The following is a 101,248-nucleotide window of genomic DNA, read 5'->3' on the forward strand; positions in this document are numbered from 1 at the left end:
GTGGCTCAGCACCGGCGACACCTATATCCGCACCCCGACCGGCCACTACACCTGCCTGGGCCGCAGCAACGACCTGCTCAAGGCGGGCGGCATCTGGGTCTCCCCGGCCGAGGTCGAGGCCCGCCTGCTGCAGCACCCCGCGGTCGCGGAGGCCGCCGTCGTCGGGCTGCCCGACAAGAACGGACTCGACAAGCCGGTCGCCGCCGTGGTCGTCCGCGACACTGCCACCGAGGACGAACTCATCCGCTGGTGCCGGGACGGCCTCGCGGCGTTCAAACGGCCCCGGCACGTCCTGTTCGTCGAGGAACTCCCGAAGACCGCGACCGGCAAGATGCAGCGCTACCGGGTCCGGGAACTCGTCGCCCGGCTGGCGGAGGCGCCATGACCATCGTGGACACCGATCTGCTCATCGTCGGGGCCGGGCCGGTGGGCCTGTTCGGCGCCTACTACGCCGGCGTCCGGGGGCTGCGCACCGCCGTCGTCGACTCCCTCGGCCAGGTGGGTGGCCAGGTGAGCGCCATGTACCCGGAGAAGCAGATCTTCGACATCGCCGGTTTCCCCGCCGTTGCCGGCCGCGACCTGGTCGCCGGCCTCGTCGAGCAGGCGGCGCCGTACCGGCCCAAATACCTGCTCGGCCAGGAGGCACAGGACCTGCACCACGAACCGGAACTGCTGCGCGTGCGGACCAGCGCGGGCACCGAGATCACTTGCCGGGCGATCGTCGTGACCGGCGGGATCGGCACGTTCACCCCGCGCCGGTTGCCGGCGGGTGAGGAGTACCTGGGGCGGGGCCTCGACTACTTCGTGCCATCGGCCCGCCCGTACGAGGGTAAGGATGTCGTCGTCGTGGGCGGCGGCGACAGTGCCGTCGACTGGGCGCTGATGCTGCACCCGGTCGCGCGCACGGTGACGCTGGTTCACCGTCGCCAGCAGTTCCGTGCTCACCACGGCTCGCTGCGGCAGTTGGAAGAATCCCCGGTCGCGGTGATCCGCGAGGCGCAGGTCACCGTCACCGGCGGCAACGGCGTGCTGGAACACGTCGAGGTCACCGTCGCCGGTGAGGAGGCGCCACGGCGGCTGGACTGCCAGCGACTGGTCGCCGCGCTGGGCTTCACGGCCGCGCTCGGCCCGCTGCGGGGCTGGGGCGTCGAATTGCACGACAACCGGCATCTGGTCGTGGACAGCGCCATGCGTACGAACGTGCCGGGTGTCTTCGCCGCCGGCGACATCGTCCATTACGACGGCAAGGTACGGCTCATCGCGGTCGGATTCGGCGAGGTCGCCACCGCGGTCAACAACGCCGCCGTGCACATCGACCCCGGCGCGCAGCTGTTCCCGGGCCACTCGACCGACAACCCGGCGCCAGTGCCCTGACCGCCGATGCCTCGCTCAGTGAGTATCTCGCCCCGCGAGTATCTCGCCCCGCGAGTATCTCGCCCAGCTAGGGAGTCAAGGAGGAACGCATGCCGTACGTCATCGCCGGGCCCTGCATCGACGTCATGGACAAGTCGTGCATCGAGGAGTGCCCGGTCGACTGCATCTACGAGGGCGACCGGAAGCTCTACATCAACCCCAAGGAATGCATCGACTGCGGCGCCTGCGAACCGGTCTGCCCGGTCGAGGCCATCAGCCAGGACCGGCGCGTCGCCGCCGAATACCAGGAGTTCGTCGAGGACAACCGCCGGTTCTTCACCGAGCTGCTGCGCGGCCGGGACGATCCGCTGGGCGCGCCCGGCGGCGCCCACAAGACCGGACCGATCGGCGTCGACACGCCGCTGGTGGCGAGGATGGCGACCGCATGACCGCGGTGGTGGAGTACGAGCTCGCCGACGGCATCGCGACCATCACGCTCAACCGGCCGGACGACCTGAACGCGGTCGACCTCGCGGTGTGCGACGCGATGGCGGAGACCCTCTCCGCGTTCGAGAACGACCCGCGGGCGCGCGTCGCCGTCCTGACCGGCCGGGGCCGGGTCTTCTGCGCCGGCGCCGACCTCAAGGCGTTCGCCGCGGGCGACGGGCCGAAGATCGCCGGACACCGGGCCGGCTTCGGTGGCTTCGTACGCTTCCCGCGCACCAAGCCGATCATCGCGGCGGTCAACGGCCACGCGCTGGCCGAGCCGGACCTGGTGTACGAAACGGCGCGGACCCTAGCCGAGCAGATCCGCGCCCCCGCCCCGCTGGCCGTCGCCGCGACCCTGCGCGTCGCCCGGGCGGCAGCCGAAGGCGTCGGGGAAGAGACCGCCTGGCGGCTGAACGACGAACTCCTCGCCGATTTGTTCGACACCGCCGACGCCGGCGAGGGCCAGCGGGCATTCGTCGAGAAGCGGCGGCCGGCCTGGACCGGTCGGTGAGTCACGCCCTCCGGATGGCGTCGCGGCGGGCCGCGGAGGGGTTGACGCCGTAGCGCGCGTGGAACGCGCGGGTGAAATGCGCCTGGCCGGGGAAGCACCATCGGGCCGCGATCGCGGCGATGCTGCGGTGCGCCAGCAGCGGGTCGGTGAGGTCGCGCATCGCCGCCTCGAGGCGCCAGGCACGGATGTGGTCGGTGACCGTGCACGGTTCGTGTTCGAAGAGGCGGTGCAGCGTACGGGCGGCCATGTGGTGGACCGCCGCGACGCGGGCGTGGGTCAGCTCGGGGTCGGCCAGATGGGCGCGCACGTAGTCGAGGACCTGCAACCGCTGCGCGTCCGCGGCACCGTCGCCGAGCGGGGTCGCGGCCTCGGTGAAGGTGCCGGCCAGCAGGTGCAGGCCCGCCTCGCCGAGCCGGTCCGCGGAGGCGCCGCCGATCGCGTCGCGCTGGTCGACCGCCGACGAGACGAAGCTGGCCAGCACGGCGGCCGGGCCGCCGGTGAGCGGCCAGGCCCGGCTCATCGACGCCAGGACGAGATGCTCGGGCAGGTGCAGCGCCGCCCGCGGGAACGCGATCACCGCGCAGGTCCACTGCTGTTCCAGGCGCAGTTGGTACGGCCGCCCGGTGTCGTAGACGGCCATCTGGCCCGGGGCGATGGCGATCTCCCGGTCGTCCTGGTGGACGACGGCCCGGCCGGCCAGCGGCAGGCAGATCTTCAGCAGTTCGAAGGGCACCCGCCGGACCGCGCCGCGGGATCGCAGCACCACCTGCGGGGTGCCGCTGACCTGGTAGGCCATCAGCGCGCCGAGCCGGGTGCCGGCGAGCCGGCCGACCGGCGCCGCGCTGTCGAGGGCCGAGGGGGTCAGCTGCCCGAAGGCACTGCCCAGCTGCTCGCGCCAACCGTCGGCGGCGAGGTTTGTCATTTTTGTCGTCGTCACCGGGGCACCTCCCCACGCGACTTGTCGCTGCACGACAAGGGCCGTGGCGCTAATAGTCAACAGCGACGCCGCCGCCCTGACAAGAGTGCGTAGCAAGTCGGAAACATGGAGGTGGGCGATGTCGCTCGGCTACGACTACGTGGTGATCGGTGCCGGCTCGGCGGGCAGCGTGCTCGCCGCCCGGCTGTCGGAGGATCCCGACCGGCGGGTCCTGTTGCTGGAGGCGGGCCCCGCCGACACCCGCCCCGAGATCGCGGTGCCGCCGGCCTGGCCGGCCCTGTGGGGCACCGAGGTCGACTACTCGTACGACACCGTCCCGCAGGCGGGCACCGGCGGGTCGGTGCACAACTGGCCGCGCGGCCGCACCCTCGGCGGGTCGAGCAGCATCAACGCGATGGTGTACCTGCGCGGGCACCCGGCCGACTTCGACGGCTGGGCCAAGGCGGGCTGCCACGGCTGGGACTACGAGTCGGTGCTGCCGTACTTCCGGCGGATGGAGACCGCGGCCGGCGACCCGCGCTACCGCGGCGACTCCGGCCCGATGCGGCCGGCGCCGTCGGTCACGCCGAACCCGCTGTCGGCGGTGTTCCTCGACGCCGCCGCGGAGGCCGGACACCCGAGCACGGCCGACCTCAACGGTGCCGTGGCCGAGGGGGCAGGCTGGCACGACCTGTCCATCGCGGGCGGCGCCCGGCAGAGCACGGCGGTGGCCTACCTGCATCCGGTACGCGCGGAGCGCCCCAACCTCACCGTCGTCACCGGGGCCCGGGTGCGGCGGCTGCTCGTCGCGGACGGCCGGTGCACCGGCGTGGAGTACGACCTGGCCGGCGAGCTCGTCACCGCGTACGCCGACGGCGAAGTGATCCTCAGCGCCGGCGCCGTCGACTCGCCCCGCCTGCTGTTGCTCTCCGGCGTGGGCGCGGCCGCCGACCTCGAGCGGGCCGGCGTGGCGGTGACCCACGACCTGCCCGGCGTCGGCCGCAACCTGCACGACCACCCGCTGCTCAGCGTGGTCTTCGAGGCCACCCGGCCGATCCCGCCCGGAACCGCCAACCACGCCGAGGTGTCGATGCTGTGGCGCAGCGACGCGTCCCGGCCCGGTCCCGACATGCAACTGATGTTCATCCACCTGCCGTTCCACCAGCCCAGCCTGCAGGCGCCGGAGAACAGCTTCACGTTCGGCATCGCCACGATCCCCGAGGCGCGCGGGTCGATCCGGCTGGCCGGCCCCGACCCCGACGCCCGGCCGCTGATCGACCCGAACTATCTCGGCGCCGAGGAGGACATACGGCGGCTGCGCGAGGGCATCGAGGTCGCCCGGCAGATCGCGGCGGCCGGGGCGTTCGACGGGTGGCGCGGCCGCGAGGTGCTGCCCGGTGACCTCGACCCGCGCCTGTGCACCGGCACCTACTACCACCCGGTCGGCAGCTGCGCGATGGGCACCGGCCCGGACGCGGTCGTCGGCCCCGACCTTCGCGTGCACGGCCTCACCGGCCTGCGCGTGGCGGACGCCTCGGTGATGCCGACGGTCGTCTGCGGGAACACCAACGCCGCCACGATCATGATCGGCGAGAAGGCCGCCGACCTGGTCCGGGGCACGATCGAGGGAGCGTGACGATGGGACTTCTCGACGACGGCACCGCGTGGAGCGGGCGCGTCTTCAGCGACGGGTGGCGGGCCGCGCACGGCGGCGTCCTGGCCGCGACCGAGCCGGCCACCGGGGCCGTCCTCGCCGAGGTCGGCCTCGCCGACGCCGACGACGTGGCCGCGGCGACCGTCCGCGCCGCGCAGGCGCAGCCGGGGTGGGCCGCCACGATCGGCCCGGCCCGCGCGGCCGTGCTGCGCGAGGCCGCCGCGGTGCTGTCCGCCAACCGGGCCGAGTTCGAGCAGTGGCTCGTCCGGGAGGGCGGTGCCGTACCCGGCAAGGCCGCCTTCGAGGTCGACCTCGCCCTCGGTGAGCTGTGGGAGGCGGCGGCGCTGCCCACCCAGCCGTGCGGGCACCTGCTGCCCAGCAGCGAACCGGGCCGGGAGAGCGTGGCCCGCCGGGTGCCGCTCGGCGTGGTCGGCGTGATCAGCCCGTGGAACTTCCCGCTGATCCTCTCCATCCGGGCGGTCGCGCCGGCCCTGGCCCTGGGCAACGCCGTGGTCCTCAAGCCGGACACGCAGACCGCGGTCTCCGGCGGGACGCTGGTGGCCCGGCTGTTCGAGGCCGCCGGGCTACCCTCGGGCCTGTTGCACGTGCTCCCGGGCGATGCGGTGCCCGGCGCGGCCCTGGTCGCCGACCCGCACGTCGCGATGATCGCCTTCACCGGGTCGACCGCGGTCGGCCGGGAGGTGGGTGCCACCGCCGGTCGTACCCTCAAACGGGTCTCCCTGGAGCTCGGCGGCAACAATGCGCTGCTCGTGCTCGACGACGCCGACCTCGAGATCGCCAGCTCGGCCGGGGCGTGGGGCGCGTTCCTGCACCAGGGCCAGGTCTGCATGACCGCCGGCCGGCACATCGTGCACGAGTCGGTCGCCGACGAGTATCTCGAGCGCCTGGCCAAACGGGCCCAGTCGCTGCCGGTCGGCGACCCGTTCACCGGCCAGGTCGCCCTCGGCCCGCTGATCAACAGCCGGCAGCGCGACAACGTGCACCGCATCGTCGAGCAGACGGTCGAGGCCGGCGCCGAGATCCGCACCGGCGGCACGTACGAGGACCTCTTCTATCGCCCCACCGTGCTGGCCGGCGTGACCGCCGCGATGCCGGCGTTCCGCGAGGAGATCTTCGGGCCGGTCGCCCCGGTCGTCGTGGTCCGCGACGACGACGAGGCGGTCGCGGTCGCCAACGACACCGAGTACGGCCTGGTCGCCGCCGTGCAGACCGGCTCGGTGGACCGGGGCCGGCAGATCGCCGCCCGGCTGCGCACCGGCATCGTGCACATCAACGACCAGACCCTCAACAACGACGCCTACGCCCCCTTCGGCGGCACCGGCGCCTCCGGCAACGGCAGCCGGTTCGGCTCGCAGAGCAGCTGGGACGAATTCACCCAGTGGCAGTGGGTCACCGCCCGCGACCAGGCGCACGGTTTCCCCTTCTGAGAACCTCCGGAAATACGGCCCCCGGGCGGCGGGTCACCCCGCCGCCCGGGCACCTCCGCTCAGACCTGGGTGAAGGTCCACATCAGGTTGGTGCTGTTGGTCCAGGTCCACTGCTTGACGTTGGAGCCGGTGGAGACATTGCCGCCGCCGTCGAGGCACAGGCCGGTGGTGCGGTTGGCGATGGAGTAGCGGCCGTCGCCGCGGTGGGTGATCAGCCATTGCTGGTTGGTGCCGCCGTTCCAGGTGTACTGGCGGGCGGGCTGGCCGTCGATGGTGTAGCCCCAGCCGTCGGCGACCATGCCGCTGGTGCGGTTGACCAGCTTGTAGTAGCCGTTGCCGAGCTCGACGGGCTGCCACTGCAGGTTGGTGCTGCCGTCCCAGCTCCACTGTTTGAGATTGGAGCCGGCGGCCACGGTGCCGCCGCTGTCGAGGACCAGGCCGTCGGTGACGTTGGTGAGCCGGAACCAGCCGGACTGGCTGAACATCACCTTCAGCGAGGTGATCTGGTCGTTGCCGCCGGTGACCCGCAGGTCGGTGCTGTCCGCGGTGAGCGTCCACGCCGTACCGGTGAAATTGTCGCCGGGGTAACCGACCAGCTGGCAGCCGGGCGCGAGCTCGACCGACGAGATGCTCAGCGGGACGATCCCGGCGAGCGTCAGCTGGTCGGCGGTGTAGCTGCCGACCGGCAGCACGGCGCTCGCGCCGGCGTAGCCGACATCCCCGAAGACCACGGCGCCGGTCAGCGGCCGCAGCGTGGGTATCTGGCCGGAGAAGATCAATTTCAGCACGTACGCGTCGGAAGTGAACGGCGCGGCCGAGGGCAACGTGACGGTCAGGCCGGAGGCGTTCCGCACAAAGGTGGGTGCCACGGTCGAGGCCAGCAACTGCACCGAGGCGAGGCTGCCGAGGTCGATACGGTCCGAGGCGAGCGTCGTGATCGTCAGCGAGCTGCCGGGCCAGCCCAGCACCGTCGCGTACAGGATGGTGTTGTCCTTGGTCCTGGTGAACCGGATGTCCGCGGCGGTGCCGACCTTCGGCGTGGTGAACGAGCCGCCGCCCATCTTGGTCGGGCCTTCGCCGTAGGCGGTCCAGGCCCGGGTCGAGTAGATCGACTCGCCGAACCGGCCCAGGTAGTCGCCGATGCCCAGCAGCAGGTCCTGCTGCGCCTGCGGGATCGAGCCGTCGACCATCGGGGCGATGTTGAGCAGCATGGTGCCGCCCTTGCTGACCCGATCGATCAGCGCGTGCAGCAGCTGCTGCCGGGAGTAGTAGCCGATCCCGACCGTGTAGCACCAGCTGGAGCTGGACACGCTGTCGTCGGTGAGCCAGTACGGCGCGGTGAGGTCGTCCGGGCCGCCGCGCTCGAAGTCATACATCTCGCCGTGGCTGTTGTATCCATCCTTGTACGTGGTGACGACCTCGCGGCCCCAGGTCTGGGCCTGGTTGAAGTAGTACGACAGGAACTCGAGGCTCTTGGTCTCGTCGACCGCGTCGAGCTTGAAATCCTGGTAGATGATGTCCGGCTGGGCCAGGTCGATGACCTCTTTGAGCTTGTCGTACCAGAGCTGGTTCTGCGCCGTCGTGCCGAGCTGGCCGTACAGCTTCTTGAGGCTCGCGTCGGTCTGCGCCGGTACGTGGTCGTAGTAGCCGTTGAAGTGGTACGCGTGGTGCATCGCGACCAGCAGCTTCAGGTTCTTCTTCCGGATCGCGTCGGCGAACAGCTTCAGCAGGTCGAGGCCGGGCCCCTTGCCGACCGAGTTCCACTCGTTGACCTGGCTGTCCCACATCGAGAAACCGTCGTGGTGCTCGGACACCGGGCCGGCGAACCGGGCGCCGGCGTCCACGTACAGCTGCGCCCACTCGTCCGGGTCGAACCCGCCACCCTGCGACTTGAGCTTCGGGGCGAACTCGACGTAGTTGCCGGCCAGGTCCCGGGCACCGTTGATGAAGTTGTGGAACGGCCACACCGACGGGTCACCGTAGGTGGCGATGTGGTGCGTGTTGGCCTCGCTGCCCGAGATGTACATGTTGCGCGGGTACCACTCGCTGTCGTGCGCCGGCACGCTGAACACGCCCCAGTGGGCGTAGATCCCGAACTTCGCGTCCCGGAACCACTCCGGAGCGGCCGGATGCTGATTGACCGAATCCCACGACGCCGTGTATGCCGCCGACGCCGCCTGCGCACCCCGCGCACCGAACACGCTGCTCACCACCGCACCCGCCGCTACTCCGCCCGCCCGGCCAGAAACTGGCGCCTACCGATCCCGGCCATGGGATGAATTTATTAACCGTTGATGCCCGTTGCTGTCCAGAAACACCGGGAAGCCCGGTCAATCCTGCCAGACATGGGATTACCGCGCGCCGCTCGGCCACAGAATCTCGTACTGGCCCTTGCCGCGAACCTTGGCCGCGTACATCGCGCGATCGGGGCTCGAGGAGCGCGTCACCGTCGAATTCGCCGATCGATCCAACGACGATGCCTACGCTGGCGCCGACCCCTCCCCAACTCGACCGATCGGCATGGACCGGCCCCGCATGAGGAAGGCCGGAGGTCCCGAGCAGGGAGAACAACGCCTGGTTCTGGGCGATGGACAGGATCTGGCCGTTCGCGCGCGTGCCGCACCTTCACCCTGAACAACCACCGCAGATGCAAACCTCGGCTCTTTCAGGGCCGCGTCAGCCGTGTTTCAGGGGCCGGTGGGACGGTGCGGGTGGTCATTCGGTCCAGAACCAGACGGGAGATCCATCCGAAATGAATCGCCTCTCGACAAACCTGCCGCGCGTGTGGCGCGTGCTTGCCGCGGTCGTGGTGGCGGTCGCGGCGTCCGTGACCCTGCTCGGCGCCGGTCCGGCGCGGGCGGCGGCCGACACGAAGCCGCCGACCGTGCCGACCGGGCTGACCGCGTCCAATGTGTCGTTCACCTTCGCGACAGTGACCTGGAACGCCTCGACCGACAACTCGGGCTCGCTCTACTACGAGGTCACGATCAACCAGACGACCGGGCCATACACGCAGATCGTGTCGGACCCGACGGTGGCGTTCGGCGGGCTGACGGCCGGCCAGACGTACACCGTGTCGGTGCGCGCGGTCGACTTCGCCGGCAACGCCTCGGCGTCCGCGTCGACCCAGTTCACGACGCTGGCGCGCACCGGTCCGCCGCCCACGGCGCCGGCCAACTTGCGCGGCGTATTCACCAGCGGCGCCCTCACCGGCATCGCCTGGGACGCCTCGGTCTTCAACGGCCACGTCTCCTACCAGCTCTTCGCCAACGGCACCTGGGCGTGGGCCACGTCGAAGACCAGCGTGACCGTGCGGGAACTCGTCGTCTCCGAGGGGGTCAAGGCGGGAAACACCTACACCTTCACCGTTCAAGCCATCGGCACCGACAACTACCTCTCCGATCTGAGCGCGCCGGTGACGCTCACGATCCCGTCAAGCTGAACAGCGACGACCGCTTGGCGTTGGAGGCCTGCGACCTCCAGCGCCAAGCGGCGGCCTGGTACCCCACGCCCATGGGGTTCGGGGGCTCGGGTGGCGTCCTGACCGCCACGGCGACCGAGGGCGGCCGAGATCGGTCCCACTGCGGGGCTCTCGATGAAGGATCTGGCCCGGTCCAGCCGCCGATGGGCGCGGGAGCCCGCGACGACCGCGGGCCGCGGGCACGCCGGTCGTCTACTCCGGGGACAGAACCTGTAATTGGTGGCCGGCTACAAGCAGGCCGTCGCCGCCTATGAGGGTGGGGCATTCCTGCGGCGCGCCACTAGAATGGTGCGGGTCCACGGCCTGCCAGCGACATCAGAACCTGAGTGGCGAGGAGCTTGCGCATGCCCGTGACGGCGACTGTCCCCGCCCGGTCGTAAGGCAGCTCCAACTGAAGCCCTTCGCCTGCGTCGCGAAGGTCTGTCGTGATCTTGTCGGGACGGAACGTGCCGCTCCAGCCGTCGATCCCTCCGCGCTGGTTGGTGCTGAGCGAGGCCATGCCGGAGATGCATGCGCCGTCGGCCAGGATCAGCTTCGCCGGGCCCGAGTACGTTGTTGTCATTGTCATCTCCTTCAAGATGTCGCGCGGTGTGCTCCGGCGTTGGGTTGCCGCACTTCATCGCGAGCGCGAGGCGTCGAGTCGGGTGCGTGCCGTGCTTACCTGAGCCGCGACCATACGTCCATGCTCCCCCGGGATGGGTGGCGACGACGCGAGTTCGGCCGGTCGCCGATCGAGGCAAAGCACCCGGGCGCGTCTAGCCATACCCCCGAGGAGGGTCCTGGCCTCGGCCGACCCGACCTTCACGATGCTGCGAAGAACCAGGAGGCACGGCCGGCGCCGAGACGCCGAAACGACGGCCCGCTGAATCAGTCAGACCGCCGTTCGCGAAGCGTGGATCAGAGCGGGCGGATGTTCTCCGCCTGCGGGCCCTTCTGGCCCTGCGTAATGTCGAACTCCACCTTCTGGTTCTCGTCGAGGCTGCGGAAGCCGCTCGCCGAGATGGCGGAGAAGTGGGCGAAGACATCGGCGCCGCCGTCGTCCGGGGCGATGAAGCCGAAGCCCTTATCCGCGTTGAACCACTTCACGGTACCTGTAGTCATGTCTGCTCCTTAGCAGGCTGTTAGAGACCGCACTGTGCGAACCCCTACGCCGCCGCGTTGATCACCCGCGCCGAAACGACACGAAAACGAAAAAGCGCCGGACGGGTTTCGGATGAGACCCATCAGGCGCTGAAAACGTCTACGGAAATCAAAACTGCAACTGGGTCACCATAGCACGGAATCGGTCTCCCGCCAGCCGATGTGCGCGGCCGCGTCACAGCACAGCGCCACGAGGCGCCACCTCGATCGCCGCGATGCCCCTGCCGTAGAGCACCACGAGACGATCACCGTGCCTGGCGCGCAGCACCCCCGACTCCTGCGCCAGCGTCGAGATCACATGCTCCACAAGCTCGGCCGGGTCGGAGACGTCGGGACTGTCGTATGTGATGTCCATGCGGTCGCCGCTGATGAGCCGGACGCGTAGCACCGTGGTCGCCATGTCGTAGACGCTAGTCGCGTGAGACCGTCCGAAGGTGCCCCACCGCGCGGGTGAACAGTAGTGCCGCCCGCACCACAGGATCGGGCAGCCGCGATAGCGCCGCGTATTCGGCAGCCGGCCCGTGCGCCGTCACCACCGCGGGCTCCGGCGCGAAGCGGGGATCCGAAGACCAGAAAATCTACGTGGGCCCCGGTGCTTCACCGGGGCCCTCGTTCGTGCAGGCGGCATGGGCCAACCCGACCCATCACGACTCCGGGAGCGACCGCCGAGACGTCTCCCAACCGCCACCCGGTCCCGGCCTTCGCAGGCAGGGACCGCTGTCGTTGGTGGCCGCGGTGTCCCAGCCGGACGGCCCGGGTGGTGAGGTGGGATGAGATGGACGACGAAAAACGCGGTCACCGCCCGCGACACAACCGTCGTGGTGCACAGTGAATCCGTGCCCAACGATCACCTCACCGCCGAGATGGCCGCGTCGCTGGAGCGGCTGCGGACGGTCAGCGATGAGCACCAGGCCGACCGGGAACAGCAGCAACCCACCGCCAGTCCGCTCGACGCCGCACCCGGTCCAGGTGAGGCATTGGACTGGCGCGCCGAGGCCGCCGACCGCCGCGACGAAACACAAGCGCGGCGGGAATCCATGCTCGACGAGCGAGAAGCGGCCCTTGAGCAGCGGGCACACCTGCTCGACAGACGAGAGAACGAAGACTGACACGAAGCCCGTCGTCCCGTCTCCGCCCTCCACGGAACTGATCGACCCGCGCCGCTCGACCGCGGCCACCGCCGCTGCTCCCGTAGCCAGCTACACCTGGCCGACCGCGCCCACCAACCCCGCACCACCCACCGACCAGCTTCCTGACCCCGCGACGACGCCTTAGCGTCACAGACCGCCACGGGGTCCTGCCTTTCCAGACAGGGACCGTTTGCGGTTGCAGTCCGATGGCGTCCCGGACAGGGCTGGACGCCGCTTGGTCCTCGACGCTGCACGCAGCCGCCGCGTGTCCTTCCCGGCGGGGCTGGCCGGCTGCGCCGGGCCGGCATTTCGCCGTCCCGGGCCCGGCCATGGCGAGCACGGAGACCCGGCTGATCTTCGCGTCCATGGCCGCGCCGAGGCCGGACACGCAGTACCTGCTCAACACCTCAAGCCACCGGACCGGCAGATGTCCGCGATCGGGATCGCCGATCAGGACCAGCGCGCCGCGGGGCTGCGCACGCTGCAGGAAGCCCTGCATTCGCGCGGCCAGGTCGGTCGCCACGGCCACGAGTGCATACGGGCCGATGTCGTTCGCGGTCACCGCGGAGGCGCCCGCTTTGGCTGCGGCGATGGCGGCCACTCCGCGGCCGGTGGCCACATCGAGAACGCGCCGATCAGCCACGACCCTCGGGTGATCCAGCACATACCGGGCCAACGCTTGACCGCCGGCCCCAGGCGTTGGCCCAGAATCACATCAATGATCTGCTTGACAGTACGTAAGCGCGGGTCAGCGGCGGCGGAACCCCGTCCGCTACCGCCGGACCACGAAGGATGACATCGTCCACGCCGGCACCACCGGAGCGTGCCCGGCAAGGCCGTGATCAGCAGAAGAGGCCGAGGCGAGTCTCGCCTTGTCGAGCACGACGGTGATGACCGCTTCTCCAGATCGTCGCCGACAACCTTCACGGACGGAGGCATGGCCTTGACTCGGTGTAACGGCGTAGCGTCACTCCAGGCTTGACTGTACGAGCGCGTCGCCAGATGCCGCGGCGGTCATTCCTCCCATCGCCGTGAGGGTCGCATGAAAAGATCGTCGACGGCGGCCGGAACTGGCCCTCTGGAATCTGCGCGACGAAAGGGGGTCGGTTTTCAGGCTTCTTGACAAAGATCGCTCGGGAAGCAGGAAAGCGCCTGCTGCGCTCGCCCACTACTTTCGAACTCTTCCCGGGCGAGCGAACTACCTGACCCGCCTGAGTACCTGTTCGGAACATACTCTCTTGCTTCGATCCGGTTCGACCTGGCTCGCTACTGACGAGCTGGTCGAGCCGCAAAGCCGGACCGACGTCCGGCAATATCTATACGTTCATGGAAAGGGCGTCTGCTCGTGCGCTATCTCAGCGATGTCAATCTCCGCGCCGTGCTGGCGGTCCTCATCAGCCGTGCCGGCGGAACAGTCGAAATCGCGAACGCCGAACTCTACGACGCGATGTTGCCCGACCAGGGACGCACCGAGACGTTCCTCGTCGAAGAGACCTCCGCCGGCCTCCGCCTGTCGCTCGTACCCCAGACCGGGGAGAACACCCGGAGCAAAGAGTAGGGGGCTGACCGATGGCTTCGTCATCGGTGTCGGCAGCAGCCGGCGCCCGCGGCCTCCGCGGCCACGGCCACGTGCGCCTCGGAGTGCTACGTCCTGATCAGATCCTCGGGCTCGCGGTGGTGGCCGCTCATGCCCGCGACCACGACCCGGCCGACACGCAGTGGCACGCCGAGCTGATGTTGTGGACCGGCGCGGGCCGCATCGTCGGCGCCGTCGACGGCCTGCGACTGCCCATCGCCCACGGTGACCACGACCGGGCCGCAACATTTGCGGTGCTGCACGGCCCCCGCGATGAGACTCTGGACTGGTTGCATGCCGGCGAAGCCCTCTCGGCCGGCTCGCTGGTCGCCGCCGAACTCGGAGTGTCAGTGCTACCGTTCAGCGCACCGATACCGCACGCCGAAGCCCGCAGCTCCCTACGAACTGTGGTGCCCGAGTTGGCCCATCTTTACCTGATGATCCGTCTGGGGCGCCATGCCACCGGAGCGGTCGCACCGCGCACCACGCGACGCCCGGTCGCCAAGCTGATCGAGTGAGATCAGGCTGACGGCCCGGCTCGGCGAGACGGCGAGGACGGCTCAGACACACGCGCCATCGGCACGTTCGTGATCCACCGCCCCCTGCATGAGTTCAACGCACCCTGCTCGCGCCCTTCTCGGCGATCGCGACGTCCGGCTTCCACAGCCTCGCGGAGAATCAGCGGTCGAATTCGATATCGAGCAGGGCAACAATCGCCTGTAGGCGACGAGCATCCCGCCGTTTTGGAAATGTGGCCCGGCGTCTGCTCGCAGGAGTCGCCGGGCATGGTGGCGGCAGAGTCTCTGGGCAGCTGCGTTATCCGCCGAGAACGGCCGCCCGGCCTGGCGGCCTACCTGACCAGTGCCCAAGCGGGGCCGCCGGCGGACTCGTCCGTTGCCGGCGGACGTGCGCGCCGGCCAAGTAGCGGGCCTTGCGGCGCATCCCTCGCCCTGGGCAGTGCGGTAGCCGGCGGCTTCCGCGGTGAGCAGGCGGCGGGCGGCGCTAACCCGGGCCGGCACGGTGAGTCGGCGGAAGGCGGATGAGTGTGATCGCGGCAAGGAGTGCAGCGGTGGCACACACCGACCATACGATCATGTATCCGGAGAGGGGTGCGTGTCCGGCGGCGGGGTCGTCGAGGGAACCGGTGGCGGTCAGCGCGATCGCGAAGATCGATGATGCGATCGCGCCGCCGACGGTTTTCGTGGCGTTCGTCATCCCGGTTGCCAGGCCGGTTGCGGCGGGCGGTGCGCCGGCGGCGGCCGAGGCCGGCAGCGCGGCGACCAGGGCGCCCGAGCCGATCCCGGCGATCACCATATTGATCACGGCTTGCAGCGGGGTGGCGTGGAACGGCAACCAGAGTGCGTAGCCGACGGCGACGAGCAGGCAGTACAGGACGTACGCCGCGCGGGTGCCCAGCAGCCGCGAGACCGCAGGGAGGGTGAACGCCCCGATCGCCAGGCTGATGACATATACGCCGATGAGCGCGGAGACGAATGACGCGTCGGCACCGAGCCCGTATCCGGCAGTGTCCGGATCGGTCCGCGCGAACGTGGACAGCGGGATCTGCGCCCCGAGCACCGACATGCCGAAAAGAAACGCGGTCAACTGCACCGGCCACTGCGTGGGCAAGGCGAGCAGGCGCACGTCGACGAACGGGTGCCGGCGCCCGGCCTCGAATCGGGTGAACACGACGAGCGCGGCGAGGCCGAGGACGATCAGGCCCCAGGCCAGGATGCTCGCCGGGCCTTGCAGGCGGATGGTGATGAGCCCGGCCATGACGAGGCCGAGGGTGAGGGTCAGTAGGCAGAATCCGGGCAGGTCGGGGTCGGTCATTCCGTGGCCTGGCACATGCTCGATGCCGCCGGCGACGAGGACCAGCACGAGCGTGACAGCGATCGCGGGCAGCGCGAGGACGACCGACATGGACGTGGACCCGACGAGCGCACCGCTGGTCAGCGCGCCGACGATCACGGCGAGTTCGAGGGCGCCGACAAGGATTGCCGCCGCGTTGCGGGTGAGCGCGTGCTGGCGTGGGCTGCCGGCCGTACGCCGGTAAATGATCGAGATTTCCATCGGCAGCCAGACGACGTACGCGCCCTGCAGCGCGAAGCCGATGAGGAAGGTCACGAAGGTGGGCGAGAACACCAAAATCCACGAGCCGAGCGCTGTGACGGCTGTCGAGGCGACGAGCACGCGCTTGTGCCCGGCCATGTCGCCGAGCCTGGCCATCGGCGGCACGGCGAGCGCCGCCACGATCAGCTGCGCGGCCTCGAACCAGTTGACGTCGGCGTCGCTCATCGCGAGGTGACCGGCGATGTCTTTCCAGATCGGGGTGTAGTAGCCCTGCAGGATGCCGCTGGCTACCTCTACGCAGACGAGGAACCCGACAATGCGCACGAGTCCCGGTACACGGGAACTCGCGGGCGCGCCGCCGAGGGCGATGGGGTCGCTGATCGACTCGGGTTGGCCCATCGCCGGCTCCTCTCCAACAACGCGTGTTCAGGCGAGATTCTGGAGCAGACGCCGGTACCACGTCACCCCGTCGTGAAAGTCCTTGACGCCCACGCGTTCATCGTAGGAATGGATCGCGGCGCGTTGATCCTTCGACATCCGCAGCGGCGCGAAACGGTAGATGCGCGGGCAGATCGGGGTGAAGTGCCGGGAGTCGGTCGCGGCCATCATGATGTAGGGAACCGTGACAGCCTCGGGGAACACCGTGCCGACGGTCGTCTCCAGCAGCCGGAAGGCGTCGTCGTCGATCGGGGAGAGTGGGCACGGTTCATTGTGGTCGACGACCTCGAAGGTCACTTGATCGTCGGCGACGGCTCGGCGCATGCGCATCAGGACGTCGTCCACGCTGTCGCCGACCATGACCCGGACGTTGACCCCGGCCACTGCGGCCGTCGCCACGACGTTGAGGGCAGGGGAGCCCGACAGCGTCGTGGCCACCGCGGTCGTGCGGGTCATCGATGACACTTCCGGCCCAAGCCTGCCGAGGACGCTCGCCAGCAGCGGGCGCAGCCGCCCGGCATGCTTCACCAGCGGGCGCACGATCACCGGGGCGTACGGCGTGAGCCGGCGGAAGAACTCCACCGTGGCGTCCGGCACGTACCCGGGGTGCTTGATCGCGTCGATCCTGGTGACCGCTCTGGCCAGGCGTGCGGTCGGGCCCAGCCGGGCGGGTACCGAGGCGTGGCCGCCGCGGCCCTCGACGCGCAGCTCGACATTTGTCACGCCCTTCTCGGCGACACCGATGACTGCCAGCGGCACGGCGATGCCGGGGACCACGCCCGACGCGACCGCGCCGCCTTCGTCGAGCACGAACCACGGTTCAACGCCGCGCCGGCGCAGTTCTTCGACGGCCGCCAAGGCCGAGCCGCCGCTGACCTCCTCGTCGCAGCCGAAGAAGAGCCAGACGTCCTGGGCTGGGGTGAAACCGGCGGCGAGCAGGCTCTCGACCGCTGCGCACACCGCGACGAGCGGGCCCTTGTCGTCGAGGGTGCCACGGCCCCAGACGTAGCCGTCGACGAGCTCGGCGCCGAACGGATCATGTTGCCACGGGTCGCCCGGCTCGACCGGCACGACGTCCTGATGGGCCATGAGCACGACCGGCCGGTGAGCGCCGTTGTTCGAGAGGCCGGCCCAGCGGAAGAGCAGACCGGCCGAGCCGACACGGGTCAGCTCGAGGTGCTCGTGCAGCAGGGGAAACCGCGTCCGTAGCTCGGTGTGGAAGCGTTCGAAGACGCCCTCTTCGACGTCCTCGGCCTGCCGGCGGCTCACGGTGGGGATCCGCACCAGCGCGCGCAACGCATCGAGCGCGGCGTCCTCCGCCGCGTCGGGGGACGCGGCACCCGCGGAATCCAGCACGCGATGACCTTACCGGGCGAGGCGCCGACGTCGTTGTCCCGGCGGTGTTGATGCTCAGGTAGAACGACAGTTTCGCGGTGGTGCAGGTCGAGTTGATCGTCCCGAAGCCGTGACCTGGCGTGGGTGTCCTTGTCCGCCCAGCATCAACACGGCGCCCGCTGCCAATGCGACTGCCAGCACCGCGCCGTTGTACACCGGACGACGAGATCTCGGCCGGACGGCGCGATCCTGCTCGGCGGGAACCGTCACGGCGACACCTTCTCCATCCCGTGGTCGCCTGCCGATCAGTGGTGCTGTGCAGCGACAGGCGTGGAGACACGGGCGTCGTCGGCGCCGGGTCGCGGGGCGGACCAGCCGTGCCGGCTGCGGCGGTTGCCGATCAGCCGGCAGGTCAGGTAGATGGCGAACGAGATGGTGGTGACGTAGGGGCTGATCGGGATGCTGCTGCCGAGGGCGAGCAGGATGCCGCCGACCACGGAGCAGACGGCGAACAGCACGCTGAGCGTGGTGACCAGGCGCGGGGCGGCGGTGATCCGCATGGCGGCGGCGGCCGGTGTGCAGATGATGCTGAGTACGAGCAGGGCGCCGACGATCTGGATGGACATCGCGACGGTCAGGCCGAGCAGCAGCATGAAGGCCGGGGAGAGGGCGTCGACCGGCACGCCCCGGGCGGCGGCCACCTCGGGATCGGTGCTGGCGAAGGTGAGCGGGCGCCAGATCAGCAGGAGGCAGAGCAGGACGACCGCGGAGGTGGCGAGCAGCCAGGACAGCTGTGGGGTGTCGACGGCGACGATCTGCCCGGTGAGCAGGCCGAACTTGTTCGCAGAGCGTCCCTTGTAGAGTGACAGGAACAGGACGCCGAGGCCCAGCCCGAACGGCATCAGCACGCCGATGATGGAGTTGCGGTCGCGGGCCCGCCGGCCGAGTGCGCCGATGGTCAGGGCGGCGATGATGGAGCCGGCCAGCGACCCGGCGACGACGTTGACGCCGAGCAGCAGGGCGGCCGACGCGCCGGCGAAGGAGAGCTCGCTGATCCCGTGTACGGCGAAGGGCAGGTCGCGCATCATGACGAAGGTGCTGATCAGGCCGCCGACCACGCCGAGGACGAGGCCGGCGAGGATCGAGTTGTGCACCAGCGCGAGCAGCTGGCCGTAGTCGGCGAAGTTGAAGATCTGCCGCCAGAGGCTCACTGCGCGGCCACCGCGTCGAGTGTTTGGTGGCCGGCGTGTCCGTGGGTCTCGGGCAGGCCGGCGACCAGGATCCGGCCGCCGGAGCGGATGACCTCGACCGGGGTGCGGTACATCTCGCTGAGCGTCCGCGAGGTGAGGACCTCGTCGACCGTGCCGATGCGGAACCGGCCGCCGGCCAGGTAGAGCACGCGATCGGCGTACGGGAGCACGGGGTTGATCTCGTGGGTCACGAAGAGGACCGCGGTGTCGCCGGTGCGCCGGCTGTGGTCCACCAGCGCGGTGGTGGTGCTCTGACTCTGCGGGTCGAGCGACAGCAACGGCTCGTCGCACAGCAGCAACTTCGGGCCGGCGACCAGGGCCTGCGCGATCCGGACCCGTTGCTGCTCACCCCCGGACAGCAGGCCGACCGGCCGGTCGGCGTAGGCCCCCGCGCCGACCTGGTCGAGGATCGCGTCGACGCGGCGGCGCCGGCCGGCGTTGCGCCATCCGATGCCCCAGCGGTGCCCGTCGAGACCCAGGCCGACCAGGTCGCGGGCACGCAACGGGGTGAGCGGGTCGACCCGGCGCTGCTGCGGGACGTAGCCGATGTCCCGGCCGCCCCGGCGGGCCGGATGCCCGGCGATGGTGACGGTGCCGCTGGTGAGGCGCTGCTGGCCCAGGATGACCCGGAGCAGGCTGGTCTTACCGGATCCGTTGGCGCCGAGCACGGCGAGGAACTCGCCCGGCTGAACGAGCAGATCCAGATGCGACCAGAGCCGGCGGACGCCGAAGCTGAAGGAGGCGTCGTGGATCTCGAGCGCCGGTCTGGTTGAGCGTGGTGACATGTCCGCCCTATCCGAGTGCCGTCTGGATCGCCGACAGGTTGCCGGTCATCCAGCTCACGTAGTCCTTGCCAGCCGGCAGGGTCTCGGTGACCGGGACGACCGCCACGCCGGCGGCTTGCGCCGCGTTCTTGACCTTCTCCGTCTCGGGGCCGGAGGTCTGCTCGTTGTAGGCCAGCAGCGAAACCTCCTTGCGGGCGAACAGGCCCAGCGTCTCGGCGAGGACACCGGCGGACACGTCGGTCCCTTCCTCGATCGCCTCGCTGAACTCCTTCGGCGTCTTGTTGACCAGCCCACACGCTTCGAGCAGGTACAGCGGGACCGGCTCGGTGATCGCGACGCCCGCACCCGAGTGCGCGGCCTTGATCGACGCCTCGGTGCTCTCCATCTGCTTCAGCTTCTGGGTGAAGGCGGCACCGCCGGCCTGGAACGCCGACGCGTCCGCCGGGTCCTTGGCCGACAGGGTGCCCACCAGCTGGGTCACCAGCTTCTCAACCGTCGGGAAGTCGTACCAGACGTGCTCGTTGAGCTCGCCGCCGCTCGGTGCCGTCTTGCCGGAGATACGAACCACGTTGAGAACCGTCGCATCGGAGTTGTTGGCCGCCTTCAGCATGGTGTCCAAGAAGTCGTCGTAGCCGCCGCCGTTCTCGATCACCACGTCGGCCTTCGAGAGTTGCAACTGGGTCCGGCTGTTCGCCTCGTAGGAGTGCGGATCGGCGTCGGGGTCGCTGATGATCGACGTCACGTCCACCCGGTCGCCGGCGATCTGCTTGACCACGTCGCCGTAGACGTTCGTCGCCGCCACCACCGACAGCGCCGTGCCGCCACCGGAACTGGCACCGCCCGGCCCCGGGCTGCCATCCGCCGACGAGCCGCAGGCTGACGCCGCCATCACCAGCGCTAGCACGCCGGTGCCCAACAGTCCGGTGCTCCGACGCGTCATCACGATGTTCACCCTCCGTGAGGCCTTCCTGGAAATGATTTCCATGTCGGTTAGACCGTAGGGTCGTTCTCGCCCGTCGCGCAACCCGCGCGAAGTGATTCTCCTCTCGCACCCCAGAATGCCGCACGGAATGGGTCGTGTCGAAGGCACGCATGCGGCTGAATGCACATTTACATATGCTGGTTCCGCCATGCCGATCAGGCCACGCTTATTCATTCCTCCGGGCGTCTCTTGGCGCGAACTGCCGCCCTCGGTTCCGTTGAGGCAGGCCGTCGATACGCAGCGTTCTCGACGCGGAGAGCTGCTTGTTCCTTGCCCCCGGCGGCTCGTTGGGAGTCGCTTTGTCGCTCTTTCTCGCGCCCAGAGTCGATCCGACAACGGCCTCCGCTCCGGCGGAAAAGGTCTGCTGAGCCGATTGATCGATGCGTTGGGGTCGCCGCTCAACATCGTTCTGCCGGGACGGCTCGCGGACAACGTGGCGGCATTCCGTGCGGTCTATTCGCGGCATCGCCTGGCCGGGAAAATCTATTATGTGGACAAGGCCAATCGGTCGAGCGCGCTGCTGCGGGAGCTGGCCGCGACGGCGGCCGGCGTGGATGTCGCTCATCCCGGTTCCCTCTCGCCGTCGCCGGCTCTGCGGCGCCAGCCCTCGCCCAAGTCGTCCGTGAGATTGGTGTAGCCGTTGGCCGAGGAGTGGGGCTGTAGCCCGGACATCCCGCCGCCGAGATCCTCGCGGATGGCGGCCAGGACGGAGTTGACCACCGACGCGTCGTGCGTGATGGCGAAGAAGCCGAGCACCGCAGCACCCAGCGCGGCTCTCGTGGCCCGGTCCTGCCAGGAGTCGACAACCGCGACCCTTCCTTCGCTGGCAAGTTGACTCCGGTCGGTGCGGGTCACGGCTTCCCAGGGTCGTTCTCGAAGACGTCCTTGGCGACGGTCATCGCGGTCATCGCCCTGGGCCAGCCGGCGTAGAACGCCAGGTGGGTGATGACCTCGATCAGTTCCTGCCTGGTCACGCCGTTGTCCTGAGCGCGGCCGAGGTGGTGGACGAGTTGCTCGGTGGCGCCGCTGGTGACCAGCCCGGCCACGGTGATCGGGCTGCGATCGCGCGGCGAGAGCTCCGACCGTTCCCACACCTGCCCGAACAACACGTCGTCGGTGAAGCCCACCAACGCCGACGCGAAGTCCCCGAACATTTGTTGGGCACCCGACGGTTCAGTGTCGTCTGCCATCCGATGGTCTCCTCTCCGAATCAGTGCCTGTCGGTGTGGTCACAACGATCATGGGGTGCCTCCGCCTGTCGGGGTCGCGGTCAGCCGAACGGTTTCCAGCCGCACGAGCCCTATCCAGGGAGGAAACAGTCCCCCCTTTCACCGGCCGGCTCCGTCCGGAGTCAGGGCCACGGCGCGCCCACGAGCGCTGGGTCACCGGTTGCTGTCCTTTCGTCTGCGACCACGGAATACACAAAGGCCCGTCACCTATGTGGGTGACGGGCCTTTGACCTGCACTTTCTTTGTAGCGGGGACAGGATTTGAACCTGCGACCTCTGGGTTATGAGCCCAGCGAGAGGTTGCCAGATCGTGCTGCCTCATGATGTTTCCGGCCGCCGCTGGCGGATATTTGTTGGTATTTCCGATCTTCAGTCCGGTTCTTTGAGTCCACAAGTGAGCCTGGTCGGGGCGATGCCGGAACAAAGACGTCCTCGATCGGCCCGGCCGCAAGTTCTATCCCCAGGCATTACTCGATCTTGACAATCTGCTCCGGCAGCGCAGGAACGATAAGTTGGCAGTCGAACAGCGCCACCTATTCGAGCCGGCCATTCAACTCGTCGGCAATATTTATGAGCTGCTGAATCTGTTCCGAGGGTAGTGGGCTAGCGAGAGCAACCAGTCGACCGATCTCCGCCTGCACATCTTGGCGAAGCCGTGGAGCAAGCGGCTCACGTGATGGCAATCCCGCGATAACCAGCAGGTCAGCTAAGGATATCTGTAGCACTGGAGCGATGTCTTGGATAAGGTCGGCGCGCGGCTCTAGATCACCAGCGAGAAGGCGCCGTATGGTCGACTCCGCCCGCGCCGAGGCTCGGCTCAACGATGAAGGCGAAAGGTTCCTATTTTCCATAAGACCTCGCAAAACACTGCCGAAGTCAGGGGGCATGCCTGTGTCATCTCCAATAAAGTCAGCGGCCAGCAGGGCTCACCGCAGCGCTACATGGCAGCAAAGTGGGCAACGAGCCCCGCGCCAGGAGAGCCTTGGCTAGATTTCCCTGCCGCTCCTACCCCGCCCATTTCCAGGGAGTCGAACTTACGTCGAATCCGTTACCCATTAACGCAGCCGTAGCTATCTCCTTGAGCCCTTTCCTATCACCATCATGCCCAGGCGCCAAATGTCCTGAGTAATTGTCATACTCGTCAATGACACCAAAATCGTTCACATGGAATGTTCCCGCCATTATCACAGCTTGATCTAGCGCGGGGGGTCTCGCCGGCTTGCGTCCAGCACCGGCCGCGAGACTAGTATGTCCAGCCCAAATCTGATTGTCATACACGTCGTCGTTTCTAAACGCGCGTACTGATCGATCTGGCATTACGACGTAGTGGTAGTCACCCTTCTCGAGGTTGTCACCCGACGTGATCATATATTCCGCCGGGAGGGGAGCCTGCTCATCAGTATCAAGCCCCTCGTGATTATTCCAAAGGCGGTGCCCATCCGGTGTTCTTGGGTGCCCCCCGCAGTCCCACGCGGTGGCCGTGCTTGATTGTCCGTCGCGTTTGAGGCCGAGGACGGTGCAGCCGTCTTCTTCCCACCAGGTGTGCTGGGGATTCGGTACGGTGCCGGCGTCCGGGTCTTCCTGTGGTGCTTGGGCACCCTGGGGTAGGTCGGAGGCTGCCTGTTTTGCCTGTCCGGTCGATCCGGTCGCCTCCGCGGGTCCCTTCGAGCGGGCAGGCGCCGTGTCCTTAGGTTTGGCAGGGGCGTTGCCAGGGGTGCATTGGGTGGTGTCCGCTGCTGCTAGCTCGTACGCCGCTGCCGGGATGTACGAGATTGAGCCGGCCAGGATAAATGTTGCGGCAAGGCCGTATCCGGCGTAGGTGATCCATTTGCTCTGGTACCAGGGTTTCGATGCGGTCTTTGATCCACCGTTTGTAGGGATATTGACCGGTGCCCCTGATTGTCCGGTGAGATCGTCGTAGCCGGAGTAGAGCGAGCCTCCCGAGCCGACTGTGGTTTGCCACCCTCCGGTGTTGCCGCCGGAACCGGAGCCGGAGCCGCCTCCGCCGGGGGCTTGGCGTTCGTGAAGTTCCTCGAGCTGCCGGGCTTTTTCTTCGCGTTCCTTTTGGAGGCGGTCGGCTTCGGCTTTGGCGCGCTGGTACCACTTGGCGCCGGCTGCTGCTGCGGCGGCGGCTTGGGCTTTCAGTTTTGCGGTTGCCTGGAGGTTGGCGCTGCAGGCGTCATGGCCGCTGGGGTCGTTGTTGCCGAGGGGGTCGTCGTTGCCGTAGGCGTAGGGGTTGGCGTTGACGGCGGGTTCGGGTTGGTTCTGTTGGGTGTCGGCGCTGGTGAAGTTTCCGGTGGTGGGGCTGTACCAGCGGGATGCAGCGTTGACGAAGCTGGTGGCGGGGTCGGTCCAGCCACCTTGGTAGCCGAGGTCGGCTTGGGTGCCGGTGGACGCCAGGATGTTGCCGTAGGGGTCGTAGCTGCTGGAGCTGGTCAGGCTGGACCCGGTGGTGGTGAAGGTGCCGGTGACGTCCCCGTGCTGGTCGACGTCGAGGAACGCTCCGGTGCCGTTGATGTTGGCGGAGAGCAGGTCGCCGCCTGCGGTGCGGGCGAAGGTCTGCGTGCCGTCGGACGTGACGCCGTTGGACAGGTCGCCGTAGGTGAGGGATCGGCTCGTGCCGCCGGCGGTGACGGTGGCGAGGCGGCCGAGCGCGTCGTAGGTGTAGCTGGTGTTGCCGTTGGTTGTCTGCTGGTCGTAGGCGTCGGAGGTGACCGTGGTTGTGCTGGCGCCGGTCGTGATCGCTGCGGTGGTGCCCCGGCTGGTGTAGGTGTATCCGGTGGTGGTGCTGCCGTTGGTGGCGGCGGTGACCTGGGAGCGGGCGTTGTAGGTGTAGGTGGCCGGTCCGGCGCGGGTGCGGTTGCCGGCCGGGTCGTAGCTGTACGGCGTGGTGACGGAGCCTGCGGTCCAGGTGGACAGGCGGCCCGCGTCGTCGTAGGTGTAGGTGTTGCTGCCGGCTCCCGCGACGCCGCTGGTGGTCTTCGACGTGACGTGCCCGGCCGGGTCGTAGTCGTAGGCGACCGATGCCTGTACGGCTCCGGCTGGGTTCTTGATGACGTCGGCGACCAGTTGGTGCAGGTCGTCGTAGCCGTACGCGCGGGTGGGTCCGCCGGTGCCGTAGGCCACGGTGGTGGGCTGGTCGACTTTGTTGTATCCGACGGTGATGTTTGCGCCGGTCAGCGGGTCGTGTTGGCTGGTTTGCCGGCCGGCGGCGTCATAGCCGTAGCCGGTGGTGCCGGTAGCGTCGGTCTGGGTGGTGAGCTGCCCTGCGGCGTCGTAGCCGAAGGTGGTGTTCCAGCCGGGCATGGTGGAGGTCGTGAGCAGGCCGCGGTCGTCGTAGGTGAACTGTTCGGTGCCGTTGGCGCCGGTGGCGGTCAGCAGCCGGTTGGCGGCGTCATAGGTGAAGCCGCGATTGGCGGTGGCGGCCTCCGCACCGCTGCCCGATTGGCCGGTGAGCCGCCCGGTGTCGTCGTAGGTGTTCGTGATGGTGACGTTGCCAGGCCTGGTGGTGCTGGTAGCTCGGCCGGCGGCGTCGTAGCGCTGCCAGGTGGTGCGGTCGGCCGCCGCGGTCTGCCCGGCGACCGGCGGCACGACGGTGGATTCCAGCATTCCGAGTGCGTTGTAGGTGTAGGTGGTGGCGTTGGTGTTCGGGTCGGTGTAGCGGGTGGTCCGGCCGTCCGCGTCGTACCCGAAGGAGGTGGTGATCGTCTGGCCGCTGGCGCCGGGCTGGCTCTGGCTGGTGGTGCGGTTCAGCGCGTCGTACACAGCGGTGATCGTCTTGCTGCGCGGGTCCGTAGCGGAGGTGCGGTTGCCGGCAGCGTCGTAGCCGAAGGAGTAGCTGCGCAGCGTCGTGCCGGCGGCGTTCTGGTCGGTAACCGCGGTGAGCCGGCCGGCCGGGTCGTAGCTGGCGACCGAGGCGGTTCCGTCCGGGGCGGTTTGTTTGAGCAGTTGGCTCGCCAGGTTGTACGCGTAGCCGGTGGTGTTGCTCAGCGGATCGGTCTGGCCGGTCAACCGGTTCAGGTGGTCGAAGGATTGCGTGGTGGCGTGGCCGAGGGGATCCGTGATCGTGGAGAGGTTCCCGGCCGCGTCATACCCGTACGTGGTGGTATAGGCCGCGGGGGTGGTGCCGCGCACGATCGCGGTGGAGGTGATCTGCTGGCCAAGGGCGTTGTAGGTGGCTTCGGTGCGTGCGCCGGTCGCATCGGTCGTGGACAGGGCCTCGCCGACGGTGTCGTAGGAGGTGCGGGTGGTCCGTCCATCCTGCAAGGTCTGGTTGACCTGGTTGCCGAGTTGGTCGTAGGTGTAGGTGATGTCTTTACCGAGCGGGTCGGTCAGTTTGGTCAGCTGGGCGAGCTTGTCGTACTGGTAGCGGACGACAGGGGTGAGCGCGGCGCTGGTGCCGGGTGGGGTGTAGGCGGGCCACGCGGTGGCCGTCAGCCTGCCGCCGAGGTCGTAGGTGTTGGTCTGGATCCGTCCGGTGGGGCTCTGTTGCTCGCCGATCTCGCCGTAGGTGTTGTATCCGGTCAGCGTGGTGGCAACGGCCTTGACGGCGGTTCCGCCGACGTTCTCCGTCTGCACCGGTGGCGTGGTGACGGCGACCGGCCGGTCGGCCTCATCGTACCGGAAGGTGGTGGTGTAGTCGGCGGCGGTCGCGCCCGACACGTTCCCGCGCGGATCGGTCTGCGAGGTCAGCACGTTGCGCTGGTCGTAGGTCATGGTGGTGGTCAGCGTGCTCGACCCGTCGGCGACGGCCTGCGAGGTGAGCCGGCCCACCGGATCGTATTGGAAGGTCGTGGTCCTGGTGTCACCGCCGCCGGTGGCAGTCTGGGTCAGGACGTTGTCACCGGCGTCGTAGGTCAGGGCGACAGCGATGTTGGCGCCAGACGGGTCGGCGACGGTCTGGGTGACCCTGTTTCCCGCGTCGATCGCCCACTGGAGCTGTTTGCCGCATCCCTTGGTGGCGGTCCAGTTGTCGCACTCGCCGACCTTGTTGCCGGCAGCGTCGTAGGTGAAGCTCGCCGTGACGGTCGCGTCGGGGCTGCCTGCGGCGTCGGTGACCGACTGCAGCCGGTTGTCGTCGAAGTAGGTGTACGCGGCCGTGCGGCCCATCGCGTCGGTGACCGAGGCGAGACGTCCGGCCGGATCGTAGGCGCGAGAATCGAGAACCAGGTCGGCCGGCGCGCTTGGCGCGGCCGGATCGCCGGTCCAGCCCTGGAGTGTGGTGGTCAGCAGGTCACCCGCCGACGAGTAGTCGTATCGGTAGACCAGCCCGTCCGCGGCTGTGCTGCTGGTGTTCCAGCCGAAGGCGTTGTAGGTGTAGCTGGTCGTGTTGCCGAGCGGGTCGGTCACCGACGCGAGGCGGTTGCCGGCGTTGTACGTGTACGAGGTGGACCGGGTGGCGTCGAGCCCGGTCTGCCCGGCGATTGACGCCTTGCGGGAGATGAAGGAGGAGGTGCTGCTCTCGTCCGGGTTCTGGATCAGCTGGTCGTACAGCTGCCCCCAGTCGGTGACGTCGCGCTTGCTGACGTTGCCGTCGTCGTCGTACTGGGTGGTGGTGACCAGGCTGTGTGTCTTGCCGGTCACGGCGTCGGTGGTGGGCGGATCCACCTCGCTGACGACCCGGTCCAGGTCGTCGTACTGGAACTGGGTCTGCAGGCCGTCCGGGTATGCCGTCGTCTTGACGTACATGTTGGTGAGGTAGTTGCGGTAGTAGTTGTAGCCGTACTCGGTGATCCGGCCGGAAGGCTCGGTCAGCCGGCAGATCAGACCGCTTTCGCAGTACTCGTACTTCGTGACGGCGCCGCGTGGGTCGGTCACCGAGGCGAGCAGGCCCGCCGGTGCGAACGCGGTATTGCTGAAGGCGGACGGTGTCGTGGCGGTGGTATAGGCGTAGGTCGTGGTGCGGCCGTTCGGCGACTCCGCCGTTGGTGGCGTGACGGCGGTCGCGATGTCCCCGGTGTTGGTATAGGTGTAGGTGGTCTGGTAGGCGGTTCCCCCGCGGCCGTCGGTCGCGCTGAGAACCTTGCCGTTGCGCGGGTCGGCCGGGTCGGTGGAGTTCCAGTAGTACGTGTACGAGTTGGTCTGGCAGGAGCTCGGGGTCTGGCAGGTGGTCCGCTGGACCGGGTTGCGGTTGGCGTCGAACACCAGGCTCAAGCTATGCGCGTCGGCGTCGGTGATGCCCACCCGGTTGCCTGCGGTGTCATAGGTGAAGTAGGTGGTCTGCCCGAGCGGGTTGGTGACCGCGGTGGTCCGCCCGCCATTGCCCGGGTCCATGGTGATGACCGACGTGCTACCGCCGGGCTCGGTGACCGTCACCGTGGTGGTCGGCGTGGGCGTCATCGACGATCCCTTGGCCTGGTAGAGGTAGGCCGCCGCATTCGGGGTGAGTTGGTCGATGTTCAGCGCGTACACGGTGGCCTGAGCGATCTGGCCGGTGAAGTAGCCCTGCGGGTTGCTGGTCTGGATGGACGGCCAGAGGCCGCCGACGTAACCAGCGCCGACGGTGACGTTCGTCATCGCGTAATAAGAGGCGTACCCGCTGATCGCCTTGCCGGTGTGGGTAGCCTGCTTGACGCCATCGATCCACAGCGTCTGAGTTGTACCGGAGGCGGCCATCAGCACCATGTGCCAGACACCGTTGTTGACCGCTGCGGCCGACGTCATCGGCGACAGTGAGTTGTCCCAGAACTGCCCGCGCAGCTTGCCGTCGGTGCCGATGTACAGCGCCGGAACGTAGCCGCTGGAAGGTACGGTTCCGATCGGCGTCGACTGGTACGAGAACAGGGTGCCGCCCGCGGTCGTCGTACGGAACCACAGCGCCACCGCGGCGTTGCCGGTGCCGTCGTCCATCGCGCCGGACGGCAGCGACAGGTAGGCCGACGTGCCGTCGAAGGAGCCGGCCGGGTCGCCGGTGTCGCCGAACGGGCCGGGCGTGCCGAGAACGACGTTGTTGTAGACGCCGTCGCGCGGATTGTCAGTGGTCGGGTTGAGCCCGAGCAGGTTCCGCGCGACCGTCCCGGAGCTCTCGTTCATCGGGTAGCCGTACGTGGGCCGGGTGCTCAGCACGGCGCCGCGGTAGTAGTTCGTCGATCCGGTCGTGGCGGGCGCGCTGAATCCGAAGGTCCCGCCGTCGCCGGTGGTGACGGACGTGACCCGGTCGGCGACGGCGTCGTAGGCGAGGCCGGCGGTGGTCTTCCCGGACGGCAGCTTGCTGGTCACCAGTTCCCGGGCGGCAAGCGTGCCTGCCGCGTACTCCTGCTGAACGGCGGGCAGGCCGAGTGGCTTGTTGAGGAGGAAGACGTCCTGGATCTGACCGGCGAACCAGCCCAGGGCGTTGTTGGCCGGCAGGGCCGGCCACGTGCCGCTGAGCTGCCCGGCGCCCACCGTCACGTACGGCATGCCGGCCGCCGGAGGCGCGATGTTGCCGGCGGTGAGCGGGGTGCCGATCTGCGCGCCGTCGAGGTAGAGGTTCTGGTTGACGGAGTAGCCGGAGAGCACCACGTGGTGCCACTTGCCGTCGTTGACCGCCGTGCTGGAGGTCATCGGCGCGACCTTGCCGTTCCAGAACTGGCCACGGAGCTTGCCGTCCGAGCCGATGTAGAGGGCGGGCGTGTAGTTGGAGGTGACCGCTGTTCCGCCCGGCGCGCTCTGATAGCTGAGCAGTACCCCGCCGGCCTGGCTGGTCTTGAACCACATCCCGGCGGCCATCGCGTTGCCGTCCAGCAGATGATCGGGCAGCGCCATCTTGGAGCTGTTTCCGTTGAACAACGCCGACGTGGCCGGCGTTCCGGCCAGGGCACCGGGCCGGCCGAGGGTGACATTGGTCAGCGTCGCGTCGTAGGTGCCGACATTCACGGCGACCTGATCGGCGGCGCGGGTGGCGCCGGCCATGTCGCCGAGCCGCCAGTAGGCGCGCGGGTTGGAGTCGACCACCATCGACGCGAAATGCGAGCCGGAGTTCGCCCCCGAGGTGTAACTGTAGGTGGCGCACGCGGTCGTCGACGTCGGCGGACACATCGACGTGAGGTTGTTCGCGTCGTCGTAGGTGTACGTCCAGTCCCGTTCGCGGTAGGCGTGGATCTGCCGCACGCCTACCTGAGTGACGTGCGGAACGGTCACCGTCGCGCCGGCCGCGTTCACCACGCTGCCTGCACCCCACGTGAACCAGATGCCCCGGTCGAACGGCAAAGTATTCGGGAAACGGACGAACTCGGTCTCCATGTAGGCGGGCCGGTTGAACGTCTTCGCGACCCCGTCAGCGCCGGTCACCGCGACGTTCTGCCAGGTGAGCGCGACATTGTGGCCGTTGGGGTCGAGCAGCCACCGGAGCCCGACGAACGACTGCCCGGTCACCGGGTCGACACCGGTGTAGGCGAACTCGTACCGTAGCCCGGACGGATCCCGCAGCTGGTACTGCGAGTTCGGGTCGGAGGCGGTCAGCACTTGCCGCATGCCAGGAGGTGAGGCGAACGAGCCGTCCGCGTTCTTGCCGAACCGTTCCTGCCTGCCGTCCGGCAACACCACGACGACGCTGCCCGAGCCATCCGAGTCCGGGATGACGCGGGTGTCCAGCAGCGACGCCCAGCCCGCCCCGAACGCGTTGGACAGGCTCGGGTCGACACTGTTGTAGGTGCGACGGATCTCGGCGCGCGGGCCGGACTGGTCAGGCGCCGGCGACGCGTCGACGACCTGCGTCGAGTAATTACCGGCCGCCGGGTTGACGCCACCGATCGTCGCGTCTCCCGAGACGGCGCCGAGATGGCTGGTGAGCAGCGGCTGTGCGGGCGACGGGACGCCGAAGTAGCCGGGCTCCGACCACGCCGACGCCTTGTTCGTGTCGCTGACTTGTGCCTGCCAGTAGTAGGTGCTGCCCCAGGACAACTTCCCGGCGGGTACCGTCCAACTGTTCGCGGTGGTCGAGCCGGAGGTTGCCAGCACGGTGGTCGAACCGGCGGCGTACAGGTTGAACGTGTAGGTCAGCGCGGCGCCGGCCGGGTACGCGTCGACGTCGTGCGCGGTCATCGACAGCGTCGGCGTCAGGCTGTACTGCGTCGAGTTGTTGTACGGGTACAGCGAATCCATCACGGGCGGGTTGTTGACCACGTCGACCGCGTAGCAGGCTTGCGGAATACCCAGGCCGGAAAAGTATTGGCCACTGTGCACCATGTCCCAGCAGACCTGGTACGTCTTGCCGACCGGCAATGCGGGCAACGTCGCGGTGACCGTGGCCGACTTGTTCGGCGCCACATTGCCCGGCATCGGAGTCAGGTAGTTCGAGGTCGAGTAGAGCGTACGAACGCCGTTGGCGACCGTGTAGATCTCGTAGCCCAGCTGATACCCGTTGGTCGGCGTCCACGTCGCCGAGCCCTCGTTCTGCACGGTGACCTTCGCCCAGCCGGTCTTGTTGTTCCACGGAGACATGTAGAGCGTCTCGGCGTACGACGCACCAGCACCATCCGCGGCATACTCGATCGACAGGTAAGCGTCGTCCGGGTTGAACTCCTTCCACGCGGTCTCGTCGTTCGGCGCGGTCACCGCCAGCCCCTGATTCGCCGCCCAGCCGTGCGCCCAGTTCGTGAACGTACGCGGCGCCAGCGGAACCGCGCCCCACACCCGGCCCTGCGAGCAGTTGACGCCGCCGGTCCAGGACGCGGTGCCGATGACCGGGCCCGTCGCCGGACCGGGATACGTCTTGAGCGTGGCGGGATTCCACGAGCCGGTAACCGGGGCGACGCTCACGGAGTTGGCTGAGCAGACGCTGGCGGAGTACTCGGTGTCCAGGTACAGGTTCGCGCTGATCACGTACGCGTTGCTGAGCTGGCCGGCGAAGCCGTCGAACTTCAGGAACGAGTTGTACTTCACGCCGGACTTCGTGCCGACGTAAAGCGCGTTATCGCTACTGAAGTTCTGCTGGACATCCGACCGGACATAAGTGCTGTCGTTCGTAGTCCGTTGCCCGATCGGATTCGACACCGCGGCAGCCGTCAACGGCGCCGAAGCGATAGCGGCCGCCGCGTTAGGATCGGCCACCCACGAGCCGTCCGCGGCCTTGCGGTTCACCGGCACCCGGTGGATCTGCGCGGTGTACGTACCGTCGCTGTTCTGGAACACGCTCGTCGTCGCCGTGCTCAGATCCGGGCGGCGCACGCTCGTACGCTCGTTGAACCCCCGAACCTTCGACGACGGCGCAGGCTTCGACACCGGGGCAGTGTGGACGCTCGACCCCGACGACCGGGCCTTGTGCGAGACCGCGTGCGGGGCGTACTCGGCGACCGCACCCTTCGGGCGCTTCACCTTGGATGCCGGCGCGGCCTTGGTCCTCTTCGTGGCCTCGGTGGCCGAGGACGGCACCGTATGTTTCTTGCCCGCAGCGCTTCCCCGAGCCTGCCGCGGCGTCGACGGACTCGGCGGTGTTCTATTCGGTGGCGCCGCGAGCGCCTGGGCCGGCTGCAACCCGGCCGTCACCGCAAGCGCCAGCAGCACCGCCAATACCGGTCGTCCCCAACGCATGGTGATCACGCGACCCACTCCCCCGCACAGCCGAATGCCAATCAGATCGCTGCGCCCAGAGCCGACGACGTCACCGTGACGCAATCCAGAATGGACGCTGTGTCACCATCCCATCACGAGATCAACGAAGACAGATTGAAGCAAGTGATCTACGCCACACCTATTCGACGACAGGCTGCATATCGTCCTCCCGTGCGACTGCCATCCAACCCAGCGACGGGCGCCATCGTGCTCGCCCTCGCAGCCCCGTTCGCCGCCACCCCCGCACTTGCGGCTCCCCGCGCTCCGAGCGCACAGCAATGGGCCCTGGATGCGAAGCATTTCGACAGCGCACGCCTCTGGTCCCTCAGCACCGGCAAGGGAGTCACCGTGGCCGTCGTGGACAGCGGTGTCGACGACCACCATCCCGACCTCACCGGCCGAGTCCTGCCCGGCGCCGATTTCACCGGCAACGCAGCCGACGGCCGCGTCGACCTCTCGACCGACGCCCACGGCACCGCCGTCGCCGGGATCATCGCCGGCACCGGCACCGGACCGGACCACATCACCGGCCTCGCGCCGGACGCCACCATCCTGCCCGTACGGATCTCCGACACCCTCACCAGCGACCCCGCCGTCCTGGCCCAAGGCATCAACTACGCCACCACCCACGGCGCCAAAATCATCAACATCTCGATCTGCGCCCGCATCCTCAATCCCCAAATACGCACGGCGGTCGAAACAGCCATCGAGCACGACATCGTCGTCGTGGCCGCAGCCGGCAACGACAGATTGACCGGAAACCCAGCCCAATACCCGGCCGCGCTGCCTGGTGTCATCGCCGTCGCCGCCACCGACGCCGAGGACCGCCTGTGGCCGAAAAGCGAATCAGGCCCATATCTCGGAGTGACCGCGCCGGGCGTCGACATCTACACCACCGGAGCGGAAGGCAGCCACCAGCAAGCCACCGGCACCAGCTTCGCCGCCCCTCACGTCGCCGCCGCAGCAGCACTACTACGCGCCCGCTACCCCGCCGAAACCGCCGCCCAAATCATCAGCCGGCTCACCAGCACCGCCCACCACCCGCGCCAGGGCCGCGACGACACATCCGGATACGGGTTCATCGACCCCTACCAAGCGCTCGTGGCGCCGGCGCCTCCCGCCGAACCCAACCCGCTTCTGCAACCGATCGCCGAGCCGCACCCGAAAAGCACCGGGCACGCTTTCCGCACCGCATCGATCATCGCCGGCCTCGGCGCCACCCTGGCCGCCGTAGCCGCGCTCACGCTGCTGTTCATCCGCCGGCGTGGCCGCCGATCCAGCCGCTAACGGCGGCCGCATCCGCCACCACCTCGACATTGCCGGCCGCGGAACCGCCACCCACGACAAGGAAACGTTGCCGCTGCGCCTTTGCCGCCACCTTCTCGACCACCGGAACAAACCCCGGCTCGGCAACAACGACAACGTCACAGCCGACCCCGACAACCCCGTTCAGGTAGGGAACCCCCGGCGGGCCGGGGGGCGCCACGAACGTCTGCGCATTGACACGGCCGCCCGCCGCCTTCCGCAACGCCTCCCACACGGCCGTGGACACCGGGGAACCGGCCGAGGAACGCACCAGACAAGCCCGGAAATTGCCGGCCACACTGTTGACCGCAGGCGGAGCACCCTCGTCGGATCCGCTGCGGAGCGCGACAGCAACCACCACGCCCACAGCGACCACCGCTCCTGCCACGATCACCGACACGCGAGAGACACGCATGAATCCCCTCTCAGGACGGCCGTCGATCGCCTACCGTACCGACCGTGGCTCGACAAGCCGCCACCGCGGCCTGTGGGCCTCGCGAAATGGCTGGACGCCGCACGCAAGATCTCATCCGGCACGATCAGCGAGCTTTACCAGCAGATCCCGCCATGCTTCTCCCGACCACGGCGGCTTGCGCGCGAAAGACGGCTGCCCCGCCCTGCCCACACGGCCGCCAAGTCGGCCGCGACCGGGAGGCTGGCGTAGGTGATCGGGCTCGACCACCAGCTCACCGCTGACCACCTGGCCTGCAGGGCGTGAACACTACGCCAGCCACCGAGCCGCAGCCGCCATCCGGCTTCGAACGGTAACCCGGTGTAGCCAGAACTAGTGACCTACACCGTAGGCGACACCTCGGCACCTGCTCGTTCCACCGGACCCTTCGTCGCCTCGTGCCGGGTCATACCAGGAACTGCTTCCCTCGTTTGCCCGGACAGTGCCCGAACGGAGACGCAAATCGGGGCCCCTCGATGATCGAGAGACCCCATCTGACCTGCGGTTTTGCTAGTAGCGGGGACAGGATTTGAACCTGCGACCTCTGGGTTATGAGCCCAGCGAGCTACCGAGCTGCTCCACCCCGCGTCGGTGTCTTCAGTCTAGCGCGGGCCGGGGACTGGGGACGACCCGGGTCCCGCGGGCCCCACCCCTCGCCATGACGCGGCCGGCGGCTCCCGCTCGGCCGGCGTGCCGGATCGACTGGGCCCGCCGCCTCCCGGCCGATGGGTGCGCCGCGCGGGTAGGCGACGCTCGACCAGCGCGGGCGGGGTTCGCCGTTCCGGTCCGCGGACGGCCCGGCCTGATTAGCCTCAGGCCGAGGAGGCAACGCTGGTGGTCAGCCGACGGAACATTCTGGGCGTGGGTGCGGCCGCGCTGGCCGCCTGTGCGGGCTGCTCGCGCGGTGCGGCCACGCAGGCCACCGACGGTGAGATGCGGCTGTGGTGCTGGCCGGGCGGCCTCAGCGACAAGGTGCTGGCCGCGGCCAAGGAGCACTTCGCCGGGCAGGCCCGGCTGACCGTCAAAATCATCGACGGCGACTACAAGCAGCAGATGGTCAGCGCTCTGGACCAAGGCCACGACATACCCGCGATCGCCGGCATCAAGGGTGAGGACATCGCTTCCTTGCTGCCCCGGGCGGACCGCTTCACCGACCTGAACACGCTCGGCGCCGCCGACGTCCGGGGTGATTACCTGCCGTGGAAGTGGCAGCAGGGCAGCACGATCGACGGCCAGCTGATCGGCTTCCCGATCGACATCGGTCCCAATGCGATGTTCTACCGGCCGGGCCTGTTCAAGAAGGCCGGCCTGCCCACGGCTCCGGCCGCGGTCAGCGAGGCGATCCCGGACTGGCCCGCGTTCCTCGAGGTCGGCAGCCGGTTCGTGAAGGCGGTGCCCGGTGTGGCCTTCGTGGCCAGCGGGACGCAGGTGTTCAGTGTCTGCCTGGGGCAGGGCACCAAGCGTTTCGTGGACGAGGGGAACCACTTCATCGGCGACGAGGCGCACATCCGCCGCGCCTGGGACTTCGCCGTCGGGGTCTCCCGGAAGGGCCTGGGCGCGGCGATTCAGAGCGACAACCCGAAGTGGGGCAGCGGGATCGCGCAGGGCAAGTTCGCCGTCGATCTGGGCGCCGCATGGCACGCGCTGGACATCGAGCAGGCGGCACCCGCGACCAGGACGGCGTGGCGGGTCGCCGCGGCGTCGGCGGCCGGGGCCAACTCGGGCGGCTCGTTCCTTGCCATTCCCGCCGCGGCGACCCGCAAGGACCTGGCGATGACCGTGATCAAGTGGTTGCTGTCGCCGGCGAACCAGGCGGCCGCCTTCGGCGATGTCTGCCTCTTCCCGTCGACGCCCGCCGCGTACGGGATGCCGGCCCTGACCGCCCCGGATGCCTTCTTCGGCAATCAGCGCACGATCGACGTCTTCGGCCCGTCGGCGCAGAAGGTGCACCACGTGTACGAGGCTCCCGCCGACGCCGCCCTGGCCGATCTGTACCTCAAGCAGCTGATTCTGGTCGAAGCCGGCAAGGACCCGAAGGCGGGGTGGCACGACGCGGTCGCCGCGGCTCAGGCGATGGCGGTCCGGCTGGGAGTCAACTGACGGGCGCCGGGAAGGAGCGCCGAGAGGAGGGCGGAGTGAAGTTGCCGGGGATGAGCCGGCGCGTCGTGGCCCGGGTGGCCGTGGCCGCCCTCACGACCGGGGCTGGCGCTCCTGGCCGCCCTCGCCGTGGTGAGCACGCGGGTGACGGCCCGGTCGGCGACGCAGGTCGCCGAGATGGAGCAGATCAGCCAGCGCTGGAGCGACGTCTACCTGCGGATCAGCGTCGAGTACGAGCACCTGGTCGACTTCCTGGGCACCGCCGACGACGCCAGCCGGACCGCGCTGGTCGACTCGATCGGCTCGGCCGAGGAAATCCTGCGCTGGCTCAACGCGCACGGCAGCCCGGTCGACTCGGAGCACGCCCGCGCCTTGCAGAACACCTACGGCGGCTACAGCTACACCCTGCGCAGCCTCGTCGATGCCCAGGGCGTGCACGACCGCGCCGAGGTGAGCCTCGATGCCAAGCAGGCCGCGCGCAGTGCGTCGGCGCTGCGCAAGCAGGCGGCGGTGAATGTGGCCCGCAAGAGCCAGGAGATGGGCGCCGCCCTGCGGCAGGCACAGGATCGAAGCCATAAGCTCCTGCTCGGCGTCGAGGTCATCTCGGGTGTCGACCTTGCCCTGGTCACCCTGTGCGCGCTGGTTCTGCTCGCCTACCAGAGGCACACGGAGTGGCAGGCGGCCCAGAGCCGGCACCGCGCCACGCACGACACGCTCACCGGGGCCGCGAACCGGGCGCTGCTCGGCGAGCGGGTCGACGCCGCGCTGGCGGGCGCCGCGCGCGACGGGTCGAAGGTCGGCCTGCTGCTGCTGGACCTCAACCGGTTCAAGGAGGTGAACGACACCCTCGGCCACCACACCGGGGACCTGCTGCTCCGGGAGGTGGCGGGCCGGCTGCGGCAGAGCGCCCGGCAGAGCGACACGGTGGCCCGGCTGGGCGGCGACGAGTTCGCCGTGGTCCTGTCCCACCTGGCCGGGCCGGAGGATCTGCTGGCCGTGGGGAGGCGCGTGCTGGACACCGTGTGCGGCCCGGCCGACCTGGAGGGCGTGGCGGTGGACGTCAGCGCCAGCATCGGCGGCGCCCTTTACCCGGACCCCGGCACCAACGCCACGGAGCTGATGCAGTTCGCCGATATCGCGATGTATACGGCGAAGCGCAGCCGCTGCGGCATCACGATCTACAACCCCGGCGCGGACGGTGACCACCCGGATCGGCCGGCCACCCCGGGCGAGTTGCGGCACGCCATCCAGAACGACGAGCTGGAGCTGTTGTTCCAGCCCCAGGTGGACTCCGGCACGAGGCGGCTGGCCGGGGTGGAGGCGCTGGTCCGCTGGCGCCACCCGGCCTGCGGCCTGCTCGAGCCCGAGAAGTTCGTCCCGGTCGCCGAGCAGGGCGGCCTGATGACCGTCATGACCGACCTGATCCTGGCCGACGTCGTGGAGTACTACCACACGTGGCGGAGCCAGGACCTCAGGTTGCCGGCGGCGGTCGACATCGGCGGCCCCTGCCTGCTCGACAAGGGGTTCCCGGCGCGGGTCGCGAAGTTGCTGCGCCGGCACGACATGCCGGCCGGCGACCTCACCTTGGAGGTCACCGAGGCCGCGCTGGCCGCCGACCCGGCATCGACCGCGGCCACCTTGGCGGCCCTGCGCGACCTGGGCGTGCGGATTTCCCTCGACGGCTTCGGCACCGGCGCGTCGGCCCTGTGCCACCTGCAGACCATGCCCCTGGACGAGCTGAAGATCGACGGCCGGATCACCGCCCGCACCTTCACCACCGACAACGGCCAGGCCATGCTGACCGCGATGATCCAGCTCGCCCACGCCGCGTCCCTGCGGGTCGTGGTCGAGGGCGTCGAGGACGAACGCACCCTGGGCCTCGTCGACCTCACCGGTGGCGATCTGGCCCAGGGCCGCCACATCTGCGGGCCGCTGGCCGCCGCCGACGTCCCCGCCTGGGCGGCGACGTGGCAGCAGCCCTCCATCGCGGTCTGACGACTCGCGATCGACAGCCCGGGGGATCAGGCCTCCCGGGTGCGGGCGGCCCGTGCGGCGAGCGGGATCACGTTGAGCAGGAGACCGGCCACGGCGACACCGGTGATGAGGTTGAGACCGGGGTGGAACTGGCCGAAATCGGTGGCCGCGCCGGCTCCCGTGGAAACCAGGGCGGTGACCACGGCCAGCACCAGGGCGGCGCCCACCTGGCCCGAGGACTGGACCAGGCCGGAGGCCAGGCCCTGCTCCGAGTCGGGGATCCCGTCCGTGGCCTGGGCCATGATCGAACTGAAGCCGAAGCCGAAGCCGCCGCCGAGCAGCAGCATCGTGGGCATGACGGTGAGCAGGTAGTGGGGCTGGGTGCCGGCAGTTGCCAGGAACCACACGTACCCGAGGCTGAGCGACACCATCGCGGTGACGATCAGCGGCGCGGTGCCGTACCGGGTGATCAGCCGGCCGACGAACGGGGAGCCGAAGGCCACCAGCAGGCCGGCGGGCAGCAGCGCCAGCGCCATCCGCAGCGGCGCCCAGTGCAGCACGTCCTGCAGGTACAGGGTCATCATGAACTGGAAGCTCACGTACGAGCCGAGCAGCGCGATCATGCTGGCATTGGCCCGGACGATCGAGCCGATCCGCAGGATGCCGAGGCGGACCAGCGGGTGCGGCACCCGGTTCTCGATGAACACGAAGGCGGCCAGCAGGGCGACCGCCAGCGCGAACAGGCCGACGGTCACCGGGTCGAGCCAGCCGCGGGCGGGGGCCGAGACGACCGAGTAGACGACGAGCAGCATGCCGGCGATGAGGGTGGCCGCGCCGGGCAGGTCGTGGCCGCCGCGAGCCGCGGGCCGGTCCCGGGCGATCAGGGCGAAACCGCCGGCCAGGGCAAGCAGCGCGAGCGGCACCGGCACCAGGAAGTTCCACCGCCAGCCGAGGCTGGTGAGCAGGCCGCCGAGGATCAGGCCGGACGAGTAGCCGCTCGCCCCGAAGACCGTGAAGATCGACAGCGCCCGGTTGCGGGCCGGCCCCTCCGGGAACGTGGTGGTCAGGATCGACATCGCGGTCGGCGCGGTGAACGCGGCGGCCAGGCCCTTGACGAACCGGGTGGCGATCAGCAGGCCGCCGTCGTCGACCAGGCCGCCGACCAGCGAGGCGACGGTGAAGACGGCGAGCGCGCCGAGGAACACCCGGCGCCGGCCGAGCAGGTCGGCGGTGCGCCCGCCGAGCAGCAGCAGGCCGCCGTAGCCGAGCACGTAGCCGTTGACGATCCACTGCAGCGAGGTGGTGGACAGGCCCAGTTCGGTACCGATGGACGGCAGGGCCACGCCGACCATGGAGACGTCGAGACCGTCCAGGAACAGGACGGCGCAGAGGACCGCGAGCACTCCCCACAACCGGGGGCTCCAGCGGACTTCTGCGGGTGCCGCGACCGGCGGCAAGGATTCCGTGATAGTCACGGCGGCGACGCTATATGCGTACGCATAGAATGACAACGCAATAGAGTCGTACGCAACAAATGCTGGTGCATCCATGATGCGTGACGAGTAAGATGCAGCGACATGGAGGCCGAATCCCTGCTCGTCGACCGGTGGCGATCGCTGCTGACGAGCTACAACGCCGTCGCCGCGCAGTTGGAGCGCGCCCTGCAGGAGGCGCACGGCCTCACCCTGAGCGACTTCGAAACCCTGGATCGTCTCACCACCAGGGAGTGTGACAAGCGACGCATGCAAGATCTCGCCGCCGCCATGTACCTGAGCCAGAGCGCCCTGTCCCGGACGGTCGCGCGCCTGGAGAAGGGCGGCCTGGTCTCCCGTACGCATTGCGAGGACGACCGGCGCGGCGTCTTCGTCGAGCTCACCGAGGCGGGGCTGCGCCGGCACGCCGAGGCCCGCCAGACCCAGGTCGCCGTCCTTGCCGAGCACCTGGCGGTGGCGGCCGGGTAGGAGGTAGGCCGACCCGGCCGCCGGCTCCCCCCGGAGTTACGACCCTTCCTGCACCTGGTAGATCTCGTCGGCCACCAGCCCGTGGGCCTCCCGGTGCACGTCCGCCGCGGCCTCCGCGGACGGCGCCTCGACCAGGCAGAATATCTTGCCCTGCGCCTCGTCCACCCAGTACCGCAGGTAGCTCACGTCGTGCCCGCCCTGCGTCTGCAGGTCGGCCAGGTGCGCCTTGGCGACATCGTCCATCGCCACCCGGCCGTCCATCGTGTGCACATCCATATAAATCGGCATCTGTCGCCCCTTCCGCTTACGTCAGCGAAGGCAACCGTACGGCCGCAAGGGGTGCACCCAGATCGGTACGACTACCCAGTTTTCGGCGACGGCCTACCCATCTATCGACGACACGAGACCGCGCCGGCCGCGCACCGTGGCCAGGGCGAGAAGCGGGCTGATCCGGTTGATCGGCGACGCGTCGTAGCGGGTGAGCAGCCGGCCGGCCAGCGCCGCCGACTCGTCCCACCGATCGGTACGGGCCAGGGTCACCGCATGCTCGCCGCGCATGCTCGTCCCGTACGTCGGCATGTCGTGCTCGTCGCAGTAGGTGAGGCCGTCCCGATAGACCACCTCCGCCTCCGGATAGCGCCGCTCGCAGGACAGCGACCCGTAGAGATTGTGATAGGCGCGGGCGGCCTGCTCCGCGAGCCGGTGGTCGAGCGCGACCGCGAGGGCCCGGCGCATCCCGTCCTGCCACGGCTGCCCGTTCGCGGCGGCCACGCACGCCTCGGTGTTCAACGCGTCGCTGACCACCTCGTGCAGCCCGAGAGGGGCCGCCACCTCGCGCGCCGACGCGGCCAGCCGGGCGGTGTCGGCCTGCCGGTTGGCGAGCATCCGCTGGCCGGCCAGCTGGGCATAGGCGCGCGCCAGCTCCGGGGTCGGGCCAATCGGCTCGAGCAGGGCGACCGCCTCCTCCGCGGAGGCCATCCCCTCCGATCCCCGGCACTGGCTCACCATCGCGGCCGAGCGCCGGCGGAGCGCATCCCCCTCGCGTACGCGATCACCGGCCGAACGCCACAGCTCGCGCGCGCGTTCCGCCGCCCGGACCGAGTCGTCTCCCCGGTCGACGAGCGAAAGCTCGTCACTCAGCCGGTCGTAGAGTTCGGCGCGCTCGGCCGGCGGCAGCCCCGCGGCGAACCGCAACGCGCGCTCGTACTGCGCCGCCGCCTCCCGGTGCGAGGCCAGTTCGGCCGCCCGGCGGGCCGCCCGCACCGCGTAGTGCAGCACCGCCGGCTCGTCCCGGGCACCCTCGGCGTGATAGGCCATCCGCGCGTCGTCGTCGCCGGCCAGCGCCCGCAGCCCGGCCAGGATCGCGGCGTGGAGGCGGCCGGTGCGGTGCGCCGGGATCGACTGCTCGACCGCGAGGCGGGTCAGCTCGTGCCGGAACCGCAGGCCCGGCCCGTCGCCGACGAGCAGCCCGGCGGTGACCACCTCGTCGACCGCGGCGTCCAGCAGCCGCGGGTCGATCCGGCCGGCGACCAGCGCGGCCGCCTCCAGCGCGCGCCGGGCCTCGGCGGAGAGCCCGGCCGCCCGGGCGAGCACCGCGTCCCGCGCCGTGGCCGGCACCTCGCCGGTCAGCCCGGCGCGCAACACCTCGGTGACGAAGAACGGGTTGCCGCCGGTCAGCTCGTAGAGCCCGTCGGGCGCCGCGTCGCCGGCCAGCGCGCGCACGGCCGCCGGCGTGAGCGGACTCAGCCCCACCCGCCGGGTCGAGCGCAGCGTGCCGAGCTCACCGACCGCGACCCGCAGAGGGTGACCCGGCGCGAGCCCGTCGTCCCGGTAGGTCACGATGAGTAGCACGGCGAGATTACGCAGGCGCCGGGCCAGGAACCGGACGAGATCGATGGTCGCCTCGTCGGCCCAGTGCAGGTCCTCGATCACCAGGACGTCCAGCGAGGGTCCGTTCACCGCGCGAAGCAGCGCTTCGAACAAATCGCCTCGACCGGACACCTCGGAGAAATCCGAGAGTCCCATGTCGAAGAGCGGTCCGAGCGGCCGCGGCGTGGACAAGCCATCACAAAGCCCCCACGCCCAGCGCGCCTCGACCACCGTCGCCAGCTCCTCGACGAGCGCCGACTTGCCGATCCCGGCCTCACCCGGGACCAGCACCAGCCGCCCGTCGCCACCCCGCGCCTGCGCCGCGTACTCGGCCAGCGAGGCCAGCGCCGCCTCCCGCTCCACCAGGGCCATACGGTTCAGTCTGCCGCGAAACTTCAAATTCCCTTGCGCGTACGCGTGGGCACGAGTCCCCGGTGAGCCGGACCGGCCAGGCGGTCCGTCACCCCCGTCACCCGGCTGCCGGGCTGTTCCCGTGCCGTCGCCGTCAAGGCTGGCGGGCTGCGCCCGCTCAGGGCCGGCGGAGCATCAAGTTGACGGCCACCAGGCTGAGGACGATCTGATCCTCCTGGTTGAGCAGTTGGGCGCGGGTGCGGACGATCCCCCGGTCGGGCTTCGATCGGGACGGCCGGGTCTCCACGATCCGGACGCGCAGCCGCAGCCGGTCGTCCGGGCGGACCGGATGCGGCCACCGCAGCTCGTCCACCCCGGGCGAGGCGAGGCTGGCCACTGTCGACAGAAAGTTGTCGGCGAACAGGCGCATGAAGATGCCCGACGTGTGCCACCCGCTGGCGATCAGGCCGTGGAACGGGCCGCCGGCCGCGAACTCCCGATCGGTGTGGATCGGCTGCGGGTCGAACCGCCGGGCGAACTCGAGGATCTCCTCCTCGGTGATCGTGACGTCGCCGAACTCGTAGACCGCGCCGGTCTTGTAGTCCTCGAACCAGCGGTCGTCACTCGGAGTGGGAAACTGCGCCATACCGGACAGCGTCGCACGAAGATCGCCGGTTTCCGCACTCGCACCGACAAAATCACGACGCGTCACTCAGTGACGTGTGTCAATATGACCGATGGATAAGGAGGTCATCACGGTGCGCAAATATCGTCGTCCGACGGCGGCCCTGATCCTCGGACTGGCCGCCGCCACCACCTTCGGCTCGACCGGACCGTCCGACGCGGCGGCCGGACCGCATCCCGCCGCCGCGCCCGCCGGCATCTGGTCGGCGTCCCTGGAGGGCGTGCACGGCGTCGCTCCCGACGCGACCGTGCGGCAGATCGCCCGGGTCTCGGTGGCCGGCGCCGGCCTCCGGGTACGCCTCGGCAATCCCTTCGGCGCGTCCCCGGTCGTGATCCGGGAAGCCTGGCTGGGCCGCCCGATCGCGCCCGGCTCGGCCCGCCTGGCGCCCGGCTCCAACCAGCGCGTCACCTTCCACGGTGCACGGACGGTCACCATCCCGCCCGGCCAGGAGACGGTCAGTGACCCGGTGCCGATCACCGTGGCCGCCCAGCAGGACGTGGCGGTCAGCCTCTACGCGCCCGGCAGCCCGGTCGACGACCACACCTTCCCGCCGTTCGCCTACGACCCGCCCGCCTCGTACATCGGCACCGGCGGCAACACCGCGTCGGCGACCTCGGACGACGCCTTCCCCGGCCACCCGGTGATCCCGGGCGGCACCGGCAGCACCGCGGCCGGCTACCACCCGGGCCAGACCTGGTGGATGGACCTGGTCACCGCCGACCGCCCGGCGGCCCGCGGCACCCTGGTCACCCTCGGCGACTCGATCACCGACGGCTACAACGCGGTCGGCCCGCCCGGCCAGCGCTGGACCGACGTGCTCGCCGACCGGCTCGACGCGCTGCCCGCCGAGGCCCGGCTGTCCGTGGCCAACGCCGGCATCTCCGGCAACACGGTCAGCGTGCAGCCCAACCCGTACGACCCGACCGGCCAGTGCTGCGGCCCGCCGGCGCCGCAGCGCCTCGACCGCGACGTCCTCGCCGTCCCCGGCCTGCGAACGGTCCTGCTGCTGGAGGGCACCAACGACATCGGTGGCGGCGACAACGCCCCGCCGGCCTCCGCCACCCAGGTGATCGACGCCATGCGCGCCATCGCCGCCCGGGTCCACGCCCGGCACGCCCGCATCGTCGGCGCCACCATCCTGCCGATGTGCAACCCGGCCGGCAGCGCCAAGGAACAGACCCGTCTGGCCGTCAACCAGTGGATCCGTACCACCGATGTCTTCGACGACGTCGTCGACTTCGACGCGGTGCTCCGCGACCCGGCCGACCCGACGGTGATGATCGCCGATCTCCGCAACGACTGCTACCACCCCAACGCCGCGGGCGACCAGCTCCTGGGCCGCAGCATCCCGCTACCGGCCGTCCTCGGCTGACCGGCCACTGCCCGGACGATCCGAACCGTGCGACCCTGGCCATGGTCATTCCCAACCTCCGGAGGTCGAAAGTGGAGTTCCCCGAGGCAGTCGAGGTAGCCGTGGTGGACAGCCGCATCGAGGCGGAGGTGATCGCCGGCCTGCTCCGGAGCAACGGCATCAAGGTCGGGATCAATGCGGACGACGCCGGCGGCCAGGATCCGGCCCTGCAGCTGGAGGGCGTCCAGGTCCTCGTCTCCCCCGAGGACGCCCCGGCCGCCCGCAAGCTGCTCGCCGCCCGGCTCGCCTAGCGAGCCGGGCCGGCTTGCCGCTCAGGCCGACCGGCCGGCGTGCTCGGCGCGGCGGGCTTGGTCGGCCCGGAGCGCGATCTCCAGCTCGAACCGCAGGTCGCTGTCGCGGAGCTGGTCGCCGAAGAGCCGGTCCAGCTGGCGCAGCCGCCGCCGGACGGTCTGCGGGTGCAGGTGCAGGCTGGCGGCGACCGCGTTGGCGTTCATGTTCTGCTGAAGCCAGGAGAAGAGCGTGTCGGCGAGCCGATCGCGCTGGCTCTGCCGAGCCCCGGCCAGCGGGCGCAGGCGCCGCTCGGCCACCGAGGCGAGCAGCGCCTCGTCCTGGAAGATGGCCAGCGTGCCCAGGTGGTTCTCGCACCAGGTCGGGCCGCTGCCGTCGATGATGCCGCGGCCGGCGAGGCTCAAGGCGTGGCTGGCCCAGCGCAGCGAGTCACCGGCCGCGGCGGGTGGCACGGCCGGGCCGACGGCCACCCGGTAGCGGCGCAGGCTGTTGACGATGAGGCGGACCTGGGCGGGGCTGCCCGGGTCGGGCACGATCAGCGCCGGCTCCGGGCGATCCAGGTCGGCGAGCAGGTCCGGAGCGAGGACCGGCGGCGTGGCCCGGACGTCCTCCGCCTCCAGCACGACGACCGCCAGCCGCTGCGGCAGCGGCCAGCGGGCGATCGTGGCCGCGGCGGACAGGACCTCGTCCCCGGCTGGCGGGTCGGCCACGAGCAGGTTGAACAGCCGGCGCCGGCGACGGTCGCGTTCGCCGCGCTCGGCGGCGCGGGCCACGGCGTGCCCCTGGGCCGCCGCCTCGGCGAGGTCGTCGACGTGTTTCCAGACGGCGTCGGCCAGCACGCCGAGGTCGGTGGCGGAGAGCGACTCGCGCTCGGCGAAGGCGACGAGGTGCCGCATGCCGATCCGGGCGCCGATCCGGATGGCCTGCTGCAGCGCGTCCAGGTCGCGGCCCTCGCGTACCTCGCCCGCGCCGATCGCCCGGAAGGACTCGCGCCAGGAGGTGTCGTCGCGCCCCTCGAGAATGCCGAGGAAGCCGGCCAGGGCCCGTTCGACGCCGGTCCGGAGGGTGCGCCGGTACGTCTCGTCGGCCGCTCGCGCGTACTCCGGGATCGCCGCCTCGACCGCGGAAATCGTCTCCTCGGTGAGGCCGGGGGCGACCAGGCGAAAGGCCTCGGCGGCCCGCCCCAGAACACCCATCGCGCGCTCCTTTCCTCGGTGAAGCGGCGAAGCAGGCGAAAATCGCGCACGGATTGTAGGCACAGGATCTACGGTCTAAGCAACCGCTTAGTAACTTAAGTGTCCTTATGGGCCTCCACAGAAGCGGTAAATAGGACCGGGGCTACCATCCCAGAACGCGAACGGGAGGGTAGGAGCGAGGGTGACAGGCGGAGGATCGGTTCACATGGCGCCCGACGGGCCGGCCGCGCCGGGCGTGGGCGGCGGTGCGACCGGGCCGCTCGCCCGCCGGCTCGAGGAGTACCGCTTCCCGGAGGGCTACCGGCGGATGTTCCTGTCCGCCGCGTACGCGTTCGCGGAGAAGGGCTTCCACGGGACCACCACGCGCGACATCGCGGCCCGCGCGGGGATGAGCCCGGCGGCCATGTACGCGTTCTTCCGCTCCAAGGAGGACGCGCTCTACCAGATCGCGATCGCGGCACTGGACCTCACGGTGGAGATGCTGTCGGCGGAGGGCGCCCGCTCCCGGCGGCCGGCCGACCGGCTTCGCGACGTGGTGAAGATCCTCTCCATCTGGTACGCCAACAACAGCCCCGTCGCCAGCGTCGTGCTCCATCAGCTCGGCGCCCTGACCCCGGAGCACCAGGCCGAGGTGCTGAGCCGGAAGCGGGCCATCGACCAGGTCGTCCGGGGCGTCATCACCGACGGCGTGGCCTCCGGGGACTTCGTGATCTGCGACGTCACCGCCATCGAGACCGCCATCATGTCCCTGTGCGTCGACGTGGCCCGCTGGTATCGAGCCGGCGGGCGGCGCACCCCCGAGGCCATCGGCGAGCTGAACGCCGACCTGGCCCTGCGGCTCGTCCAGCCGGCGCCCGACCCGGTCCGATAGCAGCATCCGAGCATCTTTCGCGTACCCGGACGTGAATTAAGGTGTTCTTAAGCTACTAACCAGTCACCTAGGGTTCCGCACAAAGCGACCGCTTAGTAGCGTCGGCCTCCCGACCAGCACTGCGAGGCCGCGACGATGACCAGCACACTCCACCCTGCTCGGCCGGGAACCACGCTGAACCTGGTCGTCGACGGCCGCGAGTATCGGCTCGAACCCGGTACCCGATGGCTGATCGGGCGGACCCGCCTGGCCCACCTCCGGCTGGCCGATCCCCTGGTCAGCCGTCGGCACGCCGCCGTGCACCACTGCGCCGACGGATGGCGGGTCACCGACCTCAAGAGCTCCAACGGGACCTGGCGGGACGGCGAGCGGATCACGCACACGACCATCGGGGACAGTCCCGCGCTCATCCGGCTGGGCGGGCCCGACGGTCCCGCGTTCCTGCTGATGTCGACGCCCGCGGCGGAGGCCGAGACCCCGGCCCCGGAGCCACCCGGGTCCACCGCGGACGGCCCGTCGCCGCGGGTCCTGGCCTCGCACGACATCGCCGGGCGCATGCTGCGGATCGGGCGCGCCCGCGACAACCCGGTCGTCCTGACCGACCTGCTGGTGTCCCGGGAGCACGCCTGCCTCTGGCCCGACGGCGAGGGCGCCTTCCTCGCCGACCTGGGCAGCGACAACGGCACGTACGTCAATGGGCACCGGATCCGTCGCGTACGGCTGCGGCCCGGCGATCTGATCGGGATCGGCGCCCACCAGTTCCGCTTCCGGGACGGTCACCTCGACGAGCTGGACACCTCCGGCCCGGCCTTCGCCGCCGCCGGGCTCGGCGTCACGTTGCCGGACGGCCGGCCGCTCGTCCGCGACGTGTCGTTCTCGCTGCCGCCGCGGACGATGATGGCGATCGTCGGGCCGAGCGGCGCCGGCAAGTCCACGCTGCTGCACGCGCTCTCCGGGCTCGAGCCGGCGACCTCCGGGCGGGTCTACTTCGGCGGCCGCGACCTCTATCGGGAGCGTGCCGAGCTGGTCCGGCGGATCGGCTTCGTGCCGCAGGACGACATCCTGCACCGGGTGCTCACCGTCGAACGGGCGCTCGAGTTCGGCGCCCGCCTGCGGTTCCCCACGGACACCACCGACGAGGAACGCGCCGAGCGGATCCGGGAGGTCGTCGCCGAACTGCGCCTCACCGACCGGCTGGGCACGAAGATCAGTCGGCTCTCCGGTGGCGAGCGCAAGCGGGCGAGCACGGCCTTGGAGCTGCTGTCCCGCCCGAGCCTGCTGTTCCTTGACGAGCCGACCGGCGGGCTGGACATCGACCTCGACCGAGAGGTGATGGAGCAGCTGCGAGGGCTGGCCGACGGCGGGCGTACGGTCGTCCTGGTCACCCACAACCTCGACCACCTGGACCGCTGCGACGTCATTCTGGTCCTCACCACCGGGGGCCAGGTCGCGTACTGCGGGTCGCCGGCCGGGGTGTTCGCGCATTTCGGGGTGTCCACCTGGGCCGATGTCTACGCCGCCCTGAAGACCAAGGAACCGCGGGAGTGGGCCACGGCCTTCGCGGAGAGTCCGAGCCGGGACCCCCGGTCGTTTCCGCCGCCGGACATCCCGGGAACGCCGACGCCGGATCGGGTGGCCGGCGAGCGTGGGCCGGGCCGCCGGCGGTTCGCCCGGCAGAGCGGCACGCTGATCCGCCGCCAGCTCGCGGTGGCCGCCGGGGACCGGACGCTGCTCGCGATGCTCACCCTGCTGCCGGCCGTGCTCGCCCTGCTGTCCCGCGGCGCCCCCGACCGAGGCGGGTTCGCCCGGATCGCCGGGAACAACGACGCACCGCAGCTGATGCTCACCATGATCATCGGGGCCGCCCTGATGGGCCTCGCCGGCACGATCCGGGAGCTGGTCAAGGAGCGGGCGATCTATGACCGCGAGTGTGCGGTAGGGCTGTCCCCACTCGCGTACCTCTGCTCGAAGGTCTTGTTCTGCACGGTCGTCGCCGCGGTCCAGGGCCTGGCGCTGGCCCTGCTCGCCCAGGCCGGACGGGTGCGGCCGGACGACCCGCTGGTGCTGCACGCGCCCTACCTCGAGATGGCGGTGGTGGTCGTCGCGATGACCGTCGTCTCCGCGCTGATGGGGCTGCTGGTCTCGGCCGTGGTGCGGGAGGAGGGCCAGATGATGCCGCCGCTGGTGTTGCTGAGCATGGCCCAGATCGTCGCCAGCGGCGGCGTGGTGCCGGTCGCCGACAGCGCGGTCCTGAGCTACCTGAGCTGGTTCTTCCCGGCCCGGTGGGCGTTCGCCGCGACGGCCTCGACGGTGGATCTGCACTTCCTGCATCCGGAGTTGCCGCACGACACGATGTGGGTCCACTCGGCCTCGGTGTGGCGGTGGGACGTCAGCGGGCTGGCCTGCCTGGCGGTGGTCATGGTCGGCCTCACCTACGCGCTGCTGCGGCGCCGGCAGCCGCGTCCTTCGCGCGGCAAAGCCGGGCGCAATAGACACGGAGGATGACTTGCACACGGAACGCCTGGGCTCGCGCTACACGCTGTCGGACCGGCTCGGCCAGGGATCGATGGGCGAGGTCCATCTCGCCCGTACGGACGAGGAAGGCGGCCGGCCGGTCGCGGTGAAGCTGCTGCGCCCCGAGCTGGCCGAGGACCTCGACCTGGTCTCCCGGTTCCTGCAGGAGGCGCGGCTGCTGCGCACCGTCGAGCACCCGAACGTGGTCCGGGTGCTCGACCTCGTGGCCGAGGGGGACCGGCTCGCCATCGTGATGGAGTACGTCTCCGGGGGCGACCTGCGACGCGCCATTTCCCGGCCGTGCCCGGCGCCGCTCGCACGGGACATCCTCGTTCAGATCGCCGAGGGGCTGGCCGCGATCCACGCCGCCGGGATCGTGCACCGTGACCTAAAACCGGAGAACGTCCTGATCGAACGGGGCTCGGACGACTCCTACCGGGCCCGGGTCACCGACTTCGGGGTCGCCCAGCACGCCGGGACCGGCTCCAGCGGCCGCCAGGACCTGGTCGGGACGGCGGCCTACCTGTCCCCGGAGTGCGTCCACGGGCGGCCCGTCGGCCCCGAGTCCGATGTCTACGCGCTCGGCGTGATGGCGCACGAGCTGATCACGGGCGGCCGGCCGGTCACCGCGAAACCCGTCGAGCGGCCGGCCGCGATGACGGGCCCGTGGTGGGAGCTGGTCTCCCGGATGCTGGCGAAGGAGCCGGACCGGCGTCCCCGCGCGGCGGAGGTCGCCCGGACGCTCCGCGGATTGCCCGGTGCGCCGCAGGGCGTCGCGCCACCGGCGGAGCTGGCGGCGAATCCGGCCGCGGAGACGGCCACCCTGCTGCGCGGCTCCGTCGAACTGGCCGTGCTTCGCGCCGATCGCGGCTGCGACACCATGCTTCCCGCGCCGAAGACACCGGCCGGCCGCCTCCGGCGCCTGCCGCGCGGGCCGCTCATTACCGCGACCGCGGCGGCAGTGGTGGTCCTGGTCGCCGCGGTCGGGATGCACCTCGCCCCGGCGTCCACCGCCATGCCGACGCCGAGCGCCACGCCGGCCGGGCCCCGATCCGCCCCCAGCGGCGCGACTCCGGCCCCGGCCGTACCGCGCGCTGTCCCGTCGACATCGACATCGACGACGGCCGCGACGCCGTCGGCGCCCGCCGTCGCACACCCGGACATCCGGGCCCCGCAGGTCCCCGTCCTGGTCGCCGATGTCGCCGGCGACACGGCGCTCGCCTCCGACTCGCAGGCGTCCCTGCGCATCGACGGCGTCGTCGCGGGCAGCGGGCGGGTCGCCAAGATTCTGGTGAATTACGACGACGGCAGCCGGCAGGTGCAGCCCACCGCGAAATTCACCGGCCCCTATCGCACCACGATCACGGGATTGGTGAACGGCCGCAAATACGCCTTTTCCGTACGCGTGTGCAACTCCTTCGGCAAATGCAACACATCCAGGACGCTTGCCTTCACGCCGTTCGGCCTGCCGCGTCTCAACGATCTGGATATCGAGGCCGAGGGGCTCCAGCACACCCTCGTGATACCGCCGGTCGATCTCAACGGCAACCCGCAATCCTGGACGTGCACCGTGACCGCCCTCGCGAATCTTCCGGACCGTAACGCGCCCACCGATCAGGCGGTGTCCACCGGCGGCGGGCAGATCACCTGGTTCGCGCCCCTGTTTCACCGCTACACGGCCCGGCAGACATGCACGAACGGCACCGCCACTCTCACCGGGCCCGCTCTTTCCTTCCAGACATAGACCCTTGCCGACCGCATCGCCGGGTAGGGTGTCGCGCAACGAGGTGACCTCAACTTTTCCGGAGAGACATTTTCGCGGTGCACGACGACCAGGCCAGCACGCACCCCGCCAAGAGCGCCCTCGCCCGCCGGATGGAGGAATACCGTTTTCCCCCGGGCTACCGCACCATGTTCCTGGCCACCGTCGACGCCTTCGCCGAGAAGGGTTTCCACGGCACCTCGACCCGGGACATCGCGGCCCGCGCCGGGATGAGTCCGGCGGCGCTGTACGCCTTCTTCAGCTCCAAGGAGGAGGCGCTCTTCAAGATCGCGATCTCGGCGATGGACCTCACCGTCGACCTGCTCACGGCCGAGGCGGAGCACGGCGACGACCCCGCCGAACGGCTCCACCACGTGGTGAAGACCTTCACCGCCTGGCACGCGTCGAACAATCCGGTCAGCCGCGTCGTGCTCTATCAACTGGACGCGCTGACCCCCGAGCACATGGCCGAGGTGGCCGACCGGGCGCGCGGCATCGACCGGATCTTCCGGGCCATCCTCCAACAGGGCGTCGACGCCGGTGATTTCACCGCCTCCGACACCCGGGCCGCCGCCACCGCCATCATGTCGCTCTGCCTGGACGTCACCCGGTGGTACCGGCCCGGCAACCGGCGCAGCCCGGAGGAGATCTGCGACCTGAACGCGCGGCTGGCGCTGAGCATCGCCCGTACGGCCTGACCGGCCACATCCCGGCTGGTAGGTCAGCCCACCGACGCCAGGCCCCCGGTGAGCGGGGCGTCGGACGGTACCCGGAAGCTCAGGTCGGCCGTGGTCAGCGTGCGCGAGGCGGCCGTCCGGGCCAGCGTCGCGGCCAGGCCGTGCGCGCCCCGCGCCGTAGGCTCGGCCAGGCCCTTGGCCAGACCGGCGATGGCCGCGCGAACCTCGTCCGGCACCTCGTGTCCGCGGTCCAGCAAATACCGGACGGCGATCTGGGCGAGCTCCTCGTCCGAGTAGTCGGCGACCTCGCAGCGGCGCGGGAAGCACTCGGTCAGCCCGGGCGCCGCGGCCAGCAGGTCGCGCAGCCGGGCCGGCTCGCCCAGCAGCACGACCACCGGCCGGTCGCCACCCTCGCGCAGCCGCTCGACCAGGGCCTCGGCGACCTCGCCGGACCGGTCGTCGCCGTCCCAGTCGATGACCAGGGTGCCGCCCGCGGCGTCCCGCAGCGCCTTGCCGACCAGGCTGCGTGCCTGGCCCGGCCACTGCACGTCCCAGTCGCCGGTCAGCGCGACCCGGATCTGCTGGCCGATCGGGACCAGGTCCAGTTCGGACAGGGTCTCGCCGTACAGCCGGGCCAGCTCGTGCCGGCCGTTGCCGGTACGCCCGGAGAGCAGCACGTTGCCCTGCTTGCCGAGCGGCCGGCGAGGACCGGCCGCGGCCAGCGCCAGCACGGTCTCGCCCAGCGCCTGCCGCGCCCGGGCCACCCCGGCCAGCTCGCCCAGGCGGCGCCAGCTGCGGGACGCCTCGATCGCGGCCCGCGGGTCGGTGGCCACGTCCGGGCGGCCACCGGCCGGGCCGGCCGGCAACGCCTCGAGCTCGGACAGCTCGGGGGCCATGTCGGCGGCGGTGAGCCGGTTCAGCTCGGTGTCCCGGGTCGGCGGGGCGAGGGCGAGCCGGGACGCCTGGTTGTTCACCATCGACTCGAACAGCTTCCGGGCCACCCGGCCGTTGCCGAAGGTCGAGCCCTTGGGCACGCGCGTGTAGTACTCGGTGACCGCGTCCACGGCCTCGTCGGTCAACTCGTAGTAGTGCTTGCGGCACAGGTTCGTGGTGATCGTGACCAGCTCGTTCACCGTGTAGTTGGGGAACTCGATGGTCCGGGTGAACCGGGAGGCGAGGCCGGGGTTCGACTCGAGGAACTTCTCCATCAGGTCGGAGTAGCCGGCCACCACGACCACCAGTTCGTCGCGGTGGTCCTCCATCATCTTCATCAGCGCGTCGATCGCCTCCTGCCCGAAGTCCGGGCCGGAGCCGCCGGTGCCGGCGGTCAGCGTGTACGCCTCGTCGATGAACAGCACCCCGCCCATCGCCTTGGTGACCAGCTCGGTGGTCTTGATGGCGGTGGAGCCGATGTACTGGCCGACCAGGTCGGCCCGGGCCGCCTCGATGACGTGGCCCTTGGACAGCACGCCCAGCTCGGCCAGGACCGAGCCGTAGAGCCGGGCGACCGTGGTCTTACCGGTGCCGGGCGGGCCGGCGAAGACCAGGTGCCGGCTCATCGGCGGCATCGGCAGGCCCATCTGCTTGCGCAGCTGGGACATCTTGATCAGGTTGATCAGGCCGGTGATCTCGCGCTTCACGCCGTCCAGGCCGATCATATTGTCCAGCTCGGCCAGCGAGCCGGTGAGCGCGACCGCCTCGGCCTGGGCCGGCGCCTCGAGGGCGGAGGGCGTCGCCACCGGCGCGGCCTGCTTCGGGGTGGCCGGCCGGCCCGGTCGCACCGCCGGCGCACCCTCATCGAGGTCCTCGGTGACCAGCTGGTTCGTCTCCGGTCTGAACACCGCCACGCCGCCGCTGTCCCGGACCGTGCACCGGATCAGCTCGACCGGTTCCCCGGTGTCGGCGTGCACGCCGTCGCCGCCGCTGCCGAGCACCTCGCACTCGGTGAGCGCGGCCCGGCCGCCGGCCTCGATGGCCACGCCGTGCCCGCGGGCGCCCCGGACCCGGCAGCGGCCCCCGGTGAGCCGGCCGCCGGCGGCGACCCGGATGCCGTCCCCGCGGGCGCCGGACACCTCGCTGTCCCGCACGGTCAGGTCGGACTCGCCGCCGACCAGCAGGCCGCCGGCCGCGGCGACCACCGCGGTCAGGGTGGCCCGGGAGCCCTCGGTGACCGACAGCGCGGCGTCCTCGGTGGTGCTCAGCCGGGCATCCTGCACGGTGGCCCGGGAGGCGCCGGTCAGCTCGACCGCCGCGGCGCCGTGCACCTCGAGGCGTACGTCGCTGAGCTCGAGCTGGCTCTCGCCCTCGGCGCGGATCCCCGCCCCGGGCGCGTCGACCGCGGTCAGCCCGGTGAAGGTGCCGGTGGAGCCGCCGGTGATCACCGCGACCCGGTCGCCGGCCGCGCGTACGGTCAGGCCCTCGAACGCCGGGGCGCTCGCGCCCTCGGCCCGGACCCCGACCTTGGTCTCCGAGATCGTGCAGCCGGCGAACCGGGGCTTCGCGTCGGCGATCTGCACCGCGACGTGCCCGGCGGAGATGAACGAGCAGTCCTTGAACACCGCCGCGCAGCCGTCCGAGATGTGCGCGGACTGGACGGCGGCGCCGGTGAACGTGGAGTCGGCCACCGCCACCTCGCCGTCGCCGCGCAGGTACAGGTCGACGCTCTTGCTGTCGTGCACGCTGAGCCGGCTGATCCGGGCGCTGCCGTGCGCCTCGACCGCCACCGCCGGCTTGGCCGCCTCGACGATCTGGCCACCGTCCACGATGCACCGGCCGTTGCCGTTGATGCCGACGCCGTTGCCGCCGGGCCGGTTGATCCGGGCCTGGCGCAGGGTGAGCGCACCCGACTCGGCCACCACCACGGCCGAGGAGGCGACGTCGTTGATGGTGGTGTTCTCGACCGTGCTCGGCCGGGCCGAGGTCACCACGATGCCGGCGCCGGCCGGGTTGACCACCTCGCCGCCGCGCATGGCCAGCGAGCCGTCCAGCCGGGACAGGACGGCGGTCCAGGAGGCGCCGACGATGCGGCAGTCGTCCAGGGCGAGCTCGCCGCGGTGCACGTCGACCGCCGCCAGCTTGGGGTCGGGGCTGCTCAACGTGAGGCCGCGCAGCGCCGCGCCGGGGCCGTTGACCACCAGGACACTGCCCTCGGCCACCCGGACCTCGACCGTGCCCGGGCCGTCCTCGGCGCTGATCGTCACCCGCTTGGTCACGCTGAGCCGCTCGGTGTACTGCCCGGGCTGCACCGTGACGGTCGCGCCGTTCTCGGCCCGGGCCAGCGCGGACCCGATCGTCGGGTAGGCGCCGGGCGTACCGGGCGCCACCACCAGGACCTGTCGGTTCACGATTGCCTCACTCTCAGACCAGGCCCGGGAGGGCACCGAAGCGGTCGACCGACGCGGCGCCGACCCGGGCGGTCGGCGGGTGGGTGGTCCAGCTCTCCGCGTACCGTTCGAGGGAACGGGTGGCCAGCTCGTCGAAGGAGACCCGGTCGCCGCGTACCCGTCCGTCCGATTCGATCTCGTCGGCGGTCAGCTCGCGAATCAGCACCCGGCCGCGCGTCCCCTCGCCCGGGGCGGCCACGTCGAGCACCTTGAAGCTGGTGCCGGGCAGGAACAGGACACGGTCCTCGGCGCGCTGGTCGCCGTCCGGCTCGAGCAGCCGGGTGCGGCGCGCGGTCATCGACCAGATCAGCACGTCGGTGTCGCCGGTCAGGTCGGGCGAGGGCTCGGTCAGCGCGCCCAGGAAGCCCCACTCGGTCAGCAGCCGGCGCCCGGTCAGCAGATCCCAGGCCGCGGCGCTGGGCGTGGCCTGGATGACGGTCGCGCCGCGGTGCGAGGGCAGCCGGCCCAGACCGGCGGCGACACACCGGGCGAACGGCACGTGCGGGCCCTTGGCCGCGTGCCGCAGCCCGGTGTCGATCGCGGTGCCCTGCGGGGTCAGGTAGAGCCGGACGGCGACCGAGTCGACCAGGATGTCGTTGCTGTCCCGGGCGTCGGTGCCCTGCAGGCCGGGGTGCTCGGAGAGGATCCGCGAGATGGTGCTGGCGACCGAGTCGAACTCGCGGTTGAGCGTGCGGCGCAGCCAGGTCCGCTCGTCGTCCAGGGCCTTGCCGCGCAGCACCGCGCTGGCGGCGGGCTGGGGGGTGGGCTGCGGCTGGGTGATTTCCGTTCGGCTTTCTTCGGTACGCGCGTCCGCGGGCTCGTCGGGTTGTTCCGCCGCCGTCTCGGCCGGCGTTTCCACGGCCGCCGCGACCACGATTTCCACCGGCGGCGTGAAGACGGGCTCGGCCGCCAGGTGCTCGACCGGGGCGACCGGCGCGTCGGGCGCGACCGGGGCGTCCGCGGCGGACGCGAAGGCGGGCTCGGCGGCGGCCGGGACGATGGGGTCGGCATCAACCGGCGGGAAGGCAGGGACTTCGTTCATCGTCGGGGCCGGAACGTCGGACGGCGGAGCCCAAGGCGAGGCAGGCTCCGCTACCGGCGGGGCAACCATTTCGACGGGCGGCGGCTCGACCGCGGCCGGGTCGGCCGCCCGTTGCAGGGCCGGCGCCAGGGACGCCAGCGAGAACGCCATGGTCGGCTCCTCCTCTTCCGGCGGGCCGAAGCGCGGCCGAACGGGCGGCTGGTCTGGCAGCTGAACGGGCGGCTGGTCTGGCAGCTGAACGGGCGGCTGGGCGGGCAGCTGGGCCGGCGGCTGGGCGGGCAGCTGGGCCGGCGGCTCCGGGATCGGGGGCGATACCGGCGCGGCGGGGATCGCGACCTGCTCGCCGACCTGGAACTCACCCTCGAGGGCCGCGTCCGGGGCGTACTGCAGCTGCGGGAAGGCCTCGATCTGGTACTGCTGCTGATCCGCCGCCGGGGCCGCGACCGGCAGCAGCGTCCGCGGCGCCTCGGCCTGATAGACCGGCAGCTCGGCGGTGGTCGAGCGGACCGCCTCGGCGTGCGGCCGGCCGCCGGCCGTCACCGTCGCCGGAGCGGCGGCCGAGGTGGACGTCTGGTAGCTGTGCCGGCCCCCGGCCAGGTTGCCGTTGCCGGCCTCCGCGATCGCGATCGAGGCCGGCAGCAGCGCGCTGCGTTCCCGGGTGCGGTCGTCCAGGCGGGCGATGACGTCCTCGGCCAGCGCCCGCATCCGGACCGCCTTGGCCGCGGTGCTGTCGTCGAAGATCAGGGTGTGGTGCTCGGCGCTGGCCATGGTGGCCCGCACGTGCTCGGCGCCGCGCGGCTCCTCGGCCGGGCGCACCCACAGCCCGGACTGCACGACCTCGATCACGGCGTCGTTGGCGTACCAGTAGACCAGCGGCGCGATCGGGTCGCCGAGCATGGCCGGCACGCGGTGGCTGAGCACCCGCGGGGTCTTGGCCGGCTCGCTGGCCCGGGAGCGCGGCTCGTAACCGAGTTCCTTGGCGAAGACCTCCCAGCCGAGCGTGCCGTCGCCGGTCACGGTGTGCATCTGCGGTCCCTCGGGCGGACCGACCGGGATGCCGGCGAAGCAGATCACCGGCGTACCCAGGAGGTCGGCGATGGTCTGGCCGAGGGCCTCGCCGCGCGGCATCTGCACCGGGCCGTACTGCACGAAGCGGGCCCGGGCCCGGCTGTCCTCGTCCAGGCCGCGCCAGAAGCGGGCGATGTCGTCCAGCGGCAGCGGCGGCGTGCCCGGGCAGCCGAGCACGATCGGCAGCTCCTCGACCAGGCAGGGCAGCGACCGGACCAGCCACTGCCAGTGTTTGGTGAGGTTGCCGGCGTCGTGCGTATCGCGGATCCAGACGCCGCCCGGGAGCGGCTCGGCCACCCCGGCCGAGCTCGTCATGACCAGGTCGGCCGCGGCGGCGTCCCACTCCGGGCGGGGGAACCGCTTGGCGTCCCAGGACGGCGACTTGCCCGGGCGGTACCGGACCCAGCCGGTGCCCTTGACGTTGCCGTCGTGCACGAACAGCAGCCCGGCCGCGCCGCGGATGAGATAGCCGTACGGGGCCAGCACCGAGCGGTTGAGCCGGTCGGACAGCCACTGCCCGGCCAGCACCGCGGTCTCCTGGCGCGGGCCGCAGACCACCAGCCGGATGCCCTTGCGCCGCTTGGTCATCGCGCCGGCCACCGATTCCCAGATGCCGACCGGCATGTCGCCGTGCAGGTCGAGGACGACCACGTCGTTCTCGGCGTCCTGGTGCACGGCCAGGGCCAGCGCTTGCGCCTCGGCGCTGATGTGGTCGTCGGTGTGCAGGACGGTGGCGTTCCCGACGATGTGCCGGGTGACCAGGTCGTCGCCGGTGCGGCGGCGGCCGAGCGGTGATCTCATGGTCAACCCTCCAGATTGGTGGTCACGGCGGCACGGCTGAGCGCGGGTCCGGACTTGACTTCGTCGAGGAACGCGGCCGGGAACGGGACTTCCGGGCCACCCAGACCGAGCGACGAGAGCGCGTTGTCGGCGCTGACGTCGTACTTGATCCCGTCGTCGGTGATGAGGAACGGCACCGGGGTGCCGCTGTTCGAGGCGAGCGGGACGGCGTACGCGATCATGCCGGTCCCGGCCTTGACCACCGCCACCGGTGCGCCCGGGGAATACCCGCGCCGGCCGAGAACGACCTCGCTGCGGACCGACTTGGCGCCGCTCGGCGACTGACGCAGGCAGAGCGAGAGGCCGGCCGGGTCGCGGTACTTGGCCGAGGCGAGCGCGGGCAGGAACGAGGCGAGCGAGTGGTCGGGCGAGAGCCGCGCGCCCACGAGGTTGCCGGCGGTCAGCGTCACCGGGTCCTTGCCGACCGCGTGCAGCAGCGTGAACGCGGTCTGGTCGACCGGCGCCAGGCCGTCCTCGAGCAGCGCGAACCGCTGCTCGGTGCCGTCCTGGACGAACAACTGCCCGATCTTGTACGGGTGCCCCGCCACGGTCGGCCCGTCCTCGCCGAGCCGCTTGATCGGGGGCAGCCCGATCGGGTCGCCCTGGGGCACCTGGTCCAGCCAGTCCGACGGGGCGTCCGGCGGCTGGGCGGCGGTGGCGCCCAGCGTGATCGGCACCGCCGCCGAGGTCACCTCGTGCCTCTGGTTCTGCCACAGCAGGTAGGTCTTGCCGTTGTGGGCGACCAGGCTGAACTCATTGCCACCCAGCGGCAGCGCGGGGGCGGTCGGATCCAGATCCAGCCGTACGCCGTGCGCCGCCCCCGGCGAGAGACACGCCAGCCACGGCCCGGCCAGGAGGCTGCCGGCCGCGGGCAGCACCTGCGGCGCCGCGGACAGCCCGATCGACGAGCCGTGCGGAACGCCCTTCAGCGACTCCCGGGAGACCAGCTTGATGCTCGAGCCCGGGCCCTCCAGCAGCATTGCCGAGGCGAGGTTGCGGGTCTGATGCAGCGCGCCGCCCAGGTAGACGTACCGGTTGCCGGTCTCCTTCTCCACGATGATCACGCCCGGGCTGCGCCAGGTGGTGTTGCCGCCCGGCTTGAGCCAGCCGTAGACCAGGAACCCGGCCATCACCAGGATCGCGATGACGATCCCGGTGAGCAGGCCCACGATCGGCCGCTGGAACGGGTTGTCGGCGCTCGTCGTCTCGCCGATGACCAGGGCGTTGCTCATCCGGGTCATCTGGAACTGGTGCGCGTGGACGTGGTCGCGCTGGGTCTGCATCGGGCGCCCCTAACCGAACAACCCGCGGGCCCAGCTGTACGCGCTGAGCAGTTCGAGCACGAGCGGGATCACGGCCAGGCCGGTGACCACGTCGAACACGGTGGCCAGGAACTCCCAGATCGGCAGCAGCCGGCGCGGCCACGGCCGGACGGCCGCCATCACCATCACCCCGAGCAGCACGATCAGGCCGGCCAGCAGGCTCACCCGCTCGGTGTCGCCGGCGGCGTGCGAGGCCGAGACGAGCACCATGAGGAAGCCGATGGCGCCGGCCGCGGCCAGAGCGACCCGCTGGGCGACCCCGTAGAACGCCCGGGACCGCAGCGCCAGCGCGCTCGACAGCACGATCACCGTGGTGTACCCGGGCCAGCCGTCCGCCCGCATGATCTCCGACATCAGGTACGGCATCAGCAGGCACACGCTGACCACGGCGGCGGTCAGGTAGTTGTCCGCCTCGGCGGTCTGCTCGGCCAGCTCGGCGGCCGGCCGCGGCTGGTTGTCGAACTGCAGCTCCTCGCCGGTCTTCGGCAGCTGCAGGCCGCGCAGCCGGGCCAGCCGCAGCGCGGCCTTGGGCGAGAACACGATGAGCGCGAACCCGGCCGCGGCCAGGCACCCGGCCACCGCCTGCCGGGACATCCCGACGTGGGTGCGCAGCCACAGCATGCTCAGCGCGGCGAGCGCGATCACGGCGATGACCAGCAGCGGCTGGTGGATGAAGCGCCGGGCCCAGAGCCGGGCGCTGACCAGCAGCAGCGCGGCCGCGCCGAAGGTCGCGCCGGCCCCGACGCCGAGCGACGTGGTGGTCAGCACTAGCCGGCCCGGCGCCCCGTCGGCCAGGTCGGTGGCGGCCAGCCCGGTCAGCAGCGCGCCGCCGAGCCCGAAGGTGAGCGACAGTGGACGGTCGCCGGCGAGCCGGGCGACCAGGACCGCGGCGAGCAGCAGGCCGCCGCCGACGGTGAAGCCGCCGACCCCGGTCAGCACGGTGGCCGCGCGATCGGTCAGCGCGTACGCGAAGAACAGCAGCGTCACCGCGGTGAGCACGAGGAACAGCGGCCGGCGGTACTCCGGCTGCCAGCGGTCGCCGCGCCGGTTGACCGTCGTGGCGATGCCGTCGGCCAGGTCGTCGAAGTCCAGCTCGGGCAGCGCGTCCTCGACCCGGCGCAGGTAGAGCTCCTCGCCCTCCAGCCAGTCCAGCGAATCCGGCGTGCCGTTCGGATCGAACGGCTGCTCGCCGAGGCGTTGCAGCGCCCAGCCGCCGGCGTTCGGGGCGGCGCCGGCGTCCGGCTTCTCCAGATTGGCCAGCAGCACCGGCATGAGCTGGGAGACGGTGACCGTGGCCGGCACGGCCAGGTCGATCCGCCGGGCCGAACCCACCACCGTGACCCGGCAGACGTCGGTCGTGGTGGTCATGCGTTCACCTCCGCCGGCTCGCCGACCGGCACCATGCCGGTCTGGATCAGTTGCACGCTGCGGCGGGTCACCAGTTGGGCCCGCCCGGCCGGGAGCTTGGCCGGCTTGGCCTCGCCGAGGAACTTGCCCTCCTCCTTGGGGTAGGAGAGCAGGACGCCGGGATTACCCAGCTCCCACAGCCGGCGCAGGACCGGGTCCATCATCGCCCGCATGGCGCCCGAGACACTACGCGCGATGATCAAGTGCATGCCGATGTAGGCGCCCTGGGCCATCAGCGGCATCAGCGGGTCCAGCACCGAGCCCAGCGACTTGCCCAGCAGCTCGTAGTCGTCCACCACGACGAACAGCTCGGGGCCGCTCCACCAGTCCCGCTTGCGCAGCCGGTCGGAGGTGACCTCCTGGCCCGGGATGCGCTTGTTCATCGACACCGCGGTCTGTGCGGCCAGCGTGCCGAGGTCCTCGGAGGTCACCGCGTACCCGACCCGGTACTCGGCCGGGATGGCGTTGTCCAGGTCGCGCCGGGAGTCGCCGATCACCACCTTGGCCTCGTCCGGACCGTACCGCTGGGTGATCTGCCGCAGGATGAGCCGGAGCACGTTGGTCTTGCCGGTCTCGTTGTCACCCATCACCAGCAGGTGCGGGGTGGCCATGAAGTCGTGCCAGACCGGGCCGAGGCGCTGCTCGTCCAGGCCCAGGCAGAACCGCAGCGGCTGCTCCGGCCGGGGCAGCTGGGCGGCCGGCAACTGAACCGGCAGCATCCGGACCGGGGGCGCGACCGGGCCCGGCCAGAACATCCGGATCTCCTCGATCAGGCCCTTGGTCGCCTCGGTGAGGTCGGCGGTGCTGGTACGGCCGTCCAGCCGGGGCAGGCCGGACAGGAAGTGCATGCCCTGCGAAGTCATGCCCCGGCCGGGCTGGTGCGGCACCAGCGCCGCCTTGCGGGAGCCGATCTCGGACTCCATCGCGTCGCCGAGGCGCAGCTCGAGCTTGGTGCCGAGCAGGTCGCGCAGCCACGTCCGGATCTCCGACCAGCGGTTGGCCGTGATCATCACGTGGATGCCGAAGGACAGGCCACGGGCCGCCATCTCGTTGATCTTCGGCTCCAGGTCGGTGAAGTCCTGCTTCAGCGTGAACCAGCCGTCCACGATGAGGAACACGTGCCCGTGCGCGTCGCGTACCTCGCCGCGGTCGCGGGCGGCCAGGTAGCTGGTGATCGAGTCGTAGCCGCGCTCGGCGAACACCGCCTCCCGGTGCTCCATCACCTGGCGTACCTCCTCGATGGTGCGCACCACGCGGTCACGCTCCATCCGGGTGGCCACCGAACCCACGTGCGGCAGGCCGGTCAGGGCCATGATGCCGCCGCCGCCGAAGTCCAGGCCGTAGAACTGCACCTGCTCCGGGGTGTTGGTCAGGGCGAGCGCCAGCACGAGCGTCCGGACCAGGGTGGACTTGCCGCTCTGCGGGGCGCCGGCGATGCCCACGTGGCCGTCGGCCGCCGACAGGTCGGCCTGCAAAAGCTCACGGATCTGCTCGTACGGGCGGTCCACCACGCCCACCGGAACCCGCAGCCGCCCGCGCAGCGCCGGATTCTCCACGATCATGCCGAGCTCGGGGTCCGGGATGACGCTGGGCAGCAGCGAGTCCAGGCCGGGCGACTCGGACAGCGGCGGCAACCACACCTGCCGGGCCGGCGGGCCGGAGCCGACGAGCCGGTCGATGAGCACGTCCATCAGGCGGTCCTCGTCGGCCTCGCCGGTCTCGTCGGCGGACGCCGCGGCGGGCCCGGCATCCGGTGCCGGGGTGACCGCCCGGGGCAGCTCGCGGGTGGTGAACGCGACGACGTCGGAGATGATCCCGGCGTCGTCGTCGGCCGCGGCGCCGCGGCCGCCGGTGCGCTTGTACGGCCCCGACACGTACGCACTCTTGAATCGCACCAGGTTGGAGATGTCCAGCTTGAGGTAGCCGTTGCCGGGCTCGGACGGCAGCTCGTAGGCGGCACCGACGCCGATCACCGAGCGCGACTCCATCGAGGAGAAGGTGCGCAGCGCGATCCGGTACGACAGGTGGCCCTCGACCCGGCTGATCCGGCCCTCGTCGAGGCGCTGCGAGGCGAGCAGCAGGTGTACGCCGAGCGACCGGCCGAGCCGGCCGACCGAGACGAACAGGTCCATGAACTCGGCCTTGCTCGACAGCAGCTCGCTGAACTCGTCCACGATCAGCAGCAGCACCGGGAACGGGGTGAGCGGGGCGCCGGCCGCGCGCGCCTTCTCGTACTCGAACAGCGACGCGTACCCGGAGGCGCGCAGCAGCTCCTGGCGGCGGTTCATCTCGCCGTTCAGCGCGTCCTGCATGCGGTCGACCAGGGGCAGCTCGTCGGCCAGGTTGGTGATGACGGCCGAGGTGTGCGGCAGCTTGTCCATGCCGAGGAAGGTGGCGCCGCCCTTGAAGTCGACCAGCACCAGATTGAGGATCTCCGAGGAGTGCGTGGCGGCGAGGGCGCAGACGAGCGTACGCAACAACTCGCTCTTGCCCGAACCGGTGGCGCCGATGATCAGCCCGTGCGGGCCCATGCCGCCCTGCGCCGCCTCCTTGAGGTCCAGCTCGACGACCTCGCCCTCCTCGGTGATGCCGATCGGCACGCTCAGCCGCGCCCGCTGCGCCTGCCGCGGGCGCCAAGCGCCGTTCACGTCGAAGGTGTACGCGTCCCGGATGCCGAGCAGCGTGGTCAGCTCGAAGTCGGACTCCAGCGGCTCGTCGGCCACCTCGAGCGTGCTCGCCGTCCGCTTCGGGGCCAGGATCCGGGCCAGCGTCTCGGCCTCCCGCTCGGTCAGGTCGTCGCGCTCGGCCTCGCCGGTGCGCTCGCCGACCGGGAACTCGATCCGCTTGTCCTCGACGGTCAGCCGCAGCACCTTCGGGCCGCCGGGCAGCCGGCCGGTCACGTCCAGCAGCACCGTGTTCTGCAGGCCGGCGCCGACCAGCCGGGAGTCGTCCGGGATCGCGATCCGGCTCGCCACCACGACCACGAACGGCTCGTTGGAGCTCGGCCGGGCGCCCTTGTCGTGGTCGGCCCGATCGGCGAACTCGGGGCCGAGCAGCCGCATCAGCTCGTCGTGGTCCCGGGCGAACAACCGCAGCGGGCCCGCCGCGTCGCTCCGGGTGGGGTGCGCGTTGTGCGGGAGCCACTTGGCCCACTCCCACTCGTCGCTCGCGCTGTCCCCGGTCAGCACCGCGACCCGCAACTCGTCCGGGGCGTGGAAGGTGACCAGCTGGGCCAGCACCGCCCGGGCCAGGCCCATCGCCGGCGCGGTCGGCCCGGCGAACTCGATGCTGGTGAAGCTGCGCAGGCTGATCGCGGTCGGGATGCCGGGGACCGTACGGTACGCCTCGGCGAACCGGCGCAGCGAGATCGACGACAGCGGCTCGAGGTCCTCGATCGGCTTGGTCGACGGCGGCACGTACTTGACCGCGGCGTTGTGCCGGCCCAGGCCGATCCGGATCCGGGCGAAGTCCTCGTGCGCGGCCCGCCGCTCCCACATCCGGCTGCCGGTCGCCACCGACCACAGCAGCGACGGGTCGGGGTTGTTCCAGACCACGGCCTGCCGCTGCTCGTCGGCCGACTGGCGGGCCTTCTTGCGCAGCTGTCCGATGTAGCGCAGGAAGTCGCGCCGCTCGGCGCGCATCTTCCGCTTGCGCTCCCCGGCGGCCCGGCCGATCTGCACCACGCCCATGGAGAGCATGCCGACGGCCATCACACCGCCCATCAGGTACGCCACCGACGAGCGCTGAAACACGCCGAACATCATGATCATGCCGCCCATGCCGAGGCCCATCGGCACGACCATGAGGAACGAGCGCATGTCCAGCGGCGCCGGCTCGGCCATCACCGGCGGCTCGGCCAGCTCGACGGAACCGGCCGGCATCGGGGGTCCTTCGGCCCGGGGCGGCCGCTTGACGATGACCGTGCTCATCCGATGACCCCCGACTCCTCCTGGCCGGCGCCCCACACACCGTCGGCCTGCCGCAACAGCCCGGAGCTGCGCGGCACGATCTCCTTCTCGCCCTCGTCGTCCTCGTCCTCGTCGCGGGGGCGGCCCTCACGCAGCTGCCGCAACTCCTCGCGGCGGGCGTCGGCCTCGGCGCGGCGCTGGGCCCAGAGCTTCTCCAGGTCCTCGGGGGGTGGTTCGGCGCCGCCGGAGCGCAGGTTGGGGTTCTCGGGGCGGGGGGTGGGGTCGCTCTTGCGCCGCTGCCACGACGACATGGCCGGAAGCGCGAAGCCGTCCTCGACTACCGGTTCGGGCTCGGGGCCGGCGTTGCGGCCCGGCCAGCCGAGGTCGTCCCAGTCCGCGTCGTCGGGGTCGTCCTCCGGGCCGCGATCGTCGGGGCCCGGATCGTCCGGGGTGTCGCCATCGTCGTCATCGTCGTCGTCCCGGGCGGCCCTGCCCCACGGCAGGCCACCGGAGTCCCAGGAGTCGGCGTCACCGTCCTCATCGGACCAAGGGATCACCGGTACGCGGTCGCCTTCGTCCTCTTCGACCGCCAGATCGTCGCGCTCGTCCTGGTCCTCGTCTTCGTCCTCCTCGGCGCGGACCCGCCCGAGAGCTGGAACGAACAACAACGGGGGAAGCTCCGCCGGCCGATGCTCATCCGAAGGCGCCGCGGGAGCCGGGGCTGTGGTCGTCTCCGGTTCCACCGCCGGGGGCACCACGGCGACCGAGGGGTCGGTCGGCGGCGGCGCGAACCAGGAACTCTGGTCGGTCGCCGCCGGTGTGCCCTGGGTCAGCCACCGCTCGTCATCGACCCGCTCCGGCGCCGGATCGACCGAGGCCGTCTCCGGCTCGGGCTCCGGGGCCGGCTGAAGGACCGGGAGGCGGGATGGCTCGGGCTCCGAGGCCGGCTGAAGGACCGGGGCGCGGGATGGCTCGAGCTCCGAGGCCGGCTGAAGGACCGGGGCGCGGGATGGCTCCGGCCGCGGAGCCGGTTCGGGCACGGACACCGGCAGCAGGGCCGGGGGCGCGCCGTTGATCGGGGTTGGCTCGGCGGTCAGGCCGGGCGGCGTACCCCACGGCCCGTCGGCGTTGGCTATCAGGCCGGAGGCGTCCGAGCGTTCGTCGGCCGACGAGTTACCTCCCGGCGGCGTCATCGGGGCCGGCGGCGGCTCCGCCGGTCCGGCGGCGACCTCCGTGGCGGCCGGTTCGACGACCGCCTCCTCCGACGCCGCCGGGGTCGTGCCCGGCGCGGCGCCGAGCGGCGCGTCGGGAACCCCGCCCATCGAGGGCACTCCGGCGTCCCACGGCTGGTCCACCTTCTCCACCAGGCCGGAGGCGTCCGACCGCTCCGGCTTCTCGGCACCGGACCCGCCGGGCGGCGACATGGGCGCCATCGGCGGCGCGCCCTCCGCACTGCCCGGCACCTCGGGCAGCGGTTCGCCCGTACCGAAGGGACTTGTCTCGTCGTTGCCGAGCAGCCCGGAAGCGTCCGAGCGCTCGGGCGCGTTCGCCCCGCCCGCGCCCGGCGGCGACATCGGCGACATCGGCGGCGCACCCTCCGCACCAGCCGGCGCATCCGGAATCCCGCTCTCCAACCCCTCCGGCGCGAACGGGCTCTCCTCCTCATTACCCAGCAACCCGGAAGCATCCGAACGCTCCGGCGCATTCGGCCCACCCGCACCCGGCGGCGACATCGGCGACATCGGCGGTGCACCCGCGGCGCTGCCCGGCAGGTCGGACAGGCCCTCGCCGGGCGCGAACGGGCTCTCGTCGTCGTTGCCCAGCAGCCCGGACGCGTCGGAACGCTCCGGCGCGCTCATCCCACCCGCACCCGGCGGCGACATCGGCGACATCGGCGGCGCCCCGCCGGCGCCGCCCGGCGCGTCGCTCTCCAGCGAGCCGCCCGGGGCGGTCGGCGGCGGCGCCACGCCGGGCAGGTCGCCCTCGGGCACCCCGCTCAGGCCATCGCCGAGGCCCTCCCCGGCGCCGGGAGCGTTCGGGTCCTCCCCACCCGCCCCGCCCGGTTTCGGCGGCGACGAGACCGACGGCAGCGTGGCGCCGTCCAGGCCGGGCAGGCCGCCACCCGAGGAGCCGGGCAGGCCGCCGATCCCCAGGCCGGGCAGGCCGCCGCCGGCGGCATCGGCGGGCGGTGGGGCGACGCTGGGCAGCGCGCCCAGCGCGGTCGTCCCGGGCGGGGTCACCCCGTCGGTGTTCAGCCCTCCCCCGCTGGGTGGCGGCGGGGTGGTGACGCTCGGCACCGCGAAGTTCTGGGCGTCCGGCGGCGCGGAGATGCTGGGCGACGGGATCGGGCCGCCCGCCGGCGGCGGCGCGGTCGACAGCGACGGCGTCGAGACGCTCGGCGGCTCCGAGATGGAGGGCGGGGCCGAGACGGACAGCGACGGCGTCTCCGAAAGGGACAGCGAGGGGGTCGGCGAAAGGGAGAGCGAGGGCGTCGCCGTGACGCTGCCGGAGATACTGCCGCCGCCGACCTGCGAGACGCTCGAGTAGGTCACCGCGTACTGCTGCACCACGGTTTTCATGACGTTCCGGAACGCCTGCGTCATCTGGTCGGAGAGGCCGGGCACCTCGTGGATCTGCACCTTGTTGTCGACCGTGCTGGCGCCGTACTGGGTGGCCAACTGGGCGTACGCGTAGTCCAGGTAATCCAGCGACTGCTGGGCCCAGGACAGGATGTTGCCGCTGTAGTAGAGCTGCTCGGGCACCGAGCCGGCGTCGGTCGAGTGCTGCGCCCCGCCGTTGATCTGCTCGGCGTGCGCCTCCAGCTTGTTGGCGAAGCTGGTCAGCGTCGACTTGAACGACTGGGCCCCCGAGCCGGTCCACGGTCCGCCGTCGCCGACCAGGCCCTCGATCTGCTGGCGCAGGTTGTCGGCGACGTCGCTCATGTAGGTGGAAGCGAGGCTGAACGCGTCGCCGGCGTCCATCAGGGACTGTGGCGAGACGTTCGCCATGGCTTCCTGCGCCGCGGCCTGACTCTGCGCGTCACTGGAGACCGCGGCGGCCCCGACCACGGCGGTCTTGATGGCCTTCCAGTCCATGCTCTGCCAGTCGTTGACATCGCTGGCGTCGGCCAGGCCGCCGGTGTTGAACTGGCCGCCGTCGCTCACGCTGTCCCACGGCTTGGTGGACACGCTCGGGCTGTCGCTCATCTATGGTCCATCCACCTACGTCAGTACGGGTACGGGAGCCTCAGGCGGTGGTGCCGGTGCCCATCTGGGTCACCGCGTCCTGGAAGGCGCCGGTGAGCTGGGCGGCGGTGGTGTTGTTGAGGTCCTCGACCGACTTGTACTGGCTGATCAGGTTCGCGATGTCGGTCTGCAACTCGGTGAACGCCTTGTCGGCGTTGTCCAGGAAGTTGTAGACCTGCCCGCGCAGCCCGTCGGCGGTCGACAGGTCGCCGCTCATCAGCACGTTGCCGCCGGCGCCGTTGATGGTGTTCGACATCTTGGTGGCCGCGGCGAACTGGCCGGGCTTGACCACCACGTTCCGGATGGCGGCCTTGGCCGTGGTGATGTTCCCGCGCAGCGTCTCGAGGTTCTTGGAGAACTGTTTGAGCGCGTCGGTGTTCACCGCCAGCTGTCCGTTGTGATCCGAGCCACCGTTGACCGGGGGCGGCAGGTCGGCCGGCGGCGGCGTGGCCGGCGAGTTGCCGTACTGGTTGTTGCTGTCGAAGTTTCCGGGGGTGAGGTAGGACGCGTCGGGCGTGTCGCCGTAGTAGTCGAGCATCCCCTCGTACGACTGGAAGGCGCTTTTCTCGTCGTCGGTGAGGCCGGCCGCGTCGAACGGGATCTGGAAGCTGTCCGGATGGGAGGACCGCCAGGCCTGCATCTTCGAGATGGCCGACTTGGCGAGGTTCGCCTGGTCCTGGGTGAAAGTCGGCGAGAAGTCGTACTCCCCGTACGGAATGTTGACTACGTCGTCCGGGCTCGGCGTGCTCATCGCAACGTCCTCCTGCTTGTGGCGGAGCGGGGCGGGGATCTGGCGGGCGGGCAGGGACAGGTCTGCCCGTTCGCCCCGCGAGGCGCGGAACGAACGGGCAGTTCGGGTCGGTCAGCTGGTCTGGACGCTGTCCCAGAGGCGGGTGATGGTGCTCTCGGCGTCCGCGTAGTTGACGTGGATCTGCGAGAGCGTCTGCTGGGCGGTGCCGAGCGCCTGAGCCATCTCGGCGGCGCCGGCGTTCCACTGGGCCTGGGCGTTCCGGTACTGGTCGGCGCCGCCGCCCTGCCAGTCGGCGAGCTGGGTGTCGAGCGTCTTGTTCAGCTCGTCCAGTTCGCTGTTGACGGCGGTGGTCAGCGACTGCAGCGCCTGCGCGACCGTGTCGGACGCGTTGAAGTCAAAGGTGAACGATGCCATTGATCGGCCTTTCCGGGGATGTCGACGGGCGGACGGGGCGCGCGGATCAGATGCCGGGAAGGCCGTTGAGCAGAGCCGTCGCCGACTGGGTCGAGGTGTCCTCGTGCTGGTCGTAGGCCCGAGCCGACGAGCCCATGCCCTGGGTCACGCTGTCCAGCGCGGTGACCACCTTCTGGAAGCCCTCCTGCCACTGGTTCATGGCCTGCTGGAACGCGGACGAGGCGCCGCCCTTCCAGCCCGCCTCGAGCTGCAGCATGTACTGGTCGACCTGGTCGAGCTGGCTGCGGAACGAAGCAGCCTTGTCCTCGAACTGGCTGACCGCAGCCGCCATACCCGGGTCGGTGGTCTGCACAACCTGATTCGCCATTCTCAGGGCCTCCTCGGCACTGTTTCGTCGCGGCCGTGTCTCGGCGGCGCGAACTCATCGGGGTGTCTGGCGGTCGGACTCTGAACCAACGCATCCAACACGGACCACATCGCCAGTTGGTTCACTGCCTCCAACGGGCAAGTAAATTAATCGATCCGTCGGGCGGGCGGCTCGGTACCCGGGTCCGTCGTGAGTGGAAACACCCCCACCGCGGAACCCCGGTCGGGGCTCCTCGGTGGACACAGTGAACTATGTTTGCAAACACCGCGTTCCATGGTGCACATCGAGCGGCATCATGATGTTCGGTCGGGCAGCCTCGACGGTCGCGACCCGAAGAAGGCAGGCTGAACCGATTTCGCCGTACGCACGTGCTTGTGTCGGCGTGACCTTGCGGCAGACCAGCGGAGGAGTGCGGATGGCGGCCGGACAGGACGGTTTCCTCGAGGACCTGCTCGCGCAGTACCAGCAGCAACGCAGCGCCCTCGCCGAGTTGCACCGGCGCATGCAGGAGGTGTCGGCCACCGCCATGTCGCCGCGCCGCGAGATCTCGGTCACGTACAGCCACGCGGGCGGTGTGACCGAGATCAAGTTTCTGAACAGCGCGTACCGCCGGCTCGCCCCGAACGAGCTGTCCGACCTCATCATGGCGACGGTGCGGGAGGCCAAGGACAAGGCGGCGACCGAGGCGGCGGAGATCATCGCGCCGACCGTGCCGAACGGCCTCAACCCCCAGGATCTCGTACGCGGAAAGCTCGGCACCGACGCGCTGATGCCGCCGGACGGCCCGCGCCTGCCCCGGATCGTCCGGGAACAACTCGAGCGACGGAGCTGACCCATGGCGCACGAGCATCTCGATGTCAACTCCGACCAGGTGAACAATCTGGCCGAGCCGTACCAGTACGCGGCGGGCGACTTCTCCAACCTGTCCGGCCGGGTCGACGAGATGTGGTCCCGGTACCGGTCGGCGTGGGGCGACGACTCGATCGGTGCGCAGGTCGCGCCGTCGTTCGAGCAGGGCTTCGAATACCTGCGGGGCACCGCGAAGGCGCTGCACCAGACGCTGACCTTCTACAGCGACGGCCTGAGCCAGACCGGCAAGGTGTACGGCGAGTCGGAGGAGAACGCCGCCGAGGGCGGCCGGAAGCTCGACGTCGCGTTCAGCGGGCTGGAGACCCCGACCTTCCGTGCGGCGGACGTGGCCGACGACGGATCGACGCTGTACGAGGCGGGCGAGCTGAGGGAAGGCAGGTTGCTGCAGCCGGAAGAGGGCGTGCGGCGCATGGAGCGGCTGGCACCGGAGCAGCCGGGCGAGCCCCGGCACCAGGTCATGCGGGCCGCGCGGCTCGAGGAGCGGCACGCCCTCCAGCCGATGCGGGCCGAGCGGGTCGAGGCGCCGCACGAGCTCCTGCCGATGCGGGCCGAGCGACTCGAGCGGCGGCAGGCCATCCCGGAGGGCGCGGTCATCGACACGAGCATCCCGCCGGACGACTACGGCCCCTGGTACCGCCTGCCCGACGGGACGATCCTCGCCCACCCGGCCAGGATCGCCGCGGCCCGGGAGAGCCCGGTCACCCCCCGAGAGACCTGACGGTGGGTCTCAACATCCCCACTGACCCGAACTGGCAGTGGGCGTACGACGCGATCCTCTACACCTCGGGCGAGCAGTGGCCACAGGCCAATGAGGACGATCTGCGCGCGATGGCGCAGGAGCTGCTCAATTTCGGCGCGTCGATGCAGGGCGCCGCGGCCGGGGTGAACCAGCTCGGCCAGCGGGCCCGCAGCTTCTGGCACGGCGACGCGTCGAACAGCTTCCAGCAGAACGCCAACAAGCTGATGAACGACGTCCCCGACGCCGTTCAGCTGACCCAGCAGCTCAGCCAGACCGCGCTGAACTTCGCCCTCGACACCGAACAGACCAAGTACACGATCATCATCGCGATGATCAACCAGGTCATCGACATCTTCATGGCCATCGCCTCCGGCTTCCCGGAACTCGTCCCGGGCGAGATCGAGATCGGCGGTGCGATCGTCCGGGCGCTGCTCAAGGCGTTCCAGGCGCGCCGGCTCGCGGAAGCGGCCGAGCTGGGCGCCGGCGCGGCCCGGGCCGCCGTCAAGGGCGCCGAGGAGGTGGCCGCGCATGCCCCGCAGGAGCTGAACTGGGCGGGGCACATCGCGGCCGAGGCCATCGACGAGGCGATCGAGGAGGGCACGGAGAACCTGGAGGCGCAGTCCATCCAGTTCGCCCAGGGCAACCGGCACAACCTGGACGGCCAGGCCATCGGCATGGACATGGTGATGGGCGGCGCCGTCGGGGTGAACGGCGGCCTGCTGAAGAAGGGCGTCGGCAAGGTAGCCCCCGGCTTCGGCCACACCGCGATCGGCCACGGCGCCCTGGACGCCTTCTCCGAGATGCCGGTCGAGGCGATCGCGTCGGCCGCCATGGGCCAGAGCTCGAACCCGCTGGCCACGTTCTCCTCGGGCATGCTCGGCGGCGCGGGCGGCAAAATCGCCCACGACATCGGCCAGTCGATCGGCGGCGGGCACACCCCACCCCACGCACCCAACGCCCCGAGCTCCTCCGGCGCCGACTTCAACCCCCATTCCATCAACATCAACCCCATTGGGGGTACGGGCGAAAGCGCCCCCGCCGGCACCCCACCCCCCACAGAGGGCGGCCCGGCCGCTGCCGCCTCCGGCGCCACGGGCTCCTCCGCGACCGGCCCATCCGCGCTGAACTCCGGCGCCGCCGATCCGTCCGCGCTCGGCCCCGGCGCCACCGGCCCATCTGCGCCCAGCTCCGGCACCACCAGCCCATCTGCCCTCAACTCCGGCGCCACCGGCCCGGCCACAGTCTCGGGTGGTAGCTCGTCGGGAGTCGGCAACTCGTCGTCCTCCTCGGGGTCGTCGAGCGCGTCGTCGTTCTACAGCAACCCGAGCGCGGCCGCCAGCTCGTCCAGCGTGGGCTCGAGCACCGGCGCGTCCTCCATCCTCAGCAACCCGAGCGCCGCCTCCAGCACCTCCAGCCTCGGCTCGGTCACCACCACCCCGACCGGCACCGGCGCCACCTCCGAAACCGGCGCCACCCCGGGAGCCGACACCGCCAAGGGCTTCACTCCGCCAAGCAGCACCCCCATCAGCACACCGGCAAACACCGGCAACGCATCCCCGACCGGCACCAACGCCCCCGCGCCGACCGGAACCGGCACACCGACCGCGACCGCCACGCAGGCAAGCACGCCGACGTCAACGGGCACAACGACCGCGCCGCCGCCCACTGCCAGCACGTCCACCGAGACGGCGGCCCCGCCAGCCGCGACGGGCACGTCCACCGGACCACCGACGTCGACGAGCACGGGCACAACGACCACCGCGACGCCACCACCGCCGACCACAACCACCACGGCACCGCCGACAACGACGGCCATGCCCACCACGACGACCGCCACGCCGACCACGACGACGGCCACGCCCACCACGACGACCGCCACACCCCAGCCAACGCCGACTACGCCCCAGCCCACGGCAGCCATGCCCGAGCCAACGGCAGCCAGCCCCTCGGCCGCCAACGCCACGCCGCCGCCGGCCACCGCCGGCACCAACACGGCCACCCCATCTCCGGCGAACGCCACGACCACCACCACCACCGCGACCCCGTCGCCGGTGAGCGCCGCGCCGCCAAGCGCGAGCACGACGACACCCCCGGCAAGCGCGAGCACGACCCCCACGGCGACGCCCCCGGCAAGCGCGAGCTCAACCCCCACGACGACAACACCGGCAAGCGCGAGCTCAACCCCCACGACGACAACACCGGCAAGCGCGAGCTCAACCCCCACGACGACAACACCGGCTAGCGCAAGCGCATCCCCCACGACGACGAATCCGAGCACGGCCTCCACGACGCCGTCGAATCCGGCGCCGGTCGGCAGCACGACGAACGCCGCGACCGCCACCCCGGTGAGCACAGAAACCAGCGCCCCGACGGAATCGGCGACTTCCCCGGCGACCGGCTCGATCAGCACCGAGACGAACGCGTCGTCGTCCTCTGTGGACCCGCCGAAGAGCGGGCACCAGGCCGTACCGCAGGACAATCCGCCGCCGCGGCAGCACGACCACAAACCTGACGCAGCACCCGCCATCGCGCCCCCGGCCGACACCACCCCGGAGCGGTCCGGCGGCCCGCTCGGCCACACCGTCCCGGCCGGCTACGTGATGCTCGGCCCGGGCGACGCCGCCAACCACGCCGTGGCCGCCAAGTACCCGCCGACCGAGAACCGCTACGTCGTCTTCGCGCACGGCCACGACGGCAAGCTGACCGTCGGCGACCGCGACGTCGCCCCCCAGGAACTCGCCGACATCATCACGGCCGACGAGCGGTACGACGGTCAGCCGATCACCCTGATCGCCTGCGGCACCGGCTCCGACCTCAACGGTTTCGCCAACCAGCTCGCCCAGGCCATGCCGCCCGGCACCGTCGTCACCGCACCTACCGGCACCGCCTGGACCACCCCGGACGGGCAGGCGTTCGTGGCCGGCACCACGTTCGGCCCCGACGGCCGCCCGCAGCCGGCCCCGCCCACCCCGGCCGACGGCTGGAAGAGTTTCGTCAGCGGCGAGCCGGCCGTCACCACGCACGGCTCCGACCTGCCGCACGCGCCGGCCCGCGACGACACCTCGTGGACCCCGAGCCCGGACAACCGCCCGGTCTCCTGGGGGCGGGACGGCCGCCCGTACCAGCAACGCCCGATCACCCAGGTCGAGCCGCAGACCTACCACGATCAGGCCGAACGCTTCGAACAGAACCTCGGGGTCTTCCTCTATCAGCAGCCCCGGGTCCGGCAGGCAGCCGCGGCCGCCGTCGTCCGGCTGCGCGAGGTGCTGACCAACTACGGCACCGGCGGCAACTCGGCGCAGCGCTCGTTCGTGCGCAATGACTCGTCGAGCGCCGGCCAGGTCGGCGACCATCTCAGCGACGCCGAGATCGACCAGTTGCTGAGCGGCGGCAACGTCCGCGAGCTGATGACCGCGTTCTACAACGCCGCCTACTTCAATGCGGATCCGCCCAAGGGCGCCGATGGCCGGCCACTCCACGCCGCGCCGACCACCTTCAAGACGGTCGTCAGCGACGTCCTGCAGAACGGCGACCTCTCCAGCCGGGCCGGCGACCTCGGGCTGAACACCACCTCGTTGCAGGTGATGAAGGACGAGTACGGCTCGATGCGGCGCGCCACCGCCGAGACCGTCGCCGAGCTCAGGCAACGGGGCTACACCTTCGCCAAGGATCCGTTCGCGCTCGGCGTGCTCGCCGCGAATTCGCCGGGGCCGGAATCCGCGTACGCACCAAAGGTTTTGCACGACCTGCACGCCTGGGCCGCGACCAACGCCGAGTTCGCGTTCAGCCAGGCCAGCCGGAGCAACCGGCCGGGCGCCGGCAATCCCGCCTTCTCCAACAACGCGCCGGGCAAGATGACCGCGCGCGGGCTGGACCAGCTGGGCATCGGGTTGAGTCCGCGCGAGTCGGCGTTCGTGCACGGTCCGGGCGCCCGGCCGTTCCAGATCGCGGACGGCGTGGTGCATCCGACGCCCGGCACCACCGGGCGGATCACCAACCCGGCCGAGCAGGGCCCCGAGCTACCGCTGCCGTGGACCGGTGGCCGCGCGTACCACAGCATGAACACCGATTCGGGCTGGCACGCGCGCACCCACGACCAGGCCGGCATGCCGGTGCTGGACGGCATCTCCGGCACCACCGCCCGGATGATGGCCGCCTTCGACTGGCTCAACGTGCCCGGTGTCGCCCGGGAGGACTTCCTGCTCGCGGTCGGCGCGTGGATGCTGACCGGCCAGGACCATTCGCTGTACGAGATCATGCGCGGCGGCGAGATCATGGGGGTGGGCCCGCAGGTCTCCCGGATGACCTCGGCCGAGCAGATGTACCGGTCGCTGACCCAGTTCGGCCTCACCCCGGACCAGATTCGGGACCTGTCGCCGATGACCGGCTTCATCACCGGCGATCCCCGGTTCGCCGGCATGCAGTCGCCGCCGATGCTGCCGCACGAGTCCGCGTACGCGATCGCCGCGATGGGCGGGCTGAACCAGCACGGGCCGAGCCTCGCCGGGGTCAGCCCGGACATCCTGAACCACGCCGCGCAGATCCATCGGGACATCCAGAGCGCCACGCCGTCGGCGAAGGTCCAGGCGTGGTTCGACGCGAACCCGGGCAGCGCGGCCGTGATCCGGAACAACCTCACCTTCGCGCACACGGTCGCCATCGCCAACTATTCGAGCAACAACCACAAGCTCATCAACCTGATGGCGCCGCAGAGCAACCCGGCGAGCAACTCGTTGACCGCCAAGACGTACCAGATGGGCCAGGAGGTCAGGGCCGGCGTCAAGGACATCATCGAGCAGGTGCACAGCTGGCCGACCCACAACTACATCGCCGAGGTGGCGCCGGCCATCAGCGAGGACCGGCAGATCGCGAACCTGACCGGGCAGCTGCGCACCGCGGTCCAGAACGGCGACCAGCCGCAAATCAAGAGCCTGGAGCAGCAGATGTACGCCCGGGGCACCGCCCTGGCGAGCGAGCTCCCGCCGCAGATGCAAGCGCACTTCGACATGGCCGTCGACGCGTTGCAGAAGTTGCCGCCGGCCACCGGGCAGGTCTTCCGCGGCGACTGGTCCGCCTCGTACGGCTCGATGTACGACCGCGGCGGCTACACCTCGTCCGAACTGGCCAGCACCAGCCGCAGCCAGCACATCGCGAGCAACTTCGCCCAGCAGCACGACGGCAAGCCGGGCCGCCGGCCGATCCTGCTCCAGCTCGACCTGGCCGGGCATGCCGCCCGCGACATCGGCCCGCTGTCGGTGAACGACCACGAGCAGGAGGTCATGCTTCTGCCGGGCGCGACCTTCACCACCCACGACGCGGGTCCGGTCGGCCCCCTCCGCACGCTGATCGGCCGGGAGCAGCCGCCGGTCCAGGTCGCCCAGCAGACCGCGACCACCACCGGCCAGCGCGCGGTGACCGACGCCCGCGGGCTGGCCAGGACGTCGCAGACCGCGGCCGCGTCGACCAAGAAGCTCGATCTCCGGTCCCGCAAGGCGGTCACCGCGGCCCGGAACGACCTGACCGACGTCAACAACCGTCCGCCGTACGACCAGACCACCGTGCAGCAAGCCACCGACCAGCTGGCGCCGGCGCAGTCCGCCGTGGACGCCCTGCCGGCCACGCGGAACGCCGCGCGGAACCTCGCCACCGCCGTGCAGAACCGGATCAACCAGGGCGGCGACCCGGCCACCACCCAGCGGCTCACCGACCTGTCGAACCGGGCCACCGTGCTGGTCGACCGCTCGAACCAGCTGGTGCGGAACGGCCGCCAGGACCTGAGCCAAGCCACCCAGGCCGCCACCGACCTGGCGCACCGGGTGCCGGCCTACCAGCAACAAATCACCACCGCCCGGGACAACGCCACCGCCCGGATCGACGCCGGCACCCGGATCCAGCAGGCGGCGACCCAGGCCAAGCAGGCCGCCGCGACCGCGCAGACGGCGGCCGACAACACCGTCGCGACCGCGCAGGGGCCGCTGACCACCACCGCCCTGGCCGACCTGAACACCCAGCAGGGCACGCTCGCCACCGCGGTGCGGGACGCGTTGCACGCGCAGACCCAGGCTCGGAACGCCAACACCCAGCTGCGCGACGCGATGGCGACCACCCCGCCCCCGGCCGATCTGAACACCCACCAGACGCAGGTCGAGGACGCGCTCGGCCAGCACCAGGCGGCGACCGCGGCCGCCACCGGGCGGACCGCCGAGGCGAACGCCCTCCAGCAGCAGATCGACGCCTTGCACGCCGAGCTCAACTCCATCGTGGACCCTCGGCTGGCGGCGCACTTCCAGCCCGTCAACGGCGGCCACACCCTCCTAGGCGCCGGGGACACCGCCAACCGCGAGGTCGCCGACCAGTTCCCGGCGCCCGACGGGCACTACGTCGTCTTCGCCCACGGCACGCCGAACTCGGTCCGGCTGAATGGCCAGGACGTCACGCCGGAGCAGTTGGCCGCGATCGTCCGGGCGGATCCGAGCTACACCCCCGGGCAGCCGATCACGCTGATCGCCTGTGACACCGCGGCCGACCCGGCCGGCGGGTTCGCCCAGCGGTTCGCCCAGGCCATGCCCGCGGGTACGCAGGTCACCGCGCCGACCGGCACCGCTTGGACCACGCCCGACGGGCAGGCCTTCGTGGCCGGCGCAACCTCCTTCGGCGCCGACGGCCGGCCCCAACTGCCCGGGCCGAACGCCGCCACCGACACCTGGAAGACGTTCCTCAGCGGGCAGCCGGCCACGGTCACCACCCACGGATCCGACCTGCCGCACGCAACCGTCCCGCGCGGCGCCGGCCCGGCCCGCGCCGTCGCGTGGGGGCCGGCGGCCCGCCCGTACGATCAACGCCCGATCCACCAGCTCGAACCGCAGACCTACCATCGGCAGGCCGGCCAGTTCGAGGAGAACCTCGGGAACTGGCTCTATCAGCAGCCCCGGGTGCGAGAGGCCGCCGCGGCCACCGTGGCCCGGCTGCGGGACGTGCTCGCCCAGGGCGGCGGTGGCACGCAGTCGCCGCAGCGCTCGTTCGTCCACGACGATCCGGCGACGCCCGGCCAGGTCGGCACCGCGCTGAGCGACGGCCAGATCGACGACCTGCTGTCCGGCGGCAACCTGCGCGAGCTGATGACCGCGTTCCAGAACGCCGCCTTCGGCAATACCGGGCAGGACACGCTGGCCGGGCTGGTCGGCGACCCCGAGTTGGCGGCGCGGCTCGGCCTCAAGACCGAGGGTCTGCCCGCCGATGCGTTCGGTCCCACCGGGGACCGTGCCGTGCAGGCCAGCCAGGGCGCCCGGACCGAGCGGAGCGACCCGGCGGACCCGGCCACGCCCGGCAAGGTGAGCCCCGACGAGCTCGCCGCGCGGGGCCTCGGGCTCAGCCCGCGCGAGTCGGCCTACCACAACGCCGCCGCCCGGCCGGACCAGAAGCTGCCCTGGACCGGCGGCCGCGCGAAGTACGACCTGAACACCGGCGACCGCTGGTTCCAGTCCCGGCACGACCGCTCCGGGATGCCGGTGGTCGCCGGGATCTCGGACACCGCCACCCGGCTGATGACCGCGTTCGACGTGCTCGGCGTGCCCGGCGTGGCCCGCTCCGACTTCCTGCTCGCGGTCGCCGCGCACCAGCTCACCAACCAGGACCATTCTCTGTACGAGGTGCTGCGCGGCGCCGAGGCGGCCGGACCGGGACCGGCCGTCTCCACGATGAGCTCGGCCGACCAGATGTACCAATCGCTGACCACGCTCGGCATCGCCCCCGCCCAGCTGCGGGCCCAGGCCCCGCCGGTCACCTTCTCCGCCGCCGCGCACGCCTCGTCGTCCCGGTTCGCCGACGTCGGCGAGCCGCGGATGCTGCCGCACGAGGCGGCGTACGCGATCACCGCGATGGGCCACTTCGACGCGGGAGCGCCGCAGTTCAGCGGCGTCGAGCGGGAGGTGCTGGTCACCGCGGCCCGGCTGCACAACGAGATCAACAGTCCGGCCCCGCCGCCCGAGATCCAGGACTGGATGGACCAGAACCCGGGCACCGCGACGGCCGCGCGCCGGTTGACGTTCGCGCACCTGATCGCGTTGGTGAACTACACCAGCAACAACCACAAGCTGATCAACCTGATGGCGCCGCAGGGCAACTACACCGACTTCCCCGGGGTCAAGCAGTTCCTCATGCGGCGCGAGGTGACCGCCGGTGTCGCCAGCGCGATCAAGCAGGTGAAGGACCCGAGCTTCAACGGCGTGATCATCGACGTCCCGCCGGCCATCGAGTCCGATCCCGCGTTCAAGGCGATCACCGACCAGATGTACGACGCGATGCTCGACGACGACCAGCCACTCGTCGCCCGGCTCGAACAGCAGGCGCTGGCCCGCGGCGAACAGCTGGGCCGGGAGCTGCCGGCCCAGATGCAGGCGCACTTCGACATGGCCGTCGAGGCGCTGCAGATCCTGCCGCCGGCCACCGGCCCGGTCTTCCGCGGCGACTGGTCGGCGCCGATCGGCTCGCGGTACGGCACGGGCGGCTACACCTCCAACGAGCTGGCCAGCACCAGCCGCTCCCAGGTCGAGGCGCGCAGCTTCGCCGACCTGTACCGCGGCAAGACGGGGCAGCGTCCGGTGCTGCTGGAGCTGGAGCTGACCGGGCACGCCGGGCGCGACATCACGCCGTTGTCGATGAACCCGTTCGAGCGCGAGGTGCTGCTGCTGCCGGGGGCCACGTTCCGCACCGCGGATCACTCGGCCGGGCAGCCGATCCGGACCATCCGGGGCGAGGAGCAGCCGCCGGCCCGGACCGCGCGGGACACCGCGACGCTGCTGGCGGACCGGGCCGCCGACACCGCGCGGGGCCTCGGCGGCACCGCCGAGTCGGCCGCGGCGACGGCCCAGGATCTCGGCCGGCAGGCGAGCGAGCCGGTCCGGGCGGCCCGGGAGGCGCTGGACGACGCCGCCGCCCGGCCCACCCACGCCGACACCCTGCCCGAGGTGCGGGCCGACCAGGCCCGGGCGCAGGACGCGGCCGGCCGGATGACCGCGGCCCGCGACGAGATCCGCGACCTCGCCGACGACCTGGGCCGCCGGGCGGACCCCGATCCGGCCCTGCGACAGCGGGTCGACCAGCTGCTCCACGATGCCGACGAGCTGACCGGCACCGGGCAGCAGCATCTCGACGCGGCCACCCGAGCGCTGTCCGAATTGGATGACGCCGTCCCCGCCTACCAGGACCAGGTCCGCGCGGTCCAGGCCAACGCCACCGCCAAGCTCGACGCGGCGGCCCGGATCGACGACGCCGCCGCCCGGGCCGGCCAGGCCGCCGCCGACGCGCGCGCCGCCGCGAACGACTCCACCGCGATCCTCGACTATGCCCGGGACCGCGGCGTGCTGGGCGGCGCCGAGATGGCCGGCCTGGCGACGAACGAGGACCGGCTGGCCACCGCCGCCGAGCAGGCGCTGCAGGCCCAGTCGGACGCCCGGCAGGCCGCGGCCGCGTTGCGTACCGCGGTCGCCCAGACCCCCGGGCCGGAGTTGACCGCCCGGCAGTCGGCGGTCGACGACGCCCGGGAGCGCCACGACAACGCGGTGGACGGGGTCACCCAGCGCGCCGCGGCGGTGCAGACCCTCGCCGCCGAAGCCCGCGAGCTGCGCCAGCAACTGGCCGAGCAGGACACCGTGAACGCGTTCCGGCCCGTCCCGGCCGGCCGCACGCTGCTGACCACCGGCCCCGCCGACGCGGCCAACCGGCAGGTCGCGGCGCAGTTCCCGCGAACCGACGGGCGGTACACCGTCTTCGCGCACGGCAACCGGGACACCGTACGGCTGGGTGATCAGGACGTCTCGCCCGAGCAGCTGGCCCGTCTGGTCCAGGACGACCCGAACTACCGGGCCGGGCAGCCGATCACGCTGATCGCCTGCGACACCGCGGCCGACCCGGCCGGCGGCTTCGCCCAGCGGTTCACCCAGGCCATGCCCGCCGGTACGCAGGTCACCGCGCCCACCGGCACCGCTTGGACCACCGCCGACGGGCACGCCTTCGTGGCCGGCGCCGCCACCTTCGGCCCCGACGGGCGGCCGCAACTGCCCGGCGACAGCACCCCGGCCGGCACCTGGAAGACCTTCACCAGCGGGCGGCCGGAGACGGTCACCAGCGCCGGTCCCGACCTGCCGCACGCCCCGGCGCGCACCCCGCGGGCCGGCGCCCACGCCGTCGCCTGGGGGCCGGACGCCCGCCCGTACGATCGCCGCCCGATCCTCAGCGAGCAGGCGCAGGTCTATCACGATCAGGCCGATCGATTCGAGGCAAACCTCGGCAGTTTCCTCTCCGGGCAGCCGCACGTCCAGCAGGCGGCGGCCGGTGCGGTGGCCCGGCTGCGCGAGGTGCTCACCCGGCACGGCACGGGCGACGCCTCGCCGCTGCGCTCGTTCGTCCGCGACGACCCGGCAATGGCCGGGCAGGTCGGCGACACGCTCGCCGACGACGCGATCGACGAGCTGCTGACCTCGGGCAACCTGCGCGAGATGATGACCGCGTTCCACAACGCGGCGTTCGGCAACGCCCAGTCCGTGCCGGGGCCGACCACCTTCCGGTCCATCATGGAGGGCGCCCGGACCGACCCCGGGCTGGCCCAGCGGCTCGGTCTGAACACCGATTCGATGCGGGCCAACGGCCACTGGTTCGCCGGCGCGACGAACGGCGAGGCACGCCGTACGGCCAAAGCGCAGATCTCCCCGGACGGCCCGGGCCGGACGACGCCGGCCGCCCTGGACGACCGGGGCATTTCCCTGAGCGCACGGGAGGAGGCCTACCTGGGCGGGCCCGGCCAGGACGCCACCCTCCCCTGGGTCGGCGGCAAGGCTCGGTACGACCTCGGCGGCGGCTACACCCGCAGCCGGCACGACAACGCGGGCATGCCGGTCGCCGCCGGCCCCTCGGACACGGTCACCAGGATGATGGCCGTCTTCGACTGGCTCAACGTCCCCGGCGTCACCCGTCAGGACTTCCTGCTCGCGGTCACCGCCTGGTCGCTGACCAGCCAGGACCACTCGCTCTACGAGGTGCTGCGGGGCGCCGAGGCGACCGGCGCCGGGCCGGGAGTCGCCGGCCTGACCTCGGCCGAGCAGATGTACCACTCGCTCACCGGCCTCGGGCTCACCCCGGCCGACATCCGCGGGCGCTCGGCCGCAAGCGAGGCGGAGAACGGCGTGCTGCGGCCGGTCGCCTCCCCGGGGATGCTGCCGCACGAGGCCGCCTACGCGGTCGCCGCGCTCGGCGTCACCCGCGACGACGGGCCGTACCTGAGCGGCATCACGGTGGACGAGGTCAACCGCGCCGCGAGGCTGCTGCGGGACATCCGCCACACCCCGCCGGGCAGCCGGATCGAGGCATGGCTGAACCGTCACCCCGGCAGCGCCGCGATGCTGCGCGACCGGCTCACCTTCGCGCACGTGCTGGCGCTGGTGCACTACACCGGCGACGACCACCAGCTGATCAACGTGATGGCGCCGCAGGGACTGCTGCAGGACACGCCGCAGGTCAAGCAGTACCTGATGACCCGCAACGTGCAGAGCGGGATCCAGCGGATGATCACCCGGATCAAGGCGGTGCCGGCCTCGGCCATCGCGCTGAAGGGCGTGCCGCCGTCGATCACCCAGGACCGCACGATGAAGGGCCTGATCGCCGAGCTGCGGGCCGCGGCCCACGGGTCGCCCGGCCGGGTCGCCGAGATCGAGGCCCGGATGGTGGCCCGGGGCAACGAGCTCGGCCGGGAGCTCCCGCCGAAGATGGCCGTCCACTTCGACATGGCGGTGGACGCGCTGCAGAACCTGCCGCCGGCCACCGGCCCGGTCCACCGCGGGGACTGGGCGTCGCCGTTCGGCTCGGTCTATGACCGGGCCACCTACACCTCCCCCACGCTGGGCAGCACGTCGCTCGGGCGGGCGGTGGCGCACGCGTTCGCGCTGACCCACGCCGGCCAGACCGCGACCCGGGCCGTGCTGCTCGACCTGAACCTGACCGGCCACGCCGGCCGGGACACCGGCCCGATCTCGATGCACGACGACGAGGCCGAGGTGCTGCTGTTGCCGGGCGCCACCTTCGGGCTCGCCAAGGCGCCGGACGAGGGCCCGGTCGAGGTGCGTACCGGAACCGAGCGGCCACCCACCGGCCCGGCCCGGCACACCGGCGCGGTGCTCGCCGGCCGCGCCGCCGCCACGGCCGCCGGGCTGACCCGGGCCGCCGACGCGGCCGCCACCACGGCGCTCGACCTGCAGATGGCGGCCACCGGGCCGGCCGAGGCCGCCCGGCGGGCGCTGGCCGAGGCGAACAACCAGCCGTCGTACGCCGACGAGGCGCGGCGTGCCGAGGACGCCCACCTCGCGGCCGAGGCGGCCCGGGACGCCGCCGAGGAGGCCGACCGGTCGGTCAAGGACCTCGCCGCCGCGCTGCGGGACCGGGCCGATCGCGGCTTCGACGCGGTGCCCGGGATGGCCCAGCGGCTGGCCGCCCTGACCGCCCGGGCCGACGCGCTGGCCGGCCGGGCGGACCGGCTCGCGGACGCCGTCCGGCAGGACCTCGAGCGGGCCGTGCGGGCACACGAGCAACTGGCGGCGCACCTCACCGAACTCGACGACCGGGTCGACGCGGTGCGCGGCCCGGCCCGGTCGGTGATCGACCTGGCCGACGACATCGACGCCGCGGCCGCCCGGGCCGTGCAGAGCGCGGTGACCGCCCGCGACGCCCAGGACGCCGTCACCATGATCACCGACCGGGTCGCCGCGGGCGACCCGCTGTCGGCGGCCGACCAGATCGCGCTGTCCGATCAGGAGCGGCAGCTCACCGACGCGGTCGACGACGCGCGCCGCGACCTCACCGACGCCCGGACGGCGAGCCGCGATCTGCACCAGCAGGCCGGCCGGATCACGGCGCTCGACGTCGAGGCGACGAAGACCGCCATCGCCGGCGGCTACCGGCAGCATCTGGCGGCCGCCGAGGCGGCCGCTGCCCGGGACGGCGAGGCGCAGGCCGTACGCGCCGACGCCGCCCAGCTGCGAGCCGAGTTCGACCGGCTCATCGCGGAGTACGACGCGATCGCCGGCAAACCGGTCCCGGCCGGCCGGGTGCTGCTGTCCCCGGCCAGCACCGACGACGCCAACCGGACGGTCGCGGCGAACTTCCCGCCGCCGGCCGGCCAGTACGTCGTCTTCGCCCACGGCACCGGCGACACCCTGCGGGTCGGCGACCAGCAGGTCACGCCGGAGCAACTGGCCGGCATGATCACCCGGGACGGCGGCTGGCAGGGCCGCCCGGTCACGCTGATCGCCTGCGACACCGGCGCCGACCCGGCCACCGGCTTCGCCGCCAAGCTCGCCCAGGCGCTCCCGCCGGGCACCGCGGTCACCGCCCCGGCCGGCACCGCCTGGACCACCCCGGACGGCCAGGCGTTCGTCGCCGGAACCGCGTTCGACGCCGAGGGTCGCCCGTCGCCGGCGGCCGCACAGCCGGGCGACGGCTGGAAGAAGTTCGTCACCCGGGCCGATCCGCAGGGCGAGCCGGTCACCTCGGTCGAGGATCTCGGCTCCGACCTGCCGCAGGCCGCCTCGCGCGGGGACGGCCCGAGCCCGGGCGCGGTCTCCTGGAGCCCGCAGGGCCGCCCGTACGGGTCGCGACCGGTGGTGGCCACCGCCGCGTACCGGGATCAGAGCGAACGTTTCGAACGCAACCTGGGCGCGTATCTCTATCAATTGCCCCAGGTACGCACGGCGGCCGCCCGCGCGGTGGCCCGGATGCGCGAGGTGCTCGCCTCCTACGCCGGGCAGGGGCACTCGGACCGGCCGCTGCGCTCGTTCGTCAAGGACGACCCGTCGAGCGCCGGGCAGGTCGGCGACACGCTCACCGACGCCGAGATCGACGACCTGCTCAGCGGCGGCAACGTCCGTGAGCTGATGACGGCGTTCTACAACGCCGCCTACTACAACCGGGACTCGCCCGAGCCGACGTTCAAGACGGTCCTCAACGACGTGCTGCGGAACGGGAACTTCGCCGAGGCGGAGCGGCTCGGGCTGGACGTCCCGGCGCTGCAGGGCCAGAACGCGTACCTCGGCTCGTGGAGCCGGTGGGCGATGGCGAAGGTGGCCGACGCGACCGGGCAGGGCCACACGTTCGCCGACGACCCGTTCGCCCTCGGCAACCTGGCCGGCGCCGCCACCGGCGGCGCGGCCGCGGCCGCCGCGCTGGCCGCCAGCCAGGCCACCCGCACCGCCCGGCCGGGCGCGGAGTCGCCCACCACCAGCCACGCCGCCCCCGGCAAGATGACCGCGGGCGAGCTGACCCGGATGAACGCCGGGCTCAGCGATCGGGAACGGGCCTACCTGAACGCGGTCCGGCGCCCGTTCCGGTCGGGCGACGGGCCGGTGCACGACGACCCGTCCTCGTCCCAGCTCGCCCGGCCGGACCGTGAGCAAGGGCCGGAGCTGCCGCTGCCCTGGGTCGGCGGCCGGGCCTGGTTCGGCATGTCCGACGCCGAGAGCGGCGGGATGCTGCCGAGCTGGTTCGGTTCGGTGCACGACCAGGCGGGCATGCCGGTCATCGCCGGCGTCTCCGGCACCACCGCCCGGATGATGGCCGCCTTCGACTGGCTGCGGGTGCCCGGCGTCTCCCGCGAGGACTTCCTGCTCGCGATCGCCGCCTGGATGCTGACCGGCCAGGACCACTCGCTCTACGAGATCCTGCGCGGCGGCGAGATCGCCGGGGTCGGGCCGGCCGCGTCCGCGATGACCTCGGCCGAGCAGATGTACCGCTCGCTCACCTCGCTCGGCGTCATGCCCGGGATGATCCGCCGCCAGTCCGGGCTGGCCGGGCTGCCGGGCACCGGCCTGAGCCGGGCACACGAGCCGGCGATGCTGCCGCACGAGGCCGCGTACGCCATCATCGCGGCCGGCGACGAGCACCGGGCGGTCGGCGCCCCGCACTACAGCGGGCTCAGCCAGGACGTGCTGCGGCAGTCGGCCGAGCTGCACGACCGGCTGCACGGCGACGATGCCGAGCTGCGCGCCTGGATCGAGTCGGCCGGCGGCAGCCTGCCCGCGGTGCGCGCCGACCTGACGTACGCGCACCTGCTCGCCCTGCAGATGTACACCGGCGACAACCACCAGCTGATCAACGCGATGGCGCCCCGGATGGCGATCGGTTCCGCCTCCGGCTACGTGCTGACCACCACCGCCGTCCAGCGGGCGATGGAGCGGATCGCCGACCCGGAGGAACGCGACCCGTGGGGCGGCGTCCCCTCGGCCATCGCCGACGACCACCGGCTGACCGAGCTGCGCGACGACCTGATCGACGCGCACCTCGACGACGACCCGGAGGCGGTGGCCCGGCTCACCACCGAGATCCACCTGCGCGGCGCCGAGCTGGCCGGCAAGCTCCCCCGGGAGATGGCCGCCCACTTCGACATGGCGGTCGACGCGATGCAGCAGCTGCCGCCGATCGACGGCGTCACCGTCTACCGCGGCGACTGGGCGCTCAGCCTGGGCGACGGCGTCTCCGGCCTCTCCGGGTACGCCGGCGAGACCATCACGCTCAACGAGCTGGCCAGCACGAGCAAGCTCGAGGACACCGCCAACGGGTTCCTGGCGCCGTACCTGAACACCACCGGCGCCACCCCGGTGATGCTGGAGCTGCGGCTGACCGGGCACGCCGGGCGGGACATCTCGAAGCTGTCGCAGCACCGGGGTGAGAACGAGATCCTGCTGCTGCCCGGCGCGACGTTCCGGGTCACCGGCCGCGAGGTCGCCCCGGACGGCACGATCACCAAGATCTACGCGACCGAGCAGCCGCCGACCGGGGTGGCCGGCGAGACCCCGGGGCTGCGGGTCCAGCAGGCGAAGGTCAACGCGGACGGGCTGGCCACCGCCGCCCGGGCCGCCGCCGAGTCGGTCGGCCACCTCACCGCCGAGGTCCGGCAGCAGCAGCGGGAGGCGCGCCGGCTGGCGGCCGAGGCGGCCGAGCTGGCCCGCTTCACCGCGCAGTCCGACGCGGACACCGACGCCCAGCTCGAGGCGGCCGACGGCGCCCACACCGAGCTGGCCGAGGTGCGCGACCAGCTGCGCTCGGCGGCCGACGCGATCGCCGCGGCCCGGGACGAGATCACCGACCCGCAGCTGCGCGGCGCGCTGGACCGGCTGGGCGAGCAGGCCGCCCGCGTGCTGCGGGACGCCGAGCGGTCGGTGAGCACGGCCGAGCGTACGTACGACGACGTCGCCGACTTCGCCGGCCAGGTGCGCGAGAAGATCCGGGCGATCGACCGGGCCAACATCGCCGAGGACGACCTGCCGGAGGTCGAGCAGGCGGTCCGCGACCACGAGCGGCGCATCGGGCCGGCGGTCATGGCGGCCGAACGGGCCGACTCGGCCGCCGCCGACACTGCCGCGGCGCTGGAGAGCTTCGCCGGGCCGGGCGCGCCGCTGCCGGCCGCGACGATGACCCGGCTGGCCACCAACGAACGGCGGATCACCGACGAGCTCGGCACGGTAGCGCGGATCCGGGACGAGGCCCACGAGGCGGTCGCCGAGCTGCGCGCCACGGTGAACCGGATGCGCCACGACAGCACCGAGGCCCGGCAGGACATCCGGATCGCGCTGAACCTGATGCGCTCGGTCAACGAGTCGACCGCGACCGCGCTCGACGGCGATGCGGCTCGGCTGGGCGGGCTGGCCACCCGGATCGAAAGCCAGCTCCAGCAGATCCGCGACCGGCAAGCGGCGAAGAAACCGGCGTACAGCATCTGGAGCAACGGCAGCGCGGGATCCTCGTCCCGCGCGCCGCGTTCGTTTCAGGGCCGGCCGGTGCCGGGCGGCCTGAGCCTGCTCGGCGCCCAGGACACGGCCAACCAGGCCACCATGGCCACGCTCACCGCGGGCGGCGGCAAGGGCCGGGCGGTCTACCGGGTCTTCGCGCACGGCACCACCGACTCGATGCGCAGCGACCGGGGTGAGGTCACGCCCGAGCACCTGGCCGCGATGATCCAGGCCGATCCGGCGTACGCGGGCGAGCCGATCGTGCTGATGGCGTGCGAGACCGGCTCCGATGTGGACAACGGGTTCGCGGCCCGGCTGGCCCGGTTGCTGCCCGGCACGACGGTGACCGCGCCCAGCGGCACGCTGTGGGCCGGGCCGTCGGGGCACGCGTTCGTGGCGGGCAGCGGGTTCGCCGCGAACGGGCGGCCGCAGGTGGCACCGCCGGCCCGGAACCCGGGCGACCGCTGGCGTGACTTCCGTTTCACGCCCGGACGGGGCCTGACGGTGACCGACGCCGGGCGCGGGCTGACCCCGTCCGGCCGGCCGCAAGGCGTTGCCCGGACAGCGCCGCCGCCAACCAGCGGCACCAACCTGCCGACGATCAGCGAGGAGGGGCCGCCACCCCCGCCGCCGGTGCGCCGCAAGCCCGTACCCGGTGCACCGACGCCCCAGCAGCTCGGGCTCTACCAGACCAACCCCGAGCTGCTGTACGAGGTGGACCACGCCTACCACCAGCAGAACCTGATCGACCAGGTCCGCGGCGCCGCGGTCGCCCAGGTGCGGGCGCGGATCGGCGGCACCCGGGCGCGCTTCACCCCGGGCGGCCGCGGCAACATCCGGGTCGACACCTCGGTGATCGAGGACGCGCTGCGCGACGACCTCCAGTCGTTCTTCGGCACCGGCGGCCGGACCTTCGAGGTGCCGGCCACCCGCTACGGCACCACGACCTGGCACAGCGTCACCGTGACGCCGAGCCGGCCGGCGCCCGGCCGGGACGGGAGCGTCCCCGGCGAGCGGTGGATCGGCCAGGACGGCGACAAGGCCAAGTACGACACCCGGACGGACTCCTCGACCACCGTCCGCAGCAGCGAGGGCACCGGGAACAGCGTCGCGGTCGGCATCGGCGGCAGCGGCGGCACCCGGGTCGGCCCGGGCGGCGGCGGCTCGGCCGAGGTCTCGCTGGCCCGCGCCTCCGGCGGCGTCGAGCAGGGCACCACCACGTTCGACTCGCACAACGTACGCAGCGGCGCGGCCTCGCACATCGTCCGCTCGCCGGTGACGTTCGACGTGGTGGCGCACCGCCCGGGCACCCCGCGGCCGCGGAACGCCACCTCGGCCGCGGTCCGCGCGGACATCGGCTTCCGGGTCGTCTCGGACATCGCGAGCGCCACCCCGAGCACGCTGCCCGGGCGCGACACCGGCGAGTTCGACGTCGCGCTGCTGGCCGAGAACCTGAACGCGGTCCGGATCGAGAACGCCACACTGGGCGGCGCGCAACCGCAGGCCTGGAACGACGTGGCTCAGCAGATCCTCGGCCGGCTCAAGGACACCGGCGTGGCGGTGCCCGGCAGCCCGTCCTCGACCCAGCTCCGCGACCTGTTCGGCGAGGCGTCGATGCTCGGCCTGCTCGCCCCCGCGCTGGAGAGCACCGCGCACTCGCCGCTGGTGGTCAGCCCCTCCCGGCGGCAGGCGCTCGGCCTGGACGTGTCGGCCCGGGTCACCGCGATCGAGCCGATCGCCGACATCGCGAAGTCGTCGTTCCGCTGGCAGCCCGGCACGACCGAGACCAGCCGCGCGCAGCAGGACAGCTCGGTCGGCGGCGGGGTCAGCGTCACCCCGATCCGCTGGGGCTTCGGGCTGGCCTTCATCCAGGCCCGGTTCTCCGCGGCGTTCCGGCGCAGCACCACCTCGACCAGCCAGCAGAGCTCGACCACCCGGCTGGGCACCGAGCACAAGGACGTCCCCAACGGCCTGGCCCGGGTCACCGTCAGCGTACGGATCGATCCCGCACTGCGGCTCAACGCGCTGCGGCATCCGATGGGCCGGACCAGCGAGCCGATCTTCGTCGAGATGACCGTGCTGGCCCGGCTGCCGCAGACCAAGCTGGCCCAGGTGCTGGCGCCGCCCTCGGGCAGCGGCCGCCCGGCCGCACCGGTCGGCACCGGCACCCCGGCGCCCCCGTTCATCGCCTACGGCGGACGCACCGTCCCGCTCGGCATGAGCCGGTTCGCCGAACTTCCCCGCCGGACGACCGCGCTGGTGCGGGACCTCGGCGGCGGCTTCCTGCCCAAGGGGCGCGAGGGAGCCGGGCGGACCGGGCGGATGTGGCAGTCCAGGTCGGCCGTCGAGCGCGACCACAACCAGGCCGAACTGGACCGGGTGCTGTCGGTCGGCGCGCTGCGGCAGAACTACCACGCCATGCTCAACGGCGGCACCACCGCGGTGCTCAAGCGCGGCGGCGCGCGCGGCGACCGGTACGTGGTCGTGCACGTCACCGCGGCCCACGACCCGGCCAACCTGCCGGTGCACACCGGTCAGGAGAACAAGGTGGCCGCCCGGACCTTCCAGGGCAGCGCGACGCAGGACGGCTCGGCCGCCCGGGCCCAGTGGCGCGGCACGGCCGGCATCGAGACCGGCGTCATCAACAGCCTGCCGGCCAGCAACGTGAAGACCAGCATCACGCCGAGCGCCGGCCTCGAAGGCCAGTTCCGGCTGGAGCGGCAGGGCGGCGTCGACGTCAGCGGCCAGCACACGGCGCTGCACGGGGGCACGGCCGATTCCCAGCGCTACGAGGGACCGCTGCAGATCAAGGTCGAGATCTACTCGTACGAGGTCGGCACCGGCCGGAACAGCCGCTCCCGGATCGGCCTGGGCCAGCGGGCCAAACAGGCCGGCCGGACCGCATCCGCCGGCGGCTTCGCCCGCGTCCCGGGCGCGCAGACGGTCGACGGGCGGCCGCTCGACCGGTACGAGACGACCGTGACCAAGCCGGTCAGCCTGCTCTACTCGGGCAGCGCCGTGCCCGCCTCGGCGACGGCCGCCCTGGACCCGGCGCTGGTCGACACCAACGAGTCGTTCGGCAAGGACCTGACCGGCGTCACCGCCATGCGGCAGTACGTCGACACCCGGCCGCCCACCGACCCGGGCCAGGCTGTCACGGTCGACCAGTGGGACTCGGTCGAGTCGATGCCGGGCGCCGCCACGATCATGCGGATGGCCCGCCAGGTGGCCACCGACACCCAGGCGTACCGGGACGGCACCTCCTCCCGCCGCACCCTGGGTGGGCTGCGCGGCGAGTCGGCGCTGCAGCCCGGCATGCCGCTGTGGGCGCGGATCGGCAACCGGTTCTCGGCCGGCCGGCAGAGCACCGCGCTGACCGCGATGACCGAACGGCAGTGGACTCTCGACCCGCTGACCACCTCGGCCGGCGGCGGCGAGCTGACCATGGCGGTGGCCGCCCGGATCACCAACCCGCGGCTGGTCGACGCCCGCGCCGAGATCGCCACCGAGCACGCGCCCGGCGGCGGCACCTCGGTCTGGAGCAACCGGACCCGCGAATGGACCGCCCAGGTGCGGGCCACCGTCGCGCTCGGCCTGCGCAAGACCCGGCCGGACGGCAAGGTGGCCGGCGCCGGCGGCGCGAGCGCCGGGTACGTCCGCGTGCTGCGGTCGGTGCTGACCGGGAAACGCAGTAAGGTCTCCGGCTTCGTCGAGCGCAACAGCAACAACCGCAAGGGCAAGAACCGGTCGTACCTGGTGGTCGCCGACATGCGGGTGAACGTGGCGGCGCAGGTCGGCAACGAGCCGTCGCTCCCCAAGTCGATCGTGCCGAGCCTGCTGCGGCCCTCGTCCTGGCAGCGGAACAAGTCGGCCCAGCGCGGCGGCCTGATCCGCAACGCAGTCTACCTGCGGGTCAGCGAGGAGCAGGCGATCCGGATGGGCGTGCTGCCCGACCCGGCGGCCGGCGGGCGCCCGGTGGCGGCCGCGACCGCCCAGGCGGTCCGGGCGCAGGGGGTGACCACGCCGCCGGGCCGCTCCCCCGGCCAGGGCCTGCAACTGCTGCGGGACGTGCCGTCGCTGATCGACCCGGCGATCACCGCACTGCGGAACGCCGTGACCAACTCGCCCGAGCAGCGCAGACTGCTGGAGCCGGTGCTGAACGCGCTGACCGGCACCGGGCTGCCCGACCCGATGCTGAACCGCCGGCGCCTGGAGAACATGCTGTCCCGCGACGGCGTCCAGCGCTCGTGGGGCTCGCTCTTCGACGGCGGGGTCTCCCTCATCCACACCGAGACCGACCTGGTCAGCCAGCGGCTCTACGACGTGCGGCTGGAGGCGGTGCTGCCCAACCCGGCCACGGTCGACGAGTTCGTAGCCGACCACGAGGACATCGACCTGCGTACGATCGGCGCGACCAGCGTGACCGACACGGTGCGGACCGGCCAGGGTGGACAGTTCGGCCGCGACGTGGCCGGGTCGGCGGTGGCCCGCCCGGACGCCGAACGGGTCACCACCGGCGGGAACCACGGCCGGTCGTACACCAGCCAGAAGAGCACGACGACGAGCACGGAGACCGAGCACCGGACCGTGGACATCGCCTCCGGGCGCGGCGTGAAGGCCCGGATGACGCTGCAACCCCAGTTCCAGATCCGCGTCTACCACCGGGGCCAGGCGGTACCGGGCGGCACGGTCACCTTCACCGCCCCGGTCACCCTCGACCGCTGGGCCGGCGACCTGCGGCCGGGCACCACCCGCGAGCCGGCGTTGCTGACCGGGCCGGGCGCGTACCGGCCGACCGCCACGCCGGGGCCGGAGCCGGGCTGGCAGAGCGTCGACGGGCTGCTGATCCCGCCGCGCTTCACCGCGGAGGGTCTGTCCGGGGCAAAGGACCTGCAGGCGGCGGTGAGCGGGCTGCTGGGCACGGCGGCCAAGCGGCTGGCCACGGCCGGCCATCCGGCGGCCAACCAGATCCGTACCGGCCTCGCCCCGGAGCTGCTGCAGTCGCACACCGGGACGCTGCTGGCGCCGTCCGGCCTGAAGTTGCCGCCGGTGCCGGCCGCGGACGCGCTTCTGCACCAGGCGGAGCTGACCGTCCACTTGCGACCGCTGGCGGCGCGGCTGGCCGGGATCGACTCGAAGGTCTTCCGCGAGCACAGCGAGCAGACGGTGCACAGCTCGGGCACGGTGTTGTCGAGCGAGAAGTGGTCGTCCAGCGCGCCGCGGGTGCAGCTCGGCCAGGGCTACGTCGGCGAGCCGGCGCAGACGCTCGACTCCTCCGGCGGCGGCCCGAACACCGCGGACAGCTCGTCGCAGGGCCGGACCGGCCAGGCCGGGGCGGTCGAGTCGGCGATCGCCAAGCCGGAGAGCGCGTCGGCGCTGGTCGAGTTCGTCGTCCGGCCCGAGGTGGTGGCGAAGCTGTCGAGCGCCTTCGGGGACCAGAAGCCGATCACGACGGTCGACGACGGCACGACGGTGACCGTCCAGGTGCGGATGAGCCTGGCCGACGCGCGGCGGGTGCTCGGCGTGGACAGCGGCGCGCCGGCCGCAGCCCGGACCGCGTTCGACGCGATCGTGCAGGGCGAGAAGAACCTGGACACCGCGGCGACCGCGTTCACCGACGCGGCCGAGGCGGTCGCGGCGCATCGCTACGGCAACCCGCCCGGTACGCCGGTGCCGCAGCAACTGCTCGACGCCGAGGACCAGGCCGAGGCGGCCTGGTGGGCCCTGGCATCCGGGCACTACCAGGCCCTGGACGACTTCCAGGCGCAGTGGGTCGCGGTCGGCACGACGCCGAACCTGTACCGCTACAACCCGCTCCCGGTGCCTCCGCCGCCAGTGGTGCCGCAGCCGCCGCCTCCGCCGGTGGTGCGACCGCCGATCCGCCGCAAGCCGGTGCCGCAGCCGGCGCCGGTCGTGGCGCGGCCGCCGATCCGGCGCAAGCCACTGCCGGTCCCGCCCACCCCGGTCACCACCATGGTCCAGCGCGTGCCGGCGACCGAGATCCGCCGCAAGCCGGTGCCGCAGCCGGCGCCGGTCGTGGTGCGGCCGCCGATCCGGCGCAAGCCGGTGCCGCAGCGGCCGCTGCCCGACCCGCCGTACCTGCTGCCGCCGCTCGACCTGGACGGCCCCACGCTCGACGTCCCCTGGTAGCCCGGCCGGTACCCTTCAACCCGCCCGTACCCGAAAGTGAGTGATGATGACCGCACCCTCGCCCGCCGCCCGGCTGCACGAGCTGCTGCTGGCCGCCGCCGCGCAGAGCCCGGCCGCGGTGGTCGCCGAGGCCCGCGCCGCCCTGGCCGCGGGCGAGCTCGTCCCGGCCGCCACCGCGGTGCTGGCCGAGGCGCGGGCCGGGCGGCTCGCCGTCACCGCGGCCGACCAGCGGCTGCTGGGCGAGCTCCTGCCGGGCAACGCCGCGGTCGGTCGCCTGCGGCCCGGCCCGGCCACCGCCGAGCCGATCGCGTACGACTTCCTGCCGCTGCTGCCGGCCGGCGTCGACGAGGCGCCGCCGATGCTGCTCGACCTGACCGGCGACGCCCTGCCCGCGGTCGACGAGGTCGACGTCGCCGCGCTGACCGCGATCGAGGAGCTGCCCGGCGCCCGCGCGCTGTGGCGGGTGTGGCGCTTCGGTGGCGACCAGCCACCGGCCCGGCTCTTCATCGCCGAGGTCGAGGGCGACGACCTGCCGGCGGCGGCCGAGCGGCTGCGGCTGGCGCTGGTCGCCGCGGGCGAGGAGCACCCGCTGGTCGAGGTCTACGGCCCCGGCACTCCGCTGCCCGACCACCAGCGCGCCGCCCGCGGCCGGGGCGCCCTGCTGTGGTCGGCCGAGCCCGCCGAGCCGGTGGTCGTGGCCCGGGTCTTCGACCGGGTCGATCCCCAGCTGGGCCCGCTCTTCGAGCCCGAGCACCCGACGCTGAGCGCCGCCGACCAGCCCCGCCGCCTGCTCGACTATCTGAACGGCGGCACCGTCCTGCTGGCCACCACCGAGCGGATGGCCGACGTGCTCGACCCGAGCCTGGGCCTGGCGGTGCCGATGAGCTACCGCACCGACGGCACCTGGATCTGGACCGACACGGTCACGTATTACCTGGTCACCTACGGGCTGAGCCCGGACGCCGAGCTGGTCGACCACATCCGGGCGCGCGACCACGTGCTGCCCGAGGTCAGCGCGGCGGCCGCGCACCGCGCCCTGGCCGCGCTGATCGGCCCGCCCGCGTCCTGACAGCCCGCTCAGCCGAAGCGACCGCCGCGACGGAACCCCAGTGACGGCGCGGGCTCAGCCCGAGCGGAGGCCGGGCCCCATCGGCACCCGCGGCGGCAGCGGCCGGCGCCGGATCGTCTGGTTGGCGAAGATGAGGCCGGCGAACTCCTCGTACTCGGCGACCGTCCGCACCGGACCGGCCCGGAAACGATCGGTCTCCAGGCCGCGCAGCAGACGCCGGACGCGGCGCTTGCTGGCCTGGTCGCGCTCCTCCCACACATGGTCGTTCCAGTGCCGCAGGCTGGTCGACCGCTTGTAGTAATGCCACATCAGATTCTGCGGCGGGACGAAGAAGTCGTACCCGTGGGTCCACGCCCGCACCGACATCGTGATCTCTTCGCCGTGGAAATAAAGCTCCGGATCGTACGGCACATCGGTCACGAACGAGCCGGGCGCGAACAGGAAGTGGCCGGAGAGGAACTTGCCCGGGAGCGGCCGGTCGAGCGGCACCCCGTCCGGCACCCGGCCACCGCGCAGCAACGGGACACCGCCCGGGCCGTACCGGTGGAATTCGAGGCTCGACGGCTGCCCGCCGACGTCCCGCCGGCCCTCCGGGTCGTAGTGCGGCAGGTAGGTGCTGAGCACCGGCTTGGCGCTGTCGGCCGCGTGCAGGTAGCCGATCAGCCGCTCGTCCCACCGCTCCGCGAACCGGTGGTGGCTGTCCATCTGCAGGAAGTACTCCTCGCCGGCGTACCGCCCCATGATCTCCGCACGGGCCCAGCACGCGCCGCGGCTGTCCCGATAGTCCACGTCGATCACGTCGAACCGCGGATCGCCGGCGAACTCGGCCAGGCTCTCGCTCTCGTCGTGCTGCCAGCAGACCCCGAACCGCAACTCCTCCGGTCGCGCCGCGGTGGCCAGGCAATCCCGCAGCGTCGGCAGCAGCTCGGAGTCGCGATAGGACGCGATCGAGACAAAGATGGTCATCGGCAGTCCCTCATCACGGAGCGGCGTCGACGCCCGAAAGCATAGCCGCCGCCCGCACTCAGACCGGGTCGATCCCTCCGCACCGGGCCCAGCGCTCGGTGAAGTTGCTGTCGGTCGTGTCGAGCGAGTCCGGCGCATCCGCCGCCGGCGCCAGTTCCTGGTTCTGCACCGTCCTCGAACGGGAACGCGTCAGGTTGAGCATCTGTGGAAATTCGCGGCTCACATACCGGAGAGGGCGAGCGCGAAGACCCCGGCCGACGCGGCGAGCAGCGCACCGAGCGCCCCGCCCATCACCAGCAGCGCCGGGCGGGTCCGCAGCCACAGCCGCAGCACCAGGTAGATACCGGCCGCGCCGATCAGCGCCATGATCGCCAGGTACGAGACGTACAGGAAGCTCGCTCCGATCAGCAGCCCGCCGGCCGCCGCGATACCGGCCGCCCGCGCCGGCCCGACGTCGCGCAGCAGCATGGCGTGGAGAACGCCGCCGGCGAGCAGCGCGGCGACGATGATCGTGCCCGGCAACCAGACGTGCGCGAGCACCAGCATCAGCGCGAAGCTCACGGCAACGCCGGCGGCCGCGCCGACCCCCTCGACCAGGGCGAGCGCGGGGCCGGCCGGGCGCAGCCGGACGAAGGTCCAAACCCCACCGGCGTACGCGGCGATCAGGGCGATCAGAGCCACCAGGGCGAAATCCACCATGCCGCCAGGCTATCGATCACGCGCCACCGTCCCGCCCCAGCTTCGCCCGCACCGCCGCGGCATGCCGGTCGGCGAGGTCATCGAGGATCGCCAGCGCCGCCCGCCATGCGGCGCGAGCCTCGTCGTCCGCCCCGGCCGCCTGGTGGGCGTCGCCGAGGTGTTCCAGGCTCTCCGCTTCGCCGAGCCGGACGCCGAGTTCCCGGTAGCGGTCGATGGCCTCCCGATATCGGGGCAGGGCGCCGGCCGGGTCGCCGGAGAGGTGGTGCACGTACCCGATGGTGTCCAGCGTGGAGGCCTGGCCGTGCCGGTCGCCGAGTTCGGTGAACAACGCGAGTGCCCGGGTGCACGAGTCGAGGGCCGGCGCGTGGTCGCCGAGCTGGGCGTGACACCAGCCGATGCCGTTGAGGGCGTTGGCCTGCCCCGGCACGTCCCCGGTGGCGCGGGAGTGTTCCAGGGCGGAGCGGATGGCGTCGCGCGCCTCGGCGTACCGGCCGTCCTCCTCAAGGCAAATTCCAAGATTGCGGTACGTCCGAGCCAGGCCGGTCCGGTGGCCGGCGCGCTCGTACCGGTCGATCGCCAGGCGCAGTTGCACGTAGGCCTCGTCGCGCCGGCCCATCCGGAGCAGGGCGCGTGCCAGGTCGCAGCGGAGGGCCGCCTCGCCGGCTTCGGCTGCTCCGACACTGCCCAGCGCGATCTCCAGGGCGGCCAGCCACTCCGGCCACCGCCCGCTCCAGTCCAGGAAGCTGCCCCACGCCTCGGCCAGCTGCCAGACCCGTTCGTGGTGACCGGCCGCCGCGGCCCGCTCCAGCAGGGGAAGCAGGTGCGGCTGCTCGGCCGCGAACCACGCCTGGGCGGCCTCCCGGTCGGCCGGGCGCTCGGGTGTCACGCCCGGCAGCGGCTCGGGCAGCGGCGCTGAGGGCCAGTGCAGGGTCAGCGCCTGCGCGGCCGCCCGGGAACTGTGCACGTAATGGTCGAGCATCCGGGCGTACGCGGCGTCCCGGCCGTCCGCCGGCTCGGTCGTCCCGGCCAGGTCCCGGGCGTACGCGCCGAGCAGGTCGTGCGCCCCGTACCGGCCCGCCCCTTGCTCGCGGAGCAGATGGGTACGGGCCAGCTCCCCGAGGGCTTCCCGGGCCTGCGCGGCCGCGACGGCGGTCAGGCTGGCGGCCATCGGCGGGCTCAGCTCCGGGCCGGGGTGCAGGCCGGCGAGCCGGAACAGCCGTGCCGCCGGCGGACTGAGCCGCTCGTACGACCAGGAGAACACGGCCCGGACATCGCTGGCCGGGTCACCGGTGTCGAGCCGGCCGGTGTCGCGCATCTCCCGATCGAGCTCGGCGAGCGGCAGGCCCGGCGCGACCGCCGCCCGGGCCGCGACGATGGACAGGGCCAGCGGCAGGCCCGCACAGCGCGCCACGATCGCATCCGCGGCCGGCCCGGCCGCCGCCACCCGCTCCGCACCCAGGTGCAGCACGAGCAACTCCCGCGACCGCGCGGCGTCCAGCAGATCCAGCGGCAGCGGCTCGGCCCCGTCGATGGCGGCCAGCCCGGCCAGCCGGTCGCGGCTCGTGACCAGGGTCGGGCTCCCGGTCAGCAGCGGACGGACCTGCTCCGCGGTGGCCGCGTTGTCGAGCAGGATCAGCATGCGCCGCCCGGCGACCAGCGACCGCAGCAGCGCGGCCCGGCCCGCCACGTCCGCCGGCATCCGCTGGGCCGGCACGTCCAGCGCGGCGAGGAACCCGCGCAACGCGTCGGCGGACGCCATCGGCCGGCCGGACGGGGCGAAACCGCGCAGGTCGACGTAGAGCTGCCCGTCGGGGAACCGGGCCGCGGCCCGGTGCGCCCAGAACGCGGCCAGCACGCTCTTGCCGACTCCGGCGGTGCCCGTGATCACCAACGGGCGGCCGCCGCGCAGCACCCGATCCAGCGACCGGAGCTCGGCCTCGCGCCCCACCAGGGCGAACGGGGCCGGCGGCAGCTGCCGGGGCACCGGCTCGGCGCCCCGCGGGCCGCGCCGCTCCTCCGCCTCGTCGCGCGCGGTCGCCAGCGCGGACTGCTCCGCCGGCGTCGCGCCGAGCACCTGGATGAGCGCGTCGAACCGGTCGACCGGGGGCAGGACGCGGCCGCTGAGATACAGCCCGATGGCGCTGTGCGAGTAGCCGGTCTTCGCGGCCAGTTCCCGGTACGTCAGCATCCGGCCGCCGCGTCGCTGCGCCTCCCTCCGGCGCAGTTGGCGCAGCGCCCGAGCCAGGTCGTTGGCCTCCACCGGCGATCCTCCCCAGGGCGTACGGGAGGATCAGCATAGGTGAGCGCAGGCGGTTACTTGGCCGGGCGCAACGCCGACCCGCACTTCTTGCCGGCGGCCGCGTCGACCGCGAGCAGGCCCCAGGTGAAGCCGGGCTTCTGGGGGTCGAAGGTCAGCAGGCTCGTCTTGTACAGCCGAGGCCCGCTCTCTACGCCGGTCCAATCCGTGCTGGGCAGCTGCCGGTCGCCGATGTCGCCGTCGCCCAGGTAGACCGCTGCGCCCAGGCACGGCGAACCGAGGATCGGGAAGGGGATCCGCAGCGCCTGGGATCCGTCGTACGGCCCGATCAGCTCGTGCTGGCCGCTCCGGACCGCACGGCTGCCGGGCGAGCCGAAGGTGATGTACGCCATCGACAGGTAAAGCGGACGGTCGGAGCAGAGCGGCGGGCCGGCCGCGATGACCAGCGTGTCGAGGCCGTCCTTCCGGACGAACGAGCTGCGGCCGGCCAGCGGGTCGTCGACGTCGGGGTACGGCACGCACGAGGCGGAGGGAGACGGCACGGCCGAGGGACTCGCGCTCTCGGCCACCGCCACCGCCGGCGCGGGCGCCGCCCGGCACGCCGCCAGCCCGCACATCGCTGCCACCACCAACGACACCAACCGCGACCAGCGACCCACCGCTGTCCTCCTCGCCTACCGACCACCCCGGACCGGATCAGCGTGCCGGTTCGCGGCCGGCGAGCAGGGCGATGTTGTACGGCGTTGGACAAGGTTGGACACGACACCCTGGCCTGCGCCACCATGAGCCTGGCCGAGACGGGCCGACGCCCCGGAGCAAGCGCCGGCCCGTGGCTGACGGCCGGCTAGAGGTGCCGCCACGCGTCGCCGGGCTCGTCGACGAGGCGGAGAGCACCCAGGCTGCCTAGCAGCCACTGGAAGAGCGGCCCGGGACGGTGCAGACAGCAGGTGATGCCCGCTTCCAACATCCGATCGTGCAGATCGGTGAGCATGCGGATGCCGGCGGAATCGCAGAATTCCACACCCGCGACATCGATCACCACATGCTGTGGAAGCTGGCCGACGATGATCGTCTGCACCTGGTGGGACAGAGCCACCGAGTTGGCGAGGTCGATCTCCCCGGTGAGGCTGAGGGTCAGCTGGCCGCTTTCCGGATCGGCGGTCACCTCGACCCGCGGGCTCGGCGGGAGGGAGTCGAGCAGTTCCCTGGATTCTGATTCGGCAATCACGGTACTGAGCTTCGTCGCCGAGCTCCCGTCGCACTACGGAAGAAATACGGAACTAGGTACGGAGATCCTGGCCCGGCGGCATCGGTATCGCGTCTCCGCGACGTACCGCGGCGCACCGGCAGACTACGCGGTGTCACCTCGTTCGGTGAGTCCCCGCGCGACTGGCCGCCGCTCGAAAACTTTTCGGACCCGGTGCGAATTGGCCCTCTTCCTGGCAACTTCGACAGTCGATGTTCGCAGCTCAAGCCGGGATATTGACTGCCGCCCATGAACTGGTAGCTTGCGAAAAGGATTTCGTCACGCCAGCTCGGCGGTGGGACCGGCTGGGCACCCGACTTCGACCACGTCGTCGCGAGCTGAGGAGACCCCGATGCGACGAAAGAAGATACTCATTCCGGCTACGGCGGTCCTGCTGGTCGCCGCGCTGGTGCCGACCTTACGCGCGGAGGCCGCCACCACGTTCACCAGCACGGTCAGCAACGGCAAATGCATGGACGTGCCGGGCGGCGCCGCCACCCGCGCACTGCAACTGGTGCAGAACTCCTGCGGCGGCGCCGCCGAGCAGTCGTTCACCTTCACCCCGGTGTCCGGCGACATCTACACGATCAGCACCCTGACGGCCGGGTCGTGCGTGGACATCTCCGGTAAGTCGACCGCCGACAACGCCGCCGTGATCCAGTACCCCTGCAACGGTCAGACGAACCAGCAGTTCCACCTCGTGACGGTGTCGAGCAGCGCGTACAACCTGGTATCCGTGAACTCGGGCAAGTGCATCGCCCCCTCCGGGGACAGCACTGCCGCCGGCGCCGCCCTGGTCCAGCTGCCGTGCACCACCGCGCGCGCGTGGCAGCTCCCCGGCCACGGCACCGGCGGCGGCACCCCTGACTACCAGGGCCTCCCGGCGGTGGATCCGAACGGTTGTCATAATTCGGGTTTGCCGCGGGCGTATGGGACGAATTTCAGGACGCCGGCTGATCCGTACGGGCAGGGTTTCTCGAATCAGACGGCGCTGGGCTGGGACGGCAACTATTGGCCGGCGTTCGGGTATCTGTCGGGTTCGTT

The 101,248-nt window shown here is 71.6% G+C and carries 61 protein-coding genes, 2 tRNA genes and 1 pseudogene; 26 read left to right on the plus strand and 38 right to left on the minus strand.

What is annotated here, in order from left to right; genetic code table 11:
- From IH26_RS0131870 to IH26_RS56315, 4 genes are all read left to right on the plus strand, one after another.
- The coding region (locus IH26_RS0131870; RefSeq protein WP_030439960.1) for an AMP-binding enzyme at positions 1-385 on the plus strand (385 nt) is incomplete at its 5' end.
- Positions 386-387: 2 nt separating this feature from the next.
- Positions 388-1,374 (plus strand): NAD(P)/FAD-dependent oxidoreductase, encoded by a 987-nt coding sequence (locus IH26_RS0131875; RefSeq protein ID WP_211268789.1) that lies wholly within the window; start codon positions 388-390, stop codon positions 1,372-1,374.
- A gap of 89 nt (positions 1,375-1,463) precedes the next feature.
- The gene (fdxA, locus tag IH26_RS0131880; RefSeq protein ID WP_030439962.1) at positions 1,464-1,802 is read left to right on the plus strand and encodes a ferredoxin; all 339 of its coding nucleotides are present in this window, start codon (positions 1,464-1,466) and stop codon (positions 1,800-1,802) included.
- Positions 1,799-2,353 carry an enoyl-CoA hydratase-related protein gene (locus IH26_RS56315; RefSeq protein WP_051808862.1) on the plus strand — a complete coding sequence of 185 codons (555 nt, stop codon included), beginning with the start codon at positions 1,799-1,801 and terminating at the stop codon, positions 2,351-2,353. The genes fdxA and IH26_RS56315 overlap by 4 nt, the downstream gene beginning before the upstream one ends.
- Before the next feature lies 1 nt (position 2,354).
- Here the strand turns inward: IH26_RS56315 and IH26_RS0131890 are convergent, their stop codons facing one another.
- A complete protein-coding gene (locus IH26_RS0131890) occupies positions 2,355-3,290 on the minus strand; it encodes an AraC-like ligand-binding domain-containing protein (protein ID WP_157437492.1) in 936 nt (311 codons plus the stop codon).
- A 118-nt stretch (positions 3,291-3,408) separates the two neighbouring features.
- Here IH26_RS0131890 and IH26_RS0131895 point away from each other — a divergent pair, with 118 nt between their 5' ends.
- Positions 3,409-4,905, plus strand: a complete 1,497-nt coding sequence (locus tag IH26_RS0131895) for a GMC family oxidoreductase (RefSeq protein ID WP_034216398.1) — start codon at positions 3,409-3,411, stop codon at positions 4,903-4,905.
- A gap of 2 nt (positions 4,906-4,907) precedes the next feature.
- Positions 4,908-6,371: a benzaldehyde dehydrogenase gene (locus tag IH26_RS0131900; protein ID WP_030439966.1), complete on the plus strand. Its 1,464-nt coding sequence runs from the start codon at positions 4,908-4,910 to the stop codon at positions 6,369-6,371.
- Positions 6,372-6,430: 59 nt separating this feature from the next.
- Here IH26_RS0131900 and IH26_RS54240 read toward each other — a convergent pair whose 3' ends face one another.
- A complete protein-coding gene (locus IH26_RS54240) occupies positions 6,431-8,581 on the minus strand; it encodes an alpha-L-fucosidase (protein ID WP_245665714.1) in 2,151 nt (716 codons plus the stop codon).
- Positions 8,582-9,153: 572 nt separating this feature from the next.
- On the opposite strand from IH26_RS54240, the gene IH26_RS0131915 reads away from it, so the two are divergent.
- A complete protein-coding gene (locus IH26_RS0131915; RefSeq protein ID WP_169789851.1) occupies positions 9,154-9,813 on the plus strand; it encodes a fibronectin type III domain-containing protein in 660 nt (219 codons plus the stop codon).
- A 319-nt stretch (positions 9,814-10,132) separates the two neighbouring features.
- Here IH26_RS0131915 and IH26_RS0131920 read toward each other — a convergent pair whose 3' ends face one another.
- The 3 genes from IH26_RS0131920 to IH26_RS0131930 form a co-directional block, all read right to left on the minus strand.
- Positions 10,133-10,414, minus strand: a complete 282-nt coding sequence (locus IH26_RS0131920) for a hypothetical protein (protein ID WP_051808866.1) — start codon at positions 10,412-10,414, stop codon at positions 10,133-10,135.
- A 335-nt stretch (positions 10,415-10,749) separates the two neighbouring features.
- Entirely contained in the window at positions 10,750-10,953 is a 204-nt protein-coding gene (cspE, locus tag IH26_RS0131925) for a transcription antiterminator/RNA stability regulator CspE (protein WP_030439969.1), read from the minus strand.
- A 214-nt stretch (positions 10,954-11,167) separates the two neighbouring features.
- Entirely contained in the window at positions 11,168-11,392 is a 225-nt protein-coding gene (locus IH26_RS0131930; RefSeq protein WP_030439970.1) for a hypothetical protein, read from the minus strand.
- 370 nt (positions 11,393-11,762) lie between these two features.
- Between IH26_RS0131930 and IH26_RS63290 the strand changes: the two genes are divergently transcribed.
- The gene (locus IH26_RS63290; RefSeq protein WP_030439971.1) at positions 11,763-12,101 is read left to right on the plus strand and encodes a hypothetical protein; all 339 of its coding nucleotides are present in this window, start codon (positions 11,763-11,765) and stop codon (positions 12,099-12,101) included.
- Positions 12,102-12,702: 601 nt separating this feature from the next.
- Here IH26_RS63290 and IH26_RS64680 read toward each other — a convergent pair.
- A pseudogene (locus IH26_RS64680) lies at positions 12,703-12,786 on the minus strand (methyltransferase); the annotation flags it as partial.
- Positions 12,787-13,467: 681 nt separating this feature from the next.
- Between IH26_RS64680 and IH26_RS0131940 the strand changes: the two are divergent.
- Together IH26_RS0131940 and IH26_RS0131945 are read left to right on the plus strand one after the other, a co-directional pair.
- Positions 13,468-13,680, plus strand: a complete 213-nt coding sequence (locus IH26_RS0131940; RefSeq protein WP_030439972.1) for a hypothetical protein — start codon at positions 13,468-13,470, stop codon at positions 13,678-13,680.
- Positions 13,681-13,691: 11 nt separating this feature from the next.
- Positions 13,692-14,216: a hypothetical protein gene (locus IH26_RS0131945; RefSeq protein ID WP_051808868.1), complete on the plus strand. Its 525-nt coding sequence runs from the start codon at positions 13,692-13,694 to the stop codon at positions 14,214-14,216.
- Positions 14,217-14,700: 484 nt separating this feature from the next.
- Here IH26_RS0131945 and IH26_RS0131950 read toward each other — a convergent pair whose 3' ends face one another.
- The 10 genes from IH26_RS0131950 to IH26_RS0131985 all read right to left on the minus strand — a co-directional run bounded on the left by IH26_RS0131950 (position 14,701) and on the right by IH26_RS0131985 (position 31,650).
- Positions 14,701-16,170 carry an MFS transporter gene (locus IH26_RS0131950; RefSeq protein WP_084599219.1) on the minus strand — a complete coding sequence of 490 codons (1,470 nt, stop codon included), beginning with the start codon at positions 16,168-16,170 and terminating at the stop codon, positions 14,701-14,703.
- Between the two features lie 27 nt (positions 16,171-16,197).
- The gene (locus IH26_RS0131955) at positions 16,198-17,565 is read right to left on the minus strand and encodes a M20/M25/M40 family metallo-hydrolase (protein WP_245665715.1); all 1,368 of its coding nucleotides are present in this window, start codon (positions 17,563-17,565) and stop codon (positions 16,198-16,200) included.
- A 284-nt stretch (positions 17,566-17,849) separates the two neighbouring features.
- Positions 17,850-18,755, minus strand: coding sequence for a metal ABC transporter permease (locus IH26_RS0131960; protein ID WP_030439976.1), 906 nt, complete (start codon positions 18,753-18,755; stop codon positions 17,850-17,852).
- Positions 18,752-19,579 carry a metal ABC transporter ATP-binding protein gene (locus IH26_RS0131965; RefSeq protein ID WP_030439977.1) on the minus strand — a complete coding sequence of 276 codons (828 nt, stop codon included), beginning with the start codon at positions 19,577-19,579 and terminating at the stop codon, positions 18,752-18,754. The genes IH26_RS0131960 and IH26_RS0131965 overlap by 4 nt, the downstream gene beginning before the upstream one ends.
- 7 nt (positions 19,580-19,586) lie before the next feature.
- Entirely contained in the window at positions 19,587-20,519 is a 933-nt protein-coding gene (locus tag IH26_RS0131970; RefSeq protein ID WP_051808898.1) for a metal ABC transporter solute-binding protein, Zn/Mn family, read from the minus strand.
- 603 nt (positions 20,520-21,122) lie between these two features.
- On the minus strand, positions 21,123-21,416 hold the full coding sequence (locus IH26_RS0131975; RefSeq protein WP_030439979.1) for a hypothetical protein: 294 nt from the start codon (positions 21,414-21,416) through the stop codon (positions 21,123-21,125).
- Positions 21,413-21,751: a carboxymuconolactone decarboxylase family protein gene (locus IH26_RS0131980; protein ID WP_030439980.1), complete on the minus strand. Its 339-nt coding sequence runs from the start codon at positions 21,749-21,751 to the stop codon at positions 21,413-21,415. Before IH26_RS0131980 ends, IH26_RS0131975 begins: the two co-directional genes overlap by 4 nt.
- Before the next feature lie 284 nt (positions 21,752-22,035).
- Positions 22,036-22,107: transfer RNA gene (locus tag IH26_RS60205), tRNA-Met, on the minus strand.
- Between the two features lie 215 nt (positions 22,108-22,322).
- Positions 22,323-22,676 carry a helix-turn-helix domain-containing protein gene (locus IH26_RS64685; protein WP_211268788.1) on the minus strand — a complete coding sequence of 118 codons (354 nt, stop codon included), beginning with the start codon at positions 22,674-22,676 and terminating at the stop codon, positions 22,323-22,325.
- A 118-nt stretch (positions 22,677-22,794) separates the two neighbouring features.
- Positions 22,795-31,650 (minus strand): LamG-like jellyroll fold domain-containing protein, encoded by an 8,856-nt coding sequence (locus IH26_RS0131985; protein WP_169789852.1) that lies wholly within the window; start codon positions 31,648-31,650, stop codon positions 22,795-22,797.
- Positions 31,651-31,720: 70 nt separating this feature from the next.
- Here IH26_RS0131985 and IH26_RS61535 point away from each other — a divergent pair, with 70 nt between their 5' ends.
- Both IH26_RS61535 and mycP read left to right on the plus strand, forming a co-directional pair.
- On the plus strand, positions 31,721-32,377 hold the full coding sequence (locus tag IH26_RS61535; RefSeq protein ID WP_169789853.1) for a hypothetical protein: 657 nt from the start codon (positions 31,721-31,723) through the stop codon (positions 32,375-32,377).
- 113 nt (positions 32,378-32,490) lie between these two features.
- Positions 32,491-33,606, plus strand: coding sequence for a type VII secretion-associated serine protease mycosin (gene mycP / locus IH26_RS58545; RefSeq protein ID WP_169789854.1), 1,116 nt, complete (start codon positions 32,491-32,493; stop codon positions 33,604-33,606).
- Here mycP and IH26_RS60210 read toward each other — a convergent pair.
- Both IH26_RS60210 and IH26_RS0131995 read right to left on the minus strand, forming a co-directional pair.
- Positions 33,572-34,024: a hypothetical protein gene (locus IH26_RS60210; RefSeq protein ID WP_157437495.1), complete on the minus strand. Its 453-nt coding sequence runs from the start codon at positions 34,022-34,024 to the stop codon at positions 33,572-33,574. The two genes, mycP and IH26_RS60210, sit on opposite strands and share 35 nt — an antisense overlap.
- 565 nt (positions 34,025-34,589) lie before the next feature.
- Positions 34,590-34,663 (minus strand) — tRNA-Met (locus tag IH26_RS0131995).
- Between the two features lie 246 nt (positions 34,664-34,909).
- Here IH26_RS0131995 and IH26_RS0132000 point away from each other — a divergent pair.
- The gene (locus tag IH26_RS0132000; RefSeq protein ID WP_157437496.1) at positions 34,910-36,175 is read left to right on the plus strand and encodes an ABC transporter substrate-binding protein; all 1,266 of its coding nucleotides are present in this window, start codon (positions 34,910-34,912) and stop codon (positions 36,173-36,175) included.
- A gap of 129 nt (positions 36,176-36,304) precedes the next feature.
- Positions 36,305-38,167 carry a putative bifunctional diguanylate cyclase/phosphodiesterase gene (locus tag IH26_RS0132005; RefSeq protein ID WP_157437497.1) on the plus strand — a complete coding sequence of 621 codons (1,863 nt, stop codon included), beginning with the start codon at positions 36,305-36,307 and terminating at the stop codon, positions 38,165-38,167.
- A 26-nt stretch (positions 38,168-38,193) separates the two neighbouring features.
- Here the strand turns inward: IH26_RS0132005 and IH26_RS0132010 are convergent, their stop codons facing one another.
- Positions 38,194-39,621 carry an MFS transporter gene (locus tag IH26_RS0132010; RefSeq protein ID WP_030439985.1) on the minus strand — a complete coding sequence of 476 codons (1,428 nt, stop codon included), beginning with the start codon at positions 39,619-39,621 and terminating at the stop codon, positions 38,194-38,196.
- 102 nt (positions 39,622-39,723) lie between these two features.
- Between IH26_RS0132010 and IH26_RS0132015 the strand changes: the two genes are divergently transcribed.
- Positions 39,724-40,107, plus strand: a complete 384-nt coding sequence (locus IH26_RS0132015; protein WP_030439986.1) for a MarR family winged helix-turn-helix transcriptional regulator — start codon at positions 39,724-39,726, stop codon at positions 40,105-40,107.
- Between the two features lie 36 nt (positions 40,108-40,143).
- Here the strand turns inward: IH26_RS0132015 and IH26_RS0132020 are convergent, their stop codons facing one another.
- The 3 genes from IH26_RS0132020 to IH26_RS0132030 all read right to left on the minus strand — a co-directional run bounded on the left by IH26_RS0132020 (position 40,144) and on the right by IH26_RS0132030 (position 42,973).
- Complete coding sequence (locus IH26_RS0132020) at positions 40,144-40,395, minus strand: DUF4242 domain-containing protein (protein WP_030439987.1); 252 nt, start codon at positions 40,393-40,395, stop codon at positions 40,144-40,146.
- Positions 40,396-40,488: 93 nt separating this feature from the next.
- Entirely contained in the window at positions 40,489-42,348 is a 1,860-nt protein-coding gene (locus IH26_RS0132025; protein ID WP_051808875.1) for an ATP-binding protein, read from the minus strand.
- Positions 42,349-42,505: 157 nt separating this feature from the next.
- Positions 42,506-42,973 carry a MaoC family dehydratase gene (locus IH26_RS0132030; RefSeq protein WP_030439989.1) on the minus strand — a complete coding sequence of 156 codons (468 nt, stop codon included), beginning with the start codon at positions 42,971-42,973 and terminating at the stop codon, positions 42,506-42,508.
- A gap of 91 nt (positions 42,974-43,064) precedes the next feature.
- Here IH26_RS0132030 and IH26_RS0132035 point away from each other — a divergent pair, with 91 nt between their 5' ends.
- Positions 43,065-44,384, plus strand: coding sequence for a GDSL-type esterase/lipase family protein (locus IH26_RS0132035; RefSeq protein ID WP_034216402.1), 1,320 nt, complete (start codon positions 43,065-43,067; stop codon positions 44,382-44,384).
- Positions 44,385-44,455: 71 nt separating this feature from the next.
- Positions 44,456-44,674, plus strand: a complete 219-nt coding sequence (locus tag IH26_RS0132040; RefSeq protein ID WP_030439991.1) for a putative signal transducing protein — start codon at positions 44,456-44,458, stop codon at positions 44,672-44,674.
- Between the two features lie 21 nt (positions 44,675-44,695).
- Here the strand turns inward: IH26_RS0132040 and IH26_RS0132045 are convergent, their stop codons facing one another.
- On the minus strand, positions 44,696-45,868 hold the full coding sequence (locus tag IH26_RS0132045; protein WP_051808877.1) for a PucR-like N-terminal domain-containing protein: 1,173 nt from the start codon (positions 45,866-45,868) through the stop codon (positions 44,696-44,698).
- A 205-nt stretch (positions 45,869-46,073) separates the two neighbouring features.
- On the opposite strand from IH26_RS0132045, the gene IH26_RS0132050 reads away from it, so the two are divergent.
- The 4 genes from IH26_RS0132050 to IH26_RS0132065 all read left to right on the plus strand — a co-directional run bounded on the left by IH26_RS0132050 (position 46,074) and on the right by IH26_RS0132065 (position 51,713).
- Positions 46,074-46,739 carry a TetR/AcrR family transcriptional regulator gene (locus IH26_RS0132050; RefSeq protein ID WP_051808878.1) on the plus strand — a complete coding sequence of 222 codons (666 nt, stop codon included), beginning with the start codon at positions 46,074-46,076 and terminating at the stop codon, positions 46,737-46,739.
- 135 nt (positions 46,740-46,874) lie between these two features.
- On the plus strand, positions 46,875-49,244 hold the full coding sequence (locus IH26_RS0132055; protein ID WP_051808880.1) for an FHA domain-containing protein: 2,370 nt from the start codon (positions 46,875-46,877) through the stop codon (positions 49,242-49,244).
- A gap of 1 nt (position 49,245) precedes the next feature.
- Positions 49,246-50,997: a serine/threonine-protein kinase gene (locus tag IH26_RS56320; RefSeq protein ID WP_051808882.1), complete on the plus strand. Its 1,752-nt coding sequence runs from the start codon at positions 49,246-49,248 to the stop codon at positions 50,995-50,997.
- A 77-nt stretch (positions 50,998-51,074) separates the two neighbouring features.
- Entirely contained in the window at positions 51,075-51,713 is a 639-nt protein-coding gene (locus tag IH26_RS0132065) for a TetR/AcrR family transcriptional regulator (protein ID WP_051808884.1), read from the plus strand.
- Between the two features lie 23 nt (positions 51,714-51,736).
- On the opposite strand, the gene IH26_RS0132070 is transcribed toward IH26_RS0132065, so the two are convergent.
- The 9 genes from IH26_RS0132070 to IH26_RS0132110 all read right to left on the minus strand — a co-directional run bounded on the left by IH26_RS0132070 (position 51,737) and on the right by IH26_RS0132110 (position 69,439).
- Positions 51,737-55,036, minus strand: coding sequence for a right-handed parallel beta-helix repeat-containing protein (locus IH26_RS0132070; protein WP_030439997.1), 3,300 nt, complete (start codon positions 55,034-55,036; stop codon positions 51,737-51,739).
- 13 nt (positions 55,037-55,049) lie between these two features.
- Entirely contained in the window at positions 55,050-57,986 is a 2,937-nt protein-coding gene (locus IH26_RS0132075; RefSeq protein ID WP_030439998.1) for a hypothetical protein, read from the minus strand.
- A gap of 2 nt (positions 57,987-57,988) precedes the next feature.
- Positions 57,989-59,308 carry a type VII secretion protein EccB gene (eccB, locus tag IH26_RS0132080; RefSeq protein WP_030439999.1) on the minus strand — a complete coding sequence of 440 codons (1,320 nt, stop codon included), beginning with the start codon at positions 59,306-59,308 and terminating at the stop codon, positions 57,989-57,991.
- 9 nt (positions 59,309-59,317) lie between these two features.
- On the minus strand, positions 59,318-60,715 hold the full coding sequence (eccD, locus tag IH26_RS0132085) for a type VII secretion integral membrane protein EccD (RefSeq protein ID WP_030440000.1): 1,398 nt from the start codon (positions 60,713-60,715) through the stop codon (positions 59,318-59,320).
- On the minus strand, positions 60,712-64,719 hold the full coding sequence (locus tag IH26_RS0132090) for a type VII secretion protein EccC (protein ID WP_030440001.1): 4,008 nt from the start codon (positions 64,717-64,719) through the stop codon (positions 60,712-60,714). The genes eccD and IH26_RS0132090 overlap by 4 nt, the downstream gene beginning before the upstream one ends.
- On the minus strand, positions 64,680-67,868 hold the full coding sequence (locus IH26_RS0132095; protein WP_030440002.1) for a hypothetical protein: 3,189 nt from the start codon (positions 67,866-67,868) through the stop codon (positions 64,680-64,682). Before IH26_RS0132095 ends, IH26_RS0132090 begins: the two co-directional genes overlap by 40 nt.
- Before the next feature lie 40 nt (positions 67,869-67,908).
- Positions 67,909-68,658: a hypothetical protein gene (locus IH26_RS0132100; protein WP_030440003.1), complete on the minus strand. Its 750-nt coding sequence runs from the start codon at positions 68,656-68,658 to the stop codon at positions 67,909-67,911.
- Between the two features lie 111 nt (positions 68,659-68,769).
- On the minus strand, positions 68,770-69,072 hold the full coding sequence (locus IH26_RS54250) for a WXG100 family type VII secretion target (RefSeq protein ID WP_034216403.1): 303 nt from the start codon (positions 69,070-69,072) through the stop codon (positions 68,770-68,772).
- Positions 69,073-69,118: 46 nt separating this feature from the next.
- Entirely contained in the window at positions 69,119-69,439 is a 321-nt protein-coding gene (locus tag IH26_RS0132110; RefSeq protein ID WP_030440004.1) for a WXG100 family type VII secretion target, read from the minus strand.
- Between the two features lie 415 nt (positions 69,440-69,854).
- Here IH26_RS0132110 and IH26_RS0132115 point away from each other — a divergent pair, with 415 nt between their 5' ends.
- The 4 genes from IH26_RS0132115 to IH26_RS0132140 are packed head-to-tail and all read left to right on the plus strand — an operon-like array spanning position 69,855 to position 95,036.
- Positions 69,855-70,271 carry a YbaB/EbfC family nucleoid-associated protein gene (locus IH26_RS0132115; RefSeq protein ID WP_030440005.1) on the plus strand — a complete coding sequence of 139 codons (417 nt, stop codon included), beginning with the start codon at positions 69,855-69,857 and terminating at the stop codon, positions 70,269-70,271.
- Between the two features lie 3 nt (positions 70,272-70,274).
- Complete coding sequence (locus IH26_RS0132120; RefSeq protein WP_030440006.1) at positions 70,275-71,027, plus strand: hypothetical protein; 753 nt, start codon at positions 70,275-70,277, stop codon at positions 71,025-71,027.
- A 2-nt stretch (positions 71,028-71,029) separates the two neighbouring features.
- On the plus strand, positions 71,030-93,967 hold the full coding sequence (locus tag IH26_RS0132135) for a WXG100-like domain-containing protein (protein WP_157437498.1): 22,938 nt from the start codon (positions 71,030-71,032) through the stop codon (positions 93,965-93,967).
- A gap of 46 nt (positions 93,968-94,013) precedes the next feature.
- Positions 94,014-95,036: a hypothetical protein gene (locus tag IH26_RS0132140; RefSeq protein ID WP_051808899.1), complete on the plus strand. Its 1,023-nt coding sequence runs from the start codon at positions 94,014-94,016 to the stop codon at positions 95,034-95,036.
- Positions 95,037-95,090: 54 nt separating this feature from the next.
- Here the strand turns inward: IH26_RS0132140 and IH26_RS0132145 are convergent, their stop codons facing one another.
- The 6 genes from IH26_RS0132145 to IH26_RS0132170 all read right to left on the minus strand — a co-directional run bounded on the left by IH26_RS0132145 (position 95,091) and on the right by IH26_RS0132170 (position 100,186).
- Positions 95,091-96,002, minus strand: a complete 912-nt coding sequence (locus IH26_RS0132145) for a GlcNAc-transferase family protein (protein WP_051808889.1) — start codon at positions 96,000-96,002, stop codon at positions 95,091-95,093.
- Positions 96,003-96,060: 58 nt separating this feature from the next.
- Positions 96,061-96,204, minus strand: coding sequence for a hypothetical protein (locus IH26_RS60215; protein ID WP_157437499.1), 144 nt, complete (start codon positions 96,202-96,204; stop codon positions 96,061-96,063).
- Positions 96,205-96,221: 17 nt separating this feature from the next.
- Positions 96,222-96,701, minus strand: coding sequence for a hypothetical protein (locus IH26_RS0132155; protein WP_030440011.1), 480 nt, complete (start codon positions 96,699-96,701; stop codon positions 96,222-96,224).
- A 16-nt stretch (positions 96,702-96,717) separates the two neighbouring features.
- Positions 96,718-98,961, minus strand: coding sequence for an ATP-binding protein (locus IH26_RS0132160; RefSeq protein WP_051808891.1), 2,244 nt, complete (start codon positions 98,959-98,961; stop codon positions 96,718-96,720).
- Between the two features lie 53 nt (positions 98,962-99,014).
- Positions 99,015-99,587 (minus strand): hypothetical protein, encoded by a 573-nt coding sequence (locus IH26_RS0132165; protein ID WP_157437500.1) that lies wholly within the window; start codon positions 99,585-99,587, stop codon positions 99,015-99,017.
- A 215-nt stretch (positions 99,588-99,802) separates the two neighbouring features.
- Positions 99,803-100,186 (minus strand): STAS domain-containing protein, encoded by a 384-nt coding sequence (locus IH26_RS0132170; RefSeq protein ID WP_084599223.1) that lies wholly within the window; start codon positions 100,184-100,186, stop codon positions 99,803-99,805.
- A 370-nt stretch (positions 100,187-100,556) separates the two neighbouring features.
- Between IH26_RS0132170 and IH26_RS0132175 the strand changes: the two genes are divergently transcribed.
- Positions 100,557-101,248, plus strand: a 692-nt coding sequence (locus tag IH26_RS0132175; RefSeq protein WP_169789855.1) for an RICIN domain-containing protein, incomplete at its 3' end; no start/stop codon positions are given.

This window comes from Actinoplanes subtropicus, assembly GCF_000721705.1.
GTDB classification, from domain to species: domain Bacteria; phylum Actinomycetota; class Actinomycetes; order Mycobacteriales; family Micromonosporaceae; genus Actinoplanes; species Actinoplanes subtropicus.

Coding starts and splice junctions, on each gene's coding strand:
- IH26_RS60215 (WP_157437499.1), bottom strand. CDS start 96,204: ATGCTCAACCTGACGCGTTCCCGTTCGAGGACGGTGCAGAACCAGGAA.
- IH26_RS64685 (WP_211268788.1), bottom strand. CDS start 22,676: ATGCCCCCTGACTTCGGCAGTGTTTTGCGAGGTCTTATGGAAAATAGG.
- cspE (WP_030439969.1), bottom strand. CDS start 10,953: ATGACTACAGGTACCGTGAAGTGGTTCAACGCGGATAAGGGCTTCGGC.
- eccB (WP_030439999.1), bottom strand. CDS start 59,308: ATGCAGACCCAGCGCGACCACGTCCACGCGCACCAGTTCCAGATGACC.
- IH26_RS0132030 (WP_030439989.1), bottom strand. CDS start 42,973: ATGGCGCAGTTTCCCACTCCGAGTGACGACCGCTGGTTCGAGGACTAC.
- IH26_RS0131895 (WP_034216398.1), top strand. CDS start 3,409: ATGTCGCTCGGCTACGACTACGTGGTGATCGGTGCCGGCTCGGCGGGC.
- IH26_RS0131980 (WP_030439980.1), bottom strand. CDS start 21,751: ATGGCAGACGACACTGAACCGTCGGGTGCCCAACAAATGTTCGGGGAC.
- IH26_RS0131900 (WP_030439966.1), top strand. CDS start 4,908: ATGGGACTTCTCGACGACGGCACCGCGTGGAGCGGGCGCGTCTTCAGC.
- IH26_RS0132045 (WP_051808877.1), bottom strand. CDS start 45,868: ATGGGTGTTCTGGGGCGGGCCGCCGAGGCCTTTCGCCTGGTCGCCCCC.
- IH26_RS0132140 (WP_051808899.1), top strand. CDS start 94,014: ATGACCGCACCCTCGCCCGCCGCCCGGCTGCACGAGCTGCTGCTGGCC.
- IH26_RS0131920 (WP_051808866.1), bottom strand. CDS start 10,414: ATGACAACAACGTACTCGGGCCCGGCGAAGCTGATCCTGGCCGACGGC.
- IH26_RS0132100 (WP_030440003.1), bottom strand. CDS start 68,658: ATGAGCACGCCGAGCCCGGACGACGTAGTCAACATTCCGTACGGGGAG.
- IH26_RS54250 (WP_034216403.1), bottom strand. CDS start 69,072: ATGGCATCGTTCACCTTTGACTTCAACGCGTCCGACACGGTCGCGCAG.
- IH26_RS0132115 (WP_030440005.1), top strand. CDS start 69,855: ATGGCGGCCGGACAGGACGGTTTCCTCGAGGACCTGCTCGCGCAGTAC.
- eccD (WP_030440000.1), bottom strand. CDS start 60,715: ATGACCACCACGACCGACGTCTGCCGGGTCACGGTGGTGGGTTCGGCC.
- IH26_RS0132075 (WP_030439998.1), bottom strand. CDS start 57,986: ATGAGATCACCGCTCGGCCGCCGCCGCACCGGCGACGACCTGGTCACC.
- IH26_RS0132050 (WP_051808878.1), top strand. CDS start 46,074: ATGGCGCCCGACGGGCCGGCCGCGCCGGGCGTGGGCGGCGGTGCGACC.
- IH26_RS0132110 (WP_030440004.1), bottom strand. CDS start 69,439: ATGGCGAATCAGGTTGTGCAGACCACCGACCCGGGTATGGCGGCTGCG.
- fdxA (WP_030439962.1), top strand. CDS start 1,464: ATGCCGTACGTCATCGCCGGGCCCTGCATCGACGTCATGGACAAGTCG.
- IH26_RS0131945 (WP_051808868.1), top strand. CDS start 13,692: ATGGCTTCGTCATCGGTGTCGGCAGCAGCCGGCGCCCGCGGCCTCCGC.
- IH26_RS0131930 (WP_030439970.1), bottom strand. CDS start 11,392: ATGGCGACCACGGTGCTACGCGTCCGGCTCATCAGCGGCGACCGCATG.
- IH26_RS56315 (WP_051808862.1), top strand. CDS start 1,799: ATGACCGCGGTGGTGGAGTACGAGCTCGCCGACGGCATCGCGACCATC.
- IH26_RS0132145 (WP_051808889.1), bottom strand. CDS start 96,002: ATGACCATCTTTGTCTCGATCGCGTCCTATCGCGACTCCGAGCTGCTG.
- IH26_RS0132035 (WP_034216402.1), top strand. CDS start 43,065: ATGGATAAGGAGGTCATCACGGTGCGCAAATATCGTCGTCCGACGGCG.
- IH26_RS0132055 (WP_051808880.1), top strand. CDS start 46,875: ATGACCAGCACACTCCACCCTGCTCGGCCGGGAACCACGCTGAACCTG.
- IH26_RS0132155 (WP_030440011.1), bottom strand. CDS start 96,701: ATGGTGGATTTCGCCCTGGTGGCTCTGATCGCCCTGATCGCCGCGTAC.
- IH26_RS0132020 (WP_030439987.1), bottom strand. CDS start 40,395: ATGCCGATTTATATGGATGTGCACACGATGGACGGCCGGGTGGCGATG.
- IH26_RS0132095 (WP_030440002.1), bottom strand. CDS start 67,868: ATGAGCGACAGCCCGAGCGTGTCCACCAAGCCGTGGGACAGCGTGAGC.
- IH26_RS63290 (WP_030439971.1), top strand. CDS start 11,763: ATGAGATGGACGACGAAAAACGCGGTCACCGCCCGCGACACAACCGTC.
- IH26_RS0131965 (WP_030439977.1), bottom strand. CDS start 19,579: ATGTCACCACGCTCAACCAGACCGGCGCTCGAGATCCACGACGCCTCC.
- IH26_RS0132120 (WP_030440006.1), top strand. CDS start 70,275: ATGGCGCACGAGCATCTCGATGTCAACTCCGACCAGGTGAACAATCTG.
- IH26_RS0131970 (WP_051808898.1), bottom strand. CDS start 20,519: ATGACGCGTCGGAGCACCGGACTGTTGGGCACCGGCGTGCTAGCGCTG.
- IH26_RS0131950 (WP_084599219.1), bottom strand. CDS start 16,170: ATGGGCCAACCCGAGTCGATCAGCGACCCCATCGCCCTCGGCGGCGCG.
- IH26_RS0132015 (WP_030439986.1), top strand. CDS start 39,724: ATGGAGGCCGAATCCCTGCTCGTCGACCGGTGGCGATCGCTGCTGACG.
- IH26_RS0132025 (WP_051808875.1), bottom strand. CDS start 42,348: ATGGCCCTGGTGGAGCGGGAGGCGGCGCTGGCCTCGCTGGCCGAGTAC.